At 70.2% G+C, this 114,114-nt stretch carries 103 protein-coding genes, 1 tRNA gene and 2 pseudogenes (2 of these 106 only partly in view); 66 read left to right on the forward strand and 40 right to left on the reverse strand.

All coding sequences use genetic code 11. The features are described 5' to 3' along the window. The 3 genes from H9Y04_RS22820 to H9Y04_RS22830 form a co-directional block, all read left to right on the forward strand. A protein-coding gene (locus H9Y04_RS22820) for an aldehyde dehydrogenase family protein (protein WP_187815846.1) crosses the window boundary here: on the forward strand, positions 1-587 show its final stretch. Its footprint begins 826 nt before the window's first position; the window shows 587 of its 1,413 coding nt (coding positions 827-1,413); its start codon lies off the left edge, out of view; its stop codon occupies positions 585-587. Positions 588-618: 31 nt separating this feature from the next. Continuing rightward, on the forward strand, positions 619-1,698 hold the full coding sequence (locus H9Y04_RS22825; protein ID WP_187815847.1) for a Zn-dependent alcohol dehydrogenase: 1,080 nt from the start codon (positions 619-621) through the stop codon (positions 1,696-1,698). A 141-nt stretch (positions 1,699-1,839) separates the two neighbouring features. Further along, positions 1,840-2,895 carry a ChaN family lipoprotein gene (locus tag H9Y04_RS22830; RefSeq protein ID WP_187815848.1) on the forward strand — a complete coding sequence of 352 codons (1,056 nt, stop codon included), beginning with the start codon at positions 1,840-1,842 and terminating at the stop codon, positions 2,893-2,895. Here the strand turns inward: H9Y04_RS22830 and H9Y04_RS22835 are convergent. Then, positions 2,892-3,857 (reverse strand): DMT family transporter, encoded by a 966-nt coding sequence (locus tag H9Y04_RS22835; RefSeq protein WP_187815849.1) that lies wholly within the window; start codon positions 3,855-3,857, stop codon positions 2,892-2,894. The two genes, H9Y04_RS22830 and H9Y04_RS22835, sit on opposite strands and share 4 nt — an antisense overlap. A gap of 90 nt (positions 3,858-3,947) precedes the next feature. After that, positions 3,948-4,577, reverse strand: a complete 630-nt coding sequence (locus H9Y04_RS22840; RefSeq protein ID WP_187815850.1) for a TetR/AcrR family transcriptional regulator — start codon at positions 4,575-4,577, stop codon at positions 3,948-3,950. Positions 4,578-4,644: 67 nt separating this feature from the next. Between H9Y04_RS22840 and H9Y04_RS22845 the strand changes: the two genes are divergently transcribed. The 3 genes from H9Y04_RS22845 to H9Y04_RS22855 all read left to right on the forward strand — a co-directional run bounded on the left by H9Y04_RS22845 (position 4,645) and on the right by H9Y04_RS22855 (position 6,857). Beyond that, positions 4,645-5,796: an acyl-CoA dehydrogenase family protein gene (locus H9Y04_RS22845; protein ID WP_187815851.1), complete on the forward strand. Its 1,152-nt coding sequence runs from the start codon at positions 4,645-4,647 to the stop codon at positions 5,794-5,796. A gap of 59 nt (positions 5,797-5,855) precedes the next feature. After that, the gene (locus tag H9Y04_RS22850) at positions 5,856-6,143 is read left to right on the forward strand and encodes a YiaA/YiaB family inner membrane protein (RefSeq protein ID WP_187815852.1); all 288 of its coding nucleotides are present in this window, start codon (positions 5,856-5,858) and stop codon (positions 6,141-6,143) included. Between the two features lie 90 nt (positions 6,144-6,233). Beyond that, positions 6,234-6,857 (forward strand): TetR/AcrR family transcriptional regulator, encoded by a 624-nt coding sequence (locus H9Y04_RS22855; protein ID WP_187815853.1) that lies wholly within the window; start codon positions 6,234-6,236, stop codon positions 6,855-6,857. A 15-nt stretch (positions 6,858-6,872) separates the two neighbouring features. On the opposite strand, the gene H9Y04_RS22860 is transcribed toward H9Y04_RS22855, so the two are convergent. Next, on the reverse strand, positions 6,873-7,337 hold the full coding sequence (locus H9Y04_RS22860; protein ID WP_187815854.1) for a MaoC family dehydratase: 465 nt from the start codon (positions 7,335-7,337) through the stop codon (positions 6,873-6,875). Between the two features lie 102 nt (positions 7,338-7,439). Here H9Y04_RS22860 and soxR point away from each other — a divergent pair, with 102 nt between their 5' ends. Continuing rightward, a complete protein-coding gene (gene soxR / locus H9Y04_RS22865; protein ID WP_187815855.1) occupies positions 7,440-7,904 on the forward strand; it encodes a redox-sensitive transcriptional activator SoxR in 465 nt (154 codons plus the stop codon). 81 nt (positions 7,905-7,985) lie between these two features. On the opposite strand, the gene H9Y04_RS22870 is transcribed toward soxR, so the two are convergent. Next, complete coding sequence (locus H9Y04_RS22870) at positions 7,986-9,062, reverse strand: RNA ligase (ATP) (protein WP_187815856.1); 1,077 nt, start codon at positions 9,060-9,062, stop codon at positions 7,986-7,988. Between the two features lie 288 nt (positions 9,063-9,350). Between H9Y04_RS22870 and H9Y04_RS22875 the strand changes: the two genes are divergently transcribed. Beyond that, the gene (locus H9Y04_RS22875; RefSeq protein ID WP_187815857.1) at positions 9,351-9,962 is read left to right on the forward strand and encodes a hypothetical protein; all 612 of its coding nucleotides are present in this window, start codon (positions 9,351-9,353) and stop codon (positions 9,960-9,962) included. Here H9Y04_RS22875 and H9Y04_RS22880 read toward each other — a convergent pair. Both H9Y04_RS22880 and H9Y04_RS22885 read right to left on the reverse strand, forming a co-directional pair. After that, a complete protein-coding gene (locus tag H9Y04_RS22880; protein WP_187816167.1) occupies positions 9,938-10,654 on the reverse strand; it encodes a 3-keto-5-aminohexanoate cleavage protein in 717 nt (238 codons plus the stop codon). The two genes, H9Y04_RS22875 and H9Y04_RS22880, sit on opposite strands and share 25 nt — an antisense overlap. A 76-nt stretch (positions 10,655-10,730) precedes the next feature. Then, positions 10,731-11,369 (reverse strand): hypothetical protein, encoded by a 639-nt coding sequence (locus H9Y04_RS22885; protein ID WP_187815858.1) that lies wholly within the window; start codon positions 11,367-11,369, stop codon positions 10,731-10,733. Positions 11,370-11,618: 249 nt separating this feature from the next. Between H9Y04_RS22885 and H9Y04_RS22890 the strand changes: the two genes are divergently transcribed. Next, positions 11,619-14,465 carry a penicillin acylase family protein gene (locus H9Y04_RS22890; RefSeq protein ID WP_187815859.1) on the forward strand — a complete coding sequence of 949 codons (2,847 nt, stop codon included), beginning with the start codon at positions 11,619-11,621 and terminating at the stop codon, positions 14,463-14,465. A 134-nt stretch (positions 14,466-14,599) separates the two neighbouring features. Beyond that, complete coding sequence (locus tag H9Y04_RS22895; RefSeq protein ID WP_187815860.1) at positions 14,600-15,361, forward strand: lysophospholipid acyltransferase family protein; 762 nt, start codon at positions 14,600-14,602, stop codon at positions 15,359-15,361. A gap of 8 nt (positions 15,362-15,369) precedes the next feature. Here H9Y04_RS22895 and H9Y04_RS22900 read toward each other — a convergent pair whose 3' ends face one another. Both H9Y04_RS22900 and H9Y04_RS22905 read right to left on the reverse strand, forming a co-directional pair. Continuing rightward, positions 15,370-16,671, reverse strand: coding sequence for a serine-threonine protein kinase (locus H9Y04_RS22900; protein ID WP_187815861.1), 1,302 nt, complete (start codon positions 16,669-16,671; stop codon positions 15,370-15,372). A 182-nt stretch (positions 16,672-16,853) separates the two neighbouring features. Further along, positions 16,854-18,107, reverse strand: a complete 1,254-nt coding sequence (locus tag H9Y04_RS22905; protein WP_187815862.1) for an exo-beta-N-acetylmuramidase NamZ family protein — start codon at positions 18,105-18,107, stop codon at positions 16,854-16,856. A 271-nt stretch (positions 18,108-18,378) separates the two neighbouring features. On the opposite strand from H9Y04_RS22905, the gene H9Y04_RS22910 reads away from it, so the two are divergent. Genes H9Y04_RS22910 through H9Y04_RS22920 form a run of 3 tightly spaced genes read left to right on the forward strand, consistent with a single transcriptional unit; the run spans position 18,379 to position 21,441 of the window. After that, the gene (locus tag H9Y04_RS22910) at positions 18,379-19,143 is read left to right on the forward strand and encodes an SDR family oxidoreductase (protein WP_187815863.1); all 765 of its coding nucleotides are present in this window, start codon (positions 18,379-18,381) and stop codon (positions 19,141-19,143) included. Continuing rightward, positions 19,140-20,801, forward strand: coding sequence for a class I adenylate-forming enzyme family protein (locus H9Y04_RS22915; protein WP_308801071.1), 1,662 nt, complete (start codon positions 19,140-19,142; stop codon positions 20,799-20,801). The genes H9Y04_RS22910 and H9Y04_RS22915 overlap by 4 nt, the downstream gene beginning before the upstream one ends. 40 nt (positions 20,802-20,841) lie before the next feature. After that, a complete protein-coding gene (locus H9Y04_RS22920; RefSeq protein ID WP_438818135.1) occupies positions 20,842-21,441 on the forward strand; it encodes a TetR/AcrR family transcriptional regulator in 600 nt (199 codons plus the stop codon). Between the two features lie 31 nt (positions 21,442-21,472). Here H9Y04_RS22920 and H9Y04_RS22925 read toward each other — a convergent pair whose 3' ends face one another. From H9Y04_RS22925 to H9Y04_RS22940, 4 genes are all read right to left on the reverse strand, one after another. Then, entirely contained in the window at positions 21,473-22,117 is a 645-nt protein-coding gene (locus H9Y04_RS22925) for an acetate uptake transporter (RefSeq protein WP_187815864.1), read from the reverse strand. A 120-nt stretch (positions 22,118-22,237) separates the two neighbouring features. Next, entirely contained in the window at positions 22,238-23,452 is a 1,215-nt protein-coding gene (locus tag H9Y04_RS22930; protein WP_187815865.1) for an acyl-CoA dehydrogenase family protein, read from the reverse strand. A 6-nt stretch (positions 23,453-23,458) separates the two neighbouring features. Further along, positions 23,459-24,481, reverse strand: coding sequence for a phosphotransferase family protein (locus H9Y04_RS22935; protein ID WP_187815866.1), 1,023 nt, complete (start codon positions 24,479-24,481; stop codon positions 23,459-23,461). Between the two features lie 238 nt (positions 24,482-24,719). Continuing rightward, complete coding sequence (locus tag H9Y04_RS22940; RefSeq protein ID WP_187815867.1) at positions 24,720-25,631, reverse strand: MBL fold metallo-hydrolase; 912 nt, start codon at positions 25,629-25,631, stop codon at positions 24,720-24,722. A gap of 154 nt (positions 25,632-25,785) precedes the next feature. Between H9Y04_RS22940 and H9Y04_RS22945 the strand changes: the two genes are divergently transcribed. Beyond that, positions 25,786-26,691, forward strand: a complete 906-nt coding sequence (locus H9Y04_RS22945; protein ID WP_187815868.1) for a hypothetical protein — start codon at positions 25,786-25,788, stop codon at positions 26,689-26,691. 79 nt (positions 26,692-26,770) lie between these two features. Here H9Y04_RS22945 and H9Y04_RS22950 read toward each other — a convergent pair whose 3' ends face one another. From H9Y04_RS22950 to H9Y04_RS22965, 4 genes are all read right to left on the reverse strand, one after another. Next, complete coding sequence (locus H9Y04_RS22950) at positions 26,771-27,082, reverse strand: DUF202 domain-containing protein (RefSeq protein WP_187815869.1); 312 nt, start codon at positions 27,080-27,082, stop codon at positions 26,771-26,773. Between the two features lie 37 nt (positions 27,083-27,119). Continuing rightward, entirely contained in the window at positions 27,120-27,515 is a 396-nt protein-coding gene (locus tag H9Y04_RS22955; RefSeq protein WP_187815870.1) for a YidH family protein, read from the reverse strand. Positions 27,516-27,625: 110 nt separating this feature from the next. Beyond that, a complete protein-coding gene (locus H9Y04_RS22960) occupies positions 27,626-28,129 on the reverse strand; it encodes an NUDIX hydrolase (RefSeq protein ID WP_187815871.1) in 504 nt (167 codons plus the stop codon). A gap of 90 nt (positions 28,130-28,219) precedes the next feature. Next, the gene (locus tag H9Y04_RS22965) at positions 28,220-29,122 is read right to left on the reverse strand and encodes a DMT family transporter (RefSeq protein WP_187815872.1); all 903 of its coding nucleotides are present in this window, start codon (positions 29,120-29,122) and stop codon (positions 28,220-28,222) included. A 203-nt stretch (positions 29,123-29,325) separates the two neighbouring features. On the opposite strand from H9Y04_RS22965, the gene H9Y04_RS22970 reads away from it, so the two are divergent. After that, on the forward strand, positions 29,326-30,981 hold the full coding sequence (locus H9Y04_RS22970) for an FAD-binding dehydrogenase (RefSeq protein ID WP_187815873.1): 1,656 nt from the start codon (positions 29,326-29,328) through the stop codon (positions 30,979-30,981). 12 nt (positions 30,982-30,993) lie between these two features. Here the strand turns inward: H9Y04_RS22970 and H9Y04_RS22975 are convergent, their stop codons facing one another. Then, entirely contained in the window at positions 30,994-31,452 is a 459-nt protein-coding gene (locus tag H9Y04_RS22975; protein WP_187815874.1) for an ASCH domain-containing protein, read from the reverse strand. 205 nt (positions 31,453-31,657) lie between these two features. On the opposite strand from H9Y04_RS22975, the gene H9Y04_RS22980 reads away from it, so the two are divergent. From H9Y04_RS22980 to H9Y04_RS22990, 3 genes are all read left to right on the forward strand, one after another. After that, positions 31,658-32,311, forward strand: a complete 654-nt coding sequence (locus H9Y04_RS22980; protein ID WP_187816170.1) for a molybdopterin-dependent oxidoreductase — start codon at positions 31,658-31,660, stop codon at positions 32,309-32,311. Next, positions 32,253-32,903, forward strand: coding sequence for a cytochrome b/b6 domain-containing protein (locus H9Y04_RS22985; protein WP_187815875.1), 651 nt, complete (start codon positions 32,253-32,255; stop codon positions 32,901-32,903). Before H9Y04_RS22980 ends, H9Y04_RS22985 begins: the two co-directional genes overlap by 59 nt. Positions 32,904-33,058: 155 nt before the next feature. Further along, positions 33,059-34,111 carry an LLM class flavin-dependent oxidoreductase gene (locus H9Y04_RS22990; RefSeq protein WP_187815876.1) on the forward strand — a complete coding sequence of 351 codons (1,053 nt, stop codon included), beginning with the start codon at positions 33,059-33,061 and terminating at the stop codon, positions 34,109-34,111. Positions 34,112-34,156: 45 nt separating this feature from the next. Here the strand turns inward: H9Y04_RS22990 and H9Y04_RS22995 are convergent, their stop codons facing one another. Further along, positions 34,157-34,633 (reverse strand): gluconokinase, encoded by a 477-nt coding sequence (locus H9Y04_RS22995; RefSeq protein WP_187816171.1) that lies wholly within the window; start codon positions 34,631-34,633, stop codon positions 34,157-34,159. A gap of 143 nt (positions 34,634-34,776) precedes the next feature. Then, entirely contained in the window at positions 34,777-35,229 is a 453-nt protein-coding gene (locus tag H9Y04_RS23000; RefSeq protein WP_187815877.1) for a YchJ family protein, read from the reverse strand. Positions 35,230-35,536: 307 nt separating this feature from the next. On the opposite strand from H9Y04_RS23000, the gene H9Y04_RS23005 reads away from it, so the two are divergent. The 3 genes from H9Y04_RS23005 to H9Y04_RS23015 all read left to right on the forward strand — a co-directional run bounded on the left by H9Y04_RS23005 (position 35,537) and on the right by H9Y04_RS23015 (position 39,749). Further along, a complete protein-coding gene (locus tag H9Y04_RS23005; protein ID WP_187815878.1) occupies positions 35,537-37,762 on the forward strand; it encodes an MMPL family transporter in 2,226 nt (741 codons plus the stop codon). A 157-nt stretch (positions 37,763-37,919) separates the two neighbouring features. Then, entirely contained in the window at positions 37,920-38,711 is a 792-nt protein-coding gene (locus H9Y04_RS23010) for a VOC family protein (RefSeq protein WP_187815879.1), read from the forward strand. 249 nt (positions 38,712-38,960) lie between these two features. Next, positions 38,961-39,749: a DeoR/GlpR family DNA-binding transcription regulator gene (locus tag H9Y04_RS23015; protein WP_187815880.1), complete on the forward strand. Its 789-nt coding sequence runs from the start codon at positions 38,961-38,963 to the stop codon at positions 39,747-39,749. A 72-nt stretch (positions 39,750-39,821) separates the two neighbouring features. Here the strand turns inward: H9Y04_RS23015 and H9Y04_RS23020 are convergent, their stop codons facing one another. Next, entirely contained in the window at positions 39,822-40,175 is a 354-nt protein-coding gene (locus H9Y04_RS23020) for a peptidoglycan-binding domain-containing protein (RefSeq protein WP_187815881.1), read from the reverse strand. A 284-nt stretch (positions 40,176-40,459) separates the two neighbouring features. On the opposite strand from H9Y04_RS23020, the gene H9Y04_RS23025 reads away from it, so the two are divergent. Further along, the gene (locus H9Y04_RS23025) at positions 40,460-41,287 is read left to right on the forward strand and encodes a peptidoglycan-binding protein (protein ID WP_187815882.1); all 828 of its coding nucleotides are present in this window, start codon (positions 40,460-40,462) and stop codon (positions 41,285-41,287) included. Beyond that, entirely contained in the window at positions 41,284-42,075 is a 792-nt protein-coding gene (locus H9Y04_RS23030; RefSeq protein WP_187815883.1) for a helix-turn-helix domain-containing protein, read from the forward strand. The genes H9Y04_RS23025 and H9Y04_RS23030 overlap by 4 nt, the downstream gene beginning before the upstream one ends. A 22-nt stretch (positions 42,076-42,097) precedes the next feature. Here the strand turns inward: H9Y04_RS23030 and H9Y04_RS23035 are convergent, their stop codons facing one another. The 3 genes from H9Y04_RS23035 to H9Y04_RS23045 form a co-directional block, all read right to left on the reverse strand. Beyond that, a complete protein-coding gene (locus tag H9Y04_RS23035) occupies positions 42,098-42,763 on the reverse strand; it encodes a TetR/AcrR family transcriptional regulator (RefSeq protein WP_187815884.1) in 666 nt (221 codons plus the stop codon). A gap of 38 nt (positions 42,764-42,801) precedes the next feature. After that, positions 42,802-43,668, reverse strand: coding sequence for a shikimate dehydrogenase (locus H9Y04_RS23040; RefSeq protein WP_187815885.1), 867 nt, complete (start codon positions 43,666-43,668; stop codon positions 42,802-42,804). 99 nt (positions 43,669-43,767) lie between these two features. Continuing rightward, entirely contained in the window at positions 43,768-45,135 is a 1,368-nt protein-coding gene (locus H9Y04_RS23045; RefSeq protein WP_308801073.1) for an MFS transporter, read from the reverse strand. Between the two features lie 134 nt (positions 45,136-45,269). On the opposite strand from H9Y04_RS23045, the gene H9Y04_RS23050 reads away from it, so the two are divergent. The 3 genes from H9Y04_RS23050 (at position 45,270) to H9Y04_RS23060 (ending at position 49,769) form a co-directional block, all read left to right on the forward strand. Beyond that, positions 45,270-47,045, forward strand: a complete 1,776-nt coding sequence (locus H9Y04_RS23050; RefSeq protein WP_187815886.1) for a bifunctional sugar phosphate isomerase/epimerase/4-hydroxyphenylpyruvate dioxygenase family protein — start codon at positions 45,270-45,272, stop codon at positions 47,043-47,045. 704 nt (positions 47,046-47,749) lie between these two features. Further along, complete coding sequence (locus H9Y04_RS23055; RefSeq protein WP_187815887.1) at positions 47,750-47,980, forward strand: hypothetical protein; 231 nt, start codon at positions 47,750-47,752, stop codon at positions 47,978-47,980. Between the two features lie 64 nt (positions 47,981-48,044). Beyond that, positions 48,045-49,769, forward strand: a complete 1,725-nt coding sequence (locus tag H9Y04_RS23060; RefSeq protein ID WP_187815888.1) for a DUF6049 family protein — start codon at positions 48,045-48,047, stop codon at positions 49,767-49,769. Between the two features lie 139 nt (positions 49,770-49,908). On the opposite strand, the gene H9Y04_RS23065 is transcribed toward H9Y04_RS23060, so the two are convergent. Continuing rightward, positions 49,909-49,993 (reverse strand) — tRNA-Leu (locus H9Y04_RS23065). Between the two features lie 189 nt (positions 49,994-50,182). Here H9Y04_RS23065 and H9Y04_RS23070 point away from each other — a divergent pair. The 3 genes from H9Y04_RS23070 to H9Y04_RS23080 all read left to right on the forward strand — a co-directional run bounded on the left by H9Y04_RS23070 (position 50,183) and on the right by H9Y04_RS23080 (position 52,797). Then, the gene (locus tag H9Y04_RS23070) at positions 50,183-51,535 is read left to right on the forward strand and encodes a M20/M25/M40 family metallo-hydrolase (protein ID WP_187815889.1); all 1,353 of its coding nucleotides are present in this window, start codon (positions 50,183-50,185) and stop codon (positions 51,533-51,535) included. A 168-nt stretch (positions 51,536-51,703) separates the two neighbouring features. After that, entirely contained in the window at positions 51,704-51,937 is a 234-nt protein-coding gene (locus H9Y04_RS23075) for a chaplin (RefSeq protein ID WP_187815890.1), read from the forward strand. Positions 51,938-52,077: 140 nt separating this feature from the next. Further along, entirely contained in the window at positions 52,078-52,797 is a 720-nt protein-coding gene (locus H9Y04_RS23080) for a chaplin (protein ID WP_187815891.1), read from the forward strand. 84 nt (positions 52,798-52,881) lie between these two features. Here the strand turns inward: H9Y04_RS23080 and H9Y04_RS23085 are convergent, their stop codons facing one another. Continuing rightward, positions 52,882-53,070, reverse strand: coding sequence for a DUF5703 family protein (locus tag H9Y04_RS23085; protein WP_187815892.1), 189 nt, complete (start codon positions 53,068-53,070; stop codon positions 52,882-52,884). 47 nt (positions 53,071-53,117) lie between these two features. On the opposite strand from H9Y04_RS23085, the gene H9Y04_RS23090 reads away from it, so the two are divergent. After that, positions 53,118-53,813 (forward strand): hypothetical protein, encoded by a 696-nt coding sequence (locus tag H9Y04_RS23090; RefSeq protein WP_187815893.1) that lies wholly within the window; start codon positions 53,118-53,120, stop codon positions 53,811-53,813. A 64-nt stretch (positions 53,814-53,877) separates the two neighbouring features. Here H9Y04_RS23090 and H9Y04_RS23095 read toward each other — a convergent pair whose 3' ends face one another. Further along, complete coding sequence (locus tag H9Y04_RS23095) at positions 53,878-56,196, reverse strand: helix-hairpin-helix domain-containing protein (protein WP_438818136.1); 2,319 nt, start codon at positions 56,194-56,196, stop codon at positions 53,878-53,880. Then, positions 56,193-57,176 (reverse strand): aldo/keto reductase, encoded by a 984-nt coding sequence (locus H9Y04_RS23100; protein WP_187815894.1) that lies wholly within the window; start codon positions 57,174-57,176, stop codon positions 56,193-56,195. The genes H9Y04_RS23095 and H9Y04_RS23100 overlap by 4 nt, the downstream gene beginning before the upstream one ends. Positions 57,177-57,329: 153 nt before the next feature. Here H9Y04_RS23100 and H9Y04_RS23105 point away from each other — a divergent pair, with 153 nt between their 5' ends. Next, positions 57,330-58,385 (forward strand): LLM class F420-dependent oxidoreductase, encoded by a 1,056-nt coding sequence (locus tag H9Y04_RS23105; protein ID WP_187815895.1) that lies wholly within the window; start codon positions 57,330-57,332, stop codon positions 58,383-58,385. Between the two features lie 254 nt (positions 58,386-58,639). Next, positions 58,640-59,428 (forward strand): ferritin-like domain-containing protein, encoded by a 789-nt coding sequence (locus tag H9Y04_RS23110; RefSeq protein ID WP_187815896.1) that lies wholly within the window; start codon positions 58,640-58,642, stop codon positions 59,426-59,428. Between the two features lie 26 nt (positions 59,429-59,454). On the opposite strand, the gene corA is transcribed toward H9Y04_RS23110, so the two are convergent. After that, the gene (corA, locus tag H9Y04_RS23115) at positions 59,455-60,447 is read right to left on the reverse strand and encodes a magnesium/cobalt transporter CorA (protein WP_187815897.1); all 993 of its coding nucleotides are present in this window, start codon (positions 60,445-60,447) and stop codon (positions 59,455-59,457) included. Positions 60,448-60,509: 62 nt separating this feature from the next. Here corA and H9Y04_RS23120 point away from each other — a divergent pair, with 62 nt between their 5' ends. The 5 genes from H9Y04_RS23120 to H9Y04_RS23140 all read left to right on the forward strand — a co-directional run bounded on the left by H9Y04_RS23120 (position 60,510) and on the right by H9Y04_RS23140 (position 67,443). Next, on the forward strand, positions 60,510-61,205 hold the full coding sequence (locus H9Y04_RS23120) for a histidine phosphatase family protein (RefSeq protein ID WP_187815898.1): 696 nt from the start codon (positions 60,510-60,512) through the stop codon (positions 61,203-61,205). 84 nt (positions 61,206-61,289) lie between these two features. Then, the gene (locus tag H9Y04_RS23125; protein ID WP_187815899.1) at positions 61,290-61,880 is read left to right on the forward strand and encodes a DUF3090 domain-containing protein; all 591 of its coding nucleotides are present in this window, start codon (positions 61,290-61,292) and stop codon (positions 61,878-61,880) included. Continuing rightward, complete coding sequence (locus H9Y04_RS23130) at positions 61,844-62,668, forward strand: SCO1664 family protein (protein WP_187815900.1); 825 nt, start codon at positions 61,844-61,846, stop codon at positions 62,666-62,668. Before H9Y04_RS23125 ends, H9Y04_RS23130 begins: the two co-directional genes overlap by 37 nt. A gap of 400 nt (positions 62,669-63,068) precedes the next feature. Continuing rightward, positions 63,069-64,298, forward strand: coding sequence for a cysteine--1-D-myo-inosityl 2-amino-2-deoxy-alpha-D-glucopyranoside ligase (mshC, locus tag H9Y04_RS23135; protein WP_187815901.1), 1,230 nt, complete (start codon positions 63,069-63,071; stop codon positions 64,296-64,298). Between the two features lie 94 nt (positions 64,299-64,392). Beyond that, positions 64,393-67,443 (forward strand): NPCBM/NEW2 domain-containing protein, encoded by a 3,051-nt coding sequence (locus H9Y04_RS23140; RefSeq protein WP_187815902.1) that lies wholly within the window; start codon positions 64,393-64,395, stop codon positions 67,441-67,443. Positions 67,444-67,541: 98 nt separating this feature from the next. Here the strand turns inward: H9Y04_RS23140 and H9Y04_RS23145 are convergent, their stop codons facing one another. Continuing rightward, positions 67,542-68,168 (reverse strand): hypothetical protein, encoded by a 627-nt coding sequence (locus H9Y04_RS23145; protein ID WP_187815903.1) that lies wholly within the window; start codon positions 68,166-68,168, stop codon positions 67,542-67,544. Positions 68,169-68,232: 64 nt separating this feature from the next. Beyond that, complete coding sequence (locus H9Y04_RS23150; protein ID WP_187815904.1) at positions 68,233-69,975, reverse strand: S8 family peptidase; 1,743 nt, start codon at positions 69,973-69,975, stop codon at positions 68,233-68,235. Positions 69,976-70,249: 274 nt separating this feature from the next. Between H9Y04_RS23150 and H9Y04_RS23155 the strand changes: the two genes are divergently transcribed. Continuing rightward, on the forward strand, positions 70,250-71,236 hold the full coding sequence (locus H9Y04_RS23155) for an SMP-30/gluconolactonase/LRE family protein (RefSeq protein WP_187815905.1): 987 nt from the start codon (positions 70,250-70,252) through the stop codon (positions 71,234-71,236). A gap of 80 nt (positions 71,237-71,316) precedes the next feature. On the opposite strand, the gene H9Y04_RS23160 is transcribed toward H9Y04_RS23155, so the two are convergent. Beyond that, positions 71,317-72,342, reverse strand: coding sequence for a PAC2 family protein (locus tag H9Y04_RS23160; RefSeq protein WP_187815906.1), 1,026 nt, complete (start codon positions 72,340-72,342; stop codon positions 71,317-71,319). A 271-nt stretch (positions 72,343-72,613) separates the two neighbouring features. On the opposite strand from H9Y04_RS23160, the gene H9Y04_RS23165 reads away from it, so the two are divergent. The 4 genes and pseudogenes from H9Y04_RS23165 (at position 72,614) to H9Y04_RS23180 (ending at position 77,595) form a co-directional block, all read left to right on the forward strand. Further along, the gene (locus H9Y04_RS23165; RefSeq protein WP_187815907.1) at positions 72,614-73,927 is read left to right on the forward strand and encodes an enolase C-terminal domain-like protein; all 1,314 of its coding nucleotides are present in this window, start codon (positions 72,614-72,616) and stop codon (positions 73,925-73,927) included. After that, complete coding sequence (locus tag H9Y04_RS23170) at positions 73,924-74,964, forward strand: sugar ABC transporter substrate-binding protein (RefSeq protein ID WP_187815908.1); 1,041 nt, start codon at positions 73,924-73,926, stop codon at positions 74,962-74,964. Before H9Y04_RS23165 ends, H9Y04_RS23170 begins: the two co-directional genes overlap by 4 nt. 5 nt (positions 74,965-74,969) lie before the next feature. Continuing rightward, positions 74,970-76,567: pseudogene (locus H9Y04_RS23175) on the forward strand (sugar ABC transporter ATP-binding protein). Beyond that, positions 76,564-77,595 carry an ABC transporter permease gene (locus H9Y04_RS23180; RefSeq protein WP_187815909.1) on the forward strand — a complete coding sequence of 344 codons (1,032 nt, stop codon included), beginning with the start codon at positions 76,564-76,566 and terminating at the stop codon, positions 77,593-77,595. Before H9Y04_RS23175 ends, H9Y04_RS23180 begins: the two are co-directional and overlap by 4 nt. A 16-nt stretch (positions 77,596-77,611) precedes the next feature. On the opposite strand, the gene H9Y04_RS23185 is transcribed toward H9Y04_RS23180, so the two are convergent. The 5 genes from H9Y04_RS23185 to H9Y04_RS23205 form a co-directional block, all read right to left on the reverse strand. Next, positions 77,612-78,283, reverse strand: coding sequence for a FadR/GntR family transcriptional regulator (locus tag H9Y04_RS23185; protein WP_187815910.1), 672 nt, complete (start codon positions 78,281-78,283; stop codon positions 77,612-77,614). A gap of 174 nt (positions 78,284-78,457) precedes the next feature. After that, positions 78,458-80,074 (reverse strand): glycerol-3-phosphate dehydrogenase/oxidase, encoded by a 1,617-nt coding sequence (locus tag H9Y04_RS23190; protein WP_187815911.1) that lies wholly within the window; start codon positions 80,072-80,074, stop codon positions 78,458-78,460. An 80-nt stretch (positions 80,075-80,154) separates the two neighbouring features. Further along, a complete protein-coding gene (glpK, locus tag H9Y04_RS23195) occupies positions 80,155-81,687 on the reverse strand; it encodes a glycerol kinase GlpK (RefSeq protein ID WP_187815912.1) in 1,533 nt (510 codons plus the stop codon). Between the two features lie 56 nt (positions 81,688-81,743). Then, positions 81,744-82,532 (reverse strand): MIP/aquaporin family protein, encoded by a 789-nt coding sequence (locus tag H9Y04_RS23200; RefSeq protein WP_187815913.1) that lies wholly within the window; start codon positions 82,530-82,532, stop codon positions 81,744-81,746. Positions 82,533-82,771: 239 nt separating this feature from the next. Further along, positions 82,772-83,536, reverse strand: a complete 765-nt coding sequence (locus H9Y04_RS23205) for an IclR family transcriptional regulator (RefSeq protein WP_187815914.1) — start codon at positions 83,534-83,536, stop codon at positions 82,772-82,774. A gap of 269 nt (positions 83,537-83,805) precedes the next feature. Here H9Y04_RS23205 and metH point away from each other — a divergent pair, with 269 nt between their 5' ends. The 4 genes from metH to H9Y04_RS23225 all read left to right on the forward strand — a co-directional run bounded on the left by metH (position 83,806) and on the right by H9Y04_RS23225 (position 92,013). Beyond that, positions 83,806-87,330, forward strand: coding sequence for a methionine synthase (gene metH, locus H9Y04_RS23210; RefSeq protein ID WP_187815915.1), 3,525 nt, complete (start codon positions 83,806-83,808; stop codon positions 87,328-87,330). A 133-nt stretch (positions 87,331-87,463) separates the two neighbouring features. Next, positions 87,464-88,156, forward strand: a complete 693-nt coding sequence (locus tag H9Y04_RS23215) for an HAD family hydrolase (RefSeq protein ID WP_187815916.1) — start codon at positions 87,464-87,466, stop codon at positions 88,154-88,156. A gap of 553 nt (positions 88,157-88,709) precedes the next feature. After that, on the forward strand, positions 88,710-90,344 hold the full coding sequence (locus H9Y04_RS23220) for an ABC transporter substrate-binding protein (protein ID WP_187815917.1): 1,635 nt from the start codon (positions 88,710-88,712) through the stop codon (positions 90,342-90,344). Positions 90,345-90,429: 85 nt separating this feature from the next. Beyond that, positions 90,430-92,013: an ABC transporter substrate-binding protein gene (locus H9Y04_RS23225; RefSeq protein WP_187815918.1), complete on the forward strand. Its 1,584-nt coding sequence runs from the start codon at positions 90,430-90,432 to the stop codon at positions 92,011-92,013. 105 nt (positions 92,014-92,118) lie between these two features. Here the strand turns inward: H9Y04_RS23225 and H9Y04_RS23230 are convergent, their stop codons facing one another. Further along, on the reverse strand, positions 92,119-92,790 hold the full coding sequence (locus H9Y04_RS23230; RefSeq protein WP_165330877.1) for a response regulator: 672 nt from the start codon (positions 92,788-92,790) through the stop codon (positions 92,119-92,121). A gap of 46 nt (positions 92,791-92,836) precedes the next feature. Further along, positions 92,837-93,763 carry a RecB family exonuclease gene (locus H9Y04_RS23235; protein WP_187815919.1) on the reverse strand — a complete coding sequence of 309 codons (927 nt, stop codon included), beginning with the start codon at positions 93,761-93,763 and terminating at the stop codon, positions 92,837-92,839. 217 nt (positions 93,764-93,980) lie between these two features. Here H9Y04_RS23235 and H9Y04_RS23240 point away from each other — a divergent pair, with 217 nt between their 5' ends. The 3 genes from H9Y04_RS23240 to H9Y04_RS23250 all read left to right on the forward strand — a co-directional run bounded on the left by H9Y04_RS23240 (position 93,981) and on the right by H9Y04_RS23250 (position 97,267). Continuing rightward, a complete protein-coding gene (locus H9Y04_RS23240; protein WP_187815920.1) occupies positions 93,981-95,495 on the forward strand; it encodes a site-2 protease family protein in 1,515 nt (504 codons plus the stop codon). A gap of 59 nt (positions 95,496-95,554) precedes the next feature. Further along, complete coding sequence (locus H9Y04_RS23245) at positions 95,555-96,460, forward strand: tRNA (adenine-N1)-methyltransferase (protein WP_187815921.1); 906 nt, start codon at positions 95,555-95,557, stop codon at positions 96,458-96,460. 240 nt (positions 96,461-96,700) lie between these two features. Continuing rightward, positions 96,701-97,267 (forward strand): hypothetical protein, encoded by a 567-nt coding sequence (locus H9Y04_RS23250; protein WP_308801074.1) that lies wholly within the window; start codon positions 96,701-96,703, stop codon positions 97,265-97,267. A 138-nt stretch (positions 97,268-97,405) separates the two neighbouring features. On the opposite strand, the gene H9Y04_RS23255 is transcribed toward H9Y04_RS23250, so the two are convergent. Then, positions 97,406-97,717: a ferredoxin gene (locus H9Y04_RS23255; protein ID WP_187815922.1), complete on the reverse strand. Its 312-nt coding sequence runs from the start codon at positions 97,715-97,717 to the stop codon at positions 97,406-97,408. A gap of 253 nt (positions 97,718-97,970) precedes the next feature. Here H9Y04_RS23255 and arc point away from each other — a divergent pair, with 253 nt between their 5' ends. The 6 genes and pseudogenes from arc to prcA all read left to right on the forward strand — a co-directional run bounded on the left by arc (position 97,971) and on the right by prcA (position 103,761). Next, the gene (arc, locus tag H9Y04_RS23260) at positions 97,971-99,737 is read left to right on the forward strand and encodes a proteasome ATPase (protein ID WP_187815923.1); all 1,767 of its coding nucleotides are present in this window, start codon (positions 97,971-97,973) and stop codon (positions 99,735-99,737) included. 248 nt (positions 99,738-99,985) lie between these two features. After that, the gene (gene dop, locus H9Y04_RS23265) at positions 99,986-101,497 is read left to right on the forward strand and encodes a depupylase/deamidase Dop (protein WP_368858439.1); all 1,512 of its coding nucleotides are present in this window, start codon (positions 99,986-99,988) and stop codon (positions 101,495-101,497) included. A 127-nt stretch (positions 101,498-101,624) separates the two neighbouring features. Next, positions 101,625-101,843 carry a ubiquitin-like protein Pup gene (locus H9Y04_RS23270; RefSeq protein WP_093608684.1) on the forward strand — a complete coding sequence of 73 codons (219 nt, stop codon included), beginning with the start codon at positions 101,625-101,627 and terminating at the stop codon, positions 101,841-101,843. Next, positions 101,797-102,156, forward strand: a pseudogene (locus tag H9Y04_RS47540) (endonuclease domain-containing protein). Before H9Y04_RS23270 ends, H9Y04_RS47540 begins: the two are co-directional and overlap by 47 nt. Continuing rightward, positions 102,108-102,953: a proteasome subunit beta gene (gene prcB, locus H9Y04_RS23280; protein WP_187815924.1), complete on the forward strand. Its 846-nt coding sequence runs from the start codon at positions 102,108-102,110 to the stop codon at positions 102,951-102,953. Before H9Y04_RS47540 ends, prcB begins: the two are co-directional and overlap by 49 nt. Positions 102,954-103,005: 52 nt before the next feature. After that, entirely contained in the window at positions 103,006-103,761 is a 756-nt protein-coding gene (gene prcA, locus H9Y04_RS23285) for a proteasome subunit alpha (RefSeq protein ID WP_187815925.1), read from the forward strand. Between the two features lie 97 nt (positions 103,762-103,858). Here prcA and H9Y04_RS23290 read toward each other — a convergent pair whose 3' ends face one another. Next, entirely contained in the window at positions 103,859-104,860 is a 1,002-nt protein-coding gene (locus tag H9Y04_RS23290; protein WP_187815926.1) for a LacI family DNA-binding transcriptional regulator, read from the reverse strand. Between the two features lie 204 nt (positions 104,861-105,064). Here H9Y04_RS23290 and H9Y04_RS23295 point away from each other — a divergent pair, with 204 nt between their 5' ends. The 11 genes from H9Y04_RS23295 to H9Y04_RS23345 all read left to right on the forward strand — a co-directional run. Then, a complete protein-coding gene (locus tag H9Y04_RS23295; protein WP_187815927.1) occupies positions 105,065-106,324 on the forward strand; it encodes an MFS transporter in 1,260 nt (419 codons plus the stop codon). 9 nt (positions 106,325-106,333) lie between these two features. Further along, positions 106,334-107,695 (forward strand): Pup--protein ligase, encoded by a 1,362-nt coding sequence (pafA, locus tag H9Y04_RS23300; RefSeq protein ID WP_187815928.1) that lies wholly within the window; start codon positions 106,334-106,336, stop codon positions 107,693-107,695. A gap of 135 nt (positions 107,696-107,830) precedes the next feature. After that, positions 107,831-108,796, forward strand: a complete 966-nt coding sequence (locus H9Y04_RS23305; RefSeq protein WP_187815929.1) for an FKBP-type peptidyl-prolyl cis-trans isomerase — start codon at positions 107,831-107,833, stop codon at positions 108,794-108,796. A gap of 43 nt (positions 108,797-108,839) precedes the next feature. Beyond that, positions 108,840-109,211, forward strand: a complete 372-nt coding sequence (locus H9Y04_RS23310; protein ID WP_187815930.1) for an FKBP-type peptidyl-prolyl cis-trans isomerase — start codon at positions 108,840-108,842, stop codon at positions 109,209-109,211. Between the two features lie 127 nt (positions 109,212-109,338). Then, positions 109,339-110,292, forward strand: coding sequence for a helix-turn-helix transcriptional regulator (locus H9Y04_RS23315; protein ID WP_187815931.1), 954 nt, complete (start codon positions 109,339-109,341; stop codon positions 110,290-110,292). A 17-nt stretch (positions 110,293-110,309) separates the two neighbouring features. Further along, a complete protein-coding gene (locus tag H9Y04_RS23320) occupies positions 110,310-111,263 on the forward strand; it encodes a helix-turn-helix transcriptional regulator (RefSeq protein ID WP_187815932.1) in 954 nt (317 codons plus the stop codon). 160 nt (positions 111,264-111,423) lie between these two features. Next, positions 111,424-111,675, forward strand: coding sequence for a hypothetical protein (locus H9Y04_RS23325; RefSeq protein WP_187816176.1), 252 nt, complete (start codon positions 111,424-111,426; stop codon positions 111,673-111,675). A 10-nt stretch (positions 111,676-111,685) separates the two neighbouring features. Beyond that, a complete protein-coding gene (locus H9Y04_RS23330) occupies positions 111,686-111,883 on the forward strand; it encodes a hypothetical protein (protein ID WP_187815933.1) in 198 nt (65 codons plus the stop codon). A 233-nt stretch (positions 111,884-112,116) separates the two neighbouring features. Beyond that, positions 112,117-112,389, forward strand: coding sequence for a Sec-independent protein translocase subunit TatA (gene tatA, locus H9Y04_RS23335; protein WP_187815934.1), 273 nt, complete (start codon positions 112,117-112,119; stop codon positions 112,387-112,389). A 48-nt stretch (positions 112,390-112,437) separates the two neighbouring features. After that, positions 112,438-113,391, forward strand: a complete 954-nt coding sequence (tatC, locus tag H9Y04_RS23340) for a twin-arginine translocase subunit TatC (RefSeq protein WP_187815935.1) — start codon at positions 112,438-112,440, stop codon at positions 113,389-113,391. Positions 113,392-113,409: 18 nt separating this feature from the next. Next, on the forward strand, positions 113,410-114,114 hold the 5' portion of the coding sequence (locus H9Y04_RS23345; protein WP_187815936.1) for a diacylglycerol kinase. The gene runs 186 nt beyond the window's last position; the window shows 705 of its 891 coding nt (coding positions 1-705); it begins with the start codon at positions 113,410-113,412; its stop codon lies beyond the right edge, outside the window.

A 114,114-nucleotide genomic window follows, 5' to 3' on the forward strand; every position in this document is an offset into this window, starting at 1 on the left:
GCCAGACCTGCAGCGCCTGGACCCGGATGCTGGTCCACACCGACCAGTACGACGAGGCCGTCCAGCTCGCCGCCGCGGCAGCCGCCAAGTACGTGGCCGGTGATCCGCACGACGAGTCCAGCCGCCTCGGCCCGGTCGTCAATGCCAAGCAGCACGCCCGCGTCCGCGGCTACATCACGCGCGGCATCGAGGAGGGCGCCCGGCTCGTCGCCGGCGGCCCCGAGGCCCCGCACCCCACCGGCTACTACGTCAGCCCCACGATCTTCGCCGACGTGCGCCCGGAGATGACCATCGCGCAGGAGGAGATCTTCGGCCCGGTGATCTCGATGATCCGGTACGAGGACGAGGCGGACGCGCTCCGCATCGCCAACGGCACCGTGTACGGGCTCGCGGGCGCCGTCTGGGCCGGCGACAACGAGGAGGCCGTGGCCTTCGCGCGCCGGATGGACACCGGACAGGTCGACATCAACGGCGGCAAGTTCAACCCCCTTGCCCCGTTCGGCGGTTACAAGCAGTCCGGCGTCGGGCGCGAGCTCGGCCCGCACGGTCTGACCGAATACCTGCAGACGAAGTCGCTCCAGTTCTGATCCGCCCGTCCAACTTCAGGAGTACGCCACCGTGGTCCGCGCCGCCGTTCTGCCCGCCGTAGGTGCTCCGCTGGAGCTCATCGAGATCGAACTGCCCGACCCCGGACCGGGGCAGGTGCGCGTGAAACTCGCCGCCGCCGGGGTCTGCCACTCCGATCTCTCGCTGTCCAACGGCACCATGCGGGTGCCCACGCCCTGCGTCCTCGGCCACGAGGGCGCGGGCACGGTGCTCGCCGTGGGCGAGGGCGTGGACCATGTGTCCGCCGGTGATGCGGTGGTGCTCAACTGGGCCCCGTCCTGCGGCAGTTGCCACCACTGCACGATCGGCGAGGTCTGGCTCTGCGTGAGCGCGCTGGCCGGCGCGGCGAACGTGTACGCCCGTACCGCCGACGGCCGTGACCTCCATCCGGGCCTGAACGTCGCCGCGTTCGCCGAGGAGACGGTGGTCGCCGCCAACTGCGTCCTGCCGGTGCCGGAAGGCGTCTCGCTCAACGACGCCGCCCTGCTCGGCTGCGCGGTGCTCACCGGCTACGGAGCGGTGCACCACTCGGCGCGCGTACGGGCCGGGGAGTCCGTGGCCGTCTACGGAGTCGGCGGCGTCGGACTCGCCACGCTGCAGTCCGCCCGGATCGCCGGGGCGGGCCCGATCATCGCGGTCGACGTCTCCCCGGCGAAGGAGGAGCTGGCCCGCGCGGCCGGTGCCACCGAGTTCGTGCTCGCCTCCGACACCACGGCCAAGGACATCCGCAAGCTGACCGGCGGGCGGGGCGCGGACGTCGCGGTCGAGTGCGTCGGGCGGGCCGCGACCATCCGTACGGCCTGGGACTCCACCCGCCGCGGCGGCCGCACCACCGTCGTCGGCATCGGTGGCAAGGACCAGCAAGTGACGTTCAACGCGCTGGAGTTGTTCCACTGGGGCCGCACCCTCGCGGGCTGTGTCTACGGCAACTGCGACCCGGCGGCCGACCTCCCGGTCCTCGCCGAACACATCCGCGCGGGCCGCCTCGACCTTTCCCAGCTGGTCACCGAACACATCGCACTCGACGGCATCCCGGCCGCCTTCGACAACATGCTCGCGGGCAAGGGGGGCCGGGCGCTGGTGGTCTTCTGAGCCCGGTGGCACGCCGCGTCGGCCGTTCCCGTGTCGCTCGCACGGGGGCTGGGTCGGGGGCTGGGTCCCCCACACCGGGGAGGGGAAGAGCGCTCCGTCGGGTGACGACCTTGCGCCGCCGGGCTCGTAGCGTCAAGGGACATGAAGGATGAGAGCTCGAAGGTCCGAAGGCTGAGTCGCCGTGCGGTGCTGGCCGCCACCGGGGCAGGTGCAGCCGTGGCCGCCGCGGGGGTCGGCTCCGCGGCCGCCACCGAAGCCGCCGAGCGCGGCGGACGGTTCGTCGAGGGCGTTCTCCGAGCGTTCGCGCGGCACCGCGTCGTCGCCGTCGGCGAGGTTCATGGGCAGCAGGAGCATCACGATGCGCTGCTGATGCTGCTTGCCGACCCGCGGTTCGCGGGCGTGGTCGACGACATTGTCGTGGAGTTCGGCAACGCTCTGTACCAGCCGGTCATGGACCGGTTCGTACAGGGTGGGGCGGTGGAGGACCGCGAGCTGCGGCCGGTGTGGCGCAACACCACGCAGTCACCCATGGCCACCTGGGACGCGCCCATGTACGAGCAGTTCTTCCGGACGGTGCGAGCCGTCAACTGGCCCCTGCCCGCCGACCGGAGAATCCGTGTCCTCCTAGGCGATCCGCCCGTCGACTGGTCCCGGGTGACCACGAGGGGCGACGTGCACACCGCATTCGGCGATCGCGACGGTCACATGGCGTCGGTGGTCCTGCGGGAGGTGCTGGCCAAACGGCGTCGCGTTCTGGTCTGTTACGGCAGTCGCCACGTCATGCACGCGCTGCCGGGCGAGCAGGGTGGCGGCGGCATCGCGCAGATCGAGCAGCGGACAGGGGAGCGGGCGTATGTGATCCTGGCCGGCGGACATGAGCGGCTCGCTTCACTCCCCGGCCGATCCCTCCTTCCCGCCCGCGGCACGTGGCTGCGCGGCGCCGACACCAGTGAGTTCCGCTACCTTCCGGGCGAGTGCGGTGTGCCCTTCGGGGCGGTGGCGGACGCCCTGCTGTATCTGGGGCACGTCGGGGCGCAGACGCAGTCGTTGCCGAATCCGGCGATCTATCTGGACCCGGCCTACTGGGCGGAGCTCGAGCGGCGCAAGCGGATCATGGGTACCCCCATCGACCTGGTGAAGCAGTACCGGCAGGAGCAGTCGGTGGTCTGGCCGACACCTCCCGCCCCGGAATGCTAGGGAGTCCTCGTGCGGTCGGCCGGGTCGAGGACGGGACCCGGCTCCTGCGAAGTCGCCACCACCCGCGCCCGGCCCTTCGACCGCGAAACCCCCACCCCCGCAAGGCAGATCGCACCGCCCAGCAGCGTCAGCCACCCCGGTACCTCGTCCAGGGCGAGCCAGGACATCAGGACCACGATCGCGGGCACGGCGTACGTGGTCGCGCCCATCTTGCCCGCGGTCGTGCGGGCCAGGGCGTACGCCCAGGTCGTGAAGGCGAGGGCGGTCGGGAAGACGCCCAGGTAGAGCATGTTGAGGGTCGCCGAGACCGGTGCGTCGCCCAGCTCGGACAGGAGCACCCCGCTGAACGGCAGGCAGGCCACCGCGCCGATCAGGCACCCGAAGGTCGTCACCTGCAGCGGGCTCGCGTGCTTGAGCGCGGGCTTCTGGGCGACCACGCCGCCCGCGTACGAGACCGCCGCGAGCAGGCAGAGCAGCACGCCGAGCAGCGAGGCGTTGCCGTCGCCGGACATCGACAGACCCACCACGGCGGCGCCCGCGAACGACACCGCCATCCCGGCGAGCAGCCGCTTCGGCAGCCCCTCCTTGAGCAGCCAGCCGGCGAGGAGCGCCATCACCAGCGGGCCGATGTTCACCACGAGCGCCGCCGTGCCCGCGTCGACCTTCTGCTCGCCCCAGTTGAGCACCACCATGTACAGGCCGAACCAGAGCAGCCCCGAGATCGCGATGCCGGGCCATGCGGCCTTCGGCGGCACTCCCTCGCGGCGTATCAGCAGGAACAGTCCGAGCGTCAACGCGCCGGCGAGCAGCCGCCCGAGGGCGAGCGCTCCCGGTGAATAGGCCTCGCCCGCACTGCGGATGGAGACGAAGGCGGAGGCCCACAGGACGACGGTGACACCCGCGGCGGCGAGTGCAAGCAGTTCGGAGCGCCGCGAAGGAGCGGAGGGCGGGGAGATCGTCATGCGTCGGACCCTACGCGCGGGACTGTTCGGCGCCCACCGAATTGACGTCCGCCGTCAATCGACGCCGGCGACCGCCGTCCAGCGGACGCCTCACAGCGCCCTGAACTGCTGCTCCAGACCGTCGAGAAGAGCCGTGAGCCCCGTCTCGAAGGCCCGCTCGTCCACCTTCTCCTGCCGCTCGGCGAGCAGATGCGCCTGCCCGAGGTGCGGATAGTCGGCGGGGTCGTACGCGGCCTCGTCGTCCACGAACCCGCCCGCGAACGAGCCGAGCGCCGAGCCCATGATGAAGTACCGCATCAGCGCTCCGATCGAGGTGGCCTGCGCGGCCGGCCACCCCGCCGCGGTCATCGCGCCGAACACCGCGTCGGCCACCTTCAGACCCGACGGCCTGCGCCCGGGACCGCGCGCGAGCACCGGAACGATGTGCGGATGGTCGCGCAGCGCCGCGCGGTAGGAGACGGCCCAGTCGTGCAGCGCGTCCCGCCAGGGCCTGCCGTCCTCGAACATCGACAGATCGACCTGCGCGCTCACCGAGTCCGCGACCGCCTCGAGGATCTGGTCCTTCGTACGGAAGTGGTTGTACAGCGAGGGCCCGCTCACGCCGAGCTCCGCGGCGAGCCGCCGCGTGGAGACGGCCGCGAGCCCTTCGGCGTCGACCAGCGCGCACGCGGTCTCGACGATGCGATCGGTGCTCAGGAGGGGCTTGCGCGGTCGGGCCATGCGCCACATAGTAGGGCCCTGAACCTAAAAACTAGCAGTGATAATTAAACTGGCAGGGTGAGCGCCGATGAACCTGGAACTCAGCGAAGAGCAGACGGCCGTACGCGAACTGGCCCGTGACTTCACGGCCCGCGAGATCGCCCCGTACGTCACCGAGTGGGACCGGGCCGAGCAGGTCGACCGCGCCATCGTGAAGAAGCTCGGCGAGGTCGGCTTCCTCGGGCTCACGATCGACGAGGAGTACGGCGGCAGCGGCGGCGACCACCTCGCGTACTGCCTGGTCACGGAGGAGCTCGGCCGCGGCGACTCCTCGGTGCGCGGCATCGTCTCCGTCTCGCTCGGGCTCGTCGCCAAGACGATCGCCGCGTGGGGGAACGAGGAGCAGAAGCAGCACTGGCTGCCGCGGCTCACCTCCGGCGAGTACGTCGGCTGCTTCGGCCTCACCGAGCCCGGCACCGGCTCCGACGCGGGCAACCTGACCACGAAGGCCGTACGCGACGGCGACACGTATGTCGTCAGCGGTACCAAGATGTTCATCACCAACGGCACCTGGGCCGATGTCGTGCTGCTCTTCGCGCGCACCAACGACCAGCCCGGCCACAAGGGCGTCTCCGCCTTCCTGATCCCCACCGACAGCCCGGGGCTCACCCGCCGTGAGATCCACGGCAAGCTCGGGCTGCGCGGGCAGGCCACCGCCGAACTCGTCCTGGAGGACGTCCGCGTGCCCGCGTCGGCGATGCTCGGCCCCGAGGGCAAGGGCTTCTCCGTCGCGATGTCGGCGCTCGCCAAGGGCCGGATGTCGGTCGCGGCCGGCTGTGTCGGCATCGCCCAGGCGGCGCTCGACGCGGCGGTCAGGTATGCCACCGAGCGCGAGCAGTTCGGCGGCCCCATCGCCCGCCATCAGCTGGTCCAGGAGCTGATCAGCGATATCGCCGTGGACGTGGACGCGGCCCGGCTGCTGACCTGGCGGGTGGCCGATCTCATCGACCGCGGACTGCCGTTCACCACCGAGTCCTCCAAGGCGAAGCTGTTCGCCTCCGAGGCGGCGGTGCGCGCGGCCAACAACTGCCTTCAGGTGTTCGGCGGTTATGGCTATATCGACGAATACCCCGCGGGGAAGCTGCTGCGCGACGCCCGTGTGATGACGCTGTACGAGGGCACCTCGCAGATACAGAAGTTGCTCATCGGGCGTGCGGTGACGGGAGTGTCGGCGTTCTGAGTACGGCTTGAGTACCTGTACGGATGTGGCCCGGCTCACAAAGCCCCACCCTGTGGCGTATGACTGACGCGCCGATCACGCAGCAGAACACCACCGGCTTCTACGGGATGGCGATCGCGTCCTTCGCGATCGCCCTCGGCTCCGTGGGCATCGCGCTCCTCTACATGGACGTCGACGTCTGGATCCGGGCCTTCATGGCGATCTCGGTCCTGTATCTGACGACCTCCGCGATCACGCTCTCGAAGGTCGTACGGGACCGGCAGGAGTTCGAGCAGATCGTCAGCCGGGTGGACCAGGCCCGCATGGAGAAGATCCTCGCGGAGCACGATCCGTACAGGACTCCATAGCGCTCGTCCGGGACTCCGTAGCCTTCGTCACTAAGCGCTTGCTCACCGGTCGGGGTATGGTGTTCGCCCGATGACCGGAAGGGGCGAGTGATGACCGCGACCGAGGAGACCCAGGACGTGCCCTGGGGTGACGTCACCCCGGACGCCGCCCGGCGGCTGATGGTCGCCGCGGTCGAGGCCTTCGCCGAGCGCGGGTACCACGCGACGACCACACGGGACATCGCGGGCCGCGCGGGCATGAGCCCGGCCGCGCTCTACATCCACTACAAGACCAAGGAAGAGCTGCTCCACAAGATCAGCACCCTCGGTCACACCAAGGCCGTGAACATCCTCACGACCGCCGCCGACGCGGACGGCACCGCCGCTGAGCGTCTCGCGCAGGCGGTGCGCTCCTTCGTGGTCTGGCACGCCGGGCACCACACCACCGCCCGGGTCGTCCAGTACGAGCTCGACGCCCTCGGCGACGACCACCGCGCCGAGGTGGTCCAGCTGCGCCGGCAGTGCGATGCGGCGGTACGGCGGATCCTCACGGACGGCGTGAAGTCCGGCGAGTTCGAGGTCCCGGACATCCCCGGCGCCACCCTGGCCGTGCTCTCGCTCTGCATCGACGTGGCCCGCTGGTTCAACGTCCAGGGGCGCCGGACACCCGACGAGGTCGGCGCGTCGTACGCCGACCTCGTGCTGCGGATGGTGGGGGCGCGGCCCCGTTCGTAAGAACTGCCGCAGGTCCTAGAAGTAGAACCGCGAGACCGACTCGGCCACGCACGCCGGCTTCCCGCCGTCCTCACGCTCGACGGTCACCGCCGTCGTCAACTGCACACCGCCGTCAGGGGTGTCGGTGACCTCCTTGATCACCGCGGTCGCGCGCACCCGCGAGCCCACCGGCACGGGGGAGGGGAAGCGCACCTTGTTGGTGCCGTAGTTGATGCCCATCTTCACGTTCTCGACCCGCATGATCTGCGGGACGAGCGTGGGGAGCAGCGACAGCGTCAGATAGCCGTGCGCGATGGTCGTGCCGAACGGTCCCGCGGCCGCCTTCTCGGCGTCGACGTGGATCCACTGGTGGTCGCCGGTGGCCTCCGCGAAGAGATCGATCCGCTTCTGGTCGACCTCCAGCCACTCGCCGCCGCCGAGCTCCTCGCCGATCGCCGCACGCAGCTCCTCGGCCGACTTGAAGATCCTGGGCTCTGCCATGTCCTCTGCCTCCACTCATTGTCTAAGCGCTTGCTCAGCATGGTCGTCCGCCCTTGCCCATGTCAACGGAACGGGCGCAGCGGCGCAGGTAGGGTCCATGACGTGCCGCAGATTCCCGAGAAGATCCATGAACTCACCGTCGGCCAGCTGTCCGCGCGCAGCGGCGCCGCCGTATCGGCCCTGCACTTCTACGAGTCCAAGGGCCTGATCAGCAGCCGCCGCACCTCCGGCAATCAGCGCCGCTACAGCCGCGACGCCCTGCGCCGGGTCGCCTTCGTGCGGGCCGCGCAGCGCGTGGGCATCCCTCTCGCCACCATCCGCGACGCCCTCGCCGAGCTCCCCGAGGAGCGCACGCCCAACCGTGAGGACTGGGCCCGGCTCTCGCAGACCTGGCGCAAGGAACTGGACGAGCGCATCAAGCAGTTGGGTCGCCTGCGCGACCATCTGACCGACTGCATCGGCTGCGGCTGCCTGTCCCTGGAGACCTGCGTCCTGTCCAACCCGGACGACGTGTTCGGCGAGCGCCTGACGGGTTCGCGTCTGCTCGCGGAGAAGAAGGAGTCCTAGGCGCTTCAGGCATCCGGGAAGCTTTAGGCATACGGGAAGGGGGCGAACCGTCGCACGACGGCTCGCCCCCTCCTCGGTGTCTCACTCGTACTCGGTGCCGCCCTTACGGGTCAGATAGGCGGGGCTGACGGCCTTCGCGATGGCCCGCGAACCGACGACGTCACTGCGCCGCCCCACCGCGGGCCGTACCACGACGCCCTCGCGCAGATGCAGCTCACGCCCCGACACGGTCTCGCGCCCGGAGGCGTACGCGAACACCAACTCCTCGTCGTACGGCCCCTCGTAGAGCGTGGGCACCAGCGGCAGCCGCTCCCGGAGCAGCTCCTCGAGCTCCGCCGGGTCCAGCCAGCGCACCTGCCCGCCGACCTCCACGGAGGCGTCGAACACCGCGTACCCGAGCGTGGCGCGCCGCCCGTCCGCGCCGTACGTCAGGTCCTGTACGCCGGCACCGTAGACCTCACCGAACAGGCCGACCCTGCTCGCCCCGAGCCGCTCGGCGAGCCAGGCCGCGACGGCCGGCACGTCGAAGCCGCGTACCGCCCGCCAGTACAGATTGCGCGGGTCCTCCTTGATGGCGAGGTACTTGGCGCCGAAGCCCTTCGAGGTGACCTGCACCTGCTCCGTACCGGCGGCATACGTGACCAGGCACGCGGTTCCGTGCAGCTTCTCGGTCAGGACGACCTGCTCGCCGGGCTCGAAGATGCCCGGATAGCGCTGGAGGTTCTCGATGTCGATCCAGGGGAGCAGGTCGGGCGCGGGCTCGATCTCCCCGTTCATGGTGGTGGGCACCTCGGGCACCCACTTGGTGATGCCCAGCTTCTCGGCGAAGTCCGTGCCCTCTGCGGCGGCCTCGGCGAGGTCCACGCCTGCGAGGGCGGCGGGCCGGCAGACCAGGCCCTGCGAGAGCTCACCGCGCAGCCGGATCGCCTTCACGCGGTTCGCCTTCGACCCCGCGAGGCGGCCGGTGAGCCCCAGCTCGTCGATCAACTCCTGGGGCAGGACGGCCTGTTCCGGGATGTAGACGGCGTGATCTCCGCTGCGGTAAGCGCCCTTGGCGACGACGGCTCGGTACAGGCCGACCTGGGCCAGTTCGAGGGCGTCGGCGCCCGGATGCTCATGGACGGTCAGCTCTTCGGCGGTGACGCGCAGCGTCGACATTTTTCTGGGCTCCCTGTGTGCTCAGTTCGGTTTCATCGCCCTCCACTGTCCGGGGCGGAATCCGCTGGAGCGAGCGGATTTCGCTCTGGTAGCGTCGCGATCTTCGCCCGGGCGCGGTCCCGGTCCGGAGTCCTGACGGGAACTTTCCGTATGCCTTCCCCTGAGCTCGATGCAGCTGTCGCCCGTGTCCGGGCCGTTTTCGCAGGGGCTTCGAGCCCAGGTGAGCAGGGCTGCACCATGTGCCATGACCCTGAGTGGACCGTCATGTTGCGGACGCCGGATGTGCCGATGTCCGTGGAAGCGGTCGACGCGCTTGCCCGCGAGGGCTTCGATCACTTCGACGACTTCGCCGCGTCCGTACGCCGTCTGCTGCCCGATCTGACACGGCAGTTGGCCGCGGGCGTGAGCGGCGCGGCCGGGGGTTTCGGAGGGGTGCAGGTGGTCGGTCACACCGACTGGAGCTTGGCCCCGGACGACGAGCGCGCGGCCGTACTCGGCTTCTTCGAGGCCTGGTGGCTGGACACCCTGCGCTCGCCTCAGCCTCTGTACTCCGTCGACGACGTGTTCCAGACCTGCGCGACCGCGACCCGCACCGTCACGCCGTATCTCGCCGCATGGGTGGCAGAGGCGCCGGGCGGGACCGCGGACGTGCATCTGTGCGCGTTCCTGGACCTGCAGCACCTCGACCTGATCAACGAGGACGAGCGGATGATCGGTTGGTGGACGGACTACAGCCGCCCCGAGCCCATGGCGGAGATCGTCACCTGGGTGCTGGAGCACGGCGTGGACCGGATCCGTGCACAGGGCGCTCCCTCCGACCTCCTGAGCCGGCTCGAGCTGCTGCGGATTCCCGGGTACGAGGAGCGGTGGGCGGCCTACGAGGCCAGGTTCCTCACGTGAGCCACCAACTCGGCGTTGTCCGCCGCCCGTCGCCCGTCCGGCAACACCAGCGTGTCCTCAAGGCCGATCCGCGTCGCAATCCCCCGCTCCAGCGCAAGCCGCAGCACCGGCCACGCGCCGTCCTCCTCGCCGTGCAGGAGGACGGGACGGCCGTGTTCCGTGCCGATCTCGGCCAGGAGCGCCGAGGCCGACGCCGCGGCCGTCCGCGCCGACGTGTCCGTCACCTCGGCAAGGACCCGCAACACCCGCCCGCGCAAAGGCGATGCACGGAAGCGGTCGGGCCCGTCCGTCCCGGACCACAACCCCGCCTCCACCCCCACACCCCGGTCGAGCAGCTCGGCCGCGACCTCCTCCGCCCCCGGCTCATGCCAGTTGACCGACGCATGGTCGGGCAGCACCGTCCACGAGCGGATCTGCTCCAGGCGTACGGACGGGTCCGGTTCGGCCCAGGCGCCCGTCGTCACCCCGACCGGGACGCCGACCTGCGACCGTACGGCCTGCAGAGTCGCCGCGACCATCCGCGGCGAGAGGGTGTCGTGCCCGCAGGGAGTCTTGGGATGGACATGCACGTCCACGGCTCCCGCGGCGACCGCACGCGCCGCCGCACGAGCCATGTCCTCGGGGGACATCGGCACGGAAGCGCCGTCCGCCGTGCCCCGCGCACCATTGAGACAGACCTGTACCCACACCATGCCGTCGATCGTGCCAGCCGCCACTGACACGACACGACCTTGAGCGCCTTGCCCGCTCACCCCGACAGCGCGTTGATCACGCCGACAACGCACTCATCGCCGCCGCTGCCGCAAGCAGTGCCGGACGCCGGTTCCCCGTCCGTATCTGCATCAGCGCCTCGGCCGTGAGCACCGGACGCGGCACCACGATGCCGCAGTGCTCGCAGAGCGGGCCCGAGAAGGGTTCGTGGGTGAGTTCCTGTTTCCAGGTGATGTCGGTGGAATCGCAGACCGGGCAGAGGTCGCCGGGTTCGCGCTCCAGCGCGGAGATCAGCCTGCGCAGCACCGCGGCCAGAGGTGCACCGGGGTGGACCGCCGGGTCCTCGCACCACGCTATGCCGTGGCCGCCCCAGGTCAGCCGGTGCCAGTCGTCGATCACTCCGGGCCTGCGCAGTCCGTCGTGCTTCTCGCGCTTGCGACGGTCGGCGAAGTCGCGTTCGTAGGCGAGCCAGACGGCCCTGGCCTCTTCGAGTTCGTCGAGCGCGGCCTCGAGCCGCGCCGGATCGGGGGACCGGTCCTCGGGGTCGAAGCCGGCCCTGGTGCACAGATGGTCCCAGGTCGCCCGGTGGCCGTAGGGGGCGAACCGTTCAAGGCACTTGCGCAGTGAATAGCGGCGCAGCGCCAGGTCGTTGTGTGGGTCACGCACCTGTCTCGCGAGGCTGCGGAATCCGGCCATCGCCATGCACCTCCGTCAGTGGAACTCGGACGTCGCGGGTTGGACGTAACGGGTCGTGATTCGGCTCCCTTTCGGCTCCATCGAATTTCCGATGGGGTCCATCACTGCTGCATGCGGGGTGGCTGAGGCCCCCGGGTGTGGTGAATTGGCAAAGGTGACGCATGTTCACCTTCTGCTCGGTCCCTACCGTCGGTAACCTCCGGTCACCGCACTCGCGGGGTGCTTCACTTCCAGCCAGGAGGAGCAGGTATGCGACAGCGCATCCCCCGACTCAGAGTCCGCAGCACCGGCACCGGAAACTCCAGGCCCGCCCGTGCCTTCGGCGTGCTCGCGGCCACCGCCGCACTCGCCGCCGGACTCCTCGCGCCGCTCCCGCAGGCCGCGGCGGCCGAAGTGCCGGCCGACCACTGCGGCGACCAGTGCAGCGACATCCTGCCGCCGGGCGCCAACGGCTCGGCGACGCTCGCGGGGATCCTCGGCCACCGCCTCTTCGGTACGAAACCGGCGCACAGCGACGATCAGTTGGCGCCCTACGACGCCCTGGCGTCGGGGTACGGATCCCTGACCGACGCCACCCTCAGCAGCTACTTCCATGACGCGTCCTTCGGTGTTCCGGCCGACCAGGTCGCCTCCGTCACGCGCCCCCGCCCCGATGTGACGATCACGCGCGACAAAAAGAACGGTGTTCCCCATATCAAGGGCAGCACGCGCTACGGCACCGAGTTCGGCGCCGGATTCGCCGCGGGCCAGGACCGCCTGTGGCTGATCGACCTGTTCCGGCACATCGGCCGCGGCGAGCTCACCCCGTTCGCCGGCGGCGCCCCGGCCAACCAGGGCCTGGAGCAGAGCTTCTGGCCGCAGGCCCCGTACAGCGAGGCGGATCTGCAGGCGCAGGTCGACTACATCCTCAACCAGCAGGGTGCGCGCGGGAAACAGGCCATGGAGGACGCCCAGGCCTACGTGGACGGACTCAACGCCTATCGCGTTCAAGCCAAGAAGTGGCGCTATTTCCCGGGCGAGTACGTCCTCACCGGAAAGATCGACGCGATCACCAACATCGGCGAGATCCAGCCGTTCAAGGTGACCGACCTCATCGCCCTCGCCTCCGTGGTCGGCGGGCTCTTCGGTGGAGGCGGCGGGGGAGAGGTGGAGTCGGCTCTCTCGCTGCTCGCCGCGCAGAACAAGTACGGAGTGGAGGAGGGCACGAAGGTCTGGGAGTCCTTCCGCCAGCGCAACGACCCCGAGACCGTGCAGACCGTCCACGACGGCAGCAGCTTCCCGTACGCCGAGAAGCCCGCGAAACCACGCGGGATGGCCATGCCGGACGCGGGCTCCGTGGAACGCGAACCGCTGATCTTCGACCGTACGGGCGCGGCCGCGCAGCAGACCCCCGCGAAGGACCCGGTCGAGGCGCCCGCCAAGCTCCGCAAGCTGCAGGGGATGCATGACGAAGGCGTGCTGCCCGAGGACCTGTTCAGCGCCAAGAAGGGCATGTCCAACGCGCTGGTCGTCTCCGGGAAGCACACCGCCAGCGGTAACCCGGTGGCCGTGTTCGGCCCGCAGACCGGGTACTTCGCGCCGCAGCTCCTGATGATGCAGGAGCTCGACGGACCCGGCATCAAGGCCCGCGGTGTCTCCTTCGCCGGTGTCGGCATGTACATCCAGCTGGGCCGCGGCGTGGACTACTCCTGGTCGGCCACCTCGGCGGGCCAGGACATCACCGACACCTACGCGATCGAACTCTGCGAACCGGGCGGCGGGTCGCCCACCAAGCAGTCCACGCACTACCGCTACAAGGGCGCGTGCGTCCCGATGGAGAAGCTGGAGAAGCGCAACGCCTGGAAGCCCAGCCTCGCGGACTCCACGGCCGCGGGCTCGTACCGGATGCAGATCTTCCGTACGCACTACGGCATCGTCACGCACCGCGCCCTGATCGGCGGCAAGCCCTTCGCGTACACCTCGCTGCGCTCCACGTACCGCCACGAGGCCGACTCGATCATCGGCTTCCAGATGTTCAACGACCCGGGATACGTGAAGGACGCCAAGTCCTTCCAGAAGGCGGCCGATCACATCGGCTACGCCTTCAACTGGTTCTACGCGGACTCCCGTGACATCGCGTACTACAACAGCGGCTCCAACCCGGTGCGCGCCGCAGGCGTGGACGCCTCCTTCCCGGTCCTCGCCGAGGACGCGTACGCCTGGAAGGACTTCGACCCGCGGGGCAACACCGCCGCGTACACCCCGATGAACGAGCATCCGCAGTCGGTGAACCAGGACTACTACATCTCCTGGAACAACAAGCAGGCCGACGATTACAGCGCCGCCGACTTCAGCTTCGGCGCCGTGCACCGCGGTGATCTCCTCGACGACCGGGTCAAGGAGCTGATCGGGAACGGCAAGGTGACCCGCGCCTCCCTGACGCAGGCGATGGCCGAGGCGGCGGTCGCGGATCTGCGCGGTGAGCAGGTGCTGCCGGAGCTCCTGAAGGTGATCCGTTCCCAGCCGGTCGCCGATCCGCAACTGGCGCAGGCCGTCCAGCAGTTGGAGGCCTGGCAGCAGGCGGGCACCCTGCGCAACCAGACGTCGGCGGGCTCCAAGACGTACGCGCACGCGGACGCCATCCGGATCATGGACGCATGGTGGCCGCTCCTGGTGGAGGCGGCGTTCAAGCCCGGGCTCGGCGACGAGCTGTACGCGGCACTGACCGGGCAGCTCGGTGTCGACGAAGCGCCTTCGGCGGCGCACGGACCGACGGGGGCGCATGCCGGTTCGGCCTTCCAGCGCGGCTGGTGGGGCTATGTCGACAAGGATCTACGGGTGGTCCTCGGCCAGGAAGTGAAGGGCCCGCTCGCCCGCACGTACTGCGGCGGAGGACAGCTCGCCGCCTGCCGCGACGCGTTGCTCACCACCCTCGCCCGGGCCGCGGCCAAACCCGTCACCGAGGTGTACCCCGGTGACGAGCACTGCAAGGCCGGCGACCAGTGGTGTGCGGACGCGATCGTGCACCGGGCGGTCGGCGGGATCACGCACCAGCCGATCCAGTGGCAGAACCGGCCCACCTACCAGCAGGTGGTGGAGTTCCCTTCCCACAGGTGAAGCAGATGAAGCGGACCGTTCCTGAGCTCCGGCGCGGGGGCGGTCCGTCGCCAAGATGAGTAGGTGCACTCAGGCCCACACGCCCGTGACGGGCGACGATGGTGATCATTCGTCGTCCGTCACAGGAGTGCCGTGTGCTCAGCCGTCTCGCCCACCGTCTCGTCCCGGCCGCCGGGCGCCTCACCGTGACCACCGACGCGGGCGCCGTGCTGGCGCCGGGCAGCCTCATCGTCGCGAACCACACCTCGCTGGCCGACCCGGCCGTCGTCCTCGCCGCGCTGCACCGGCTCGGGGTACGGCCCGTGGTGATGGCCGCCGCGGGACTGTGGCGCATCCCGGTGCTCGGCGCGGCCCTCGCCCGCGAGGGGCACATACCCGTCCACCGCGGTGACCGCCGCGCGGCGCACGCCCTCGACCTCGCGGCCGCCGCGCTGCAGGACGGCAGGCTGGTCCTCATCTACGGGGAAGGCCGGCTGCCGGTCCGCAAGGACGCCGCCGAGCAGGCCCCCGAACGCTTCCGCAGCGGCGTGGCCCGGCTCACCGAACGCACCGGCGCCCCCGTCGTGCCGGTCGGCCAGGCCGGAGCGCGCAGAGTCCTCTCCGGCGGCACCGCGAAGCACCTCGCGGGCCTGGCCACGGCGCCGCTGCGCCGCCCACGGCTCCATGTGCACGTGGGCGCACCCCTCACGCTGACCGGGGGCGGTCACCGGACCGTCCGCACCGCACGGGCCCACGCTGCGGTCACGGCGGCCTGGCGCACGGCGGCGGCCCGGATCGGCGAACCGGCCGCGCTGGGCGAACTCACCGCGCTCGGCGACGGCGTGGCGCTCGGTGGCGAAGTGGCGTCCGGTGACGCGGTGTCGACGTTCGGCGACGAGGTGACGCGCGCGGCGTGAGCCGCAGCTCAGGCCCGAACGCGTCCCGCCGCAAGCACCACCTGCGCCAACTCCTTGTGCAGGATGTCGCTGTGGGCCCCCGACGGCGGTCCGCCGCGGCGGACCTTCGCGGCCGCGTCCACGTTCACACAGCCGTCCTTCGGCAGCCGGCCGTCGAGCGCCTGGGCGAGCGTGAGCCGCTTGACGCCGTCGACGGCCTTGATCCCGTCGTAGCCGAGCGCACTCCACTTGGCCTCGTCGCCGAGCAGCCCCATCGAATCGCCGGCGAGCCGCGAGGCCAGCGGATAGAACACCTTCAAGGCGGCGTCGTGCTCCGAGTGGCAGCACACCAGCGGCCCGTCGATCCGCCGCTCCTGCCCGCGCAGCACGCCTCCGTTGTCCGCCTGGTGGGGCAGCCGCGGGGCGAAGGCGTAATGCGAGAACGCGCCCTGCAGCAAAGTCACCGACTTTACGTGCGACACGTTCCTCGGCAGCCCGCGCAGCGCGAAGGAGACAAGGCGCGCACCGAAGCTGTGCCCGACGAGATGGATCCTCATGTCCGGGTTGCGGTCGGCCAGTTCACCGAGCGCGGGCCCGAGCCCCAGCTGTCCGACCGTGCCCGCGCGCCGCTTCATCGCGTAGTAGGTGCCCTGGCGAAGCAGCTCCTTGCCGCCGTTCCACAGCCGGTCGAGCCCGATCCCGAACGTGCCCTCGCGCGGTGCCGGCTGCACGGCGCCCAACTCCTCCAGCGCTTCGGTGAACCCCCGGCAGACGGCCGCCGTGTCGTCGAAGAGCATCGCCGGATCGCTCTGCGGCGCGGCCGTCTCCGCCTCGATGTCCCCGGCGAAGGAGGCCTGCGTGCCGCGCAGCGGCACCTCCACCAGCTTCCGTACGAAAAGGCCGAACTCGTCGAACGCCGCCTGATTGGTGGGCTGTTCGGTGAGCATCCGCGCAAGCCGGTCCACGAACTCCGCGCGGTCGGGGAACGTCTGCCGCAGCGCCTGCCGGGTGGCCTCGTCGAGCTCGGGCCGAAGGGCGGGCTCCACGGCGGCCCGCGGATCGAAGTCGGGAATCGGCTCGTCCGTGAACCGCATCGAGGGCCACATCACGCCCACGTAGCCCGTCGTCCCCGCGGGCGCGAGCGCCCCGAACGGCGCGAAGAAGCGGTCGTAGAGCTTGTTGGCGAGCGATCGGTCGTTGTTCCAGCCGTGCGCGAACACGATCAGATCCTTCACCCGCAATGCGCGCAGCGCCTCCAGCTGCCTGCCCTGGACGTCCCCGTCCGCGTCGAAGGTGAGCTCCCGGTACGGTGCGACGCTGAACTCCGGCATGGCAGCCTCCGTCCACGGACCCCGGCACTGTGTCCGCCCAGCATGGCGCCGGGGTCCGTGCTCGGCCAGCTCTGTTTCCGTATCGGCGGTCGCGTCGGCGCGACGCGTCAGCCGTATCGGCGCGACGCGTGAGCCGTATCGGCGATGCGCGTCAGCCGGATCAGCGATACGCGTCAGCCGGATCAGCGATACGCGAGGTACTTCCGCCGTACGGCACGGAACGCGGCCAGTTCGTCCTGCCAGCCGCCGACGACCTCGTCCACGCCCGCACCCGCGTCGATCATGGTGCGGACCTGCGTGGATCCGGTGAGCTTGTCGATCCAGTTGTCGGCCCGCCAGGCGAAGCCGCTCCAGGTCCGCTTGGCGGTGATCAGGAGTCCGATGCCCGTACGGATGGGATCGAAGGCCTCGCGGTCGTGCACATGGACCTGGACGCCGCCCACGGTCTTGCCCTGGAACTTGGAGAAGGTGGGCGTGAAGTACGCCTCGCGGAAGTGCACACCGTCCAGGCCGAGTTCATCGGCGGCCGCGGCCCACTGCCGGCCGATCCCCTCGGCGCCCAGCAGCTCGAACGGGCGGGTCGTGCCGCGCCCCTCGGACAGGTTGGTGCCCTCGAACAGACAGGTACCGGAGTACACGAGCGCCGTCTCGGGCGTGGGCATGTTGGGACTCGGCGGCACCCACGGCAGCCCGTACGCGTCGTAGAACTCCTCGCGCCGCCACCCGGTCATGAGCACGGTCTCCAGCGGGACGGGCGTGGTGAGGTACTCGCCGTTGAACAGCCGGGCCAGCTCGGCCACGGTCATGCCGTGCGCCTGCGAGATCGGCTCGCGGCCGACGAACGTCGCGAACTCCTTGTGCAGGATGGGGCCTTCGGCCGAGCGCCCGGTGACGGGGTTCGGGCGGTCGAGCACGACGAAGCGCTTGCCGGCGAGTGCGGCGGCCTGCATGCAGTCGAAGAGTGTCCAGATGTACGTGTAGAAGCGGGCGCCGACGTCCTGGATGTCGAAGACCACCGTGTCCACGCCGGACTGCGTGAAGATGTCGGCCAGCGGCTGACCGCTCTTCTGGTACGTGTCGTAGACGGGCAGCCCGGTCGCGGGGTCCTCGTAGTAGCCCTCGGACCCGCCGGCCTGCGCGGTGCCGCGGAAACCGTGCTCGGGGCCGAAGACGGCGACGAGGTCCACGCGGTCGTCGGCGTGCATCACGTCGACGATGTGCCGGACGTCCCGGGTGATCCCGGTGGGATTGGTGACGACACCGACCCGCTCACCGTCGAGCCGGTCGTACCCGGCCGCGGCGAGATTCTCGAATCCGGTGCGGAATCTCTTACTGGTGCCCTGGGTGTCGGCGGCCGCGGCCGAGCCGGTCAGGGCCGTGGCGGCGGTCGTGGTGGTGGCTGCGGCGAGCAGCGCCCGTCTGGACAGGTGCGTCATGGTGCCTCCGTGTGTGCGGGTGCGCGAACGTACGCCTGCGGCGGGCCTCCTTCCCCTGCTCGCCCTATCCCGAAACCGGGGCTGCATATCCAGCCCCTGCGGCGATTGAGCAGATCCGAGCGAAGCTCGGATGCGGGGTCTGGGGCGGAGCCCCAGTTTCGGGAAGGGGCGGGGCGGGGAGAAAGGCCCGCCGCACGCGCACCACTCGCACCCCCACGAAGCCGCACCGCACCCCTTCCGACGAGGCATACCGACTGGTTAGTCTGCGCCCATGACCAACGTGCAGAGCAAGGCAGTTGTCGTCACAGGCGCCGGCGGCGGCATCGGCGCCGCCCTGGCCCGCCGCTTCGCGGCCGAGGGCGCCAGAGTCGTCGTCAACGACATCGACGAGACCAAGGCCAAGGCCGTCGCCGACGAGATCGGCGGCATCGCCATCCCCGGCGACGCGTCCGCGATCGTCGAGGAGGCAAGGCAGGCCCTCGACGGCACCGTCGACATCTACTGCGCCAACGCGGGCCTCGCCAGCGGCGGCACCGAGTCCGCCGACGAACAGGTCTGGGCCCGCGCCTGGGACGTCAACGTCATGGCCCACGTCCGCGCCGCCCACACCCTCCTCCCCGCCTGGCTCGAGCGCGGCGAGGGCCGGTTCGTCTCCACCGTCTCGGCCGCAGGGCTGCTCACCATGGTCGGCGCCGCCCCGTACAGCGTGACCAAGCACGGCGCGTACGCCTTCGCGGAGTGGCTCTCGCTCACGTACCGCCACCGCGGGATCAAGGTGCACGCGATCTGCCCCCAGGGCGTGCGCACCGACATGCTCACCGCGGCCGGATCCGCCGGCGACCTGGTGCTCGCGCCCACCGCGATCGAGCCCGAGGACGTGGCCGACGCGCTGTTCCAGGGGATGGCGGAGGACCGTTTCCTGATCCTTCCGCACCCCGAGGTCGCCGAGTACTACCGTGTCCGGGCCGCCGAGCCCGACCGCTGGCTGACCGGCATGAACCATCTGCAGCAGAAGTGGGAGACACACACCAAGTGACGCAGACACCGGTGACCTACAGCGACAAGCCCTGGCTGGCCCGTCTCAGCGAGGCCCAGCGCGCCCCGCTCACCCCGCCGCCCTCGGTCGTGCACTCCTTCCGCGCCGCAGCGGCCAAGGCCCCCGACCGCACCGCACTCGCCTACTTCGACGGCCGCCTCAGCTACGCGGAGGTGGACGCCCTGTCCGACGCGGTGGCCGGCCATCTCGCCGAGCGCGGCCTCGCCGACGGCGACCGGGTCGCGCTGATGCTGCAGAACTCCCCGCACTTCGTGCTCGCCCTGCTCGGCGCCTGGAAGGCCGGCGCGGTGGTCGTGCCGGTCAACCCCATGTACAAGTCGGGCGAGGTACGCCACGTCCTCGACGACGCCCAGGTCACCGCGCTGATCTGCGCGGACCGCGCCTGGGAGGCCTATCTGCGCGAGGCGGCCGCCGGCTCTCCCGTACGGATCGTCCTCACGGCCTGCGAACTCGATCTGCAGACCCGCGGCGACGAGCGGGTCCTGAACTTCGAGCGGGCCCCCGAAGCGGCCGACGCCGAGGACCTGCTCACCGTCGCGCGCCGCGGCGCCAAGGCCCCTGACGTGGCCCAACGGGCCGCCGACGACCTGGCGTTGATCAGCTACACCTCGGGCACCAGCGGGCAGCCCAAGGGCGCCATGAACCTGCACGGCAACATCACCTACAACGCCGAACGGCAGCGCTCGGGCCATCCGATCGCCGAAGGCGCCGCCTACTTCGCGCTCGCCCCGCTGTTCCACATCACCGGGATGGTCTGCCAGCTCGCCTCCTGCTTCGCCAACGCCGGCACCCTGGTCCTCGCCTACCGCTTCCACCCGGGTGTGGTCCTCGACGCGTTCGCCGAGCACAAGCCCGCGTACACGGTCGGTCCGTCCACCGCGTTCATGGCGCTTGCCGCGACCCCGGGCGTCACGCGCGAGCACTTCGCGTCGTTCCAGGTGATCTCCTCGGGCGGTGCGCCCGTGCCGCCGGCGCTCGTCGAGAAGTTCCGTACGGCGTTCGGCCCCTACATCCGCAACGGATACGGCCTCACCGAATGCACCGCCCCCTGCGCCGCGGTCCCGCCGCAGCACGAGGCCCCGGTCGACCCCGAGTCCGGCACCCTGTCGGTCGGCGTGCCCGGCCCCGACACCGTCGTACGGATCGTGGACGAGGCCGGCGCCGAGGTGCCGTTCGGCGAGCAGGGCGAGATCGTGGTGCGCGGACCGCAGGTCGTGCCCGGGTACTGGGGCCGTCCGGACGCCACGGCCGAGGCCTTCCCGGACGGCGAACTGCGCACCGGGGACATCGGGTTCATGGACGCCGACGGCTGGCTCTATGTCGTGGACCGCAAGAAGGACATGATCAACGCGTCCGGGTTCAAGGTCTGGCCGCGCGAGGTCGAGGACGTCCTCTACACCCACCCCGCCGTCCGCGAGGCCGCCGTCGTCGGGATACCCGACAGCTACCGCGGCGAGAGCGTCAAGGCGTATGTGAGCCTGCGGCCCGGCACCGAGACGGACCCGGCGGAGATCGTCGCGTACAGCAAGGAGAGACTGGCGGCGTACAAGTACCCGCGCAGCGTGGAGATCCTGCCGGAGCTGCCCAAGACGACCAGTGGGAAGATCCTGCGGAGGGAACTGCGTGACCGCGCCTGAGGCAGGTGTGGTGCACAAAGGCAGAAGGAGCAGAAGGCAGGTGGCGACAGTGCCAAAGACGGAGCAGACCACCACACCCGTCCCGCAGCGGCTGCTCGCCGCCGCCACCCGGCTCTTCGCCGAGCAGGGGTACGACCGCACCTCGGTGCAGGAGATCGTGGAGGCGGCGGGCGTCACGAAGGGCGCGCTGTACCACTACTTCGGGTCCAAGGACGATCTGCTGCACGAGATCTACGCCCGGGTGCTGCGCCTCCAGCAGGAGCGGCTCGACGCGCACGCGGAGGCGGACGAGCCGGTCGAGAAGCGGCTGCGGGACGCGGCGGCCGACGTCGTGGTCACCACGATCGCGAACCTCGACGACGCACAGATCTTCTTCCGGTCCATGCACCATCTGAGCCCGGAGAAGAACAAGCAGGTCAGGGCCGAGCGCCGGCGCTATCACGAGCGGTTCCGCGCGCTGGTCGAGGAGGGCCAGACCGCCGGGGTCTTCTCCTCGGCGACGCCCGCGGACCTGGTGGTGGACTATCACTTCGGATCCGTCCACCACCTGTCGACCTGGTACCGGCCAGCCGGGCCGCTGACCCCGCAGCAGGTCGCCGACCATCTGGCCGATCTGCTGCTGCGGGCGCTGCGTCCGTGAGCGGGCACGGGGCCGTGGGGCGCCCGGGGGCTCAGCCCAGCGGGATGACCTTGCGGCCCCAGGTCTCGTTCGTGACGATGCCGAACGAGGTGTAGAAGGCCGCCGCCGCGCAGACCAGGCCGAGGAAGCCGCCGGTGTGCGCGAGGGCGGTGGACTGGGCCAGGTCGCCGAGCGCCAGGAACAGGAACGTCAGGCTCAGCGTGGTGAAGACGACCTTGTGCGCGAGGTCGGACTTCATCGCGGCGATGGTCATGTACAGCGTGAAGACGAACCACGCGATCAGGTACAGGCCGGTCGCCAGGTGCGCGTCCGCGGCCGGCAGGCCCGGCACGACGAACTTCACGTAGGCCGCGAAGGACATCCAGAACGCGCCGTACGAGATGAACGCCGTGGTGCCGAAGGTGTTGCCGCGGCGGAACTCGAAGAGACCGGCGACGAACTGCGCGAGCCCGCCGTAGAACAGCGCGAGCGGCAGGACCACGGCGCTCAGGGCGGCGTTGGAGATCAGCCCCGAGTTGAACATGCTGAGCACGAACGTGGTCAGGGCGAAGGCCGCGAGACCGAGCGGGCCGGGGTTGGCGAGCTTCGGGGCGGGAGTTGGGGCGGGGGCCGCGGCGGGCGCCTCGGTGCGGAGCGTGGCGGCGGAGGAAGCGGGGGCTTCGAGAAGAGCGGACATGGCGTGGGGACACTTTCACTCGACGACCTTCCAACGCTACGTGCGCGGCCGCCCCGCTCCGGACGCCAAGAGCCCTGCTTTCCCGGGCTCTGAGTCCCGGGAAAGCAGGGCGAAGGTCCCTCAGAGGTACTTCTTCAGCTCCCGCCTGGCCAGCGAACGCTGGTGCACTTCGTCGGGCCCGTCCGCGATCATCAGTGTCCGCGCCCCCGCGTACAGCTCGGCCAGCGGGAAGTCCTGGCTGACGCCGCCCGCGCCGTACAGCTGGATCGCACGGTCGAGAATGCCCACAACCGTCCGCGGCGTCGCGATCTTGATGGACTGGATCTCGGTGTGCGCACCCTTGTTCCCGACCGTGTCCATCAGCCAGGCCGTCTTCAGGACGAGCAGCCGCAGCTGCTCGACGGCGACCCGCGCGTCCGCGATCCACTCGTGGATCACGCCCTGCTGCGCGAGCGGCTTGCCGAAGGCCGTACGGGCCACCGCACGCTTGCACATCAGCTCGATGGCGGCCTCCGCCATACCGATCAGGCGCATGCAGTGGTGGATACGGCCCGGGCCGAGCCGCGCCTGGGCGATGGCGAAGCCGCCGCCCTCCTCGCCGATCAGATTGCCTGCCGGTACGCGCACGTTGTCGAAGACCACCTCGGCGTGCCCGCCGTGCCAGTGGTCCTCGTAGCCGAACACCTGCATGGCGCGCTTCACGGTGAGCCCCGGGGTGTCCCGCGACACCAGGATCATGGACTGCTGGCGGCGGATGTCCTCGCCGTCCGGGTCCGTCTTGCCCATCACGATGAAGATCTGGCACGCGGGGTTCATCGCCCCGGAGATGTACCACTTGCGGCCGTTGATGACGTAGTCGTCGCCGTCGCGCTCGATGCGCGTCTCGATGTTCGTCGCGTCCGAGGAAGCCACCTCGGGCTCCGTCATCGCGAACGCCGAGCGGATCTCACCGGCGAGCAGCGGCTCCAGCCACTGCTTCTTCTGCTCGTCGCTGCCGAACTGCGAGAGCACCTCCATGTTGCCGGTGTCCGGGGCCGCGCAGTTCAGGGCGGTGGGCGCCAACTGCGGGGCGCGCCCGGTGATTTCGGCGAGCGGCGCGTACTGCAGATTGGTCAGCCCCGCACCGTACTCGGCGTCGGGCAGGAAGAGGTTCCACAGGCCCTGCCTGCGCGCCTCGGCCTTGAGCTCCTCGACGACCGGCGGCACCTCCCACGGCGAGGACAGCTGGGCGTGCTGCTCGTGCATCACCTTCTGCGCCGGGTATACGTGCTCGTCCATGAAGGCGAGCAGTTTGGCGCGGAGTTCCTCGGTGCGGGCGTCGAATGCGAAGTCCATGCGGAATCAGCCTTCCTGAAGGGTGGTCAGGCCGTGCTCGATGAAGACGGGTACGAGTTCGCCGATCCGGTCGAAACCGGAGCCGACGGTCTGGCCGAGGGTGTAGCGGTAGTGGATGCCCTCGAGGATCACGGCGAGCTTGAACCAGGCGAACGCGGTGTACCAGGACACCGCCGAGACATCGCGGCCCGAGCGCTCGGCGTACCGCTCGATCAGCTCCTGCGGCGTGGGGTGCCCGGCGGCCGTGGCGGTGGTGCTGATGGGGGAGTCGGCGAGCCGGAGCGGCACGCTGTACATCACGAGCAGGCCGAGGTCCGTGAGCGGATCGCCGAGCGTGGACATCTCCCAGTCCAAGACGGCCTTGATCCGGTCGTCCTCACCCATCAGCACGTTGTCGAGGCGGTAGTCGCCGTGGATGACGGTGGCCGTGGGGGAGACGGGCAGGGAACGCCCGAGCGCCGCGTGCAGCTCGTCGATCCCGGCGAGGTCGCGATTGCGCGAGGCGTCCAACTGCTTGCCCCAGCGACGCAGTTGCCGGTCGAGGAAGCCCTCGGGCCGGCCGAAGTCCGCGAGCCCGACGGTCTCGGGGTCCACCGCGTGCAGGTCGACCAGGGTGTCCACGAGAGAGAAGACCGCCGCCCGGGTCCGCTCGGCGCCGAGAGATGCCAGCTCCGCGTCGGTGCGGTACGGGGTGCCGGCCACGAACTCCATCACAAAGAACGGAGCCCCGAGGACCTCCTCGTCCTCGCACAGCAGCACGGTCTTCGGCACCGGTACGGCGGTCGGGTGCAGCGCCTTGATCACCCGGTGCTCGCGCTTCATGTCGTGCGCGGTGGCCAGCACGTGCCCGAGGGGCGGGCGCCGCACCACCCAGCGCGAGGTGCCGTCCGTGATGTCGTACGTGAGGTTCGACCGGCCGCCCTCGATGTGCCGCCCTTGGAGCGGACCTTGTACGAGACCGGGTACCTCTTGGTCGAGATGGTCACGCAGCCGGTCCAGATCGAGACCTGGCAGCTGGTCTGAGCTCATGCGTCGCTCCTCATGATGGACTGTCCAGCATGATGCCGACCAGTCGGTATGTCGTCCAGTGCGTACGCGGGAAGTGATCGGTCTCTCGTCGCTATGCGCCGGGTATGCCCGGAATTTCCGGCGGGATTTCCGTCGGCTCCCCGCCGCTTGCTCGTCGGCTCCCCGCCGCTTGCTCGTCGGCTCGCGCCGCTTCTCCGTCGGCTCGCGCCGCTTCTCCGTCGGCTCCCCCCCGTGAGTCTCAGGCGTGGCAGGTCACCATCTCCCCGCCGTTCATGACCGCCATGTCCCCGAAGACGGCCACCGGATCGAGCGGCGCACCCTCGGGCCGCCCGTCGAGCTCGGCGTACGCACGGTGCAGATTCGTCACGAGCCGTTCGCTCTCCCGCCACGCGCCGAACTCGCCGAGGTCCGTGGCCCGGGCCGCCTCCAGCGGCCTGAGCCCGGCCGCGTACGCCTTCTCGGCGGTCTCGGCGACGAACCGCAGATACCGCTCGGTGCGGTCGTACGCGGAGGGGTCGGTCACCGGCCCGTGCCCGGGCACCACCGTCTCGGCCCCCAGCTCCCGCAGCAGGCCGAGCGCCCGCAGGGAACCGCTGAGCGAACCCATCGGCAGGAAGGGCGTACCGCCCTCGAAGACCAGGTCCCCGGTGAACACGATCCGCTCCCGCGGCAGCCACACGATGGTGTCGCCGACCGTGTGCGCGGCGCCGGGATGGATCAGCTCCACCGTGCGCCCCGCCGTGTGCAGCGTCATCCGGTCGCTGTACGTGAGCGAGGCGGGCGTGATGCGGATGTCGCCGAAGTCGGTCCCGGGCCACAGGAGATGGAGCTGGGGCCCGGCCGCGAGCGCTTCGGTACGGCACTGCTCATGCGCCACGACCGTGGCGGCGGGCGTGAACACCGCATTGCCATAGGTGTGGTCGCCGTGGTGGTGGGTGTTCACCACGTACCGCGGCAACGGCGCGCCGTCGGCGAGCAGCGCCTCGCGCAGCGCGTGGGTGCGGCGCTCGGTGGCGGCGGTGTCCACGAGCAGCGTGGCCTCGCCGTCGGTCACCCAGCCGGAGTTGTTGAGACACCAGCCGCCGTCGGGCTGGACGTAGGCGGTGACGCCGGGCGCGAGCTGTTCGGGATAGGGCTGTCCTGCGGTCATGCCGTCCCCCTGGTGTGGTCGTGGAGCGATCCCAACTGGTCGGTCCGAGCCTGCCAGTCGGGGCGGGCGAGGAGCGGGGGAGACAGTCCGTGCGCGCTGCCGCCCGCCGAAATTCGGATGCTCCGCGGCCGCCGCCGGTGCTGTCCTTTGACGCATGCCGAAACCCGCCGACCACCGCCGCACCGACCCGCCGCCCCGGCCCTACCGCTGGACCCTGTCCGGATACGGGGGCGGCCGCCCCGACCGCATCGGAGAGCTCCCGGAGCCGCCGCCCCACGCCGGTGACGGCTCCGTCGGCGAGGGCTACCTCGACGCGCTGGTCGACTGCACGGCGAAGGTGCTCGCGCGCGCTGCCGGCGGCGATCCGTGCTTCTTCGGGCGGTCGCTCGACGGAATGTACGACCTGCTCAGCGGGGCGCTGGAGCAGAGCGGCTGGGGTGGCCGGATCGACCGGATCCCGCTGTCCGCCGGGAACGACGCGTGCTGGACCCGCGCCGAGCGGATGCGTTTCCGCGAGCATCTCGCCGCCGCCGGTCTTTCCCCGTACGCGCTGGCCAGGCGCAAGCGCTCGATCGCGCTGGTGGACGTGGTGGACTCGGGCAGCACGTTCTCCGTCGTGCACGGGCAGCTCAGGGCCTGGATCGAGGAGAGCCGCGAACCCTGGCCGGTGATCCGCCGGAATCTGCGGTACGTCGGAGTGACTCCGCGCGGCAAGCCGAGCCCGAACCACAGTCGCTGGCACCAGGACCTGGACTGGGTCCGCACGCTGCCGGCGGACCATGTCGTCAGCGTCTCGATGCACGGTTGCGTATGGCGGGAGATGGCCGATCACGAGCCGAAGCTCACCGGCTGGTTTCCGTCCTGGCGTTGGCTCGACGCGGATCAGCTCCCCGGAGTGGTCCGCCACCGCAACGTCGCCCCGGCCCTCACCCGCGCCCGGGCCTTGGTCGACGCCGGCCGCACCCGCGAGGTGCGCGCGGAACTCGTCCGCCTGATGGCCCGCGATCCGGGCTTCGCCCAGCGTGAAGTACGAGCCCTCGCCGGGGCGTTGCGAGGCTGACGCCCCGGGGCACAGTGCGCTCGACGGGGCGGCGTATGCCCATCGCGGGGTACTCGGCCCACCACCGCCACCCGGACCGTCAGCGGACGATCGCCACCGAGAACGCGGTGAGCGCGAGGACACAGCCTGCCGCGCTCCAGGCGGCCCGCACCGACATGACCCTCGGCCGTGCCACGCTCAGGGCCCGGATGCGCCGGTGCGCGAGCGCCACGAAGGCCAGCCACACCAGGAGCGAGGCCGCCACCGCAAGGAGGCCGAGCGGGGACGGTCCGCCTTGCAGGGCCTGCTTGCCCGCGAGCACCGCCGCGACCGTGCAGGAGAGCGTCGTACGCCGCCAGGCGAGCCGCGTGCGCTCGGGCTGCAGCCCGGGATCGCGGACCGGCCCGGTCACCGCCCCGCCCCGTCACACGTCCGCGCCCGGCGCTCCCTCACTGCTCGGCCCAGCCGAAGAGCACCACCACGACCATGATCAGCGCGACCGCACCGACCGCGAGGCTGAGCAGGGCCGGGAAGCGGGTCACGGGCAGATCCTCGCCGCGGCGCATCGCGAGCTCGCAGCGCACCCAGTGGTTCACCGCCCGCAGCGCACACATCGCGCCCACCGCGAGCAGCGCGAGCGACAGGCCGATCCGCCAGGCCCAGCGCAGGTCGGGCAGGAACTGGTCGACCGCGAACCCGCCGCCGACCAGCGCGAGCGCGGTGCGCACCCAGGCGAGGAAGGTCCGCTCGTTGGCGAGCGAGAAGCGGTAGTCGGGGGTCTCGCCCTCGTCCCGTACGCGGGCGGGTGCGAACCAGAGCCGGAGCGACGACAGAAACCCGTTCACGCCCCGCACCCTATCCCCGGGCGATCATCCGTTCCGTGAGCCCCTGCGCGCGGGGCCGCGGGAACCCTGCGCGCAGAGACGGGAGCCCTTACGAGCAGGGACGGGAGCCCTTACGCGCGGAACTCCGCCAGGCGCCGGTACGCCTCGAGCCCGTCCGGCGTCCACTCCCAGTCGTCGATCCGCTGCCCCAGCTCCTCGTCCGTGAGGAACGTGTGCCAGGCCACCTCGGACTCCTGCGGGGATACGGGGAGTTCGCAGCGCACCTCGTACACCGTGGACCACCAGCCCTGGCCATCCGCCTCGTACAGGAACTTGAAGAGCGGCGTGGGTTGGGGGAGGCCCTGGACGCCCAGTTCCTCCTCGGCCTCGCGCAGCGCCGCCTCGTCGTAGGACTCGCCCGCGCCGACGACTCCGCCGACGAACATGTCGTAACGGGAGGGGAAGACCGCCTTGGTCGCCGTCCTGCGGTGGACGAAGATCCGGTCCTCGGCGTCGCGCACCAGGATGAACGCGCAGCGGTGGCGCAGGCCCTCGCGGTAGGCGACCGAGCGCGGTTCCCGGCCGGTGACACAGTCCTGCTCGTCCACGATGTCGATGATCTCTTCGCTGCTCATCCCGTACGCCCTTCGCCGCTTTCGCCGCTCGTACGGGACATCCAACACGAGCGCGTCCGGCCGTCCTTGGCGGCCCCCGCCAGGACCGGCTCAGCCGCCCTTCACGGCCCCCGCGAGTACCGGCTGGGCCGCCGTGGCACCGGTGGGCATCGCGGGATGCCGGCAGAGCAGCACGATCCCCGCCACGATCGCCAGCAGCCCGGCGGCCTGCACCGTCAGCGCGGCCGCGTCCGTGCGCAGCCGGTCGCCGAGGAAGCCCACGCCGCAGACGATCCCCGCGAGCGGCTGCGCGGCGGTGAGCGCGGGCAGCGAGCTGCGCAGCGGCGCCATCTCGAACGCGCTCTGCACCAGGAGCAGCCCGGCGAGGCCGAGGACGAGCACCCCGTACGGCTGCCAGGCGGTGAGCAGTCCGAGCACGCCCCGCTCGCCGACCACGAGCTGGCCGCTGGTGCGGGTGAGCGCGTCCTGCAGCCCGTAGAGGAGACCGCCCGCGGCGCCGAGCAGTGCCGGGCCGACGCCCAGGCGGAAGCGGCGCGCGAACGCGGTCAGGGCCAGCGCCGCGGCGAGCACCGCGCCCACCACCAGCCAGTGCCGCAGCGGCGAGACGCTCGCCCCCGACCCCTCGGGATGCCCCGCGATCAGGAAGGCGCTCACCCCGCCCGCGAGCAGCAGCAGACCGCCCCAGCCCTGCCGGCCCAGCCGCTGGCCGGTGAGCCGGCGCACCAGGGCCATCGCGAACAGCAGATGCGTGGCGAGCAGCGGCTCGACCAGGGACATCTCACCCCAGGACAGCGCGACCGCACCGAGCGCGGTGCCCCCCGACATCAGGGCGATTCCGGCCAGCCAGCGCGGCATCCGGACGAGATCGAGCAGCAGCCTCGGGGAGAGGAAGTCGCCGAGCGGTGCGCTCCTGGCGGCGCTCTGCTGCAGCACGAAGCCGAAACCCAGACAGCAGGCCGCACCCAGCGCGAAGAATAAGACGGGGAGCGTCAAAGGGACCTCAAGAGCGGTCGTACGTGGGGGACTTGGGCGACCATAGCCGGACCCGTCCCTTGATCGCCTCCCCTGCGGCCGCGGTGTGGGCGTTCGCACACCCCTTGCCAAGGGTTCGCACACAGTTGACGGAACCCGCCCTTGTACCGAGGATCTGACCGACCGGTAACCATGGCTGTGGACTGACAGAACGGACGGCGACGATGGCGTACGACGCAGATGTGATCGTGATCGGAGCGGGACTCGCCGGCCTGGTGGCCACCGCGGAGCTCGTCGACGCCGGCCGCAAGGTGATCCTCCTCGACCAGGAGCCCGAGCAGTCGATCGGCGGCCAGGCGCACTGGTCCTTCGGCGGGCTCTTCTTCGTCGACTCGCCCGAGCAGCGCCGTCTGCGCATCAAGGACAGCCATGACCTCGCCCTCCAGGACTGGATGGGCACGGCCGGGTTCGACCGCGAGGAGGACCACTGGCCGCGCAAGTGGGCCGAGGCGTATGTGGACTTCGCCGCGGGCGAGAAGCGCTCCTGGCTGTACGGGCAGGGCGTCCGGTTCTTCCCGGTGGTCGGCTGGGCGGAGCGCGGCGGCTACGACGCCACCGGTCACGGCAACTCCGTGCCACGCTTCCACATCACCTGGGGCACGGGCCCCGGCCTCGTCGCACCCTTCGAGCGGCGCGTACGCGAGGGCGTGGCGCGCGGCCTGGTCGAGCTGAAGTTCCGCCACCGGGTCACCGGTCTGTCCCGCAGCGCCGGTTCGGTCGACACGGTCAGCGGCGAGATCCTCGAGGCCTCCTCGATCGAGCGCGGCCAGGAGTCCAGCCGCAGTGTCACCGGGTCCTTCGAGCTCAAGGCCCAGGCGGTGATCGTCACTTCGGGCGGTATCGGCGGCAACCACGACCTCGTCCGCAAGGCCTGGCCCGCCCGCCTGGGCACCGCTCCCGCCAAGCTGCTCTCCGGTGTGCCCGCGCACGTGGACGGCCTGATGCTGGGCATCGCCGAGGAGGCCGGCGGCCGCCTCATCAACGGTGACCGTATGTGGCACTACACCGAGGGCATCGAGAACTGGAACCCGATCTGGCGCAAGCACGGCATCCGGATCCTGCCGGGCCCGTCCTCGCTCTGGCTCGACGCGCGCGGTAAGCGCCTGCCGGTGCCGCTGTTCCCCGGCTTCGACACCCTCGGCACCCTGGAACACATCATGAAGACCGGGCACGACTACACCTGGTTCGTGCTCAACCAGCGCATCATCGGCAAGGAGTTCACGCTCTCGGGCTCCGAGCAGAACCCCGACCTCACCGGCAAGTCGGTGCGCGGCGTGATCGACCGGGCGCGCGCGGACGTGCCGGGTCCGGTGAAGGCGTTCATGGACCAGGGAGTCGACTTCGTCATCGAGGACGATCTCTCCGCGCTGGTCCGCGGGATGAACGCGCTGACGAAGGACGACCTGATCGACGAGGCGGAGCTGCGCCGCGAGATCACCGCACGCGACCGCGAGATCGTCAACCCGTTCACCAAGGACCTGCAGATCACCGCGATCCGCGGCTCGCGCAAGTTCCTCGGCGACAAGCTGATCCGTACGGTCGCACCGCACCGCATCCTCGACCCGAAGGCAGGACCGCTCGTCGCCGTCCGCCTCAACATCCTGACCCGCAAGTCCCTCGGCGGCCTGGAGACGGACTTGTCCTCGCGGGTCCTGACCGACGGCGGCGAGGTGCTGCCCGGCGTGTACGCGGCGGGCGAGGCGGCGGGCTTCGGCGGCGGCGGCGTGCACGGCTACCGGTCCCTGGAGGGCACCTTCCTCGGCGGCTGCATCTTCTCCGGCCGGGCGGCGGGCCGGGCGGCGGCGAAGGCCGTCGGCTGAATCAACGGCCGGTCAGAGCGACCCGCCCGTCGGCTTCGGCCCGGGCGGGTCGACCCGTTCCACCACCCGGAACCGCTGGGCGACCACCGGTGTGGTGTCGTCCACCGTGAACTCCGGGTCGCCGAGCGCCTCCCGCATCTCGGCGCCGTGCCAGAACCTCTCGTGCGCGGCACGCCATGCGGCGACGGTCCGGTACCCCTCGCCCTCGTCGAACGCGTGCTGCTCGTCCACTTCCGCGAGCGGCAGCACCCGTACATCGGTCAACTCGACGACGGCGACGACGCGTTCGTCCGAGTCGACCACCGCACCGCGCTCGCCGACGGTGGGCAACGGATCGCCCCAGTGCTCGTAGTCGAGGACGAGCCCGGTGGTGGAGGTCTTCTCCCCGGCGAGCACCGCGGTGATCAGCTTGTCGCGCAACGGGCCGGGAAAGGCGAAGTCGAACGTCTTCATGTCCTCGGGATACGGCATGGCCGCAGCGTAGGCCGCGCTGTGCGGCCGGTCACGCGGGTTATGACGAAACGCGGACGGAGAGCCGTGGCCCCTTCACTCCGCCCACGGTGAGTGCTCGAATCGTCCTGTGAACACCCCCTCGCCCCCCGACCCGCACGGAACCGAGCCTCCCGACGAGCCCGACGGCCGCGGCACCCCCGTCGGCCGCCGCCTCGTCCTCGGCATGCTCGGCCTGGGCGCCGCCGGTATCGCCGCCGCGCCCGTACTGCAGCGCGGCGTCGAGGCGGTGGCCGCGAAGGACCCCACGGGTCTGACCGACGTCCTGCCCGCGGGCGGCGGCTTCCGCTACTACTCGGTGGTCGCCTCCGTACCGCGCAAGAACGAGGACACCTACCGCCTCACCGTCGACGGACTCGTCGAGCACGCGGCGACGTACACCCTCGACGAACTCCGCGCACTCCCGCAGACCCGGATCGTCCGCGACGTCCAGTGCGTCACGGGCTGGCGTGTACCCGACACCCCCTTCCAAGGCGTCGTGCTCTCCGAGCTGTTGGACGCCGCGGGGGTGCTGCCCGAGGGGCGCGCCATCCGCTTCGAGTGCTTCGACGGCGCGTACAGCGAAAGCCTCACCCTGCAGCAGGCGCGCCGCAAGGACGTGCTCGTCTGCCACCGCATGCAGGACAAGGACGTCTCCCATGCGCACGGCGGCCCTGTCCGTCTCTATGTGGCGCCCATGTACTTCTACAAGTCGGCCAAGTGGCTCTCCCGGATCACCGTCACCGACAAGGTCATCCCCGGTTACTGGGAGGAGCGAGGCTATGACATCGACGCCTGGGTCGGCCGGTCCAACGGCCGCGACGACACCCCCACCACCTGAACTCCCCGCGCGCGTACGGAGGTTCAGCCGGGGCGAACGCTGGATCCACCGCACCACAGCGGCCCTGATGGCCGTCTGCCTCTTCTCGGCGGCCTGCCTCTACCTGCCGTCCCTGGCCCAACTGGTCGGCCGCCGCTATCTGATGGTGACGGTCCACGAGTGGTCCGGCATCCTGCTGCCCGCCCCGTTCCTCGTCGGCCTTCTCTCGCGCGCCTTCCGCGCCGACCTGCGCCGCCTCAACCGCTTCGGTCCGCACGACCGGGACTGGTGGCGCGCCGCGCTGCGCCGCGAGAAGGGGCCGCGACCGGCGGGGAAGTTCAACGCGGGCCAGAAGTCGTACGCGGCGTGGATCGCCGGCGCGACCCTGGTGATGCTCGGCACGGGCCTGATCATGTGGTTCACGCATCTCACGCCGCTGAGCTGGCGCACCGGCTCGACCTTCGTCCACGATTGGCTCGCCCTCGCGATCTCCGTCGTCCTGGCCGGCCACATCGGCAAGGCCCTCGCGGACCCGGAGTCCCGGCGCGGCCTGCGTACGGGCTCGGTGGACCGCGCCTGGGCGGAACGGGAACATTCCTTGTGGCGGCCCTGAGGCGGAACGCGAACACCCCTTGTGGAGGCCCTGAAACGGTTCGGTGACCGGCCGTGAAGTGCGCGGGTTCCTCCATGACACGCCCATGCACATGCCACAGGGTCGTGGGTCGCGGCGGCGCAGGGGGCGCCGCCCCGCGCGTCGGAGGCACACCTGTGAAGTTCAGCTACGTGATGCTGCCCGACTACCCGCTGGACGAGTCGCTCGCCTCGATCCGTCTCGCGGACGAACTCGGTTTCCATGCCGTCCATGCCGCCGACGAGACCTGGCACAAGGACATGTGGCTGCTCTTCGCCGCGGCCGCCCGCGAGACCCGTGACATCCGCCTCGGCCCGAGCCTGTCCTCGGTGGTGTTACGGGAGCCCACCCTCATCGCGCAGGCGCTCGCCACCCTCGACGAACTCTCCGGCGGACGCGCCGAAGGCGTCCTGTCCTGCGGCAACTTCGGTCTGCTCGCGCAGTACGGCATCGACTGGACACGGCAGAAGCCGCTCTCGCGCACCAAGGAAGCGCTGCACGTCATCCGTACGCTGCTCGACGAGGGGATGATCACGTACGACGGCGAATTCTTCTCGTACGAGGGGCTGTTCACCTTCGCCCGCCCCGTGCAGGAGCGGCTGCCGCTGAAGCTGGGCGCGATGCGCGGCCCGAAGTCCTTCGAGGCGGCGGGGGAGTTGTCGGACGGCTGCCATCACGCGCTGAGCTACACGCGCGAGGCGTACGACTATGCGGTGGAGCATCTGCGGACCGGGGCCGAGCGTGCGGGCAAGGACTGGCGGAGCCTCGACATCGGCGCGTGGGTGGTGTTCGCGACCGGACCGGACTCGGCGAAGGCCAAGGAAGCCGCGCGTTCCATGGTCGGGATCTACGCCTCCTCGATGCCCGAGGAGCAGCTGCGCCGCAACGGCGTGGAACCCGCGGAGCTCAAGCCGGTGATCGATGCGATCGCGGCCGGCGATCTGGCCCGCGGCATCGAGCTGACCTCGCCGGAGATCGCGGAGAAGCTGTCCGTGGCGGGCACGCCCGACGAGTGCCTGGAGAAGATACGGCGCGACATCGAACCGAGCGGTGTGAACCACATGATCTGCGCCGTCACGGACCGCGCGCTCGTCCGCGCCTTCACGGGCCGCGACCTGCCGGGCGCCGCGGACGTGGACACCCAACTGCGGCTGATCCACGAGGAGATCATGCCGGCGTGGGGCCGCTAGCGGACCGCCCCGGCCGCTCAGCGCCTGCGCAGGCGCTCGGCGCACTCAGAGCTTGCGCAGGCGCTCGGCCGCCTCGGAGGCGATCTGCTCGGGCGCGGGCGTCACGTCGACCACCACGCCCGCCTCGTCCGCGCCCAGCTCCTCCAGGGTGTCGAACTGCGAGGCGATGAGCGAGGCCGGCATGAAGTGGCCCTCGCGTGCCGACTGGCGAGCGGTGATCAGTTCGCGCGAGCCCGACAGATGGACGAACACCAGGCCGGGCGCGGCCGCCCGCAGCCGGTCGCGGTACACCCGCTTCAGTGCGGAACAGCTCACGACCCCGCCGAGCCCGGCCCGCGAAGCCGCCCACGCGCCGATCGCGTCGAGCCAGGGCCATCGGTCCTCGTCGGTGAGAGGGGTGCCCGAGCGCATCTTCTCGACGTTCGCGGCCGAGTGGAATTCATCCGCCTCGGCGTACGGCACCGCCAGCTCATCGGCAAGCAGACGTCCGACCGTGGACTTGCCCGTGCCGGACACACCCATGATCACGGCGACCTGATCGGAGCCCACAGCTGCTCACCCTCCTCGGTGTTCGCGCCCGCGTTCGCGCACGTCACGTCCATGATGCCGGACGCCGTACCGGGACCCGCCGCCGCCCGCAGCGGGCGCCGAAGGTCCAGGACCGGTCAGTCGAGGAACTCCCCGTCCACATAGACCCACGCACCGTCCAGGCGCACGAACCGGCTCCGCTCGTGCAGCTCACCGGGCGCATCCGCGTCCGTGTAGCGGGCCAGGAACGTCACGGTGCCCGCGGTGTGGAAGGCCGTGCCCTCGGACGTGGCCTCGATCTCCAGGCCGGTCCACCGCATCCCGGGATCGAACCCCACCGACGGCGGCCGGGTGTCCGGATGCCAGGTCCGCAGCAGATATGCCTCGTCCCGTACGACGAACGCCGCGTACCGGGAACGCATCAGGTCCTCGGGGCTCGCGGCACGCGCCGTACCGGAGTGCAAACGTCCGCAACACATCCCGTAGGGGTTGCCCCGACCGCAAGGGCAGGGGGTCGTGGCGGTGACTTCGGGGGCCGCGCCGCGCCGTGCGGCGGGCGCCTGCGCGCGGCGTGAGGGACGTCGTGACATGGGCGCCATTGTCCCTCGCCCGTGCGGGCCGGGCCTTCCCCGGGCCCCGCTGCCGAGCTCCACGCGCCTCTGCCGGCCACCTCCCGATCCCGGTGTGGCTTACATCTATCGCCCGTTGATCTACACCAGGTGGAGGGAACGGACCCGTTCACTACACCCAGCGCAGTACGTGAGACCAGGCCTAATGGCTGAGTAAAAGCCGGAAACGGCCGGTGACGATGGAGGGGTACACCGGACAGAACTTCCTGCTTCTCCCCGTCTGCCCGGTCTTCGTCCTGCCCGTAACTCGACGGAAGCTTGGTCTCAGGTGGCTACGTTCCTTTATCGACTCGGCCGAGGTGCTTTCCGGCGCCGCGGTCTGGTCGCCCTCATGTGGGTGGCCATACTCGTGGGCATCGGCGGTGCCTCGTCCGTGGCACCCGCCGCGCCCGAAGACTCCTTCTCCATGCCCGGGACCGAGTCCCAGAAGGCGTTCGACCTGCTCGCCGAGCGCTTCCCGGGCGGGAACGCCGACGGCGCCACGGCCCGAGTGGTGATCAAGGCGCCTGAGGGCGCGACGCTCACCTCGGGTGACGGCAAGGCGCACGTCAATGCCCTGCTCACCGACCTCTCCGACAACCCGCAGGTCAAGCAGGTCGCGAACCCCTACGAGGCCAATGCCGTCAGCAAGGACGGCTCGACCGCGTACGCCTCCGTGTCGTACAAGGTCAACGCGCAGGAGCTGACCGACGAGGCGCGTGAGGCCCTCACCAAGACCACGGACAAGGCCCGCAGCGACGGCTACACCATCGAGACCGGTGGTGACGCGGTCCAGGCCGAGCCCGAGATGGGCGGCACCGCCGAGCTCATCGGCATGGGCGTCGCGCTCGTCGTCCTCGTCCTGACCTTCGGCTCGCTGGTCGCCGCCGGTATGCCGCTGCTCTCCGCGATCATCGGTGTCGGCATCGGTGTCTCCGCGATCGCCGCGCTCGGCTCGGCCCTGGGCCTGTCGGCCACCACCGGCACCCTCGCCACGATGATCGGCCTCGCGGTCGCCATCGACTACGCGCTGTTCATCATCGCCCGCTACCGGGCCGAGATCGCCGAGGGCCGCTCCTACGAGGAGGCCGCCGGCCGCGCCGTCGGCACCGCGGGCTCCGCCGTGGTCTTCGCCGGTCTCACCGTGATCGTGGCCCTGTCGGGTCTGGCCGTCGTCAACATCCCGATCCTCACCAAGATGGGTCTGGCCGCAGCCGGCACCGTCGCCGTGGCCGTCCTGATCGCGCTCACCCTGACCCCGGCGCTGCTCGCCTTCGCCGGCAAGCGTGCGCTGAGCCGCAAGGACCGCAAGGCCCTGAAGACCGGCACCGAGCCCAAGGGCGCCGGCAAGACCAAGCTCGGCACCCGCTGGGCCCACTTCGTGCTGCGCCGCCCGGTGACCGTCCTGGTCACCGCGGTGCTCGGCCTCGGCGTCATCGCCCTGCCGGCCACCAGCCTGGAGCTCGGCCTGCCCGACGAGGGCAGCTCGGCGCCCGACACCACGCAGCGCAAGGCCTACGACATGCTGTCGGAGTCCTTCGGCGCAGGCTTCAACGGCCCGCTGACCGGTGTCGTGGATGCCAAGGACGCCGCCGACCCGAAGGCCGCGGCAGACGAGGTCGTCAAGAAGTTCGGTGAGCTGAAGGATGTCGCGGCCGTGTCCCCGGCTGTGTTCAACAAGTCCGGCGACACCGCGATGATCACCGTGGTGCCGAAGACCGGTCCGAGCGACCCGGCCACCGAGACGCTGGTCCACGACCTGCGCGACGCGGCCGGCGACCTCAAGGACGCCACCGGCGCCACCGTCCTCGTCTCCGGCATGACCGCCATGACGATCGACTTCTCGCAGACGCTGAACGACGCCCTGCTGCCCTACCTCGGCATCATCGTCGGCCTGGCCGTCATCCTGCTGATGCTGGTGTTCCGCTCCATCCTCGTCCCGCTGAAGGCGGCCCTCGGCTTCCTGCTCTCCGTGATGGCGGCGCTCGGCGCCCTGGTCGCGGTGTTCCAGTGGGGCTGGCTCGCGGACGTCTTCGGCGTGGACCAGCCGGGTCCGATCATGTCGATGATGCCGATCTTCATGATCGGTGTGGTCTTCGGTCTCGCCATGGACTACGAGGTCTTCCTGGTGACCCGGATGCGCGAGGCGTACGTGCACGGCTCCTCGCCGGCCGAGGCCATCACCAAGGGCTTCACCCTCGGCGGCCGGGTCGTCGCGGCGGCCGCGGTCATCATGATCAGCGTGTTCTCCGGCTTCATCCTGGAGAGCGACGACATGGTCAAGACGATGGGCTTCGGCCTCGCGATCGCGGTCCTCTTCGACGCCTTCGTGGTCCGTATGGCGATCGTGCCCGCGGTCCTCGCGCTGCTCGGCCACAAGGCCTGGTGGCTGCCGAAGTGGCTGAACCGCATCCTGCCCAACGTGGATGTCGAGGGCGAGAAGCTGCACAAGGAGCTCGGCGACACCCCGGTGCCCGCGCAGGAGAAGCGCGAGCCCGAGCCTGCCGGAGTCTGATCCGCAGTTTCCACCGCTGACGCAAAGTGGCCCGGTCCTGAACCTTCAGGACCGGGCCACCGGCGTTTCCGGGCGCTCCCGGGCTTCGCCGCGCCGTCCCCCGTACGGGCGCATACCGTGACAGATACAGCAATCCCTCGAGCAGGAGGCAGCAACCATGCCCGCATACCCGCTGGGCGCGCCGTGCTGGGTCGACGCGATGTTCCCCGACCTCGACGCGGCGAAGTCCTTCTACAGCGAGCTCCTCGGCTGGACCTACGCCGAGGGCTCCGCGGAGTTCGGCGGATACACCCAGGCCTTCGCCGACGGCAAGGCCGTGGCCGCCGTCGTCCCGCAGATGCCGGGCATGGAGGAGCAGCCGCCGGCGTGGAGCCTGTACCTGGCGACGCCCGACATCGAGGCCACCGCCGAGCAGGTCAAGGCCCACGGCGGCACCGTGGCGATGGACCCCATGCAGGTGGGCGAGTTCGGTTCGATGCTCGTCGCGCAGGACCCGGGCGGCGTCTTCTTCAGCGCCTGGCAGCCCGGTGCGCACCAGGGCTTCGAGAAGGTCAACGAACCCGGAGCGTTCTGCTGGGCCGAGGTCACCACGCGCGCCCCCGACGCGGCGGACGCGTTCTTCCCCGCCGTCTTCGGCTACAACGCGCAGAAGATCCCGGACCCCGCCATCGACTTCATGGTGTGGGACCTGGGTGAGGAGCCGGTGCTCGGCCGCTTCAAGATGACCGACGAGTTCCCGCCCGAGATCCCCTCGCACATCAACATCTACTTCGTGGTCCCCGACTGCGACGCGGCCGTCGACACGGTCAGGCGCCTCGGCGGCCAGGTCCACCTCGGTCCGATGGGCAGCCCCTTCGGCCGCTTCGCGACCGTGGCGGATCCGCAGGGTGCGTCCTTCTCCGTGATCGACGTGACGACCATGGAAGGCGAAATGCCCGAGATGGGTTGACAGTTCGGTCATCCGGCGGGGTGCGGGCCACGGAGGTTCGCACCCCGCCGCGCTGTGCGGGCGCACGGAGGTTCGCACCCCGCCGCGCTTGCGGGCCACAGCCGTCGCGCCGTGCCGCCCCCGAAAACCCCGCGCCCCGGCTCGAATTCCCGTGCACCCGGCGTCGATCATCCCGGCCCGATGCATCATGCTTGCCGAAGCCGCCCGCCGATCAAGGCGCCGCGGACCGAACGGCAAGGGGGATCACGGGTGAACCGTTACGAGCGCCACGGCGAACTGCTCCGCCTGCTCGCCGAGCAGCGCCAGCTCGACGTCGAGTCCGCGGCCACGGGCCTCGAGGTCTCCGCCGCCACGATCCGCCGCGACCTCGACCAGCTCTCCGAACAGGGTCTGCTGATCCGCACCCGCGGCGGCGCCATGCCCAACGACGTCACGTACGACCTTCCGCTGCGCTACCGCTATGCCCGCGACTCCGTGGAGAAGGAACGCATCGGCCGGGCGGCCGCCGCACTCGCCGAGCGCGGCATGGTCGTGGGCATCAACGGCGGCACGACCACCACCGAAGTCGCCCGCGCCCTGGCCGCCCGCCCCGACCTCCTGGAGCGCGAACCCTCCGACGGCCCGGCGCTCACTCTGGTCACCAACGCGCTCAACATCGGCCACGAGCTTGCGGTGCGCACCCACATCAAGGTCGTCACCACGGGTGGTGTCGCCATGGCGCAGTCGTACGAACTCGTCGGCCCGCTGGCCGGGTTGATCCTCAAGGAGATACGTCTCGACATCGCCTTCATCGGCGTCGACGCCCTCGACCCCGACCGCGGCGCCAGCGCCCGCAGCGAACACGAGGCCAGCATCAACGCCCTGCTCGCCGAGCAGGCCGACCGCCTGGTGGTCGTCGCCGACTCCACCAAACTCGGCATCCAGGCCTTCGCGCGGATCTGCCCGCCCCAGGCGATCGACACCGTGGTCACGGACGACCGCGCGCCGGACAAGGCCAAGGTGTTCGAGGAGCGCGGGATGACGGTGATCCAGGCGTAGCGCCGTATCGGGCGTGCGTACGGGCCCGTCCTCTCCCCCGGGGAAGACGGGCCCGTACGGTCCTCGCACCGCTCAGTACGTGGTGGGCAGGTGCTTGTAGCAGTACTTGTCGCCGCCGACGGACTTGAGCAGGGCGTTGCCGGTCTTCTTGCCGACGATGCCGTCGTACGGCTTGACCTTGTGGTCCTCCTGGAAGGCCTTCACCCACGCCTTCGTGTAGCTGCCGTACTTGGAGTCCTCGTCGAGGACATGGCCGTAAGTGCGGTTGATGATCCGCTGCACGCACCACACACCGCTGCCCGACGAGCCGTGGTCGAGCGTGGGTGCGCCCGGGCGGGCCTCGGCGGCGGTCGTGGTCATCAGACCGAGTGTGCCTGCGGTGACGGCGGAGGCCGCGAGACCGGCCTTCAGACGGAGACTGCGCATGGGGTTCCTCCCCGTGTCGGCGGGGCGGCCCGGTGCCGCCCTGCTGGTGATCCGACCGTGCCCGGACCGCGCCGCCGCGGGCCACAGCTTGCCGTGCTTGCGCCGTCCCACGTCGCTGACCTGCTGGGACGTCTCGTCCCCTGACGAAGCTGCGGGAGGCTGGGACGCACCCGCCGCAGTGTCCTGATCCGGTCACGACACCCATCGCCCCGGAACCCGCCGCCGAGGACGCCGCATCTCTTCTTCGGTAGGACCTTGGGTCGGTACGTCGACGGGGGTGCACCATGACCCGCTGGAAGCCGCTGCCCGGCACGATGCCGGAGCGCGAACGCCAACTCGCCGTCCAGTTGAGGAGGCTGAAGGACCGCGGCGGTCTGAGCTTCACCGCACTGGCCGCGAAGACCTCGTACAGCTCCTCCTCCTGGGAGCGCTATCTCAACGGCAAGAAGCCCGTGCCCCGCGAGGCCGTCGAAGAGCTCGCGCGGGTGTGCGGGACGGACGCGACGCGGCTGCTGGTGCTGCACGAGACGGCGCGCGCGACGGCCCCGGAGGCTTCGGACGCCCCGGATGCGCCTGCCACTCCGGCCGGCGGTGCACCGTATCCACGGCCCTTGCCGGTCAAGGGAGTTCCGGCCGCACGGGCGGCCACGATGCTGCTGCCCCGCCCGAAGGTGCACCGCGCGCAACCGGCCGATGAGCCCGCGCCGCCCCGCACGGGGTCCTGCCGCCACCTCCTCCTCACTGCAGCCCTGGTCGCCGCCGCCTTCGGCGCCGGACTCCTCGCCGGCGCCCACCTGTTCGGCGCAGAGGAGCCGTGGGCCGCGGCCGAATACCAGGTCGGCCGGAGGTACTCCTGCGAGCAGATCCGCCACGAAGGCCGCTGGTACGCGGGACACAGCACCACCCGCGAGGCGCTGCTCGACCTCGACAGCAGCGGCTGGGAGGTGGTCGAGGCCCAGTGCCTGCTCACCCGGCACGGTTATACGGCGGGAGAAGCCGACGGTCTGTACGGCGGCGGCACCCAGCGCGCCGTACGCGCCTTCCAGAAGGACCGGGGCCTGGTCGCGGACGGCATCGTCGGCCCCGACACCTGGGGGGAGCTGCGCCGATGAGCCCGACCGGCGACGCCCGCCCCCCTCGTACGGCGACCCGCGCCCCCGCCCCCGAGCTCCGTCAACTGGCCGACCGGCTCGCCCGGTTGCGTACCGCATCGGGCCTCTCCCTCGAAGCCCTCGCCGCCCGCACCCACCGCGGCACCACTTCCTGGGCCCGCTATCTGCGGGGCACCGCCCTGCCGCCGCGCGGCGCGGTCGAGGAACTGTGCCGTCTCGCCGGCGCACCGGCCCACGAGGTGCTTGCGCTCTGGGAGCTGGCGGAGGCGGAGTGGAGCGGACGGGCGCGCTCCACTTCGGCGGACCCCACCGAGCCGGTGGGCCACCGACCGCCGCGCACAGGGCGCCTGTTGGCAGCCCTCGCCCTCACCGCAGCCGCCATCGCCACCACCCTGACCCTGACCTTGACCGGCGACCACACCCGCCCCACCCCTCCGCCCTCGGCCACGCCCGGCTGCAAGGGCCGCACCTGCGAAGGCGAGGACCCCGCTCGCATGGGATGCGGCGGGGCCGACATGGTGACCACTCTCGCCACCCACACCGAAGGCGGTCGCCGCGTGGAGCTCCGCTACGGCGAACCGTGCGCCGCGGTCTGGGCCCGCGCGGCCCGGCTGCGCAACGGTGACCGTATGGAACTGACGCTGCCCGGGGCGCCGCCGAAGCACGTCGTCGCGAAGGGGGCCGACACCTACCTGGCAACCTCCATGACCGCGGTCGGCGCCGACCCGGCCCGGGCCCGGGTGTGCCTGACCCCGTCCGGCGGCGAACGCCACTGCTTCACGCCCTGACCCGACGTACGGGGCGGGGAGCCTAGGCGCCCGGCGAGCCCGCCGTCAGATACCCGATGACCATGTCGCCCAGCATCGTCCGGTAGTGCTCCCGCCGTCCCGCCTGCGTGAGGTCGCGCCCGAACAGGGCCTTGAACGTATGGCGGTTGGCGACGCGGAAGAAGCAGAACGAGCTGATCATCGCGTGCACGTCGATCGCGTCCACATCGTCACGGAAGACGCCCTCGGCGCGCCCGGCCGCCAAGATGCGGCCGATGACCTCGATCGCGGGGGAGTTGAGCGAGCGCAGATGCTCGGAGCCCGCGACATGTTCGGCGCCGTGGATGTTCTCGATGCTCACGAGCCGGATGAAATCGGGGTGGGCCTCATGGTGGTCGAAGGTCAGCTCGGCGAGCCGGCGGATCGCCGCCACCGGGTCCAGGTGCTCGACGTCGAGCTTCTGCTCCTGGGTGCGGATCACCGTATAGGCGCGTTCGAGGACGGCCGTGAACAGCTGTTCCTTGCTGCCGAAGTAGTAGTAGATCATCCGCTTCGTGGTCCGCATACGGGCGGCGATCTCGTCCACACGGGCCCCGGTGTACCCGGCGCGGGCGAACTCGTCCGTGGCCACGTCGAGGATCTCCGCACGGGTGCGCGCCGCGTCCCGGGTACGCCGCGCGGAGGACTCGGTCGGCTGCGCGGCGGCCATGCGGCTCCTCGGGTACGGACGATACGGCGCCGCCCAGTCTAACTGCGGGGTTGCAGAGGGCCCGGGGCGTGGGTGAGTGCGGCGAAGTCCGTGAGCATCGCGTCCGTGTCGGGGGTCAGGCCCGTGAACAGGCGGAAGGCGTCGGCGGCTTGGAAGACCGCCATGCCGCCCCCGTCCAGTGTCCGGCAGCCCGCCGCACGCGCGGCGGCGAGCAGCGCGGTCTGCAGAGGCCGGTACACCACCTCGGCCACCCACAGACCGGGGTGCAACAGAGCTGCGGGCAGGGGGAGTCCTGGGTGGGCGGCCATGCCGACCGGAGTGGCGTTCACCAGGCCGTCGGCCGTGCCGAGCGCCTCCGTCGTACCGGCCACGGCGCGCTCGGGGCCGAACCGTACGGTCAGATCCTCTACCAGCCGCGCCGCGCGCTCCCGGTCCGTGTCCACCAGCGTGAGCCGGTCCGCGCCGAGCGTGAGGAGCGCATGGGCGACGGCAGCCCCCGCACCGCCGGCGCCCAGCTGCACGACCCGGCCGAGCGCCACGTCCGCGAGCCCGCGCGCGAACGACGTGGCGAACCCTGTGACGTCGGTGTTGTGCCCGATGGCGCGCCCGTCGCGGAACACGACGGTGTTGACCGCGCCGAGCTGAGCGGCTTCGGGTGCCAGCTCGTCGAGATGCTCGATGACCAGCTGCTTACAGGGGTGCGTGATGTTCAGGCCGTCGAAGCCGACGGTCCGCGCCGCCCTCACCAACTCGCCCACGAAGGAGGGCGACCGGCCCATGCGGTCGAGGTCGAGCACGCGGTAGAGCAGCCGCACACCGTGCCGGCCGGCCTCGCGCTCATGCAGCTGCGGACTGAGGGACGGGCCGATGCCGGAGCCGATGAGACCGGTGAGGTACGAGGTCACGATGTCCTTCTTCCTTGTGTACGGGGCGACTTGGCTGCCTCGTACGGGTGGTGCGTACGACAGCGGGCGGCCCCCGGCCGTGGGGGCCGCCCGCCGGAATCAGAGCGTGGCGCCGACGCGTTCCCGCGCCGCGTCCTTCGCCGGCCGCAGGCCGAGCTCGGCCGTCGGCACCTTGTGCGTCTCGCGCCCGGTGGCCACCGCCACCGCGCAGATCACACAGAACGCGGCCGTGAACACGGCGACCGGGAACCAGTCGTCACCGGCAGGACCGTCGATCTCCGCCGCGAAGGTCACGGCGAATCCGGCGATCGCGAACCCGATCTGCGTACCGATCGCCATCCCGGAGAGCCGTACCCGCGCGGGGAACATCTCGCCGTAGAACGAGGGCCAGATGCCGTTCGCCATGCTGTAGACCACGCCGAAGAACGCGAGGCCGACGAAGAACACCAGCGGATAGCTGCCCGTGGAGATCGCCCACAGATAGACGAAGATCATCACGCCGCAGCCGAGCGCACCGCCGACGAAGACCGGCTTGCGTCCGATCCGGTCCGACAGGTGGGCCCACAGCGGAATGGCGAGCAGGGCGACACCGTTGGCGGCGCCGTTCACCCACAGCATGCCCGTCCTGCTCAGACCGACCGCGTCGCTCGTCGCGTACGTCAGGGCCCAGACGGAGAAGATCGTGCTGACCGTGGCGATCAGCGCGGCCGCGATCACCCTGAGCACGCTCGCCCAGTGGTCGCGCAGGAGCTCGGCCAGCGGCAGTTTCGCCACCGCGTCCTCGGCCGCGGCCTGTTCGAAGACCGGGGTCTCCTCCAGCTTGCGCCGGATCACATAGCCCGCGACCGCGACGACCACGCTGAGCAGGAATGGGATCCGCCAGCCCCAGGTGTACAGCTGGTCCTCGGGCAGCGAGGCGATCGGGATGAACACCAGAGTGGCCAGGATCTGCCCGGCCTGGGTGCCGTTGAGCGTGAAGCTGGTGAAGTAGCCGCGCCGGTGGTCCGGTGCGTGCTCGAGCGTCATCGAGTTGGCGCTGGCCTGCTCACCGGCCGCGGACAGTCCTTGCAGGACGCGCATCGCGACCAGCAACACCGGGGCCGGCGTGCCGACTTGGCCGTACGTGGGCAGACAGCCGATCAGGAACGTGGACAGGCCCATGAGCATCAGCGTCCACACCATGATCCGGCGCCGGCCGAGCCGGTCGCCGAAGTGGCCGAGGAACAGGGCGCCGATGGGGCGGGCCGCGTAGGCGACACCGAAGGTGGCGAGCGAGATGAGTGTGGCGGTGGCCGGGTCGTCGGGGTCGAAGAAGACCTTGGGGAAGACGAGGGCGGCGGCGCTGCCGTAGATGAAGAAGTCGTAGTACTCCAGCGCGCTGCCTATCCAGGCGGCGAACGCGGCCTTGCGTGGCTTTCCCTGCACCGTGGGGGTCGGTGGCAGGTCGGCCGGCGGGTGAGCGGTCACGGGGACTCCTCAGGGAGGCGCAGGGGGGTTCTGCTGGGGCCGGCGGCTCGTTAACGTACTAGATAGTTAATTGGCCTTGCGCGGATGCTCCCGAGCGTCCGCACGGCTGTCAAGGGATTGCGAGGAACCCGTTGATGCGTACCTCCATAGCCACCGTCTCCCTGAGCGGAGGCCTCACCGAGAAACTCACGGCCGCCGCCCGGGCCGGTTTCGACGGTGTGGAGATCTTCGAGAACGATCTGGTCGCGGCGCCGCAGAGTCCCGAGGAGATCCGTGCCCGCACCGCCGATCTCGGGCTCACCATCGACCTCTACCAGCCCTTGCGGGACATCGAAGGCGTCCCGGACGAGCGGCGGTTCGCGCGCAATCTGCGCCGCGCCGAGCACAAGTTCCGGCTGATGCGGCGCCTGGGCGCCGACACGGTGCTCGTCTGTTCCAGCGTCGCGCCGGACACCGCCGTCGACGACGCCCTGGCCGCGGCCCAACTGCACCGGCTGGCCCAACTGGCCGAGGAACACGGCATACGCATCGCCTACGAAGCCCTCGCCTGGGGTCGCCATGTCGACACGTACGACCATGCCTGGCGCATCGTCGAGGCGGCCGGCCACCCCGCCCTGGGCGTCTGCCTCGACAGCTTCCACATCCTCGCCCGCGGCAGCGACCCCAAGGGCATCGAGGAGATCCCCGGCGAGAAGATCTTCTTCCTGCAGCTGGCGGACGCACCCCAGCTCGCGATGGACGTCCTGCAGTGGAGCCGCCACTACCGCTGCTTCCCCGGCCAGGGCGCCTTCGACATCCCGGGCCTCCTCGGGCATGTGCTGCGCGCCGGATACACCGGTCCGCTCTCCCTGGAAGTCTTCAACGACGTCTTCCGGCAGGCCGACGCCGGGCCCACCGCCGTCGACGCCCGCCGCTCCCTGCTCGCACTCCAGGAGCGGACCGGCCTCGCGTCCGCGCTCAAGCCTCCGGTACGGCCCACCGGCATCGCCTTCGCCGAACTCGTCGCCTCCGACCCCGAACCGGCCACCGCCGCCCTGCGCGCCCTCGGCTTCACACGCACGGCACGCCACCGCACCAAGCCCGTCGACCTGTGGGAGCAGGGCGAGGCCCGCGTCCTCGTCAACAGCGGAGCCGCCGCCCACCGCACCGGGACCCACCTGGCCGCGATCGGCCTGGAGACCCCCGATCCCGCGGCGGCCGCGGAGCGCGCCGAAGCGCTCCTCGCGCCCCTGATCCCCAGGCGGCGCGCCCCCGAGGACGCGCCCCTCGACGCGATCGCGGCACCCGACGGCACCGAACTCTTCCTCTGCGCCGCCCAAGGCCCCTCCTGGCGCGGCGACTTCGCCCGCGACACGGCACCGCCCCGCGACGGCGCGCTCCGCGGCATCGACCACATCGCGCTCACCCAGCCCTGGCACCAGTTCGACGAGGCGTCCCTGTTCCACTGCACGGTCCTCGGCCTCGACCCCGAGGACAGCGTGGACGTCGCCGACCCGTACGGCCTGCTCCGCAGCCGCGCCTTCGGCACCCCCGACGGCGCCGTACGGATCGCCGTGGCCGTCGGCCCCGCGCCCACCGACGAGACCGGCCGGCCCCAGCACCTGGCCCTGGCCACCGACGACCTGGTCACCGCGGTCCGCCACTTCCGCTCGGCCGGCGGCCGCACCCTGCCGGTCCCGGAGAACTACTACGACGACCTGGCGGCCCGATTCCCGCTCGGCGAGGCCGAGTTGGCCACGTACAAGGAACTGGACATCCTCTACGACGAGGACCCGGGCGGCGCCTTCCGGCACTGCTACACGGAGACGTCCGGCCGCGTCTTCTTCGAACTGGTCCAGCGCGACCCCGGCTACCGGGGATACGGAGCGGCCAACGCGCCGGTACGGCTGGCGGCACAGCGCCGGGCCTGAACGCGTGCGGCCGGGGGCCGTGTGTACGCGCCGTGCGCTCGGCGCGATGCGCGCGGGCCGTCGAGGGAGCGGTACTCGGGGTGTCGTGCGCTCGGCCGATGCGCATGGCTCGCCGACAGGCCCGGCGCACGGGTTCCCTCCGGAACGGCGGGCGCCGATTGCCCGTCGGCACCCAGTCGGCGGAACACCGGTCGTCGGCGGGTGGGGGAGCGCTGGGTGGCGGGGGTGCGGGGCCGCGTGGCCGACAGACCCTGGGAAAGCCGACCACCTGCCTTGTGTACGCGGTGGAGGCGGCGGTCACCGGCCCTGCGGGTGATGCGGCATGGCGGTCACCGGCCCCGCGGGTGGTACGGCATGGGCGGTCACCGGCCCCGCAGGTGGTGCGGCATGGCGTCACCGGCCCTGCGGTTGGGTGCTGCACGGCGGTCACCGGCCCCGCGGGTGGTGCTGCACGGCGGTCACCGGCCCCGCAGGTGGTGCGGCATGGCGTCACCGGCCCTGCGGACCCGAGGCCTGCCGGTCGCCGGCCTCGTGGGCACCGCCGGCCGTACCGCCGCGTCGACCCCCTCTCCCGCCCTGCGCTGCGGGCGACGCGGCACCACGCGCTCCCAGCCCTTTCCCCCATGGCCCGAGTTGCCCCGCACCTGGTCGCGATGTGCGCTGGACGCAAGCGACCATGCGAGCAGCAGGAAGGGAGCGCCGCCATGGCAGCACCCGCGACACCCGGCTCCCCGACCGGCGGCAGCAGCGCCGCCCGGCGCTCCCCGTCGCCCCCGGCGAGCAGCCCGAAGTGCGAGGGCCGCAGGGTGTACGGGCTGCCGCCGGCGTTCACCGCGCCGGCGAGCCAGGCCGGGCACACCGAACGCCCGCACCACGCCCACCACTTGCACCTGCCGCACCGCAGCGGGCGCGGGCACAGTGGCCCGTTCGGGTAGCGGGGAGCCGAGCCCGCCGATGAAAGTGACGCCGAGCCCGACGACGGATACGCCGAGCCCGCCGATGACAGTGACGCGGCACCGCGGCAGCCCCGCACGCCCGCGGCGGCGCCTCGCGCTCGCCCTGACCGCACTCCTCCTGCCGGCGCTGCTCGGCCCCCTGGGCGGCGCGCGCGCCGCCGCCGCGGACGCCACCGCCACCAAGACGGCCGTGCTCTGGCCGCTGACCGCCACGCCGAGCATGACCGCGGCCGCGCTCGGCTCGGGCGCCGCAGCCGAGGCGGTCTTCGACGGCGACGCTCTGGCGGCGGAGTTCGCGGACGGCGGCCGGCTGCGGGAGGTCGTCGAGGCGGGCAAGGGCCGCGAGGTCACCTGGGTCGTCGACCCGGACCTGATCGTGGCGGCCCGTGCGATGGCCGGCGGCTACCGCCTCATGGGCAGCACCGTCAGCCCCCGGGACAGCACGAAGGGCACGGGCTCGGACGCGGCGTCCGACTGGCTTGCCGCGCTCAAGGACGCCGTGCGGGACCAGGACGTGATCGTCCTGCCGTACGCGGACGCCGACCTCGCCTCGCTGGCACACCACCCCGGCAAGGACACGGACAGCATCACGACCGTCGTACGCGGCCTCGCCGCCGACGGCCGGCAGGCGGTCGGCGAAGCCCTGGGCACGGAGGCCGCCGCCGGGCTCGGCTGGCCGGCGGACGGCGTCCTGGACGAAGCGGTCACCGCACTGGCCGGACAGCTCGGGCTCGGCCTGGTGCTCGCCTCGGGACAGGGCCTGGACGGCACACCGAGCGGACCCGTGCGCCTGCCCGGCGGCAAGGTCACCGCCCTGCCGTACGACGCGGAGCTCACCTCGGCCCTCGCCGGGGCCGAGCCGCCCTCGCGGGACCGGCTCGAAGCGCTGCTCGAGGCGGGCGGCCACCCCGTCGTCGTCCCGCCGCGCGATCTGTCGGGCGCGGCGGCGGGGGCGCTCGCGGCAGCGCTCGACGCGGAGGTACGGGCGGACCGGCTGGACGCGGCAGGGCTCGACGAGGTGTCGGGCGATCCGGCACCCGCGCAGTTCACCGGCGCGTATCCGGCGGCACTGCGGAAGAGCGAGCTGACGGGGGCCCAACTGGCCGCCACAGCGGACGACTTGACCGGCCTCGCCACGCTCACCAGGGTGCTCGCGAACCCCGAGGCCACCACGACCTCGGTGCACGCCGCCATGGCCCGCGCCGTCTCCACGGCCTGGCGCTCCCCGGGCCGGACGGGCGAGACCGGGGACACCGGCCGGACCGGTGAAGCCGACCCGGACAGCCAGGAGCCGGACCGGTCGGCCCAGGAAGCGTTCGCAAGGACCACCACGGACTTCCTCGCCACCGGCGTGACCTCGGTGCATCTCCTGCCGAAGACCGGTGTCAAACTCACCTCGGGCTCGGCTTCCCTGCCCGTGACCGTCGAGAACGGACTCCAACAGGAGATCGCAGGACTCGAACTGCGCACCACTTCCGACGACACGGCCCGCATCACCGTGCGCGACCCGGTGGTGGCGGTCAGGGTGCCGGGTGGCGCCGCCGGCACCGTGCGCGTCGGCGTGAACGCCCGCGCGAGCGGCCCGGCCCGGCTCACGGCCAAGCTGTACACGACGGCCGACGGCAAGCCCTGGGGGGAACCGATCGCGTTCGAGGCCGAGGTCACGCCCGTACCCACCACGGCGATCGTGGCCGTGGTGGCAGGAGCGGTCCTGATCGCGGCGGCGATGCTGCTGCGGATGCGGCGGGCCCGCCGCCGCAGGACCTGACCCCGGCCGGCGAGTCCGCTTCCCGGCCGCCGAGTCCGCTTCCCGGCCGCCGAGTCCGCTTCCCGGACGGCGAACGGGACGACGAACCGGACAACGAAAGATCCCCACGGTCACTGAGTGACCGTGGGGATCTTGTCTGTGTCCGAGGGGGGACTTGAACCCCCACGCCCGATAAAGGGCACTAGCACCTCAAGCTAGCGCGTCTGCCATTCCGCCACCCGGACCGGTGACCCGCGGTTTCCCGCGGCGACGTGGAAAACCATAGCAAACATTCGGGGGTCCTCGATCACACCCCCGACCAGGCCTCGCCGGACGTGAACGGTGCATGTCGCAGCGGGCCCGCCCTTGGGTCCTGGCCGGTCACGCGGGAGGATGGTGGGGACCAGCGGCAGCAACTGCGAGAGGAACGCGGCGTGAGCGAAGCGGGCAGGAACGGGCAGCACAGCGTTCGGCACGGCCAGGAATACGTCGCCGGTGAGGACGAGGTCGTCGACCTCTGCCGCGACCTGATCCGGATCGACACCAGCAACTACGGGGACCACTCCGGTCCCGGCGAGCGCAAGGCCGCCGAGTACGTCGCCGAGAAGCTCGCCGAGGTCGGGCTCGAGCCGCAGATCTTCGAGTCCCACCCGGGCCGCGCATCCACCGTCGCGCGGATCGAGGGCGAGGACCCCTCGCGCCCGGCGCTCCTGATCCACGGGCACACCGACGTCGTACCGGCCAACGCACAGGACTGGACCCACCACCCCTTCTCCGGCGAGGTCGCCGACGGCTGTGTGTGGGGCCGTGGCGCCGTCGACATGAAGGACATGGACGCGATGACCCTCGCGGTCGTCCGCGACCGTATGCGCAGCGGCCGCAAGCCCCCGCGCGACATCGTGCTCGCGTTCCTCGCGGACGAGGAGGCCGGCGGCACGTACGGCGCACGGCACCTGGTCGACAAGCACCCGGACCTCTTCGAGGGCGTCACGGAGGCGATCGGCGAGGTCGGCGGGTTCTCCTTCACCGTCAACGAGAAGCTGCGCCTGTATCTCGTCGAGACCGCCCAGAAGGGCATGCACTGGATGCGGCTCACCGTGGACGGGACCGCCGGTCACGGCTCGATGACCAACAAGGACAACGCGATCACGGAGCTCTGCGAGGCCGTCGGGCGCCTGGGCCGCCATGAGTGGCCGGTGCGCGTGACCAAGACCGTACGGTCCTTCCTCGACGAGCTGTCCGACGCGCTCGGCACCGAGCTCGACCCCGAGGACATGGACGCCACCCTCGCCAAGCTCGGCGGCATCGCCAAGATGGTCGGCGCCACGCTGCGCAACTCCGCCGCCCCGACCATGCTCGGCGCCGGCTACAAGGTGAACGTGATCCCCGGCCAGGCCACCGCCCATGTCGACGGACGCTTCCTGCCGGGATACGAGGAGGAGTTCCTCGCCGACCTCGACCGCATCCTCGGCCCGCGCGTGAAGCGCGAGGACGTGCACGGCGACAAGGCCCTGGAGACGGACTTCGACGGCAAGCTCGTGGACGCCATGCAGGTGGCGCTCAAGGCCGAGGATCCGATCGCGCGGGCCGTGCCGTACATGCTCTCCGGCGGCACCGACGCCAAGTCCTTCGACGATCTCGGCATCCGCTGCTTCGGCTTCGCGCCGCTGCAGCTGCCGCCCGAGCTGGACTTCGCGGGCATGTTCCACGGCGTGGACGAGCGCGTACCGACCGAGGGGCTCAAGTTCGGGGTGCGGGTGCTCGACCGGTTCATCGACGCTTCCTGAGACCGCCGTCGACGGTCCCGCGGAGGCCGCTGATCGCAAGATTCGGCCGTACGTGCGCAGTTGACTGAAAAGAGTGAAAGCGACCATAGGCTCGTAGCCCGAATACTCCCTCCTCGTTACACGTGATGCAGTCCGCGGCTGGGACTGCATTGCCAACTAGGAGGAATAATGATCAAGAAGGTCGTCGCTGCTGCGGCTGCCACGGGTGGCCTCGTTCTCGCTGGTGCGGGTATCGCTGCTGCCGACTCCGGTGCTCAGGGCGCTGCCGTGAAGTCTCCCGGTGTGCTCTCGGGCAACGTGATTCAGGCCCCGATCCACATCCCGGTGAACGCGTGTGGCAACACCGTTTCCGTGATCGGGCTCCTGAACCCCGCCTTCGGCAACACCTGCACCAACGTCTGAGACGTAGTGCCTCACCCCAAGAGGGTCTGAGTCCGACGGCCCCGGAGTGCGTGCCATGCGCTCCGGGGCTGCCTGGCATCTAGGCGCATCCGCAAGGGAGCGGTTGCGTACTCCAGTAGGTCAAAGGCAGGGAAGAACCTATGCGACAGGTCACGCGCAAAGGCCTGATCACCGTGGCAGCCGCGAGCGGCGTGCTCGCCGTCACGGGTGGCACCGCGTTCGCCGACTCGGGAGCGGACGGCAAGACCGCCGACTCCCCGGGCGTGCTGGCGGGCAACACCGTCCAGTTGCCGATCAACATCCCCGTGAACCTCTGCGGGAACACGGTCAATGTGGTCGGACTGCTCAACCCGGCGGCGGGCAACAGCTGTGCCAACGTCTCCGACGGCGGCAGCGGCGACAACGGCGGGCAGGACAAGCCCGGCGGCGGCGCCGCGGCCGAGGGCTCGGCGAAGGACTCGCCGGGCGTCGGCTCCGGCAACGTCATCCAGCTCCCGATCGACGTCCCCGTGAACGCCTGCGGGAACAGCGTCACGATCGGCGGCCTGGGCAACGGCACCGAGGGCAACGACTGCACCAACGAGTCCGGCCCCCAGACGCCGCCCGTCAACGAGAAGCCCCCGGTCAAGCCGGAGAAGCCGGTCAAGCCCGGCAAGCCGGACACCCCGGATGTGCCGGCCACCCCCGACGAGCCCACGAAGCCCAATGAGCCGGAGACGCACGTCGTCACCCCGCCCAAGGGCTCCGAGCAGCTCGCACGGACCGGTTCGGAGACGCCGATCGGCATCGCCGTGCCGATGAGCGCGGGTCTGCTCCTCGCGGGCGCCGTGCTCTACCGCAGGGCGCGTCAGGCGGCCTGACGCAGTACCGGAACGAGAAACGGAGTGGGCCCCGCCGCTTGGCGGGGCCCACTCCGTTGTCACACGCTTCCTGCGGCGGGGATGTCACCACGTCGCACGCACTTGACGGATGATCCGTCGGCGCAGCCGCACCCGGCGGCTTCCGTCGCGGCGCAGGGTCAGTCGGTCCAACTCCCAGTGGCCGTACTCGGCATGGTCGGTCAGCAGGCGGGTCGTGTCCTTGCGGGAGATCCCGCGCGGCACGTACACGTCGAGAAATTCGTATTCCGGCATCGCATCTATTGTGCGCTCAAGTGCCCTGTACGGATAGCGTCTGCAGTATGTCTGATGCTGCGCAGCCCACCGCTGCCGAGGTACGTGCCGCCGCCGAGGCGGTCAAGACCGCGCTCGACCGCCACCTTGCCGCGGTCGAGGGGCGGTCGGGGGAGGACGACCCGGGCGTCTACGAGGCTTTCAACGAGCTGGCGGCCGCGGCCGAGGCGTACGACGAACTGCTCTACGACACCTACGACGAGGTCACGCCCTTCGAGATCCCCGCGGCGGAGGACGATCTGCCGCCCTATGCGGGCCCTGCCGAGCCGAATGCGCTCAGCGTGCTGATCCGGCGGGACTATGCCGTGGTCGAGCCGCAGCGGCTGCTCGCCCAGGCGCAGCGAGTGGCCGACCTCGAGGCGGATACGGAAGCGGGGGAGCTCTCGGGCGCCGAGGAGGTCGGCGGGAGCGTGCACGCGGCGCTCGGGGTGGTGTTCGGGGAGTTCGAGCCGGATGAAATCGCCTCCCGGCACAAGGAGTTCGGCCTGGAGGAGGGCGACTCCACGCTGTGGGTGACGGCGGCCGACGATACGCCGGAGCCGGGGGAGTGGCTGCAGACGCCGTTCGACGCGGTGGATCCGCAGCGGGTCGTGTGCCGGTTCGATGTGAGTGCAGTCTTCGACGAGGAGCTCGACGACGGGCTCGATCTGGTGGGGGAGCCGGATCTGGAGGACGACCTGGAGCCGCTGGATTCCGAGCGGTAAGAGTTCTTGCGGTGCATCGGGTGCGGGGAGCGGGCGTCGGCCCGCTCCCCGCACCTGTGCGATGTCAGCCCTGTGCCGGGACCAGTCCCCGCACCAGCCGCTCCAGCCGCGTGGTGCGTGGCTTGGCGGGGATCTCGGCCACTGCGCGAGGCAGCGCCTGGTCCACGCCGTGCACCACGGACAGATGGCGGGCGGCGCGGCTGAAGGCGGTGTAGACCCAGGGGCGCGTCAGCGACGCGGCCGCGTCACCCGGCAGCACCGCCACGACCGCAGGCCAGCGGTGGCCGACGGCCTGGTGGGCGGTCAACGCCCAGGCGTGCCGGACGTGTTCGCCGACCTTGTCCTTGGCGACGGTGAACTGCACGCCCTCGCACTCCAGCCGCAGCCCCGCCGCCTCGGCGCCCACCACGAGCCCGGTGACCGTACGGCCGGGCACGGGCGCATAGGCGATACGGTCGCCGGGATCGAATCCGCCGAAGCGGCCCGGGCCGGGGTTGAGACGCTCCTTGAGCGCCGTGTTGAGCGCGCGGGTGCCCGCCGGTCCGCCATGCGCCACGGTGACCACCTGAGTGGCCTCGGCGGGGATGGAGAAGGCGCGCGGGACGGAGTCCGCGACCAGCTGCACCGTACGGTGCACCGCCTCGCCCGGATCGCGGACCGGGACGATGACCACTTCCTTGCCCGGCGCCTCGATCTGGTTCAGCTCGCCGATGGTGATACCGGAGGTGAGCTCGCCGATCGGGCCCGGGTCCGGGGTGCGCGAGGTGATCTGCGGGCAGACACGGGCCGCGAGCAGGTCGGCGAAGACCCGGCCCGCGCCCGCGGACCACAGCACAGCAGGATCGCCGCTCAGCACCAGACGGGCGCCGTCGGGGAGGGACTCGACGAGCATCGCGGCGGTCTCGACGTCCAGTTGCGGGGCGTCGAGCACGACCAACAGGTCGACCGCCAGGGCGCCTTCGGCATCCCGGCCGGGCCCTGCGGCGCCGGAGAGAAGCTGCGCGACGGTCACCGCGTCGGCGGCGGAGGTGCCGGAGCCCTCGCCGCCGGAGCTGTCCAAGACCTCGGCGAGCTGCCGGCGTCCGTCGACTGTGTGGGTCGCACCGCACACCCGGAGCCCGAGCTCGCGCGCCGCCTTCAACAGCGTCGCCGCCTCGGCGCGCGCCGCCGTGCCGCCAGTGTGCAGCGTCAGGCCGTTCGCGGCGGCCGCACGGATCAGCTCGGCTGCCGATCCCCGCACGGCCGAAGCCGCGTTCTCCCAGCCGGCGAGGTCCGAACCCTCCTCCTTGCCCAGCGCGTTCACCAGGCGGGCCAGGCCGTCGGCCAGGCTCTCCTCGGCGAGCGCATACTGCTCCAGACCGAACAGCACCCGCACCGGGCGCTCCTCCGGCTCCGCTTCCTCGTCGTCCTCGCCCGTGCCCCCGGCCGCCTGCCGGGGCTCAGGAACGCCCTCGTCCAACGCGTCCTGGAAGACGAGGACTTCGCCCTCCGATACGGCCGCCTCCACGGCCGCGTCCGGGTCCGGAACAGCACGCTGGGACAGCGCCGACCGCAGGACATCGGCGTCGAGCGCGGTGTGCCCCGCGACCGCGGCCTGCTCCAGGAGCCAACCCGTCAGCGCACGGCCCCGGCGCTCGTCGCCCGGGCCGCAGGCGTCGCCGAGGAGGGCGCGGGCGAAACCGTCGGCGTGGTCCGGGCGCACTCCGCTGACGCGGAGCAACTGCCAGGGGTCCTCGCGCAGTTGGTGCTCCGCGCTTTCACCGAGCACCAGGGTCGCGCGCTCCGCCAGGGACTCGGGAGCCCCGCCCTGGATCAGCACGGCCCGCACCGCCGCGACCGCCTCGGCCGGCGCGACGGCCGCCGAGGGGGCGGACACGGGCGCGGCCGCAGGGGCAGGCGCCGGCGCGGGCGCCCTTCCGGTCTGCTCGGCGACCGGGCGGCGCGGCGCCGGCGGCTCGGCGAAGGTGCGGGTCACCGGCTTCTCGCCGCTCTCCACCGCCCGTACGGCCGCGAGCAGGTCGGCCGCCGTGCCGCTCAGCTTTCCGCCCGCGGCGATCGGACCGTCCTTCTCGGCCTTGCGCTTCTCGATACGCTCCCGGAGCTCACGCTGCGCGGCCAGCTCGGCCTCCGCCTCGGAGGGCCCGGCCTCGGCGGCGGCTTCCGCGGTGGCCTCGGCGGATGCTGCGCCTTCCGTCACATCCGAGGCGCCGGTCTCGTCCGCGCCGGACGCTTCCGAGGCACCCTCGTCGGCGCCCTCCTCGTCAGAGGACTCCACGGTCTCCGAGGACTCCTCCCCACGCGAGGCCCCCGGCGCCAACTCCTCCCCCGCCCGCGGCTCCTCGTCGGCCCGCGGTTCCTCCGCGGCTGCGGACTCCGTACTCACAGGGTGCTCCAGTCCTGATCGGGATAGCGGTGCACGGGCGCCGACACATCGTCGAGCGCCTGGCAGATCTCGTCAGGAAGACTAAGGGCCTCCACTGACAAAGCCGCGGTGAGCTGCTGCGCCGTGCGCGCCCCCACGATCGGTGCGGCCACTCCGGGGCGGTCGCGGACCCATGCGAGCGCCACTTGGAGCGGTGTCGCGGCAAGACCGTCGGCCGCCGTGGCCACCGCGTCGACGATCCGCGAGGCCGGCTCGTCGAGATACGGCGCGACGAAGGGCGCCATGTGGTCGGAGCCGCCCCGTGAGTCGGCCGGTGTCGAGTGCCGGTACTTCCCGGTCAGCACTCCGCGCCCCAGCGGCGAGGAGGGCAGCAGTCCCACGCCCAGATCGAGCGCGGCCGGAAGCACCTCGCGCTCGATGCCCCGCTGCAGCAGCGAGTACTCCATCTGCGTACTGGCCAGACGGGTCCGCACCCCGGGCGCCGCCAGCTGCCAGGTCGCCGCCTTCGCCAGCTGCCACCCGCTGAAATTGGACACCCCCGCATAGCGCGCACGCCCGCTCGCGACCGCTATGTCCAGGGCCTGCAGCGTCTCCTCCAGCGGGGTCCCGGGATCGAAGGCGTGCACCTGCCATACGTCCACATAGTCCGTGCCGAGCCGCTGCAGTGAGGCGTCGAGGGCCGACAGGAGATGGCCGCGCGAGCCGTCGAAGCGGCGGTCGGGATCGGGCACGCTGCCGGCCTTGGTCGCGATGACCAGGTCGCGGCGCGGCACGAGGCCCTCGATCAGCCGCCCGAGCACGTACTCCGCATCCCCGTCCCCGTACACATCCGCGGTGTCGACGAGCGTGCCGCCCGCCTCCCAGAAGACCTTCAACAGGTCTGCCGCGTCATGCTCGTCGGTGTCCCGGCCCCACGTGAGGGTGCCGAGTCCGATCCGGGATACCCGCAGGCCGGTACGGCCGAGATGCCTCTGCTCCATGGGCGCTGAGATTACTGGCCGAGGGCCGATTCGTGGGGGCCTGTGGATAACCTCCGTCCGGCCCGTGGATCAGCAGGCCCCTGCCGCAATCCGCGCCCAGCCGCTAGGCTCCAGACCACACAGTCTGTTACTGATCAGTAAGGGGTGCGGCCGATGCGACTCGGGATCAACCTGGGCTACTGGGGCGCCGGAATGGACGCGGACAACCTGGCCGTCGCCAGGGAGGCCGACAAGCTCGGTTACTCGGTCTGCTGGGCCGCCGAGGCGTACGGCTCGGACGCGGCGACCGTGCTGTCCTGGGTCGCGGCACAGACGGAGCGGATCGACGTCGGCTCCGCCATCTTCCAGATCCCGGCCCGCCAGCCCGCCATGACCGCGATGACGGCCGCGACCCTCGACTCGCTGTCCGGCGGCCGCTTCCGCCTCGGCCTCGGCGTCTCGGGGCCGCAGGTCTCCGAGGGCTGGTACGGCGTCAAGTTCGACAAGCCCCTTGCCCGTACGCGCGAGTACGTGGAGATCGTCCGCAAGGCGATGAGCCGCGAGCGCCTGAGCTACGACGGCGAGCACTGGACCCTGCCGCTGCCCGGCGGCCCGGGCAAGCCCATCAAGCTGACCGTGCACCCCGCGCGCGAGCACATCCCGGTCTACATCGCGGCCATCGGCCCGAAGAACCTGGAGCAGACCGGCGAGATCGCCGAGGGCGCCCTGCTGATCTTCCCGTCCGCCGAGCACCTCGAGGACACCGCCCTGAAGTACATCCGGGCCGGCCGCGAGAAGGCGGGCCTGACGATGGACGGCTTCGACGTCTGCCCGACGCTGCCGCTCGCCCTCGGCGACGACAGCAATGTCAGCGGACTCGCCGACACCTTCCGCCCGTACACCGCGCTCTATGTGGGCGGCATGGGCAGCCGCAAGCAGAACTTCTACAACCAGCTCGCCCAGCGCATGGGATACGAGAAGGAAGCCGCCGAGATCCAGGACAAGTACCTGTCCGGCGACAAGGAAGGCGCCGCGGCCGCCGTGCCGCAGCAGCTGATCGACTCGACGGCGCTGCTCGGCTCCGTGGACCGCATCGCCGACCGGATGCAGGCCTACGCGGCGGCCGGGGTGACGACGCTGACGCTGGCTCCCGCGGGCTGGACCCTCGACGAGCGGCTCGCGGCGCTGCGGGCCGGCGTGGAAGCGGTGGAGCGCGCCGGACTGGCGTAACGCGACGGAAAGAGTTTCTGCGGCCGTGGTGGGGGCTCGGGGGGTCTTCCCCGCCACGGCCGTCGTCGTGAACAACGCGCCAGAGACAGGACGGTTACGGCTGTCCACCGTCGGCCGGGTGCAAACCGCACAGCATCCGGAATACGTCTTTCGGCGCAGTTGTCCGACACAACTGTTGCCTGGCACCTCCCACCGCATTTGACTCGTTCTTTGCAAGGGGTATTTCGCGGAACCCCGCATCGGAGGTGGCGGTCATGCTCTCGGCCAAGAGTCTGTTCACGGAGATCCTCGACAACGACGAGTCGTTCCGGCTGTTCTGCTCCATCGCGGCGAGCGGGGAGTCACAGGGCGGCTGGGAGAACGCCCGGATCGCGGCGCTCGTGCCGCAGAGCCAGCGCGAGCTCGCCCCCAAGATCACCCGCCATGGCGCGGACGAGGACAAGCACGGGCGGATCTTCAACGCCCTGCTGAAGAAACGCGGGCTCGAACCCTGCGAGATCCCGCACGAGACCGACTACACGATGCTGCTCGAGAAGAACGGCATCGGACTCGCCCATGAGCAGCTCAAGGGTGACCAGCCGTTGACCGAGCAGGACATCATCACGTATCTCGCGCACAGCAGGGTCACCGAGCAGCGCGCCTCCGAGCAGATGGACCTGCTGCGCAAGCACTTCGCCGACCATCCCGACCTCGGCCGCGCCGTCAAGATGATCTCCAACGACGAGGACAACCATCTCGCGTACTGCCACGAGGAGTTGCTGCGCTTCGCGTACGCGGGACACGGCCGTGAGATCCAGCGGATCCTGCGCGAGTGCGCCCATGCGGAGATCCGCATCTACCGTGACGTCAGCCTCGCCGTCATGGACCACATGGGCCGCATCCTCGGCTGGCCCAAGGCCAAGGCCACCACGCTCGCCGCGGGCATCCACGCCGTGTACGCGTACGAACGGGCCGGCGGCTGGCGGCGGATGGTGTCCCTGAAGATGCCGGAGCGCCGCAACGCGCTCGGCGGTCCCGCCGCATCCGCCCCCGGATTCGCCTGACGCGAGCGCAGGTTCACAGCGGAGGTTCAGAGCCAGCCGCGGCGCTTGAACGTCCGGTACAGGCCGTACACCGCACCGATCATCACGAGCAGAGCGCCGGGATAGCCCCACCACTGGCGCAGCTCGGGCATGTGCTCGAAGTTCATGCCGTAGACCCCCGCCACCATCGTGGGCACCGCGGCCATCGCGGCCCAGGCGGAGATCTTGCGCATGTCGTCGTTCTGCCGCACGCCCGTCTGCGCCAGATGCGCCGCGAGGATGTCCGAGCAGAGCCGGTCGAGCGAGTCCACGCTCTCGTTGGCGCGGGTCAGGTGGTCGTTCACATCGCGGAAGAACAGCTGCGAGTGCTCGTCCACGAAGGGCACGCCCGCGCCCGCGAGCCGGATCATCGGCTGGGTCAACGGCACCGTGGAGCGCCGGAATTCGAGGATCTGCCGCTTGAAGTTGTAGATACGTGCCGCCAGCGTCCTGGTGTCGGTGGTGCCCGGCGCGAAGACCTCCTCCTCCAGGACCTCCAGGTCCAGATGGAGCTCGCCGGCCACGTCCAGATAGTGGTCCACCACCGCGTCGCTGACCGCGTACAGCACGGCGGTCGGTCCGTGCTGCAGCACCTCGGGCTGCTCCTCGAGGCGGCTGCGCACCACACCGAGGGGCGCGCTGTCGCCGTGCCGCACCGTCACCACGAAGGAGTCACCGACGAAGAGCATCAGCTCCTCGGAGGTCACCTCGTCGTGCTGTGTGTCGTACGCGATGGGCTTGAGGACCACGAACAGCGAGTCGTCGTACACCTCGAGCTTGGGCCGCTGATGGGCCTTGAGCGCGTCCTCCACGGCCAGCGGGTGCAGCCCGAACTCCGAGCTGACCAGAGCGAACTCCTCCTCGGTGGGCTCGTGCATGCCGAGCCACAAGAAGGCATCCCCGCTCGCCCGCGCCTCGTCCAGGGCGTCGGAGAAGTCCTCGGGGCCCTTGGTGCGGCGGCCTTCGCGGTAGATGGCACAGTCCACGATCACGGTGGGCATCTTTCCGCGATCCGGCGGAGCATGCATTCCGTGGCGTTCTTCCGGGCGCCTACGCTGGCCGCATGCCCACCTTGATTCTCGTGCGTCACGGCCGGTCCACCGCCAATACCGAGGGGGTGCTCGCCGGGCGGATGCCCGGGGTCGCCCTCGACGAGCGGGGAAAGGCGCAGGCGGCGGCGTTGCCCGAGCGCCTTGCCGGGGTGCCGCTCGCGGCCGTGGTGAGCAGTCCGCTGCAGCGCTGCCGCGAGACCGTCGCGCCACTGCTCTCCGTACGCGACGGGCTCGCCGTGCACGAGGAGGAGCGGATCGGGGAGTGCGACTACGGCGACTGGTCGGGGCGCAAGCTCGCCGAACTCGCCGGTGAGCCGCTGATGGAGGTCGTACAGCAGCATCCGACCGCGGCTGCCTTTCCGGGCGGGGAGTCGATGCGCGAGATGCAGCACCGGGCCGCGGAGGCGGTACGGGAGTGGAACGCCCGCGTGGAGGACGAACACGGCCCGCATGCCGCGTATCTGATGTGCTCGCACGGAGACATCATCAAGTCCCTTGTCGCGGACGCGCTCGGACTCCATCTGGACCTGTTCCAGCGCATCTCCGTGGAGCCCTGCTCGGTGACCGCGATCCGCTACACGCGGCTGCGTCCCTTTCTCGTACGCCTGGGAGACACCGGGGACTTGGGCTCCCTCGCACCGCCCGCCGCGCCGTCCGAGGCGGAGCGGACGGACGCCACCGTGGGGGGCGATGCGGGCGCACCGTGATCGTCGGCCGCAGTAGGGTGGCACCGTCCCACGTTCAAGTATCCGTACACGCATCCGTTTACCGCAGCAGGGAAGGCAAAGTCCGTGACCCGTCAGGTGTTCCTGTACGACCCCCCGGAGCGCTTCGTGGCCGGCACGGTGGGTCTGCCCGGACGCCGTACGTTCTTCCTGCAGGCCTCGGCCGGCGGCCGGGTCACCAGCGTCGCCCTGGAGAAGACCCAGGTGGCGGCGCTGGCCGAGCGGATGGACGAACTCCTCGACGAAGTCGTACGGCGCAGTGGCGGCAGCGCACCGGTCCCCGCGGTCGCACCCTCCGAGAACGCCGACACCGCACCGCTCGACGCCCCCGTCGAGGAGGAGTTCCGGGTCGGCACCATGGCCCTGGCCTGGGATGGTGACGACCAGTGCATGATCGTCGAGGCACAGGCCCTGGTCGAGCTCGACGCCGAGACCGAGGACGATCTCGCGGCCGCCGAGGAGCAGCTGCTCCAGGACGAGGAGAACGGCCCGCCGATGCTGCGGGTACGGCTCAGCGGTGCGCAGGCACGGGCCTTCGCCAAGCGCGCCCTCGACGTGGTGAACGCGGGGCGCCCGCCGTGCCCGCTGTGCTCTTTGCCGCTCGACCCGGAAGGACACGTATGTCCGCGCCAGAACGGATACCGCCGCGGGGCGTGAGCGCCGGCCTGGAGCTCCTCGTCTCCGGCGAGCTCACCGTGCGCGGCCGGATCCGCGAGGCCTCCAACGCGGTGCTGCTCTGCGATGTCTCGTACGAGGGCGAGACGGCCCGGTGCGTGTACAAGCCCGTGGCGGGGGAGCGCCCGCTGTGGGACTTCCCGGACGGGACGCTCGCCGAGCGCGAGGTGGCGGCGTACGAGGTGTCCGAGGCGATGGGGTGGGGGCTCGTCCCGCCGACCGTGCTGCGCGAGGGCCCGTACGGCACGGGCATGTGCCAGCTGTGGATCGACTCGGATGCCGAGCCGCAGGAACTGCTCGCGCTGGTGGACGCGGAGGAGCCCGGTGACGGCTGGAAGGCGGTGGCCTTCGCGGAGGTCGGCGAGGGTCGGCAGGCGCTGCTCGTCCACGCGGACGACGAGCGCCTGCGCCGGCTCGCCGTCCTGGACGCGGTGATCAACAACGCGGACCGCAAGGGCGGCCATCTGCTGGCCGCGCCCGGGGGCCGGCTGTACGGGATCGACCACGGGGTCACCTTCAACGCCGAGAACAAGCTCCGCACGCTGCTGTGGGGCTGGGCGGGCGAGCCCCTGCCGTCCTGGGCCCTGACCACCTTGGCCGACCTCGCGTCCGCGCTTGCCCCCGAGGGCGCATTGGCCGCGCGGCTCGCCGAGCTCCTGACACCGGCGGAGGTCGATGCGACGCGGGCCCGCGTGCGGGGGCTGCTGCGGGCGGGCGTCCACCCGGTGCCCCAAGGGGACTGGCCGTCGATCCCCTGGCCGCCGGTGTAGCCCGTCCTACGGCGAATTCCCCCACCCTGCCCCTTCCCGAAACCTGGGCGCTGCCCCGGACCCCGCATCCGAACTTCGTTCGGATCTGCTCAATCGCCGCAGGGGCTGATTCAGCCCGGCCGGCGTTTGAGGACGAGCGCGTTCAGCGCGAAAGGGGGTCTGGGGGCGAAGCCCCCAGTTTCGGGAAGGGGCGGGGCGGGGAGAAAGCCCGCCGCAGGCGCCACGACCCGCACCCACGACGAGCCGCACCCGAAAGCCGGGCGGGGGCTCCGCCCCCTGCACCCCCGCAACGCGGGCCCGCACGCGGACGCACACCCGCAAGCCGCCCGCAAGACCGCGGATCCGGTCAAGATCGAGGTCCGGTTCGGACAGGGAACAGTCGTCCGGTTAGGCTCAGGACATGCATGCCTGGCCCGCTTCCGAGGTCCCCGCCCTGCCCGGCAAGGGCCGCGACCTCAGGATTCACGACACCGCGACCGGTGGGCTCATCCCCCTCGACCCCGGTCCCGTCGCCCGTATCTACGTCTGCGGCATCACGCCGTACGACGCGACCCACATGGGTCACGCGGCGACCTACAACGCGTTCGACCTCGTGCAGCGCGTGTGGCTCGACACCAAGCGGCAGGTTGTCTACGTACAGAACGTGACGGATGTCGACGACCCCCTCCTCGAGCGCGCCCTCCGCGACGGCGAGGACTGGGTCGGGCTCGCGGAGCGCGAGACGGCGCTGTTCCGCGAGGACATGACCGCGCTCAGGATGCTGCCGCCGAAGCACTACATCGGTGCGGTCGAGGCCATACCCGGCATCGTGCCGCTCGTGGAGCGCCTGCGGGACATGGGCGCCGCCTATGAGCTCGAAGGCGACATCTACTTCTCCGTCGAGTCCGACGAGAACTTCGGCAAGGTGTCCGGCCTCGACGCCGCCGCCATGAAGCTGCTCTCGGCCGAGCGCGGCGGCGACCCCGAGCGCCCGGGCAAGAAGAACCCGCTCGACCCGATGCTCTGGATGGCCGCCCGCAAGGACGAGCCCAGCTGGGACGGCGCCTCGCTCGGCGCCGGACGCCCCGGCTGGCACATCGAGTGCGTGGCCATCGCCCTCGACCACCTGGGCATGGGCTTCGACGTGCAGGGCGGCGGGTCCGACCTCGCCTTCCCGCACCACGAGATGGGCGCCTCGCACGCCCAGGTGCTCACCGGCGAGTTCCCCATGGCCAAGGCGTACGTGCACGCCGGCATGGTCGCGCTCGACGGCGAGAAGATGTCCAAGTCCAAGGGCAATCTGGTCTTCGTCAGCAAGCTGCGCCGCGACGGAGTGGACCCCGCCGCCATCCGGCTCGCGCTGCTCTCGCACCACTACCGGGCCGACTGGGAGTGGACCGACCAGGTGCTCGCCGACGCCGAGGCCCGCCTCGGCCGCTGGCGCGCGGCAGTGTCCCGTCCGGACGGACCGGCCGCCGAGGCCCTCGTGGAGGAGATCCGCGAGGCGCTGTCGAACGACCTCGACGCTCCCGCCGCGCTCGCGGCCGTGGACCGCTGGGCCGAGCTGCAGAGCTCGACGGGCGGTACGGACGAGGGCGCTCCGGGTCTCGTGTCTCGAGCCGTCGACGCCCTGCTCGGCGTAGCGCTCTAAACAGCACCGCACGCAGGAGGGCCGCTTCGGAAAGTCCAGAAGTGGCCCTCTTTCGTCCATGGTGGCGCCTGTGCACAGCTGCTACACACGCGCCATGAGACCTCCAAAGTGGTTCAGGGCAACGGCAGTTGCCGCCCTGTTGGGGCTTTTCGCAGTGCTCGCCGGACCCGGCGGCGCGCAGGCCGAACCCGCCGACACGACCGTCGGCGACCTCACCGGCTTCGCCGCCGACGGGTCCGTCTACCGCCTGACCGCCGGAGCCGCCGAGGCGCGCGTCTCCTTCGTGACAGCCGGCACCTTCCGTATCGAACTCGCACCGGACGGCACGTTCACGGACCCCACCGGCACGGACATCGTCCTGCCGCAGGGCACCCCGCCCGCCACGAAGTGGAGCGACAAGGGCGACCGCTACGAGCTCTCCACGTCCCAAGTCACCCTGCGCGCCTACAAGAAGCCGCTGCGCTTCGCCCTGCACCGGGCCGACGGCAGCCAGGTCTGGGCGGAGACCAAGGGCCTCACCTGGAACGGCGAGCGCACCACGCAGAGCCTCGCGCGCGGCGCCGACGAGCAGTACTACGGCGCCGGCATGCAGAACGGCCGCGGCAACACCTCGCACCGCGGCAAGACCGTCGAGGTCGGCGTCGACTACGACTGGGACGACGGGGGACACCCCAACTCCGTCCCGTTCTACCTGTCTTCGCAGGGATACGGCGTCTACCGGAACACCTACGCGCCCAACACGTACGCGTTCAACGACCCGGTGACGGCCTCCGCGAAGGAACAGCGCTTCGACGCCTATTACTTCACCGGCGACGGCGAGGACCGTGCGAAGGACGTCATCGGCGCCTACACGCGGCTGACCGGCAAGCCGTTCCTGCCGCCGGTCTACGGTCTGGAGATCGGCGACGCCGACTGCTATCTGCACAACGCCAACCGCGGTGAACGGCACACCCTCGACGCCCTGAAGGTGGCCGATCTCTACCTCGAGCACGACATGCCCAACGGCTGGATGCTCGTCAACGACGGCTACGGCTGCGGCTACGAGGACCTCGCCGAGACGGCCAAGGGCCTGCAGGACCGCAAGATGCAGCTCGGTCTGTGGACCGAGGACGGCATCGACAAGCTCGCCGACCAGGTCAAGGCCGGACAGCGGGTGGCCAAGCTGGACGTGGCCTGGGTGGGCTCGGGCTACAAGTTCGCGCTCGACGGCTGCAAGGACGCGTATCGGGGCATCGAGGAGAACAGCGACGCCCGCGGCTTCACCTGGGCGCCCGAGAGCTGGGCGGGCGCGCAGCGCTGCGGTGTGCAGTGGTCCGGGGACCAGTCGGGCAGCTGGGAGAACATCCGCTTCCAGATCCCGACGTATGCCGGTGCCACCATGTCGGGCCTCGCGTACACCACCGGGGACGTGGACGGGATCTTCGGCGGCAGCCCCAAGACGTACACGCGTGATCTGCAGTGGAAGGCCTTCCTGCCGGCCCTGATGTCGATGGACGGCTGGGCGGCGAGCGACAAGCAGCCCTTCCGGTACGGGGAGCCGTACACCTCGATCAACCGCAAGTACCTCAAGCTCAAGGAGTCCTTGCTGCCCTACATGTACTCGTACGCGCACGAGGCCACGAAGACCGGTGTGGGACCGGTGCGGCCGCTCGCCCTGGAATACCCCGGGGATCCGAAGGCCGGGACGGACGCCGCCAAGTACGAGTTCCTGACCGGCGAGGACTTCCTCGTCGCGCCCGTGTACAAGGACACCACCGTGCGGGACGGCATCTACCTGCCGAAGGGCACCTGGATCGACTACTGGAGCGGGCGCGTGTACGAGGGCCCGGTCACCGTGGACGGCTACAGCGCGCCGCTGGACACGCTACCGCTGTTCGTACGGGCGGGCGCCGGCGTGCCGATGTGGCCCGGGATCCGCTCGTACCAGGACCGCACCGCCGATTCGCCGCTCGCCTGGGACGTCTATCCGCAGGGCAAGTCGTCCTTCACGCTCTACGAGGACGACGGTGTGACGCGCGAACACCGCGCCGGGAAGTACGCCACGCAGCGCGCCGATGTGGACGCTCCGACCCGGGGCGCCGGTGAGGTGTCCGTACGGATCGGGGCGAGCGAGGGCGAGTTCGCGGGCAAGCAGAGCAGCCGGCCGTACCGCTTCACCGTGCACACCGGGGACGCGCCGAGCCGGGTCGAGCTGGAGGACCGCGGGCTGCCGCGGCTGCAGTCGAAGGCCGCGTTCGACGCGGCGGCCGAGGGCTGGTGGTACGACCGGGACGACCGCGGTGGCGTGGTCCAGGTCAAGACCGCGAAGCTGCGTACGGACCGGCCCTTCGACCTCGAGCTGATGGACACCAGCGCGGCCGGCGGTGCCGTGCCCGGTGCTCAGGCCGTCGTATCGGCGCCCGTGGAGCAGGAGTTGGGTGCCGGTGTGGCCGGCAAGGTGTCCGTGGATGTCACGGCCGGCAGCCGGGACGCGACCGGTGTCCAGGTGGGGATCGAGGCGCCGGCCGGCTGGCAGGTGACCTCCGCGCCGGTGATCGACCGTATTGCCGCCGGTACGACGCGGCGGGTGGAGGTGGCCGTCACGCCGGACAAGGACGCACGTCCGGGCGAGGCCTCGCTGACCGCCGCCGCCCGCTACCGGGCCGCCGGCCAGGACCGTACCTCTGTGCAGCGGTTCGCGGTGGCGGTGATGCCTCCGCCGCCGACCGCCGACGCCTGGGCGAGCGATCTGCCCTGGCTGAAGTCCACCAACGGTTGGGGCCCGCCCGAGCGGGACCGCAGCAACGGCGAGTCCGGGGCCGCGGACGGTCATGTGCTGACCCTCGCCGGAACCACGTACGAGAAGGGCATCGGCGCACATGCCGACTCGGACATCGAGGTCTATCTCGGTGGCCGCTGCTCGAAGCTGACCGCGGATGTCGGGATCGACGACGAGATCAACGGCTATGGCGAGGTGGCCTTCTCGGTCGAGGCCGACGGCAAGGTCCTGTGGACCTCGCCCAAGGTGACCGGGGCCTCGGCGACCGTGCCGGTGGACGTGGCCCTGGACGGCGCGCGCCATGTCCATCTGAAGATCACCGACACCAATGGCTCCAAGAGCGGTGATCACGGGGACTGGGCGGCTGCCAAGTTCCACTGCGCGTAAGGGAACACGGACAGGTGCGGGGTGGGGGAAGCTCTCCCCACCCCGCACCTGCTTGCTCGCGCGGAATGCTTGCGGACTGCTTGTGGACTACGTGCGGGCTACTTGTTGACCACGATCGCCTGGATCTGGTTCGGCTGCTGGCTGTCGAAGAAGCCGAGCACCTGGTGGCCCGCGATGAACGCGCGCTGCACCACGTCCTGGATGATCTGGTTCGGGTTGTGCAGTTCCCGCCAGACGTTGTCGACCAGGAGGAACAGAATCGGCGGCTGGCCGGGGAGCGCGTCGACGACGTTCCAGTAGCGCGTCGCCACACCGCTCTGGATGGCCTCGGCGCCGATCCGGCCGACCTGCCCCATCTGCTGGAGCATCTGCTGGATGTTCGGCTGCTGGCCGAGCTGCTGGAGCTGCTGCTGCAGCTGCGGCGGCAACTGCTGCTGACCGTACTGCTGGAGCTGCTGCTGTGCCTGCGGGGGCGCGGTGCTCGGGCCCTGCTGGCCTTGCTGGCCCTGCTGGCCTTGCTGCTGGCCGTACTGCTGCTGCCCGTAGGACTGCTGAGGATCGAACTGCCCCTGCCCGTAGGACTGCTGGGGCTGCTGGCCGTAACCTTGCTGGCCTTGCTGGCCGAAGCCCTGCTGTCCCTGCTGCTGCGGGAACTGCTGGCCGCCCTGCTGGGGCTGCTGCTGCCCGTACTGGCTCTGCTGACTCATCTGCGGGGTGGTGCTCATGCGGGTGCCACCTTCCCTCGGTGATGGAGTGCTGCGATCGAACGGTGTGGTGGTGCGGTCGGGCTCACCCGGTGACGACCAGGCCCACGATCTCGTCGTCCGCGTACCAGACGCGGATATCGGGCCGGCCCCCGGCGAAGGCGGCGTGCACCGCCTGGCGGACCTCCGGGGCCGGGTGGTTGAGATTGCGCCAGGCGCCGGCCACGAAGAGGCGGAGCCGGGGCGGGAGTTCACGGGGATACGGGACCAGCTCGTCCCAGTACCGCTCGGCCTGGCCCGAGCCGATGGCCGAAGGCAGCAGCCGGGTCAGCGCGGACTTGATGTCCGGCCGGTTGCCGATGCGCTGCGATGCCGGCCGTCCTGGCGCGTCCTGCTGCGGTGTGCCCGAGGCGCGGAGCACCTCACGCGCCTGCTGCGGGGACATGGGAGCAGACCCGGAGGCCTTCAGCATGCCCTGCAGCGAGGCGAGCGCTCCGGCCACCACCGGGGAGGCCGACGAGGTGCCGGAGAACGTGTCCGTGTACCAGGCGATCTCCTCGGCGCCGCCCTGCAGATCGCCGGGCCGGTTCCAGGAGCCTCCGGTCGTGGTCGTCTCGCGGCCCCAGCCCTGCGCGTCCACGCGCGCACCGTAGTTGGAGAAGGCGAGACGCGAGCGGTCGGGGCCGTGATCGCGGCCGTGGGTGCCCGGCGGCGGTGCGCCGGCGCCGACCACGATCGCGCCCGAGGGCTGGTTGGACGGATTGAAGGGGTTGCGCCACCACTCGGGGAACTCGTCCGGCCTGCGCTCGTACACCGCGTTGTCGAGGGACTCGGCCCCATTGCCCGCGGCCTCGACCACGATGACTCCCTTGGCGGTGGCCCAGCGGATCGCCGCGTAGTCGTCGGGCCACCATTCGAGCGCGATGTAGCCGCGCTGGTCGTCGCGGGTCGCGTAGTCCAACTGCGGTCCCGGACGGTGCAGTTCGATCAGCACGATGTCGCCGGGTGCGAGCCGCTCGGCAGCCGCGTGGATCGCCGCGGCGGAACCGATGCCTTGGAAGGAAGCGGCCGCGGTCACCGCCTCGGGCACGATGCCGGTGATCCCGCGCGGCGCACGGTCGCCGCCGAGCACGCCGAGGACCGCGGTCCCGTGATTGCGCCAGGCGACATCCTGTACGGGGGTGCCGACCACGACACCGGCGAGCTTGGCCGACAGATCCTCGTGACCGAGCTGCCAGGCGCCTTCGACGTCGATGATCGTGACGCCCTCGCCGCTGCCGCCCGGCCGCTGCCAGGCCCAGTACGCGTCGACGCCCTCGGGCGCCGGGCGCAGATAGCCCTGACGTGAGGTGAAGTCCGGTGTCTCGGGGGCGCCTTCCTTGAGGCGCCTGTTCTCCTCCGTGGGCCGCGACTGCCCGAGCGTCGCCGGTACGGCGCCCGGCTTCACATAGGCCGTGTCGACCCCGGGCAGCGCGGCCATCCGCGAGCGCAGTTCCTGGGCCCGCTCCTGGCCGCCGCGCACCCGGTAGAAGAGGGTGAGATCGGGGCCGGGCTCCTGTGTCTGCTGCGGTGGAACGGCGGCCTGGATGCGCTCCTCGTTGCCGAACAGCGGCTCGAGGGCGAGCTGTTCATCGCTGAGGAACATGTTGAGCGCGGACACATCGGCGCCGGCCGCCGAGCGCACGGAGTCCCCTTCGGCCCGCAGCCGGGCCTCCGGCCGTGCGACGACGATCAGTTCCTGTTCGGCGCCTCGATAGGTGAATCCCGCTCCGTCGGGTCCGGGGCCCGCGCTGCCGGGGCCCTGCGGCGGCTGTACCTGCTCGGTCATCGCTGTGCGCTCCCCTCGGACGTGTGGTGCCGTCGTACGTCGGGTGCTGCTCCGCGGTTCTCCGGGGCCCACCCTGCTACCGGACCGTGGATCCGTCCACCCCCCTTCGCCCCAACGGAGTTTGAAATCAAGTTGAATGGGGAACCCCCTGCAATTCGGCTTGAATCAGATGTCACGGCCCAATTCGGCCAAACCCTGCGGTGGCGAGCGTCATGTGATGGGGTATGAGCGACTGTTGACCCTTTCTGGCGACTTCAGCACGAGGGGATGAGCAATGGCATTCAGCAACAGACCGGACCGTCCGTTAGCACGTCGCGGACTGCTCGGCGCGGGTGCGGCGATCGGCGGCGCGGCACTCCTCGGAGGTCTCGGCCCCGCGGCGCAGGCGGCCGAAACCCGCACCAAGCCTTCGTGGCCTCGGCAGTTCCCGCTGCCGAACGGCTGGCGGCCCGAGGGCATCACCATCGGCAACAGCCCGTACGCCTATTTCGGCTCCATCGCGAACGGCGGGGTGTACCGGGCGAGTCTGGCCACCGGCAAGGGCTCCGTGGTCGTGCCGGGCCTGGGCGCCGCCCACCCCACGATCGGACTCAAGCTCCTCGACAGCGGCAAGCTGCTGCTGTGCGGCGGACCCAGCCGTGAGCTGCGGATCGCCGATCCGCGTACGGGAGCGACCGCCGTGCTCGCGACGGTCGGCTCCGAGGGCACCTTTGTCAACGACGTGATCCCCGGGCCGGGAGCCGCCTGGTTCACCGACTCCTTCAAGCCACAGCTCTACCGGCTCGCCCTCGACCGGCATCAGCGGCCCGGCGCGGTGACCACGGTGGCGCTGTCCGGCGACTGGGTGCAGGGCCCTGACTTCACCGCGAACGGCATCGAGCGCACACCGGACGGGCGCGGCCTGCTCGTCGTCAACTCCTTCGCGGACGGCGGCTCGCTGATGCGGGTCGACCCGCGTACGGGCGTGGCGGACGCGGTGGATCTGGGCGGCGCGAAGATCCCCAACGGGGACGGCCTGCTGCTGCTCGGCCGCACCCTCTATGTCGTACAGCAGCGGCAGAACGCGATCGATGTGTTCGGCCTGAACAAGGCAGGTACACAAGGTCGGTTGATCACCCGGATCACCGACCCGGGACGGTTCCGGATCCCCACGACCGCCGCGGCCTGGGGCGACCGGATCTATCTGCCGAACGCCCGCTTCGACGTGGCGCAGCCAGGACCGGACACGACGTACGACGCGGTGGCCGTCGACCAGGTCTGACGAGCCGCCGCCGGCGCAACAGGACGGGGCGGCACCCACCAGGTGCCGCCCCGTCCGTCCGTTCCTCGGTCCGACCGCGCTCAGTCCGAAGCGTCCTCGCCGGCCGCCTCGCCTTCGTCGCCCTCGGCCTTCTCCTCGGGCCGTGGCCCGGGGTCCGCCGGCGGATACGGCGGCTTGGTGCGGTCGTGTGGGGTGTCGCGGTCGCGATCCCTGTCCCGCAGGAACTGGCCCTCGCCGCCCTCCGTCGCATGCCCCGGACCGCTGCCACCGTCCCGCCGCCGCAGATAGCGCTCGAATTCCCGCGCGATCGCCTCACCGGAAGCCTCGGGCAGCTCGGCGGTGTCCCGGGCCTCCTCCAGCGTCTGTACGTACTCGGCGACTTCGCTGTCCTCGGCGGCCAGCTGGTCTACGCCGAGCTGCCAGGCGCGGGCGTCCTCGGGCAGTTCGCCGAGCGGGATCCGCAGGTCGATCAGGTCCTCGAGGCGGTTGAGCAGCGCCATGGTCGCCTTGGGATTCGGCGGCTGCGACACATAGTGCGGAACGGCCGCCCACAGCGAGACCGCCGGCACACCCGCGTGCGTGCAGGCCTCCTGCAGCACGCCGACGATGCCGGTGGGACCCTCGTAGCGGGTCTCCTCCAGATTCATCGAGCGCGCGAGATCCGGGTCGGAGGTCACCCCGCTGACGGGCACGGGCCGTGTATGCGGGGTGTCGCCGAGCAACGCGCCCAGGATGACGACGAGTTCGACACCCAGCTCATGGGCGAAGCCGAGCAGCTCGTTGCAGAACGAGCGCCAGCGCATGGACGGTTCGATCCCGCGCACGAGCACCAGGTCACGCGGTTTGGCGCCGCCCACGCGGACCACCGAGAGCCGGGTCGTCGGCCAGGTGATCTTGCGGGTGCCGCCGTCCAGCCAGACCGTGGGGCGGTTGACCTGGAAGTCGTAGTAGTCCTCGGCGTCGAGCGCGGCGAAGACCTCGCCCTTCCACTCCTTGTCGAGATGCGCGACCGCGGTGGAGGCGGCGTCACCGGCGTCGTTCCAGCCCTCGAACGCGGCCACCATGACCGGGTCGACCAGCTCGGGAACCCCTTCGAGCTCGATCACCCAGCGCCTCCTTCCGACGTTCCTCTTTGCACGCCCCAACCTTACGGCGTGTACGGGGGCCCTCCGCAGCCCCCTTGCACGGCCCCGGTGTGCTGTGGTCAGGGTGAGGGGAGTTTGTCTTGGGGAGATCACCCCCAAACCACGCCACGGAATTCATCCGAGCTGTAACCCCCAAGTTGCGTCAGAACTCTGGACGACCCCCGTTCCTGGGCGCTATACATCGGACGTCCAGCAAAGATCCGATGTCAAAGGCGACGCTACGGGGGCGTGCATGAGCGAGACCGTCACCGGTTTCGAGGTGCAGGACATCCGCTTCCCCACCTCGCGGCAGCTCGACGGATCCGACGCCATGAACCCCGACCCCGACTACTCGGCCGCGTATCTGGTGATCCGCACCGACACCGGAGCCGAGGGGCATGGATTCTGCTTCACCATCGGCCGCGGGAACGAGGTCATGGCGGCCGCGATCGACGCCCTGCGTCCGTATCTGATCGGCCGCAAGGCGCCCCGCGACGCGGGCGATCTGGCCGCCCTGCATCGCGAGCTCACCCATGATTCGCAACTGCGCTGGCTCGGCCCCGAGAAGGGCGTCATGCATATGGCGGCCGGCGCCGTCGTCAACGCGGCCTGGGATCTGGCCGCCAAGCGGGCGGGCCTGCCCGTCTGGGAGTTCCTCGCGGCCATGAGTCCCGAAGAGCTGGTCGGTCTGGTCGACTTCCGCTACCTCGGCGACGCCCTCACACACGACGAGGCACTCGGCATCCTGCGCGCCGCCGCACCAGGGCGGCGGGAGCGGGCCGAAGTGCTCAAGTCGGCGGGCTATCCGGCGTACACCACATCGGCGGGCTGGCTCGGCTACGACGACGCCAAGCTGGTGCGGCTCGCCAAGCAGGCGGTGGCCGACGGGTTCGGCCAGATCAAGCTGAAGGTCGGCCAGGACCTCGGCGACGATCTGCGCCGGATGCGACTGGCCCGCGAGGCCGTCGGCCCGTCCGTACGGATCGCCGTGGACGCCAACCAGCGCTGGGAGGTGGCCGAAGCGGTGCGCTGGATGACGGCGCTCGCCCCCTTCGACCCGTACTGGATCGAGGAGCCCACCAGCCCGGACGACATTCTCGGCCATGCCGCCGTACGCGCCGGGCAGCCGGTGAAGGTGGCCACCGGTGAACACATCGCCAACCGCGTGGTGTTCAAGCAACTGCTCCAGGCCGGGGCCGTCGACTTCGTCCAGATCGACGCGGCCCGGGTCGCGGGCGTCAACGAGAACCTCGCCGTCCTGCTCCTGGCCGCCAAGTTCCGGGTGCCCGTCTGCCCGCACGCGGGCGGGGTCGGGCTGTGCGAACTCGTCCAGCATCTCGCCATGTTCGACTACGTGGCCGTCTCCGGCTCGCTCGAAGGCCGGGTCATCGAGTACGTGGACCACCTGCACGAGCACTTCACGCACCCGGCGATCGTCAGATCGGGCCGCTACCAGGCACCCACCGCGCCGGGCTTCTCCGCCCGGATGCACCCCGAGTCGATCGCCGCCCACCGCTATCCCGACGGGCCGGTCTGGCGGCCTGGCACCCCAGGGAGGACCTCATGAGATTCCGTACGACGAGTGTGGCGCTCGCCACCGCTCTGCTTGCCGTGTCCGCGCTCTCGGCGTGCAACCGGGACTCCTCGGACGGCGCGGGCGGATCGAGCGGCAAGGTCGGCATCGATCTGCCGCGCAGCGACACCGACTTCTGGAACTCCTACCAGCAGTACATGGAGAAGGGCGTCAAGACCGAGAAGCTCGGCCATCTGCCGTTCACCAACTCGCAGAACGACATCGGCAAGCTCGCCGCCAACGTGCAGACCTTCCAGGACCAGGGCGCCAAGGCCGTGATCATGGCGCCGCAGGACACGGGCGCGGTCGCCGAGACCCTCAACAACCTCGCGGACAAGGACATCCCGGCGATCAGCGTGGACACCCGTCCCGACCAGGGCGACGTCTACATGGTCGTGCGCGCCGACAACCGCGCGTACGGGGAACAGGCCTGCAAGTACCTCGGCGAGCAGCTGAAGGGGAAGGGCAAGGTCGTGGAGTTCCAGGGCGACCTGGCCTCCATCAACGGCCGGGACCGCTCCGAGGCGTTCAAGGCGTGCATGGACGAGAACTACCCGGACATCAAGGTCTTCGAGCTGGCCACCGAGTGGAAGGGCGAGGTCGCCTCGGCCAAGCTGCAGACCACGATGGCCGCGCACCCGGACATCGACGGGATCTACATGCAGGCAGGCGGCGCGTTCCTGGAGCCGACCCTGGCGCTTCTGGAGCAGAAGAAGCGGCTCGTCCCGGCCGGGCAGAAGGGCCACATCACGATCATCTCCAACGACGGCATCCCGCAGGAGCTGGACGCCATCCGCAAGGGGACGATCGACGCGACCGTCTCGCAGCCGGCCGACCTGTACGCCAACATCGCGCTGTACTGGGCCAAGAAGGCCCTGGCGGGCGAGAAGGTCAAGGAAGGTCCCACCGACCACGACTCCACCGTCATCAAGATCCCCAACGGGTACGAGGACCAGCTCCCGGCGCCCCTGGTGACCAAGGAGAACGTGGACGACCCCAAGCTCTGGGCCAACCAGCTGGACAAGAAGTAGCCGATATGACCGAGCAGTTGGAGAAGCCGCCCGCCGTCCACGCGGAGGGAGTCGTCAAGCGCTTCGGACCCACCCTGGCGCTCGACGACGTCGGTCTGACCGTGCGCCCCGGCGAGTCCCACGCACTCGTCGGGCGCAATGGCGCCGGCAAGTCGACCCTGGTCAACGTACTGACCGGGCTGCACAGGCCCGATGCGGGCACCGTGCGCTTCCAGGGCGAACCGGCACCCGCGTACGGCGATATGGCGGCCTGGCAGTCCAAGGTCGCCTGCGTCTATCAGAAGTCGATGGTCGTGCCCGAACTGACCGTCGCCGAGAACCTCTTCCTGAACCGCTTCGAACCGGGCGAGCGCTTCATCCGCTGGTCCCGGCTGCGGCAGAAGGCGCGCGAGCTGCTCTCCTCGTACGGGGTGGACGTGGACCCGGCCGCCCGGGCGAAGGATCTCGCGGTCGAGCAGCGGCAGTTCGTGGAGATAGCGAAGGCGCTGTCGTTCGGTGCCAAGCTGATCATCCTCGACGAGCCCACCGCCCAGCTCGACGCCCGCGGGATCCAGCGGCTCTACGCCAAGCTGCGGGAACTCCAGGCGCAGGGCGTGGCATTCCTCTACATCCGCACCACCTCCAGGAGGTCTACGACCTCTGCACGGCCGTCACCGTCTACCGCGACGCACGCCATGTGCTCACAGAGCAGGTCGCGGATCTGTCGAAGGCGGAGCTCGTCGAGGCGATGACGGGGGAGGGCAAGGGCGGTGCCTCCTCCTGGCATGCCGTGTCCGCACGCGCCACCGGCCGGACGGCGGGGGAGACGGTCCTGCGCACCGAACAGCTCGCTCTCGACGGCGAGTTCGACCCGATCGACCTGGCCGTGCGCTCGGGCGAAGTGGTCGGTCTCGCGGGCGCCACCGCCAGCGGCAACACCGCGCTCGGCGAGGTCCTCGTCGGCATGCGGAGCCCCACTTCGGGTGGGGTGAGCGTGGCGGGCCGCGCCGTGCGCACGGGCAGCGTGCCGCACGCCCTGGACGCGGGCATCGGCTACATCCCCGAGGACCGCCACCGTCAGGGTCTGGTGCCCGGCCGCAGCGTCGCCGAGAACGCCACGCTCACGGTGGCCGACCAGCTCGGGCCGTGGGGGACCGTACTCCCCTCCCGTACAAGGGAGTTCGCCGGTTCGATGATCGCCTCGCTCGACATCAAGACGCGCGGCCCCGAGCAGCCCGTGAGCGGTCTGTCCGGCGGCAATCAGCAGAAGGTGGTCGTCGCCCGGGCCCTGGCCCGGGACCCCAGGGTCCTGGTGGCGCTACGGCCCACCGCCGGCGTCGACATCAAATCCAAGGACGCGCTGCTCGGAGTGGTGCGCCGGGTGGCCGACGAGGGCAGCGCCGCGGTGATCGTCTCCGACGAGCTCGACGATCTGCGGGTCTGCGACCGGGTGCTCGTGCTGTTCCACGGGCGCGTGGTCGCCTCGTACGACAGCGGCTGGAGCGATCGGGAGCTGGTGGCGGCGATGGAGGGCGTGGGGGAGAGCCCAGCTGCGGGACAGGACGGACAGGCAAGCACGGCCGGGAATTCCGGGACCCTCGGGAACAGGGAGCAGACGTCATGACCGAGACCTTGCAGCCCGTGCGGGCCGGCGAGGCCAAGCCCGTCGGCGGCGCGCGCGGCCGCCTCGACCTGATCAGGTGGAGCGACTTCTCGCTCGTACCGGTGATCCTGGTCCTGATGGTGATCGGCTACATCGTCTCGCCGGTCTTCCTGACCTCCGACAACCTCATCAACGTCGTCCAACAGTCGAGCGAGCTCTCGCTGCTCGTGCTCGGCCAGGCGCTGATCCTGATCGCCGGACGGATGGACCTCTCGCTCGAATCGACCATCGGCATCGCGCCGGTGATCGCGATGTGGCTCGTCCTGCCCACGGAAGGCGGCCGGTTCGCGGGCCTCGAGTGGTTCCCGGTCTGGACGGCCGTCCCGATCTGTCTGCTCGTCGGCGCCCTGATCGGCACGTTCAACGGCTTCATGATGCTGAAGCTGCACGTCAACGGGTTCATCGCCACCCTCGGCATGCTCACCATGCTGCGCGGTCTGCAGATCGGCATCACCGAGGGCAAGTCCATCACCGGAGTCCCGGAGTCCTTCCGGTACCTGGGCAAGGCCGACTGGATGGGCATCCCCGCCTCGGTGTGGATCTGCCTCGCCCTGTTCGCCGTCGGCGGCGCAGCGCTGGCCTGGCTGCGGCACGGACGGTCCCTGTACGCGATCGGCGGCAACCCCGAGGCGGCGCGCGCGGCCGGTATCCGGGTGGACCGGATCACCTGGATCGTGCTGGCCGTCGGCGGTGTGCTCGCCGCCCTGGCCGGCATCCTCTACACCGGCCATTACGGGTCGGTCGCGGCCAACCAGGGCAACGGCTGGATCTTCCAGGTGTTCGCGGCGGCCGTGATCGGCGGGATCAGCCTGAAGGGCGGCCGGGGCACCTTGTTCGGCGCTCTCACCGGTGTGCTGACGCTGCAGCTCGTGGTGAACGTGATGACGCTCGGCGGGGTGCCCCAGCTGTGGAACCAGTTCCTCAACGGCGCCATCATCATCGTCGCCCTGATCATCTCCCGCTTCGCGAGCGGCGAGAAGCAGGACTGAGCAGGACTGAGCAGGCCTACAAGGTCGACCGCAACCACTGCTCCACACTGGCCACATGAACGGTCGCCCAGGACCGCGCCGCCTCCGCGTCGCGGTCCCTGAGCGCGCCCAGGATCATCCGGTGCTCGTGCAGGGTGCGGCTGACCGCGTCCTCCTGGGTGAGCCCGCGCCACACGCGGGCGCGTGTGGTGGGCCCGGACAGGCCGTCGAGCAGGGAGCAGAGCACCGAGTTGCCGGAGGCGCCCACGATGTCCCGGTGGAACTTCAGATCGCAGGCGACCAGTTCCTCCACGGACGGCGCCGGGCCGAGCGCGTCCAACTGGGCGCTCAGGGCGTCCAGTTGATCGTCGTCGATCAGCGCGCTCGCCATCGCGGTGGCGGCGGGCTCGAGAATCCGGCGTACGGCGAGGAACTCCAGGACCGTGTCGTCCCGGTGAAAGTCCACGACGAAGCTCAGCGCTTCGAGCAGCAACTGCGGATCCAGGCTGGTGACATACGTGCCGTCGCCCTGGCGCACATCGAGGATGCGGATCAGCGAGAGCGCCCGTACGGCCTCGCGCAGGGAGTTGCGGGACAGACCGAGCTCCGCCGCGAGCTCGCTCTCCTTGGGGAGGCGGTCACCGGGGCGCAGTGCCCCGGAGACGATCATTCCCTTGATCTTCTCGATGGCCTCGTCGGTGACAGCCATGGCGCCCTCCCTGATACCTCCGATGTATCCGGCCATTATGGGGGCGCCGGACGCCCGGGGGAGAAGTTCTCGCAGATGAAGCGCTTGCTGTGACGGTCCGCACGTCGCACGGCAGCCATGAGGGGCGATCGCGCCGGCGACCGCCCCTCATATCCCCCGACTGCCGGCTCGGCGCTACTTGGCGTCGAGCAGTCCCTGGACCTTGCCGCGCACCTCGTCGGTGGCCAGACCGCGGATCGTCAGCGTCGTACGGCGGCGCAGGACGTCGTCCGCCGTCTCGGCCCACTCGTGGTCACGGGCGTAGACGACCTGGGCCCAGATCTCCGGGGCGTCCGGGTGGATCCGCTGGGCCAGCTCCGGGTTCTCGTTGGCCAGGCGCGCGATGTCGAAGGACAGCGAGCCGTAGTGCGTGGCCAGGTGGCGCGCGGTGTCGGCGGCCATCCGCGGACCGGGCGCCGGACCGTCGACGAGCAGCCGGTGGGCGACCGCGCGCGGGTTGGCGATACCGGGCAGCGGCAGCTTCTTGGGCAGCTTGCCGACCGGCTCGAGGTCCTCGCCGAGCGGGTGGCCGGGCAGCTGCGCCAGCTTGTTCATGACGGTGCGGCCGATGTGCCGGAAGGTGGTCCACTTGCCGCCGGCCACCGACAGCATGCCGCCCTTGCCCTCGGTCACGACTGTCTCGCGCTTGGCCTTCGCGGTGTCGCCCGGACCGCCGGGCAGCACCCGCAGACCCGCGAAGGAGTACGTGATGAGGTCGCGCGACAGCTGCTGGTCGCGGATCGAGAACGCGGCCTCGTCCAGGATCTGCTTGGTGTCCTGCTCGGTGACGGACACCTCGCGCGGATCGCCCTCGTACACCTCGTCCGTGGTGCCGAGCAGCAGCATGTCCTCCCACGGCAGCGCGAACGTGATGCGGTACTTGTCGATCGGGGTGGCGAGCGCGGCCTTCCACGGCGAGGTGCGCTTGAGCACGAGGTGCGCGCCCTTGGAGAGCCGGATGGAGGGCGCCGCGTTCGGGTCCTCCAGCGCGCGCAGGTGGTCGACCCAGGGGCCGGTCGCATTGAGCACGAGCCGGGCGTCCACCCCGAACTCCGTACCGTCGAGGCGGTCCTTGAGCTCGGCGCCCGTGACCCGGCCGCGCGTGAAGCGCAGGCCCGTGACCTCGGCGTGGTTGAGCACCACTGCGCCGGAGTCGACGGCCGCGCGGACCGTCATCAGGGCCATGCGCGCGTCGTTCATCTGGTCGTCGCCGTACACGGCCACGGCCTTGAGGTTGTCGGTGCGCAGCTCCGGCACGTCCTGCGCGGCCTTCGACGGGCTCAGCAGATGCCCGACACCGTCACCGAACGCGGAGAGCGCGCTGTACGCGAACACACCCGCGCCCAGCTTCGCCGCACCGTGCGGACCGCCCTTGTACACGGGCAGGTAGAAGGTCAGCGGGTTGGCGAGGTGCGGCGCCACCTGACGGGACACCGCACGCCGCTCGAAGTGGTTCTCGGCGACCAGCTTCACCGCGCCGGTCTGCAGATAGCGCAGACCGCCGTGGAGCAGCTTGGAGGAGGCCGAGGAGGTGGCGCCGGCGAAGTCGCCGGCGTCCACGAGCGCCACCCGCAGCCCGGACTGCGCCGCGTGCCACGCGGTGGAAATGCCCAGGATGCCGCCGCCGATGACCAGCAGGTCGTACGAGGCACGGCTCAGCTGGTCCCGGGTCTCGGCGCGCGACGGGTTGCTTCCCGCGCTCGCGTGCGTCCCGAGGGAGGGGAGGCTCTGCAGGGTGGTGCTCATGGTCAACTCCTCGTCGGAGTCCCGCACTCAGCCGGTACGGGACTCCATCCAGCAAGGCCCGTCAGGCCTCGCGTTTCCCGGCCTTCTCAGGCCTCGTCTTCATCCTCGACCCAGCCCATGGTCCGCTCCACGGCCTTGAGCCAGCTCTTGTACTCGCGGTCCCGCTGGTCGGCGGGCATCCGCGGGGTCCACTCCGCGGCGCGGCGCCAGTTGGCCCGCAGCGCGTCGGTGTCCGGCCAGTAGCCGACGGCGAGACCGGCGGCGTAGGCGGCACCGAGGCAGGTCGTCTCGGCCACCATCGGACGCACCACGGGCGCGTCCAGGAAGTCCGAAAGGGTCTGCATCAGCAGGTTGTTGGAGGTCATACCGCCGTCGACCTTGAGCGCGCTCAGCTCGACGCCGGAGTCCTTCGTCATGGCGTCGGTGATCTCGCGGGTCTGCCAGGCGGTGGCCTCGAGCACGGCACGCGCGATGTGCGCCTTGGTGACGTACCGGGTGAGACCGGCGATCACACCGCGGGCGTCGGAGCGCCAGTACGGGGCGAACAGACCGGAGAAGGCCGGCACGAAGTACGCGCCGCCGTTGTCCTCGACGGAGGAGGCGAGCGTCTCGATCTCGGCCGCCGAGTTGATCAGGCCCATCTGGTCGCGCATCCACTGCACGAGCGAGCCCGTGACGGCGATGGAGCCTTCGAGGGCGTAGACCGGCTTCTGGTCGCCGATGCGGTAACCGACCGTCGTCAGGAGGCCGTTGTACGAGTTCACCGGCTTGTCACCGGTGTTCATCAGCATGAAGGTGCCGGTGCCGTACGTGGACTTCGCCTCGCCCTCGGCGAAGCAGGTCTGGCCGAACAGCGCGGCCTGCTGGTCACCGAGCGCCGACGCGACCGGCACACCCGCGAGCACGCCTTCCTTCGCGTGCCCGTACACCTCGGCGGAGGAGCGGATCTCGGGGAGCACCGCGGCCGGGATGTCCATCGAGTGCAGGATGCGCTCGTCCCAGGCCATGTCGTGCAGGTTCATCAGCATGGTGCGCGAGGCGTTGGTGACGTCCGTGACGTGCACACCGCCGTCGACACCGCCCGTGAGGTTCCAGATGACCCACGAGTCCATCGTGCCGAAGAGGATGTCGCCCCGCTCGGCGCGCTCGCGCAGCCCCTCGACGTTGTCGAGCAGCCAGCGGACCTTCGGACCCGAGAAGTACGACGCCAGCGGCAGACCGGTCTCGCGGCGGAAGCGGTCCTGGCCGACGTTGCGGCCGAGCTCCTTGCACAGCGCGTCGGTGCGGGTGTCCTGCCACACGATCGCGTTGTGCACCGGCTCACCGGTGTTCTTGTCCCACATCAGCGTGGTCTCACGCTGATTGGTGATGCCGATGGCCTTCACGTCGGCGGAGGTGATGCCCGCCTTGGAGATCGCGCCGGCCACGACGGACTCGACGTTGGCCCAGATCTCCTTGGCGTCGTGCTCGACCCAGCCGGGCTTGGGGAAGATCTGCTCGTGCTCGCGCTGGTCGACGGAGACGATCCGGCCGTCCGTGTCGAAGACGATGCAGCGGCTGGAGGTCGTGCCCTGGTCGATCGCCGCGATGAACGGCCCTGCGGTGTGTGCGTCGGTCATTTCTGGTGCTCCAAGAAGTCTGTGTACGGCGGCTCTTGCGTCCTCGTGGGGATCGGTCAGGCGAAGGCGAGCTTGTAGAGACCGCCCGCGATCACACCGCCGATGATCGGCCCTGCGACCGGGATCCAGGCGTACGACCAGTCCGAACCGCCCTTGTTGGGCAGCGGAAGGAGCGAATGGACGATGCGCGGGCCGAGGTCGCGGACCGGGTTGATGGCGTACCCGGTGGGACCGCCGAGCGAGAGACCGATGCCCACCACGACGAGGGAGGTGATCAGGGCGCCGAGCACCCCGAGGCCGTTGCCCTCGTTGTTGAGGCCCTGGGTCAGGATCGCGAGGACCAGGACGACCGTGGCGATGATCTCCGTGGCCAGGTTCTGCGCGACGTTACGGATCTCCGGGCCGGTGGAGAAGATGCCGAGCACCGGGCCGGGCTCGTCCTTGGAGACGGCCTTGACGGTGTCCTGCGCGCCCGGGCCGCCGACGATCTCGCGGTCGGTCAGATGGGCCTGGAACTGTCCGTAGTACGTGACCCACACCAGGACCGCGCCGATCATGGCGCCGAGCAGCTGCGAGAAGAGGTAGAGGGGAACGTCGCCCCACTCGGTGCCGCCCTGGATCGCCAGACCGATCGTGACGGCCGGGTTGAGGTGGGCGCCCGAGACGCCGCCCGCGAGATACGCGGCGGTCAGCACGGCGAAGCCCCAGCCGAAGGTGATCGCGAGCCATCCGGCGTTGCGGGCCTTCGAGTGCTTGAGCGTGACGGCGGCACAGACACCGCCGCCGAGCAGGATGAGCACGGCGGTACCGATGGTCTCGCCGATGAAGATATCCGAGCTGGACACCCGCGACTCCTTTGTCCTTCGTCCAGGTGATGTACCGGGCGGGGCCTGGTACCAAGAGCGGTGCTCGATCCGCGTTGTCACACCCTACCCCGTATTGCCGGTAGCTGTTCGACAATGCCGACCGATGAACGGAAGTCTTGTTCCCGTGTTCGCTTGACGTCAAGACTTGTGTGACGGGAATCCCGATCGTTACGGGAGTGAAGACGGATGACAGGTGTGAGGGCTGAGCGGGCTGGTGCTCAGAACCTGCCCGCGCCCAGGTCGCGCGACACCGCGCGGGCGCAGTCCCGTACCGCGGCGATCAGGTCGTTGCGCAGCTCGCCGTCCTTGCAGACCCGCTCCACCGCACCGGTGATGCCGACCGCGCCGACCGGCATCCGCCGCCGGTCGTGGATGGGCGCGGCCACCGAGGCCACCCCGTCCCAGGTCTCCTCGACGTCCGCGGCCCAGCCGCGGGCGCGGGTCAGGTCGAGCACCGACTCGAAGTCGTCGAGCGCGGTGATCGTGCGCGGTGTGAACTCCTTGCGCTCCACCTCGACGACCTCGCTGTGCGCCACCGGGTCGTATGCGGAGAGCACCTTGCCGAGGGCCGTGGAGTGCAGCGGGTGCATGGCGCCGACCTCGAGCACCTGACGTGACTCGTCGGGCCGGAAGACGTGGTGCACGATCAGGACGCCCTGCTGGTGCAGTACGCCGAGGTAGACGCTCTCGCCGCTGGAACGGGCCAGGTCGTCGGTCCAGACGAGGGCGCGGGCGCGCAGCTCGTGGATGTCGAGGTAGCTGTTGCCCAGGCGCAGGAGCTCGGCGCCGAGCTGGTACCGGCCGGAGGCGGCGTCCTGCTCGACGAAGCCCTCGGCCTGCAGGGTGCGCAGGATGCCGTGCGCGGTGCCCTTGGCGAGACCCAGCGAGGAGGCGATGTCGGACAGGCCGAGGCGGCGCTCGCCGCCGGCGAGCAGCCGCAGCATGGCGGCCGCGCGCTCGAGCGACTGGATGTTCTTCGCCATCGCCTGCATGCCTCCTGCTCGTTCGACAATGCTGAACACTATCGGCCGTTGTCGACCTTGTCCTAATGACGGGCCAACGACGGGCGGCCCGGAATTCCGTATGTGGCCGACATCGTGGCCCATGCCCCGTACGACCGTGACGCCCGCCCCGCCGTCCGTCCCCTGGGACGCCCCTCACCCCGGGACCTTGGTCCCGGCTACCCTGGCGGCGTACGCCCTCCGCCGGGAGGGCGTAAAGCCGACAGCCGTCGCACACAGGGAGCTCTTCCATGGCCTCGCAGCCGACCCCGTCCATGCCTCTTCTGACCGCCCGTGACCGGGCCGCCGCACTCCGGGAGGCGTTCGCCACCCGGGTCGTCGTCTCCGACGGTGCGATGGGCACCATGCTGCAGGCCCAGGACCCCACCCTCGAGGACTTCCAGAACCTCGAGGGCTGCAACGAGATCCTCAACGTCTCCCGCCCCGACATCGTCCGCTCGGTGCACGACGCGTACTTCGCGGTCGGCACCGACTGTGTGGGCACCAACACCTTCAACTGCAACCACTCCGCGCTCGGTGAGTACGACATCGCCCACCGGATCCAGGAGCTGTCGCTCAAGGGCGCCGCGCTGGCCCGCGAGGTCGCCGACGAGTACACCGCGAAGACCGGCAAGCAGCGCTGGGTGCTCGGCTCGATGGGTCCCGGCACCAAGCTGCCCACCCTCGGGCACATCGACTACCGCACCATCCGCGACGCGTATCAGCGCAACGCCGAAGGCCTCATCGAGGGCGGCGCCGACGCGCTGATCGTCGAGACGACTCAGGACATCCTGCAGACCAAGGCCGCCATCGTCGCCGCACGCAAGGCCCGCGAGATCGCCGGTATCGACCTGCCGATCATCGTCTCGGTCACCGTCGAGACCACCGGCACCATGCTCGTCGGTACCGAGATCGGCGCCGCCCTGACGGCACTCGAGCCGCTCGGCATCGACATGATCGGCATGAACTGCGCCACCGGCCCCGCCGAGATGAGCGAGCACCTGCGCCATCTGTCCCGTAACGCCAGGGTTCCGCTGTCCTGCATGCCCAACGCCGGTCTGCCCATCCTCACCAAGGACGGCGCCCACTACCCGCTCTCGCCCGCCGAACTGTCCGACGCCCACGAGAGCTTCGTCACCGAGTACGGTCTGTCGCTGGTCGGTGGCTGCTGCGGTACGACGCCCGAGCACCTGCGCCAGGTCGTCGAGCGCGTCCAGGGCCAGGTCCCGCCGGCCCGCGAGCCGCGGCCCGAGCCGTCCGCCGCCTCCCTCTATCAGGCTGTTCCGTTCCGCCAGGACATCTCGTACATGGCGATCGGCGAGCGGACGAACGCCAACGGTTCGAAGAAGTTCCGCGAGGCCATGCTGGAGGCCCGCTGGGACGACTGTGTGGAGATGGCGCGCGAGCAGATCCGCGAGGGCGCCCACATGCTCGACCTCTGTGTCGACTACGTGGGCCGCGACGGCGTCGCCGACATGGAGAAGCTGGCCGGCCTCTTCGCCACCGCCTCCACCATCCCCATCGTCCTCGACTCCACGGAACTGCCCGTACTGCGGGCCGGGTTGGAGAAGCTGGGCGGCCGGTCCGTGATCAACTCCGTGAACTACGAGGACGGTGACGGCCCCGAGTCGCGTTTCGCGAAGGTCACCGCGCTCGCCAAGGAGCACGGTGCGGCCCTCATCGCGCTGACCATCGATGAGGAGGGTCAGGCCCGCACCGTCGAGCACAAGGTCGCCATCGCCGAGCGGCTCATCGACGACCTCACCGGCAACTGGGGCATCCGCGAGTCCGACATCCTCATCGACGTCCTCACCTTCACCATCTGTACGGGTCAGGAGGAGTCGCGCAAGGACGGCGTCGCCACCATCGAGGCGATCCGCGAGCTGAAGCGGCGCCATCCGGACGTCCAGACGACCCTGGGGCTGTCGAACATCTCCTTCGGCCTCAACCCGGCCGCCCGTGTGCTGCTCAACTCGGTGTTCCTCGACGAGTGCGTCAAGGCAGGTCTGGACTCGGCGATCGTGCACGCGAGCAAGATCCTGCCGATCGCGCGCTTCGACGACGAGCAGGTCAACACGGCCCTCGACCTGATCTACGACCGCCGTGACGGGGACTACGACCCGCTGCAGAAGCTGATGGCGCTGTTCGAGGGCGTCTCCACCAAGTCGATGAAGGCGGGCAAGGCGGAGGAGCTGCTCGCCCTTCCGCTCGACGAGCGCCTGCAGCGCCGCATCATCGACGGCGAGAAGAACGGCCTGGAGGCCGATCTCGACGAAGCCCTCGTGGACACCCCGGCCCTGGACATCGTCAACAACACGTTGCTCGAAGGCATGAAGGTGGTCGGCGAGCTGTTCGGCTCGGGTCAGATGCAGCTGCCGTTCGTGCTGCAGTCCGCCGAGGTCATGAAGACCGCGGTGGCTCATCTGGAGCCGCACATGGAGAAGGTCGAGGGCGAGGAGGGCAAGGGCACCATCGTCCTGGCCACGGTCCGCGGCGACGTCCATGACATCGGCAAGAACCTTGTCGACATCATCCTCACCAACAACGGCTACAACGTGGTGAACCTCGGCATCAAGCAGCCCGTCTCCGCGATCCTGGAGGCCGCCGAGGAGCACCGCGCGGATGTCATCGGCATGTCCGGTCTCCTGGTGAAGTCGACCGTGATCATGAAGGAGAACCTGGAGGAGCTCAACCAGCGCAAGCTGGCCGCCAAGTTCCCCGTCATCCTCGGCGGCGCCGCCCTGACCCGCGCGTACGTCGAGCAGGATCTGCACGAGATCTACGAGGGCGAAGTCCGTTACGCCCGCGACGCGTTCGAGGGTCTACGCCTCATGGACGCCCTGATCGGTGTGAAGCGCGGTGTGCCGGGCGCGGTCCTGCCCGAGCTCAAGCAGCGCCGGGTCAAGGCCACCGGCGTCCAGGTAATCGAAAGCGCCGAGGAGGAGCCCAAGGGTCGCTCCGACGTCGCCGTCGACAACCCCGTGCCGGAGCCGCCCTTCTGGGGCACCCGCGTCATCAAGGGCATCCAGCTCAAGGAGTACGCCTCCTGGCTGGACGAGGGCGCGCTGTTCAAGGGCCAGTGGGGCCTCAAGCAGAACCGCAAGGGCGACGGACCCACGTACGAGGAACTCGTCGAGACCGAGGGCCGGCCGCGCCTGCGCGGCTGGCTGGACGAGCTGCACACGAAGAACCTGCTCGAAGCGGCCGTGGTCTACGGCTACTTCCCCTGCGTCTCCAAGGGTGAGGACCTGATCCTCCTCGACGAGCAGGGCAACGAGCGCACCCGCTTCACCTTCCCGCGTCAGCGCCGCGGCCGCCGTCTGTGCCTCGCGGACTTCTTCCGCCCGGAGGAGTCCGGCGAGATCGATGTGGTGGGCCTGCAGGTCGTCACGGTCGGATCGAAGATCGGCGAGGCCACGGCCGAGCTGTTCGAGTCCAACTCCTACCGCGACTACCTCGAACTGCACGGCCTGTCCGTGCAGTTGGCGGAGGCCCTCGCCGAGTACTGGCACGCGCGGGTCCGCTCCGAGCTCGGCTTCTCGGGCGAGGACCCGTCCGCGATGGAGGACATGTTCGCGCTCAAGTACCGCGGCGCGCGCTTCTCGCTCGGCTACGGCGCCTGCCCCGACCTGGAGGACCGCGCGAAGATCGCCGAACTCCTGGAGCCGGAGCGCATCGGCGTCCACCTGAGCGAGGAGTTCCAGCTCCACCCCGAGCAGTCCACCGACGCCATCGTCATCCACCACCCGGAGGCGAAGTACTTCAACGCCCGCTAGAGCGTCCGGGGGAGCCCCCCCCCCGCATATCTCCCGAGCACTTCGTTCGGACGAGACGTACACTGGTCGGTCCAGTGCAGGCCGGTCGCCCTCGGGTGACCGGCCTTCTCGTCCCTTACGGAGGTGTGGCCGGATGACCAGCACGGTCCCCGCAGTCGGTACTCGTACGGCGCAAAGCAATCTGCAGGCCGTGCTGCTCGACATGGATGGCACTCTCGTGGACACCGAGGGCTTCTGGTGGGACGCCGAGGTCCAGGCGTTCGCCCAGCTGGGGCATGCGCTCGACGAGTCCTGGCGCGACGTCGTCGTGGGCGGGCCCATGAGCCGCAGCGCCGGCTTCCTCATCGAGGCCACCGGCGCCGACATCACCCTGCCCGAGCTGACGACGCTGCTCAACGACACGTTCGAGGACCGCATCAGCCGCGCTCTGCCGCTGATGCCCGGCGCCTCCCGCCTGCTCACCGAGCTCTCCGCGCACGAGGTGCCCACGGCCCTCGTGTCCGCCTCGCACCGCCGCATCATCGACCGCGTCCTCGAATCGCTCGGCGCGCACCACTTCGACCTCACCGTGGCCGGTGACGAGGTGCAGCGCACCAAGCCGCACCCCGACCCTTACCTGCACGCGGCCGCACGCCTGGGCGCCGACCCCGCGCGCTGCGCCGTGGTCGAGGACACCGCCACGGGTGTCGCCGCGGCGGAGGCGGCCGGCTGCCGGGTAGTGGCGGTCCCTTCGGTGGCGCCGATCGCGCCGAGTCCCGGCCGTACGGTCGTCTCCTCGCTGGAAGAAGTCGACCTTCCGTTCCTGCGGGCATTGGTCCGCCACTGATCTCGCGGGCATTGATCCGCCCCTGATGCCGCGGGCATTGATCCGCCCCTGATCGATTGGCGGTTACCGGCCACCGGCCGAAAACCCGGTACCCCCGATTACGGGAATGCACCCCTCGTTCACCGAGCGTGCAGCGCCGAATGCGGGAGAAACGCAGCGCATTGGCGCGTGTATTTTCCGTGACCCGGGAACGACTAATTCCCCTCTTCGGCAATCGAGTTGGCCGCGTGATGTTTGTCACGTGCAGGCCCGTCGACAGGGGGTCGCACCTGTGCTGCGACCCCCGTTCTCGGCGGTTGTGGGATGGCGTTGTGTCCCGATTGATGGCCGGGTGCACGATACCTTCCGTACCTCGGAATTCGGTCTGTCCGCATCCGCTCCCGCTGTGTGATTACGCCCAACTCCGGGTCACTGCAACCGACCTGACCCCGCGCACTAATGTCTTCGCGGGAACCCATTCGGGACCACTGAGAACACCGTCATTACCTTCATGCCCTGCGCACCCACCCCTCGGCGCGGGCGTGCGGGGATCGATCGTTGGAGTACTTCGCGCATGAACCGCAAGACACTGGTGTTGCCGGTCGCCATCGGCCTGCTCGCCCCTGTCCTCGCCGCCTGCGGCGGCACCGACGGCGGCGGCGACGGCGACGAAGTGATCGTGATCGGCACCACTGACGCGTTCGCGGCCACCTCCAACGCGCCCGCGCCGTTCGACCCGGCGTACGCGTACGACGCAGGTTCCTGGAACATCCTGCGCCAGACCGTGCAGACGCTGATGATGGCCCCGCGCGGCGGTGGCGAGCCCGTACCCGAGGCCGCCGAGAGCTGCCGGTTCAGCGACAACATCAACAAGCGCTACGAGTGCACGCTGCGCAGCGGTCTGAAGTTCGCCAACGGGGACGAATTGACCTCCAAGGATGTCAAGTTCTCCATCCAGCGCACCCTCGACATCGGCAAGAGCCTCCCGGCCGAGGAGAACAGCGGTGTCTCCTCGCTGCTCGCGGGCATCGACACCGTCGAGGCGGTCAGCGACACCAAGGTGGTCTTCCACCTCAAGGGCTCCGACGCCACGTTCCCGCACAAGCTCGCCACGCCCGCCGCGGGCATCGTCGACTCCGAGGCGTACGACCCGAAGAAGCTCCGCGACGGCTTCCAGCTCGACGGCTCGGGCCCGTACACCCTCGAGACCGAGACGAAGAAGGTCGACGGCGCCGAGCAGGTCGTCAAGGCGGTCTTCACCAAGAACCCGAACTACAAGGGCACGCTGAAGGTCAACAGCGACAAGCTGGAGATCCGGACCTTCGAGAAGGCCTCGCAGATGAGCACCGCGCTCAAGAGCGGTGACATCGACGTGATGGGCCGCACGATCGAGCCCGCGCAGATCAAGGACTTCACGGCAGGCGACGACGAGGGCATCGAGCTCGTGGAGATGCCCGGTCTCGAGATCCGCTACCTCGGCTTCGACACCGACGCCCCGGCCGTCAAGGACAAGGCCGTCCGCCAGGCCATGGCCCAGGTCGTGAACCGCACCGACCTGGTCGCCGAGGTGTACGGCACGGCCGCCGAGGAGCTGTTCTCGCTGGTGCCGACGAGTATCACCGGGCACACCAACTCCTTCTTCAACAAGTACAGCGAGCCGAGCAAGGCGAAGGCCGCGCAGTACCTCAGCAAGGCGGGCGTCAAGACCCCCGTCCCGCTGACGCTGAACTACACGACCGACCACTACGGTGAGGTCACCAAGCAGGAGTTCGAGGTCCTGCGCGACCAGCTCAACGAGAGTGGTCTGTTCGACGTGACCATCGAGGGCAAGCCGTGGAAGGACTTCCGTCCGGCCGAGCTCAAGGGCGAGTACGCCGTCTACGGCATGGGCTGGTTCCCTGACTTCCCGGACGCGGACAACTTCCTCGCGCCGTTCGTCGACGAGGAGAACATCCTCAACTCGCCGTACCGGAACCGCCAGATCATCGATTCGCTGATCCCGCAGTCCCGCCAGGAAGCGGACCGGCCCGCCGCCGCCGACTCGCTCAAGCGCATCCAGGACATCATCGCCGAGGACGTCCCGGTGCTCCCGCTGTGGCAGGGCAAGACCTACGTCGCCGCCCGCGACGACATCACCGGCGTGGAGTGGGTGCTCAACTCCTCCTCCAACATGCAGCTCTGGGAGCTCGGGCGCGGTATCGGCGAATAACGCCCGTACCCGCCCGGCCGATTGCTGACCACACGGGCACGCCCCACCAGGGGCGTGCCCCGCACGACTCACCCCCGGGGAACCAGTGAACATACGTAAGTCCTGGCCTGCGCCGATCCTCGCGGCCGGACTCGCCGCGGGCCTGCTGAGCGGCTGCGGTACGGAGCAAGGCGCCGGCGGCGGCGAGGACGGCGAGATCGTGGTCGGCATGTCCGACGACGTGCTGGCCACCGACCCGGCGTCCGGTTACGACCCGGGCTCCTGGCTGCTCTTCAACAACGTCTTCCAGTCGCTCCTGTCGTTCCCCAAGGGGGGTACGGACCCGGAGCCCGAGGCCGCCGAGTCCTGCACGTTCACGGACTCCGCGACCAAGGAGCTCACCTGCAAGCTGCGTGACGGTCTGAAGTTCAGCAACGGCAACGACCTGACCTCGAAGGACGTCAAGTACTCCTTCGACAGGACCGTGAAGATCGACGACCCCGACGGCCCCGCCGTCATGTTCAGCTCGCTCGACAAGATCACGACTCCGGACGCCCGGACGGTGGTCTTCCACCTCAAGACGCCCGACGCGACCTTCCCCAGCAAGATCGCCTCCGGTGCCGGCTCGATCGTCGACCACCGCGAGTACCCCGCCGACAAGCTCCGCAAGGACGGCAAGGCGGTCGGCTCGGGTCCGTACACACTCGACGCGTTCGGCAAGAACGAGGCGGCGTTCAAGGTGAACGGCTCCTACAAGGGCAATGCCGAGACCCAGAACTCCGGTGTGACCCTGCGCTTCTTCCACAACGACCGCAAGAAGCTGAAGCAGGCGATGCTCGCGGGCGACATCGACATCGCCTACCGAGGCCTGTCGGCCGGTGACATCGCCGACCTGAACAACAGCACCTCGTCCGAGCAGAGGGCCGAGGTCATCGAGGGCAGCAGCGCCGAGGTGCAGCACATCGTCCTCAACATGAACGACCCGGTCGTCGGCAAGCTCGGTGTGCGCAAGGCCCTCGCCTACCTCATCGACCGCCAGAAGCTGGTCTCCGAGGTGCACGACCAGACCGCCTCGCCGCTGTACTCGATCGTCCCGGCCGGTATCGAAGGCCACAACACGGCCTTCTTCGACACCTACGGCGGCACCCCGCAGCCCGACAAGGCCGAGCAGGCGCTGCGCGCCGAGGGCATCACCGACAAGGTCGAGCTCACGCTGTGGGCCACGCCCTCGCGCTACGGCCCGGCCACCGTCGAGGAGTTCGAGGCGATCGCCAAGCAGCTCAACGACAGCGGCCTGTTCCAGGCCACGGTGAAGTCGGTGGAGTTCGAGCAGTACGAGAAGGACGTCGAGGCCGGCAAGTACGGCTTCTACGTGAAGGGCTGGGTCCCGGACTACCCGGACCCGGAGAACTTCACCCAGCCGTTCTTCGGCAAGGGCAACGTCCTGATGAACGACTACACCAACGAGACGATCACCGGCGAGATCATCCCGGGCACCGCCGCGCAGACCGACCGCACGGAGACCCAGGACCAGTTCCACCGGCTGCAGGACATCGTCGCCGAGGAGATCCCGATCATCCCGCTGTGGCAGGGCAAGCAGTACGCGGTCGTCGGCGAGGAGATCTCCGGCGTGGAGTGGTGCCTCGACGCCTCGACGGTCTTCCGCTTCTGGGAGCTCCACAAGGGCTGACAACCCCCGGACCGAGCAAAGGAGGGCCGCCCCGACCGGGGCGGCCCTCCTTTGCTGTGCTGCGGAAGTGACCGCGGTGCGACCGCGGTGCGCCGGGTGCGGCTCCTACTGGGCACCAGGCCGTACGAGACCGCTCTCGTACGCGTAGACCGCGGCCTGTACGCGGTCCCTGAGCCCCAGCTTGGTCAGCACATGGCCGACATGGGTCTTCACGGTGGTTTCGCTGACGAACAGGTCGGCGGCGATCTCCGCGTTGGACAGACCGCGTGCCACCAGCTTGAGCACCTCGACCTCGCGCTCGGTCAGGGTGTTCAGGGTGTCAGGCACGGGCTCCTCGCCGGACGGCAGATGATCGGCGTACTTGTCGAGCAGCCGGCGCGTGATGCTCGGCGCGAGCATCGCCTCGCCGGCCGCGACCACACGGATCGCCTGGACCAGCTCATGGGCGGGCGCGTCCTTGAGCAGAAAGCCGCTCGCACCCGCCTTGAGGGCCTCCACCACGTACTCGTCCAGATCGAACGTGGTGAGCACGAGCACCTTGGCCGGGCCGTCCCGCTCGGGTCCGGTGATCTGCCGGGTGGCCTCGACGCCGTCCATCCGGGGCATCCGGATGTCCATGAGCACGACATCCGGCTGCAGCGCACGCACCTGGTCGAGTGCCTGCAGACCGTCCCCGGCCTCCCCGACCACCGCGAGATCCTGCTCGGCTTCCAGAATCATCCGGAACCCGGTGCGCAGCAGCGGCTGGTCGTCGACCAGCAGGACGCGGATCGCCACGGCATATCTCCTTCGCTCGGCGCGGTCCAAGCCCTCGCGACGAGGACTAGACCGGCCCCATTGTGCCCTGAGCGTCCCCTGCCGGACGCGGCGGCCTGATCTGCAGCGGATACGGCGGGGGAGTGCCGCCGAATTCCGGACACACCGCCTGGTGGTCGCACCAGCCGCAGAGCTTGCTGGGCCGCGGCCGCCAGTCGCCGCTCTCCGTGGCCTCCCGGATCGCCTCCCACAGCGCGTGCAGTTTGCGCTCCACCCGCTCCAGGTCGGCCATCACCGGGTCGTACGTCAGGACGTCGCCGCTGCCGAGATAGACCAGCTGCAGACGGCGCGGGATGACGCCCTTCAGACGCCACACCACGAGCGCGTAGAACTTCATCTGGAACAGCGCGCCGTCCGCGTACTCAGCCCGCGGCGCCTTGCCCGTCTTGTAGTCGACGATCCGCACCTCCCCGGTGGGCGCCACGTCCACCCGGTCGATGATGCCGCGCAGCTTGAGCCCCGAGTCCAGGCTGGCCTCGACGAACAGCTCCCGCTCGGCCGGCTCGAGCCGCGTGGGGTCCTCCAGCGTGAACCAGCGCTCGACCAGGGCCTCCGCCTCGGTGAGCCACTGCGCGAGCTGATCGCCCGCGGTCCGCTCGTCGCTGTCCTCGAACAGCTCAGCCAGCTCCGGCTTTGACTCCTTGAGCCGGTCCCACTGGCCGGGGATCAGCGACTTGGCACGCGGCGCGGTGCGCTCGGCGGCCGGCGCGTCGAAGAGCCGCTCGAGGACCGCGTGCACCAGCGTGCCGCGGGTGGCGGCCGGGCTCGGCTTCTCCGGCAGTTTGTCGATCACCCGGAAGCGATAGAGCAGCGGGCACTGCATGAAGTCGCTTGCCCGCGAAGGCGAGAGCGACACGGGAGGTGTGGCCGTCACCCCGCCGGCGGGACCGGCGACGGTCGCTGCGGGCTCGCCGGCCTCGGTGCTGTTGTCCATGGACAAGACCCTACGGCCCGTGACTGACAACGGACGCATACCATCGACGGCAGACCGTAAGCGCTGCATGATCGTGAGAGAGTGACGCACGCGCAACGCCCCGCCGGCACACGGCTGTCGGGCAGGCGGCGCGTACGTGGGACGGCGGCATGGACGGCCTCGCACGAACGCTGGACGACGGGCACCACGGGCACGACGGGGACTGAAGGGGCGCACAGTGGACGAGAGCGGCGCGAGCGGACTGCCGCGGACCGGCGGCGGGGACAGCGGTCCCCCGTCCGAACAGGATGCCGCGGTGACGCCCGCCGACCCGGAACGCACGGACTCCACGAAGCCCGCGGATTCCCCGAGGCCCACGGACACCGCGAGGCCCACGGACACCGCGAAGCCCACGGACACCGCGAAGCCCACGGACTCCCCGCAGCCCAAGGCGCGGACCGAGCGCCCCGGAACCTCCGGCGCCGCCGGCCCCGAGCAGGCGCCCGCGCCCGTACGGGCGGCCGCAAGCAGCGACAAAGGCGACGCCGGGAGCGACGACGTCAAGGGGAGCGGCACCGCTCAGGAGAAGCAGGAGAAGAAGGCACCGGGCGGCGGCCTCCTCATGGGCCGCATCTTCGGCGTACCGATCTATGTCGCGCCCAGCTGGTTCCTCGTCGCCGCCCTGATCACCTGGGTCTTCGGCGGCCAGCTCGACCGCGTCCTGCCGGAGCTCGGCGGCGCCCGCTATCTCGTCGCCCTCTTCTTCGCCGTGGCGTTCTACGCCTCGGTCCTCGTCCACGAGCTCGCCCACACCGTGGCGGCCCTGCGCTACAAGCTCCCGGTGCGCAAGATCCAGCTGCAGTTCTTCGGCGGCGTCTCGGAGATCGAGAAGGAGTCCGAGACCCCGGGCCGCGAGTTCGTGCTCGCCTTCGTCGGACCGCTGCTCTCGCTGGTCCTCGCCGGTGTCTTCTACGCCGGGATGCAGGCCGTCGAACCCGGCACCGTCCCCGGCGTCCTGATCGCGGGCCTGATGATCTCGAACCTGATCGTGGCCGCGTTCAACCTGCTGCCCGGCCTGCCCCTGGACGGCGGCCGGATGCTGCGCGCCGTCGTCTGGAAGATCACGGGCAAGCCCATGAGCGGCACGGTCGCCGCCGCCTGGGTCGGCCGCGCCCTCGCCGTCTCCGTACTGATCGGCCTGCCGCTGCTCACGCAGTCCGGCGCACTCGGCGCCGAGGCCACCGACTCCGTCGGCATGGACACCGTCACCGATGCCCTGCTCGCCGCGATCCTGGCGGCGATCATCTGGACCGGCGCGGGCAACAGCCTGCGCATGGCCCGGCTGCGCGAGCGCCTGCCCGAGCTGCGCGCCCGCACGCTCACCCGCCGCGCCGTCCCCGTCGAGTCCGCAACCCCGCTCTCCGAGGCCCTGCGCCGCGCCAACGACGCCGGCGCCCGTGCGCTGGTCGTCGTGAACGGCCACGGCGATCCCGTCGCGGTCGTACGGGAGGCCGCCATCGTCGGCGTCCCCGAGCACCGCCGTCCCTGGGTCGCCGTCAGCGGCCTCGCCCAGGACCTCACCGAGGGCATGAAGGTCTCGGCGGAACTGTCCGGCGAGGAGCTCCTCGACACCCTGCGCGCCACCCCCGCCACCGAGTACCTGGTCGTCGAGGACACCGGCGAGATCTACGGAGTCCTGTCCACCTCGGACGTGGAGCGCGCCTTCGTCAAGGCGATGGACCGCTCCGGCTGACCGCCGGACGCACATCGGCCGTGGTGAGCGGGCCTCCCCACGGCCGGTAGGCTGTTCACATGTCCGAACCGACCGGTGCCGCCCGCCGACGCGGGCCCTTCAAGGTCGGGGACCAGGTACAGCTGACCGACCCCAAGGGCCGCCACTACACGTTCACGCTCGAAGAGGGAAAGAACTTCCACACCCACAAGGGTTCCTTCCCGCACGACGAGCTGATCGGCGCTCCCGAGGGCAGCGTTGTCCGCACCACTGGCAACGTCGCCTATCTCGCGCTGCGCCCCCTGCTCCCCGACTATGTCCTGTCCATGCCCCGCGGCGCCGCCGTGGTCTACCCGAAGGACGCGGGCCAGATCCTCGCCTTCGCCGACATCTTCCCCGGCGCACGCGTCGTGGAGGCCGGTGTCGGCTCGGGCTCGCTCAGCAGCTTCCTCCTGAGGGCCATCGGCGACCAGGGCATGCTGCACAGCTACGAGCGCCGCGAGGACTTCGCCGAGATCGCGAAGGCGAACGTCGAGCGCTACTTCGGCGGTGAACACCCCGCCTGGCAGCTCACCGTCGGCGATCTCCAGGACAACCTGTCCGACACGGACGTCGACCGCGTCATCCTCGACATGCTCGCTCCCTGGGAGTGCCTGGACGTCGTCAAGAAGGCGCTCGTCCCCGGCGGCATCCTGTGCTGCTACGTGGCCACCACCACGCAGCTCGCCCGCACCGTGGAGTCCATCCGCGAGATCGGCTGCTTCAACGAGCCGACCTCGTGGGAGTCGATGATCCGCAACTGGCACGTGGAGGGCCTCGCGGTCCGCCCCGACCACCGGATGATCGGCCACACCGGCTTTCTGCTCACCGCCCGCCGCCTCGCGGACGGCGTGGAGCCGCCCATGCGCCGCCGCCGCCCCGCCAAGGGCGCCTACGGCGAGGACTACGACGGTCCGAACGCGGACGGCGGCTCCCGCGGCCGCTGACCCGTACGAGGTCTCAACGCACCGGCGCCGCCGCCGAGTTCCCGTATCCGTACGGGAACTCGGCGGCGGCGCCGTCGTATTGACACCGACTGCGCCGCGCGTCGACGCCGGCGCCGCCTCGCGCGTAGTTGACCGAGCCTTTACGTGACGGGTCCGCACCCCGCCGTTCCGTACCCCTGTGAGGTGTGACACCATTCCGGGCACCCCCACCGGCACAGCCCTCACAGGAGACACTTCCTCGTGCAGCAGCACTCCGCCGTTCCGGAGCTCGCCCACACGCGCACCAGCCCGATGCACTGGCTCGCGACCGCCGCGGCGCTCGCGGCCGTCGTCGCGGGCTCCTCGTTCATCCAGCCCGACGACGCGACCGCGGCGCAGCCCGGACCGCCTCCGGTCACGGCTCAGGCGGCCCCCGACCCCACTACGGCGACGATCCCGATGAACTGCCCGGGAGAGCGCCCGCAGATCCTCAAGCACGCCTCGGGGGACCTCGACGGCGACGGCAGACCCGAGACGGTCGCCGTGGCCCGCTGCGTGGCCGGCTCGGGCACCCCGCCCAGCGGCGTCTACGTCATCACCAGGCCCGCCGCGGGCAAGCCCCGCGTCGTGGCCACCCTGGTCGACCCGAAGGACCGGCTGAGCGTCACCGACTTCGCCGTCACCAACGGCGTGATCACCGCCACCCTGCTCGGCTACTCGTCCTCGGCCGTGCCCCGCTGCTGCCCGGACCAAACCGAGAAGGCCAAGTGGCAGTGGCAGGACGGCACGTTCGTACGGTCCGAGCAGAGCGCCGCGGTCGGCGTCTGACGCCCGTACGCGCACGGCTTGACCCCGGACAAACCCGCACATAACGCGAGCACTCCGCGAAACGGCCGAAAACAAGGGCCCGCACCCGCCGGTCACCGGCAGGTACGGGCCCTTTCGTCACGCTCAGAAGCCTTTCGGCTACTCCGCGTCCGGGCCGAACACTTCGACCTTGTCCGAAATGCGGCGTACATGGATGCAGTCGCCCGGACACTCCTTGGCCGAGTCCGCGACATCGCGGATCAGCGGCAGCGGCACCCGCGTTGTCGCCCCCGGCTGCTGCAGCAGCTCGTCGTCCGCATCCTTCACATACGCCAGCCCGTCGATGTCGAGCTCGAAGACCTCGGGCGCGTACTGCGCGCAGATGCCGTCGCCGGTGCAGAGGTCCTGGTCGATCCAGACCTCGAGCTCCTCTCCGCCGTCGGTGGAGGGGGCCTCGTGCGTCACGGTCATGTCTCCTGCCATTTCTCCTGTCGAGCGGCCCAACACAGTGCAAGTCAGGCCAGGCCTGACGGGTGTTGAACGTTTCGACGATACAACCGCTCGCTTTTCGATGTTGTTCCGTGGGTATTTACCTGGCGTGAGGGAGAACGCAAGGGTGAAGATCAGACACACCCCGGACGTCTTTGTGATCTAGGGGTTTCAATCAGTACCTGCCCAGGTAGGGTCAGGAAGCGTCCAGCTCCCCCCGGAGGAGGTGAGGACCGTGGCAGCCCACGACGACGACATGAACCGCGGCATCCGCCCGGCTCGAGGGTCCGATGACCCGGCCGGCCAGATTGCCTATCTCGAGCAGGAGATCGCCGTCCTGCGACGCAAGCTCGCCGACTCTCCGCGTCATACGAGGATTCTCGAAGAGCGGATCGTCGAGCTGCAGACCAGCCTGGCCGGAGTCTCCGCGCAGAACGAACGACTCGCCAACACGCTCCGCGAGGCCCGCGACCAGATCGTGGCCCTCAAGGAAGAAGTCGACCGGCTCGCACAGCCGCCGGCCGGCTTCGGTGTCTTCCTCAGCGCCAATGAGGACGGCACCGCGGATATCTTCACCGGCGGCCGCAAGCTGCGCGTGAATGTCAGCCCCAGCGTCGACCTCGACGACCTGCGGCGTGGTCAGGAGCTGATGCTCAACGAAGCGCTCAACGTGGTCGAGGCCATGGAGTTCGAGAGCGTCGGCGACATCGTCACCCTCAAGGAGATCCTCGAGGACGGCGAACGGGCCCTCGTGCAGGGCCACACCGACGAAGAGCGCGTGGTCCGCCTCGCCGAGCCCCTGCTCGACGTGGTGATCAGGCCCGGCGACGCCCTGCTGCTCGAACCGCGCTCGGGGTACGTCTACGAGGTCGTCCCCAAGAGCGAGGTCGAAGAGCTCGTCCTCGAAGAGGTCCCGGACATCGGCTACGAGCAGATCGGCGGTCTGGGCAACCAGATCGAGATGATCCGCGACGCGGTCGAGCTCCCGTACCTCTACCCGGACCTGTTCCGCGAGCACGAACTGCGCCCGCCCAAGGGTGTCCTGCTCTACGGCCCGCCCGGCTGCGGAAAGACCCTCATCGCCAAGGCAGTCGCCAACTCCCTTGCCAAGAAGGTCGCCGAGGTCACCGGACAGGCCCAGGGCAAGTCGTTCTTCCTCAACATCAAGGGTCCCGAACTCCTCAACAAGTACGTCGGCGAGACCGAGCGGCAGATCCGCCTCGTCTTCCAGCGTGCGCGTGAGAAGGCCAGCGAAGGCACTCCCGTCATCGTCTTCTTCGACGAGATGGAGTCCCTGTTCCGCACCCGAGGCTCCGGGGTCAGCTCGGACGTGGAGAACACCATCGTCCCCCAGCTGCTCGCCGAGATCGACGGTGTCGAGGGCCTGGAGAACGTGGTCGTGATCGGCGCCTCCAACCGCGAGGACATGATCGACCCCGCCATCCTGCGCCCCGGCCGGCTCGACGTGAAGATCAAGATCGAGCGTCCGGACGCCGAAGCGGCCAAGGACATCTTCGCCAAGTACCTCACCGAGCGCCTCCCGCTGCACGCCGACGACCTCGGCGAGCACGGCGGCGACAAGGGGTCCACGGTCGGCCGGATGATCCAGACCGCCGTGGAGCACATGTACGCCGAATCCGAGGAGAACCGCTTCCTCGAAGTCACGTACGCCAACGGCGACAAGGAAGTCCTCTACTTCAAGGACTTCAACTCCGGCGCCATGATCGAGAACATCGTCGGCCGCGCCAAGAAGATGGCCATCAAGGACTTCCTCGACAAGAACCAGAAGGGCCTTCGCGTCTCCCACCTCCTCCAGGCCTGCGTGGACGAGTTCAAGGAGAACGAGGACCTGCCCAACACCACCAACCCGGACGACTGGGCCCGTATCTCCGGCAAGAAGGGCGAGCGGATCGTCTACATCCGCACGCTCGTCACCGGAAAGCAGGGCGCGGACACCGGCCGTTCCATCGACACGGTGGCCAACACCGGTCAGTACCTGTAAATGGCAGGGCGGCTGCGGGTGCCCATCACGGGGTACCCGCAGCCGACTGTTTTTTCAGGACGGTGCCCGGCCACCAGCAGAGCACAGGCAATGACGCAATTGATCTCCCCACCAGCGCAAAGCCGTTCTAGGCTCTTCCGTACCGCCGAGTCGCGCAGTGCGGGGACGGGCACCGCACACGACCCGGAGAACCAGCGGTACTTGAGCGTCGCGTCCACACCGGAGCGCCGCCGGGCAAGGAGGGCCGCATGACCGTACGGCGAGTAATGGGCATCGAGACCGAGTACGGGATCTCCGTGCCCGGACACCCCAACGCCAATGCCATGCTCACCTCGTCCCAGATCGTCAACGCCTACGCGGCGGCGATGCACCGGGCGCGGCGCGCCCGCTGGGACTTCGAGGAGGAGAACCCGCTGCGCGACGCGCGAGGCTTCGACCTCGCCCGCGAGGCCGCCGACTCGAGCCAGCTCACCGACGAGGACATCGGTCTGGCCAACGTCATCCTCACCAACGGCGCACGCCTGTACGTGGATCACGCACACCCCGAGTACAGCTCGCCCGAAGTCACCAACCCGCGCGACGCCGTCCTGTGGGACAAGGCCGGCGAGCGCATCATGGCGGAGGCCGCCGAGCGCGCGGCGAACCTGCCCGGTGCCCAGCCCATCCACCTCTACAAGAACAACACCGACAACAAGGGCGCCTCGTACGGCACGCACGAGAACTATCTGATGAAGCGGGAGACCCCCTTCTCGGACATCGTGCGCCACCTCACGCCCTTCTTCGTCTCCCGCCAGGTCGTCACCGGCGCGGGACGCGTCGGCATCGGCCAGGACGGCCACGAACACGGCTTCCAGATCAGCCAGCGCGCCGACTACTTCGAGGTCGAGGTCGGCCTCGAGACCACGCTCAAGCGCCCCATCATCAACACCCGCGACGAACCGCACTCCGACGCCGAGAAGTACCGCCGGCTGCACGTCATCATCGGCGACGCAAACCTCTCGGAGATCTCCACCTACCTGAAGCTGGGCACCACCGCCCTCGTCCTGTCGATGATCGAGGACAACTTCATCGCCGTGGACCTCGCGGTCGACCAGCCCGTACGGACCCTCCACCAGGTCTCCCACGACCCCACGCTCAAGCGCCTGGTCACGCTGCGCAGCGGACGCACACTCACCGCCGTACAGCTGCAGATGGAGTACTACGAACTCGCCCGCAAGTACGTCGAGGAGCGCTTCGGCGCCGACGCGGACGACCAGACCAAGGACGTGCTCGGCCGCTGGGAGGACACTCTCAACCGGCTCGAGAACGACCCCATGAGCCTGTCCGGCGAGCTCGACTGGATCGCCAAGCGGGAACTCATGGAGGGCTACCGGCGCCGCGACAACCTCGACTGGGACGCCGCGCGCCTGCACCTCGTCGACCTCCAGTACGCCGACGTACGGCCCGACAAGGGCCTCTACAACCGGCTCGCGGCCCGCGGCAAGATGAAGCGGCTCCTGGACGAGACCGAGGTCGAGCGCGCCGAGACCAAGCCCCCGGAGGACACCCGCGCCTACTTCCGCGGCCGCTGCCTGGAGCAGTACGCCGACGACGTCGCCGCGGCCTCCTGGGATTCCGTCATTTTCGATCTGCCGGGCCGCGATTCCCTGCAGCGGGTCCCAACCCTGGAACCGCTACGCGGAACGCGTAATCACGTCAAAGAGCTCCTGGACAGGTGCAGGACGGCAGAAGACCTGGTGCGTGTCCTTTCCGGCGGCTGAATACGCGTCCGGAGGGAATCACTGGGGTAGGTCCCGCACGTTGATGTAACTGCGGGGCCGATGTCGGACCCTCGGCGTAGGGTCTGATCAAGAACGGCGAACGTCGACACCGAGCGGGGTGAGGGACATGGCGACCAAGGACACCGGCGGCGGACAGCAGAAGGCCACGCGTTCTACCGAGGAGACCGAGGAGCAGGTGCAGGATGCACAGGGCTCCGAGGACCTGGCGGAACGCCAGGAGAAGCTGAGCGAGGACGTCGACTCGGTTCTCGACGAGATTGACGACGTACTTGAGGAGAATGCCGAGGACTTCGTGCGGTCCTTCGTGCAAAAGGGCGGCCAGTAGACCGATCTGCCTTCGGATCGAAGGTGGTGTGGTCGGGCCAGGAGGCTTGGAAGGGAAGCAGGCGCGCGGCGAGGCGGACTCGGCCGCGTGCCTGCTTCACCCCTCGGGGAACTTCGCACAGCAACCCGCCAAGCATGTGGATCATCGCCGTGAGGCGGGTAGGGTCCGAGGCATACTCTGCTTCAACTGCAATTCGGCCATCGGCAAGTTGGGGGATGATCCCGACGCTCTCGGTCGGGCCATCGCATAACTGGGAGGAATCTCGTGGAAGCCAATCCTCGTAGCACCGGGCGTCTACCAGCTGCCTTCCTGACGCCTGGGTCCTCGTCCTTCGTGGACTTTCTCGGAGAGCACCAGCCGGACATGCTGCCCGGGAACCGTCAGCTTCCGGCCGTGAAGGGTGCGTTCGAGGCGCCGCACGGCACGACGATCGTGGCCGTCACGTTCCCCGGCGGCGTGGTGCTCGCCGGCGACCGGCGGGCCACGATGGGCAACATGATCGCGTCGCGCGACATGGAGAAGGTCTTCCCCGCCGACGAGTACTCGGCGGTGGGCATCGCCGGCACCGCGGGTCTGGCCGTCGAGATGGTCAAGCTGTTCCAGCTGGAGCTCGAGCACTTCGAGAAGGTCGAGGGCGCGCAGCTGTCCCTCGAGGGCAAGGCCAACCGCCTTTCCACGATGATCCGTTCGAACCTCGGCATGGCGATGCAGGGCCTCGCGGTCGTGCCGCTGTTCGCCGGGTACGACCTGGACCGCGAGCGCGGCCGGATCTTCAGTTACGACGTGACCGGCGGCCGTACCGAGGAGCAGGGCTTCGCGGCGACGGGCTCCGGTTCCATCTTCGCCCGCGGCGCACTGAAGAAGCTGTTCCACAACGAGCTGACCGAGCACGATGCCACGACGCTGGTCGTCCAGGCGCTGTACGACGCCGCGGACGACGACTCGGCGACGGGTGGTCCGGATGTGGCCCGCCGGATCTTCCCGATCGTCACCGTTATCACCGAAGAGGGCTTCCGGAGGCTGTCCGAGGAGGAGTCCTCGGCGCTCGCCCGCTCGGTCGTCGAGCACCGTCTCGAGCGACCTGACGGCCCGCGGGCCGCGCTGCTCTGAGAGCGGGCGGACCGGAATGCACTTGTCACTGACAGAAAGGGACGGATAGCCGGTGTCGACGCCGTTCTATGTCTCACCTCAGCAGGCCATGGCCGACCGGGCGGAGTACGCCCGTAAGGGCATCGCACGTGGACGCAGCCTTGTGGTGATGCAGTACGCCGACGGGATTGTGTTCGTCGGAGAGAATCCGTCCCGAGCGCTGCACAAGTTCAGCGAGATCTATGACCGGATCGGTTTTGCCGCGGCCGGTAAGTACAACGAATACGAGAACTTGCGTATTGGCGGCGTCCGTTACGCGGATCTGCGCGGCTATACGTATGACCGTGACGATGTGACGGCGCGCGGCCTTGCGAATGTCTATGCCCAGACGCTGGGCACGATTTTCTCGAGCGCGGCGGAGAAGCCGTACGAGGTGGAGCTGGTCGTCGCCGAGGTGGGGCATGAGCCCGCCGGTGACCAGATCTACCGGCTGCCGCATGACGGTTCGATCGTGGACGAGCACGGCTCGGTCGCGGTCGGCGGCAATGCGGAGCAGATCAGCAGCTTCCTCGATCAGCGTCATCAGGACGGGATGTCCCTGGCGGAGGCGTTGAAGCTGGCGGTGCAGGCGCTGTCGCGCGAGGCCAACGGGAGCGAGCGGGAGATCCCCGCGGAGCGCCTCGAGGTGGCGGTTCTGGACCGTACGCGGCCGCAGCAGCGGAAGTTCAAGCGGATCGTCGGGCGGCAGCTGAAGCGGCTGCTCGAGGCGGACGGTGCGGCCACCACGCCGACCGATGCGCCTTCGGACGAGGAGGAGGGCGAGTCCTGAGCTCGCCCTGTATGCGGCGAGTCCTGAGCTCGCCTGGATGAAATGACGCGCCCCCGTCGCCGGATTTCCGGCGACGGGGGCGCGGTGTTTCCTGGCTCTACGAGGCCGGCGGAGCGGTGGAGTCGCGGACGACCAACTCGACCGGGAGCGCGTCGCTTTCGGGCTCCTTGCCCTCCAGTACGTGCAGCAGGGCCTGCATGCCGCGCTCGCCGACCAGTTCGGCGGGCATGCGGATGGTGGTGAGCTCGGGGTCCACGGCCGTGGACAGCGCCAGGTCGTCGAAGCCGGCGACCGAGATGTCCTCGGGGATGCGCAGCCCGAGCCGGCGTACGCCCTTGCAGGCGCCTGCGGCGATGATGTCGTCGTCGCAGATGACGGCGGTGGGGCGGGGGCCGGGGGCGGTCAGGGCGCGCTCCGCGGCGGCGCGGGCGCCGTGCACGGAGAGCGGTGCGCGCTGGGTGTGCAGCGTGGCGTCGGGGACGCCGTGCACGCTCTGGGCGATGGCGTCGGCGCGTACGGCGAAGGTCCATGAATCGACATCGGCGGCCAGATGCAGGAAGCGGCGATGGCCGAGCCCCAGGAGATACGAGGTCATCTGGCGCATGCCGTCGGCGAGGTCGACGTTGACGTGGGCGGCGGCCGTGGTGTCGGCGGGATCGCTGTCGAGCATCACGAGCGGCAGGTCGGCGCCGCGGATGTCGGCGAGCGCGCCGGCGGCCATCGAGGAGGCGATGACTCCGTCGAGGGCCGAACGGGCCGATGCGAAGGGGTCCTTGGCGGGTCCGATGCCGTCGGGGGAGGGGTAGAGGACCACGCCGAAGTCGTGTGCTGCGGCGAGGCGGGCGGCGCCGGTGTAGACGCGGGCGAAGAAGTCGTTGGTGAGTGCAGGGACGACCAGGAGCGCGGTGCGCGTGGAGCCGAGGCGCAGATTGCGGGCGGCGAGGTTGGGGCGGTAGCCGAGGTCGCGGGCGGCGGCGCGGACGCGTTCGGCGGTGGTCTCGGAGACCCGGCCGCGCCACTTGTCGCCGAGGACGAGGGAGACGGCGGCCTGGGACACACCGGCGGCGTGGGCCACGTCCTTGCTCGTGGGCCGGGCCACGGCGGCTCCTCGCTGCGCTGGTAGGGGTCCGTGGGGACCGGTGGGTCTCGTGCTGGGCGGTGCCGCGGGCCGGTCCGTACGGGGCCGGGCTCCGGGGGCGTGCTCGGGGCCCGGGGCTGGACCGGTGGGCTGGGCTCATGGTACGTATGACCACGGACGTTATACGTAAAACTTCATCCTTGAGCGAGTGAGAGGAGCCCGCCGATGGCCGCGGGATACGCGGAGCTGCTGCGCACACGGCATGCGGCGCGGCTGCTCACCGGCACCCTGGTGGGCCGGCTGCCGAATGCCACGGGGCATATCGCGATCGTGCTGTTCACCCGCGCCGAGGGCGGCAGCTACACCCTCGCCGGCGCCCTGGCCGCCGTGTACGGGCTCGCCACCGCCGTCGGCCAGCCGCTCCTCGGCCGCGCCGTGGACCTGCGCGGACAGCCGCGGGTGATGCTGCCCGCCGCGATCGTGTCCGGGCTCGGGATGGCCCTGTTCGCATTCGTCGGCATCGGCTCGCTTCTCCTCGCGTACGTGGCCGTGGCGATCGCCGGACTGTTCACGCCGCCGCTCGAAGGCGGGCTGCGGGCCCTGTGGCCAGGAGTCCTCAAGCGCGAGGACCGGGTGCACGCGGCGTATGCGATGGACGCCGTGGCGCAGGAAGTGATGTTCACCGTCGGGCCGTTGCTGGTGACGCTGATCGTGTCCCTGTGGTCGGCGGCCGGAGCGCTCCTGGTCATCAACGTCATCGGGGTCGCGGGCGCACTGTCCGTGGTGGTCTCGGAGCCGTCGCGCACCTGGCGTTCGGCGCCGCGTGAGGCCCACTGGCTGGGCGCGCTGCGCTCGCCCGGACTGCTCGCGCTGCTCGGCTCGTTCTTCTTCGTCGGCCTGGCGCTCGGCTCCATCACCGTGGCCGGTGTCGCCTACGCCGACGACCACGGGCAGGAGTCGGTGTACGGCTGGCTGATGGCCGCGCTGGGGCTCGGCGCCCTGCTCGGCGGCACCGTCTACGGCGCGCGGAAGTGGACCGGCGCGCCCGAGCGGCGGCTGCGCATCCTCGTCGGACTCCTCGCGCTCGGCTACGTACCGCTGATGTTCACTCCGGACGTGGTGGCGATGTGTGTCCTCGCGGCGGTCGCCGGCGTGTTCCTCGCGCCGTCGCTCGCGTGCGCGTTCATCGTCGTCGACCGGCACGCGCCGCGTGGCACCGTGACCGAGGCGTTCTCCTGGCTGGTGACCACCTTCGGCGTGGGCGCGGCGGTCGGAACGGCCGCCGCGGGACCGGCGATCGAGGGCGGTTCGACGGCCTGGGGATTCGCCGTCGCGGGCGTCAGCGGATTCGCTGCGCTGTTCGTGCTGCTTGCTACCGCGAAGGTGCTCGCGGTTCCCGGACGCACCACGAGTATCACCGGCTCGTCGGAAAGTGATCGAAAAGGTCCCGTCGAACCCGGTTTCAGCGCGGAGCATCAGGCGTAATGTTCAGTCATGGACCGCCGAATTTTCGGGCTGGAGAACGAGTACGGCGTCACATGCACGTTCAGGGGACAGCGCCGTCTGTCGCCTGACGAAGTGGCGCGGTACCTCTTCCGCCGTGTCGTGTCATGGGGCCGCAGCAGCAATGTCTTTCTGCGGAACGGCGCCCGCCTCTATCTCGACGTCGGATCACATCCGGAGTACGCAACCCCCGAATGTGACAACGTGACCGAGCTGGTCACGCACGACAAAGCAGGCGAGCGCATTCTCGAAGGCCTCCTCGTCGACGCCGAACGCCGCCTGCACGAGGAGGGGATCGCGGGCGACGTCTACCTCTTCAAGAACAACACCGACTCGGCGGGAAACTCGTACGGCTGCCACGAGAACTACCTCGTGGCCCGGCACGGCGAGTTCTCCCGGCTCGCGGACATCCTGATCCCGTTCCTGGTGACCCGTCAGCTCCTGTGCGGGGCCGGCAAGGTGCTGCAGACCCCGCGCGGCGCGGTGTACTGCGTGAGCCAGCGCGCCGAGCACATCTGGGAGGGCGTCTCGTCGGCGACGACGCGCTCCCGGCCGATCATCAACACCCGTGACGAACCGCACGCCGACGCGGAGCGCTACCGCCGGCTGCATGTCATCGTCGGTGACTCCAACATGTCCGAGACCACCATGCTGCTCAAGGTCGGCGCCACCGACCTGGTGCTGCGCATGATCGAGGCGGGCACGGTGATGCGGGACCTGACCCTGGAGAACCCGATCCGGGCCATCCGTGAGGTCAGCCACGACATCACGGGACGGCGCAAGGTGCGTCTCGCCTCCGGGCGCGAGGCCTCGGCGCTCGACGTGCAGCGCGAGTACTACGAGAAGGCCGTGGACTTCGTCGACCGGCGCGGCATCCGCACCGGCACGGTCGCCCAGGTCCTCGAACTGTGGGGCCGCACCCTCGACGCCATCGAGGCGGAGGATCTCGACCGCATCGGCACCGAGATCGACTGGGTCATGAAGTACAAGCTCATCGAGCGTTACCGGGCCAAGCACAACATGACCATGTCGCACCCCCGGGTCGCGCAGATAGACCTCGCGTACCACGACATCCACCGTCGGCGCGGGCTCTACTACCTGCTCGAGAAGAAGGGCCAAGCCGCCCGTATCTGCAACGACTTGAAGATCTTCGAGGGCAAGTCCGTGCCCCCGCAGACCACCAGGGCGCGGCTGCGCGGCGACTTCATCCGCCGCGCGCAGGAGCAGCGCCGCGATTTCACGGTCGACTGGGTGCACCTCAAGCTCAACGACCAGGCGCAGCGCACCGTGTTGTGCAAGGACCCGTTCCGCTCCGTGGACGACCGCGTGGAGAAGCTGATCGCCGGGATGTGACCCCGGAGGCAATCCAGGCCGCGGGCCCGTACCGAACCTCGGGTACGGGCCCGCAGGCATGCCCTACACGGACGGCACGCGCCATGGCCGTAAGGTTGCGGGCACCGAACACTCCTGCAACCCCAGAGGACCACTGTGCGACGCCGACTTGCCGGCCTTGTGCTCGTACCGCTGCTGCTGCTGTCGACAGCGGCCTGCGGCGACGACAAGGGCTCCGACTCCGACTCCTCCTCGTCCGCCGTGACCAAGGGTGGGCTGCCCACGATCACCGCCGGCACGAAGTTCGGCGAGAAGCCCACCCTGGCCAAGGGCAAGGGCACTCCGCCGAAGGACCTCAAGGTCGAGGTGATCAGCGAGGGCAAGGGCGAACCGCTCGCGGACGGCGACAAGGCCCAGGTGAACTACCTGGGGCAGCTGTGGGACGGCACCGAGCCGTTCGACAACAGCTTCGACCGCGGACAGCCCTTCGACGTCACCCTCGGGGGCGGCGGCGTGATCGAGGGCTGGCAGCAGGCCCTCAAGGGGCAGAAGCAGGGCAGCCGCATCGAGGTGTCGATCCCGCCGGAGCTCGGCTACGGCGCCCAGGGCCAGGGCAGCATCCCGCCGAACGCCACGCTCGTGTTCGTGATGGACGTCGTCAAGGCGACCAAGGGCACGCCGATCCCCAAGAAGATCGAGGGCGGCAAGGTCGTCGACCAGACGGACGCCAACCTGCCCAAGGTCGGCACGCAGGAGGACGGCAAGGAGCCGGAGATCACCATCCCGAGCGACAAGGACGCGCCGGCCAAGCTGGTGTCGAACTACGTCATCGAGGGCAGTGGCGACGCACTGAAGGCGTCCGACACCGTGGCCGTCTCCTACGTGGGCAAGCTCTGGAAGGACGGCAAGATCTTCGACAGCAGCTACAAGAACGGTCAGCCGGTCACCTTCCCGCTGAACCAGGTGATCCCGGGCTGGTCGAAGGGCCTCGAGGGCAAGAAGGTCGGCAGCCGTGTGCTGCTCGTCGTTCCGCCGGACCAGGGCTACGGCGACCAGGCGCAGGGGCCCATCCCGGCGAAGTCGACGCTGGTATTCGCCGTGGACATTCTGGCGAAGATGTAAGACTGTCCCGGTTGCCCATCCGTAGAAATCAGGAGCAATACACGTGAGCATCGACAAGCCCGAGGTCGACTTCCCCGGCGGCGAGCCCCCGGCCGACCTTGAGATCAAGGACATCTGGGAGGGCGACGGCCCGGAGGCCAAGGCCGGCGACAACGTCCAGGTCCACTACGTGGGCGTGTCCTTCTCCACCGGTGAGGAGTTCGACGCGAGCTGGAACCGCGGCACCCCGCTGCCGTTCACGCTGGGCGCCGGCCAGGTCATCGCGGGCTGGGACCAGGGTGTCCAGGGCATGAAGGTCGGCGGCCGCCGCCAGCTGGTCATCCCGCCGCACCTGGCCTACGGCGACCGTGGCGCCGGCGGCAAGATCGCGCCGGGCGAGACGCTGATCTTCGTCTGCGACCTGGTCTCGGTCTGATCCGGTCCGGTTCGAACATTTGAGGGCCCTTGCCTGCTGGCAAGGGCCCTCGGCTTTTGCCTCGCTACCCCGGGACGGTACGGTCGAGCTTCGTAGTGGCAGTCCAGGAGGGGTGGAGAGGGCGTCGATGGCGATTGCCAAGGCAGAGCGGCTGATGAATCTGGCGCTGTGTCTGCTCGGGACCCGACGGCCGCTGAGCAAGCGCGAGCTGCGCGGCTCCATCGAGGCGTACCTCGAAGCCAACTCGGACGACAGCTTCAACCGGATGTTCGAGCGTGACAAGGACGACCTCCGCGAACTCGGCCTGGTCATCGAGACGGTGGAGAACCTGGACGGCGAGGTCGGCTATCTCGCCCGCCGCGACTCCAACCATCTGCCGCCGGTCACCCTCGACGCCGAGGAGGCCGCCGCGCTCGGCGTCGCCGCCAAGGTGTGGCAGCAGGCCCGCCTCGCGGGCGCGGCCAGTGGCGCTCTGCAGAAGCTGCGGGCCGCGGGGATGCCCGAGGAAGTGGACCCCTATGAGTCCCACGGCGCCCTGGAACCCCGTATCCCCGTGCACGAAGCGGCCTTCGAGCCGCTGATGCTGGCCTGCCGCGACCGCAGGCCCGTCGTCTTCGACTACCGCAAGGCCACGGCTGCGCGCCCCGAGACCCGGCATGTCGAGCCGTGGGCCCTGGAGTGCTGGCGCGGCCACTGGTACCTGGCCGGCTGGGACCGCGACCGCGGCGCCGAGCGGGTGTTCCGGCTCTCGCGGATCACCGGCAAGGTGCGGTCGCGTGCGGGCAAGTTCACCGCCGAGATCCCCGATGTCGTCACCGTCCGCGAGACCGTGGCGGGCTGGGCCGGCGAGATCACCGACCGGACGGCGCTGATCAAACTGCGCACGGACGCCGGCTATCCGCTGCGTCTGAAGGCCACGCGCGTACGGGAACTCGGCGAGGGCTGGGACGAGTTGGAGATTCCGTACGGGCACGGGCTCGACGCCTGGCTCGTCGAGTTCGGCCCGGACGTGGTCGTGCTGGAGCCCGCCGAACTGCGGGCCGATGTCGTGGACCGGCTGCGCGCCGTGGCCAAGGGCTGAGGGGGAACCGGAACACCATGGCAGCCAACGCCATCGACCAGACGCGCCGCATGCTCTCCCTGGTCACGTATCTGCGCGAACGCCCCGGCGCCCGCGTCGCCGATGTCGCGCGCGCCTTCGGAGTCACCGAGGCCGAGCTGATCTCCGACCTCGATGTGCTGCCGCTGTGCGGGACGAGCTTCCGCGGCGGTGACCTGCTCGACATCGACACCGACGGCGAGCGGATCTGGTGGCACAACCCCGACGACGTGGCCGCCCCGCTCAGGCTGGCCGCCGACGAGGCCACCGCGCTCCTGGTCGCCGCGCGGGCCGTCGCCACCCTGCCCGGTCTTCGCGAGAGCGACCGTGAGGCGCTGGTCAGGGCCACGTCCAAGCTGGAGGCCGCCGCGGGCGAGACCGCCGCGGCCGGCGACCGGCTCTCGGTCACCTTCGAGTCCGAGGGCGGCGTCTTCGCCGAGGTCGACCGCGCCATCTCCGAGCGGCGCAGGCTCTGGCTGCGCTACTACTCGCCGGCCCGCGACGAGCTCACCGAGCGCGAGGTCGACCCGATCCGTCTGTTCGCCCTCGGCCATACGTATATGGAGGCCTGGTGCTACCGCTCGGAGGCGCGGCGCACCTTCCGGCTCGACCGCGTCGCCGAGATCCGGATCCTCGACGAGGTGGCGGCGCCGCCGGAGCTCGAGCTGCGGGACCTGTCCGAAGGGCTCGTCCAGCCGTCGGCCGACGACCCCGAGGTCGTGATCGAGGTGGGTCCCGGCGGGCGCTGGGTCGCCGAGTACTACCCGCACGACAGCGCCGAGGAGCTGCCCGAGGGCGGGCTGCGGATCACGCTGCGCACCCCGGACCCGGCCTCCTTGAAGCGCCTCGCGCTCCGGCTCGGCCGTGACGGGCACATCGTCTCGCCGCAGGACCTGGCGGACAGCGCGCGGCAGGCCGCCAGGGCCGCGCTCGAAGCGTACGAGCAGAACTGAACGAGGCGTACGGGCAGGACCGAAAGGAGCTGTGACGGTGCGGACACTGGATGCGTCGGGCGGGGTGGACGAGTCGGGCGGCCTCGCGGGGCCGTGGAGTGCCGGCACGGTGGGGCGCTGGTACTCGCCCAACGACGCATCGGAGTCGGGTAATTCGGAAATGTCCGGATTTGGGCATGCGGTCGAAGGTGCTCCCGCCGTCTTCCGTGCGGGCTGCCCGGACTGCCGCTCGCGCTTCGTACTCGCCGCCACGGCACTGCGGTTGGTGATGGGCGCCAGTGAGCGCACCACCTTCTACTCCTTCACCTGCCCCGACTGCGGCGCGGGCGTCCGCAAGCCGGCGGGGGAGCGGATCGTCGAACTCCTCGCGCGTGGTGGGGTGCGGACCCTGCGGCTGCACTCCACGGTCTAGGCTTGCCCTCATGCTCTGGCCCATGATCGCGATCGCCCTCGGCTTCCTCGGGCTCGTGGTGCTCGCCTTCTTCGCCGTACGGGTCTTCGTGGAGGTCCGTCGTCTCGGCGCCCAAGTGGCCGAGACCTCAAGGAAGATCACCGCTGCTTCCAGTGACCTGGAGCGGGCGGCCGCGGCCATGGCACGTGCGGGGCGAGAGTCGCTGTAGGGGCAGCTGTTGCGTAATTGACCTGCGAACTCTCCTACTTGTCAGGCCGGGCGGGTACCCTGCTGAAGCAGTGACCCGGCAAGGAGGCGTCGGGTCAGGAACCGGGAGTACGCACAGGCATTGCCTCAGGTTCACTCCCGGGGGTTACGATCGCTGTCAGCGCGGTGATCGGATGTCTGTCCGGTCCTCCGGGCACACGTTCCCTGTCGCCTCGGTGAAGAAGGTAAACGGCTATGAACCTCGGGGCCCCCGAAATCATCCTGATCCTCGTCGTGATCATCCTGCTGTTCGGAGCCAAGAAGCTTCCCGACATGGCACGCTCGCTCGGCAAGTCCGCCCGCATCCTCAAGAGCGAGGCCAAGGCGATGAAGTCCGACGACGCGAGCACGGCCTCCCCCGCGCAGCCGGCGTCCGAGCAGCAGGCTCCGAAGACGATCCAGGCCGCTCCCGGTGACGTGACCAGCTCGCGTCCGGTGACCGAGCCGACGGATACGACGCAGCGCTGACCGCCGAGCAGGTCACGTCCGGCCTGCCGCACGAGATGAGGACGTGGGTTGCTCAAGTCTGCCCGCAAGCAGGAGAAGGATCCCGAGGGGCGGATGCCCCTCCAGGAGCACCTGCGCGAATTGCGCAGCCGCTTGGTCAAGAGCCTGCTGGCCATCATTGTCACGACGGCGCTGTCGCTCGCGTTCTACCGGGACGTGATCGAGTTCTTCACCAATCCGATCCTCGGTGCCGTCGGCTGCGATATGAGTTTCGCCGAGCTGCAGGAGACGGGTGCGGAGAAGTGCGCCCGTATCACGCAGAACGGTCTGCTGAGCCCCTTCACGCTTGCGCTCACGGTCTCCTTCACCACGGGTCTCGTACTGGCCACGCCGGTGTGGCTGTACCAGCTGTGGGGCTTCATCGCGCCCGGTCTGCACCGCAATGAGAAGAAGTACTCGCTGGCGCTGATCTTCACCGGGTTCCCCCTCTTCCTCATGGGGGCGTACGCGGCGTACTGGACGCTGCCGAAGATGGCGAGTGTCCTGATCCAGTTCTCGATCGTCGGCAGTGACAACCTGCTGCCGCTCGACGACCTGATCAACCTGATCATGCGGATGATCATCGTCTTCGGTCTTGCCTTCCAGTTGCCGCTGCTCTTGGTGATGCTCAACTTCGGAGGCATCGTCTCGGGCGCCAAGCTGCTCAGCTGGTGGCGCGCGATGATCATGGGCATCACGTTGTTCGCGGCCATCGCGACCCCGAGCACGGACCCGATCTCCATGCTCGCCCTGGCCGTGCCCATCTGGATCCTGTACTTCGGTGCGGTGGGCGTCTCCTTGATCAACGACAAGCGACGGGCACGAGCCGAGGCCGCAGGCCCCGCAGACGACGAAGCCTCCGAGCTCGACCTCACCCCTGAGGACATCGGTGAAGTCGAGACGGTCTCCGCCTCCCGGGCCCTCCCCGAGCAGGCCACCGGCGACGGCGAGCGCCGGCTCAACGGTTACGACGACGTCACCTGACCTTGTAGGGTCCGGGCCGTGACCAGCGAGATCACTCTCTTCGTCAATCCCACCGCAGGACGCGGCCGGGGCGCCCACGCGGCGCAGCCGGCCGCTCGTGCGTTCCGGGACGCCGGATTCTCCGTCCGTACGGTCGTGGGCGAGGACGCCGAGGACGCACTGAGGCGCGCCCGTGAGGCCGTCCGCGGCGGGACGGGGGCGCTGGTCGCCGTCGGCGGCGACGGCATGATCAACCTCGCGCTGCAGGCGATCGCCGGCACCGACACCCCGCTGGGGATCGTCGCCGTCGGCACGGGCAACGACTTCGCCCGCACCCTCGGACTGCCCATACGTGATCCGGAAGCCTCGGGGCGGCTCGCCGCCCGGGCGCTCAAGGGCGCCACGTCCCGCGCCGTCGACCTCGGCCGGATCGGCGACCGCCTCTTCGGCACCGTCCTCGCGTGCGGCTTCGACTCCCGCGTCAACGACCGGGGCAACCGGATGCGGCTGCCCGGCGGCCGCTTCAAGTACGACCTCGCGATGCTCGCGGAACTGGCCGCGTTCAAGCCCTTCCCGTTCCGTATACGACTCGACGACGGGCCGGTCCAGGAGGTGGACGCCACCTTGATCGCCGTCGGCAACGGATCCTCGTACGGCGGGGGAATGCGGATCTGCCCGGGAGCCGCAGTCGACGACGGGCTCTTCGACGTGACGGTCGTGGGCGACTGCTCGCGAGCCACGCTG

Source organism: Streptomyces polyasparticus (assembly GCF_014493765.1).
Lineage (GTDB): Bacteria > Actinomycetota > Actinomycetes > Streptomycetales > Streptomycetaceae > Streptomyces > Streptomyces polyasparticus.

Excerpts from the sequence above, each read along its gene's own strand:
- H9Y04_RS23145 (WP_187815903.1), bottom strand. The coding sequence starts at position 68,168 with ATGAGCACCACCCCGCAGATGAGTCAGCAGAGCCAGTACGGGCAGCAG.
- H9Y04_RS22850 (WP_187815852.1), top strand. The coding sequence starts at position 5,856 with ATGACTGACGCGCCGATCACGCAGCAGAACACCACCGGCTTCTACGGG.
- H9Y04_RS23155 (WP_187815905.1), top strand. The coding sequence starts at position 70,250 with ATGGCATTCAGCAACAGACCGGACCGTCCGTTAGCACGTCGCGGACTG.
- H9Y04_RS22975 (WP_187815874.1), bottom strand. The coding sequence starts at position 31,452 with ATGCCGTATCCCGAGGACATGAAGACGTTCGACTTCGCCTTTCCCGGC.
- H9Y04_RS22870 (WP_187815856.1), bottom strand. The coding sequence starts at position 9,062 with ATGTCGACGCTGCGCGTCACCGCCGAAGAGCTGACCGTCCATGAGCAT.
- H9Y04_RS22940 (WP_187815867.1), bottom strand. The coding sequence starts at position 25,631 with ATGACCGCAGGACAGCCCTATCCCGAACAGCTCGCGCCCGGCGTCACC.
- H9Y04_RS22925 (WP_187815864.1), bottom strand. The coding sequence starts at position 22,117 with ATGTCCGCTCTTCTCGAAGCCCCCGCTTCCTCCGCCGCCACGCTCCGC.
- H9Y04_RS22835 (WP_187815849.1), bottom strand. The coding sequence starts at position 3,857 with ATGACGATCTCCCCGCCCTCCGCTCCTTCGCGGCGCTCCGAACTGCTT.
- H9Y04_RS23270 (WP_093608684.1), top strand. The coding sequence starts at position 101,625 with ATGGCGACCAAGGACACCGGCGGCGGACAGCAGAAGGCCACGCGTTCT.
- H9Y04_RS22875 (WP_187815857.1), top strand. The coding sequence starts at position 9,351 with ATGTCCGTGGAAGCGGTCGACGCGCTTGCCCGCGAGGGCTTCGATCAC.
- H9Y04_RS23130 (WP_187815900.1), top strand. The coding sequence starts at position 61,844 with ATGTCCGCGCCAGAACGGATACCGCCGCGGGGCGTGAGCGCCGGCCTG.
- H9Y04_RS23150 (WP_187815904.1), bottom strand. The coding sequence starts at position 69,975 with ATGACCGAGCAGGTACAGCCGCCGCAGGGCCCCGGCAGCGCGGGCCCC.
- H9Y04_RS23060 (WP_187815888.1), top strand. The coding sequence starts at position 48,045 with ATGACAGTGACGCGGCACCGCGGCAGCCCCGCACGCCCGCGGCGGCGC.
- H9Y04_RS23000 (WP_187815877.1), bottom strand. The coding sequence starts at position 35,229 with ATGTCACGACGTCCCTCACGCCGCGCGCAGGCGCCCGCCGCACGGCGC.
- H9Y04_RS23105 (WP_187815895.1), top strand. The coding sequence starts at position 57,330 with ATGCGACTCGGGATCAACCTGGGCTACTGGGGCGCCGGAATGGACGCG.
- pafA (WP_187815928.1), top strand. The coding sequence starts at position 106,334 with ATGGACCGCCGAATTTTCGGGCTGGAGAACGAGTACGGCGTCACATGC.
- H9Y04_RS23320 (WP_187815932.1), top strand. The coding sequence starts at position 110,310 with ATGGCAGCCAACGCCATCGACCAGACGCGCCGCATGCTCTCCCTGGTC.
- H9Y04_RS23315 (WP_187815931.1), top strand. The coding sequence starts at position 109,339 with ATGGCGATTGCCAAGGCAGAGCGGCTGATGAATCTGGCGCTGTGTCTG.
- H9Y04_RS23205 (WP_187815914.1), bottom strand. The coding sequence starts at position 83,536 with ATGGCGAAGAACATCCAGTCGCTCGAGCGCGCGGCCGCCATGCTGCGG.
- H9Y04_RS22970 (WP_187815873.1), top strand. The coding sequence starts at position 29,326 with ATGGCGTACGACGCAGATGTGATCGTGATCGGAGCGGGACTCGCCGGC.
- H9Y04_RS23100 (WP_187815894.1), bottom strand. The coding sequence starts at position 57,176 with ATGGAGCAGAGGCATCTCGGCCGTACCGGCCTGCGGGTATCCCGGATC.
- H9Y04_RS23055 (WP_187815887.1), top strand. The coding sequence starts at position 47,750 with ATGGCAGCACCCGCGACACCCGGCTCCCCGACCGGCGGCAGCAGCGCC.
- H9Y04_RS23025 (WP_187815882.1), top strand. The coding sequence starts at position 40,460 with ATGACCCGCTGGAAGCCGCTGCCCGGCACGATGCCGGAGCGCGAACGC.
- H9Y04_RS22860 (WP_187815854.1), bottom strand. The coding sequence starts at position 7,337 with ATGGCAGAGCCCAGGATCTTCAAGTCGGCCGAGGAGCTGCGTGCGGCG.
- H9Y04_RS23120 (WP_187815898.1), top strand. The coding sequence starts at position 60,510 with ATGCCCACCTTGATTCTCGTGCGTCACGGCCGGTCCACCGCCAATACC.
- H9Y04_RS23030 (WP_187815883.1), top strand. The coding sequence starts at position 41,284 with ATGAGCCCGACCGGCGACGCCCGCCCCCCTCGTACGGCGACCCGCGCC.
- glpK (WP_187815912.1), bottom strand. The coding sequence starts at position 81,687 with ATGACCGACGCACACACCGCAGGGCCGTTCATCGCGGCGATCGACCAG.
- H9Y04_RS23295 (WP_187815927.1), top strand. The coding sequence starts at position 105,065 with ATGGCCGCGGGATACGCGGAGCTGCTGCGCACACGGCATGCGGCGCGG.
- H9Y04_RS23010 (WP_187815879.1), top strand. The coding sequence starts at position 37,920 with ATGCCCGCATACCCGCTGGGCGCGCCGTGCTGGGTCGACGCGATGTTC.
- H9Y04_RS22885 (WP_187815858.1), bottom strand. The coding sequence starts at position 11,369 with ATGGCCGGATTCCGCAGCCTCGCGAGACAGGTGCGTGACCCACACAAC.
- dop (WP_368858439.1), top strand. The coding sequence starts at position 99,986 with ATGACCGTACGGCGAGTAATGGGCATCGAGACCGAGTACGGGATCTCC.
- H9Y04_RS22935 (WP_187815866.1), bottom strand. The coding sequence starts at position 24,481 with ATGAGCTCAGACCAGCTGCCAGGTCTCGATCTGGACCGGCTGCGTGAC.
- H9Y04_RS22900 (WP_187815861.1), bottom strand. The coding sequence starts at position 16,671 with ATGCCGGAGTTCAGCGTCGCACCGTACCGGGAGCTCACCTTCGACGCG.
- H9Y04_RS23185 (WP_187815910.1), bottom strand. The coding sequence starts at position 78,283 with ATGGCTGTCACCGACGAGGCCATCGAGAAGATCAAGGGAATGATCGTC.
- H9Y04_RS23245 (WP_187815921.1), top strand. The coding sequence starts at position 95,555 with ATGTCCGAACCGACCGGTGCCGCCCGCCGACGCGGGCCCTTCAAGGTC.
- H9Y04_RS23165 (WP_187815907.1), top strand. The coding sequence starts at position 72,614 with ATGAGCGAGACCGTCACCGGTTTCGAGGTGCAGGACATCCGCTTCCCC.
- H9Y04_RS23140 (WP_187815902.1), top strand. The coding sequence starts at position 64,393 with ATGAGACCTCCAAAGTGGTTCAGGGCAACGGCAGTTGCCGCCCTGTTG.
- H9Y04_RS23180 (WP_187815909.1), top strand. The coding sequence starts at position 76,564 with ATGACCGAGACCTTGCAGCCCGTGCGGGCCGGCGAGGCCAAGCCCGTC.
- H9Y04_RS23020 (WP_187815881.1), bottom strand. The coding sequence starts at position 40,175 with ATGCGCAGTCTCCGTCTGAAGGCCGGTCTCGCGGCCTCCGCCGTCACC.
- corA (WP_187815897.1), bottom strand. The coding sequence starts at position 60,447 with ATGCCCACCGTGATCGTGGACTGTGCCATCTACCGCGAAGGCCGCCGC.
- H9Y04_RS22945 (WP_187815868.1), top strand. The coding sequence starts at position 25,786 with ATGCCGAAACCCGCCGACCACCGCCGCACCGACCCGCCGCCCCGGCCC.
- H9Y04_RS23255 (WP_187815922.1), bottom strand. The coding sequence starts at position 97,717 with ATGACCGTGACGCACGAGGCCCCCTCCACCGACGGCGGAGAGGAGCTC.
- metH (WP_187815915.1), top strand. The coding sequence starts at position 83,806 with ATGGCCTCGCAGCCGACCCCGTCCATGCCTCTTCTGACCGCCCGTGAC.
- H9Y04_RS23325 (WP_187816176.1), top strand. The coding sequence starts at position 111,424 with ATGTCCGGATTTGGGCATGCGGTCGAAGGTGCTCCCGCCGTCTTCCGT.
- H9Y04_RS23050 (WP_187815886.1), top strand. The coding sequence starts at position 45,270 with ATGCGTACCTCCATAGCCACCGTCTCCCTGAGCGGAGGCCTCACCGAG.
- H9Y04_RS22890 (WP_187815859.1), top strand. The coding sequence starts at position 11,619 with ATGCGACAGCGCATCCCCCGACTCAGAGTCCGCAGCACCGGCACCGGA.
- H9Y04_RS23090 (WP_187815893.1), top strand. The coding sequence starts at position 53,118 with ATGTCTGATGCTGCGCAGCCCACCGCTGCCGAGGTACGTGCCGCCGCC.
- H9Y04_RS23220 (WP_187815917.1), top strand. The coding sequence starts at position 88,710 with ATGAACCGCAAGACACTGGTGTTGCCGGTCGCCATCGGCCTGCTCGCC.
- H9Y04_RS22980 (WP_187816170.1), top strand. The coding sequence starts at position 31,658 with ATGCTCGGCCTGGGCGCCGCCGGTATCGCCGCCGCGCCCGTACTGCAG.
- H9Y04_RS22985 (WP_187815875.1), top strand. The coding sequence starts at position 32,253 with ATGACATCGACGCCTGGGTCGGCCGGTCCAACGGCCGCGACGACACCC.
- H9Y04_RS23235 (WP_187815919.1), bottom strand. The coding sequence starts at position 93,763 with ATGGACAACAGCACCGAGGCCGGCGAGCCCGCAGCGACCGTCGCCGGT.
- H9Y04_RS23075 (WP_187815890.1), top strand. The coding sequence starts at position 51,704 with ATGATCAAGAAGGTCGTCGCTGCTGCGGCTGCCACGGGTGGCCTCGTT.
- H9Y04_RS22830 (WP_187815848.1), top strand. The coding sequence starts at position 1,840 with ATGAAGGATGAGAGCTCGAAGGTCCGAAGGCTGAGTCGCCGTGCGGTG.
- H9Y04_RS22995 (WP_187816171.1), bottom strand. The coding sequence starts at position 34,633 with ATGGGTGTGTCCGGCACGGGCAAGTCCACGGTCGGACGTCTGCTTGCC.
- H9Y04_RS23085 (WP_187815892.1), bottom strand. The coding sequence starts at position 53,070 with ATGCCGGAATACGAATTTCTCGACGTGTACGTGCCGCGCGGGATCTCC.
- H9Y04_RS22905 (WP_187815862.1), bottom strand. The coding sequence starts at position 18,107 with ATGACGCACCTGTCCAGACGGGCGCTGCTCGCCGCAGCCACCACCACG.
- H9Y04_RS22845 (WP_187815851.1), top strand. The coding sequence starts at position 4,645 with ATGAACCTGGAACTCAGCGAAGAGCAGACGGCCGTACGCGAACTGGCC.
- H9Y04_RS23110 (WP_187815896.1), top strand. The coding sequence starts at position 58,640 with ATGCTCTCGGCCAAGAGTCTGTTCACGGAGATCCTCGACAACGACGAG.
- H9Y04_RS22930 (WP_187815865.1), bottom strand. The coding sequence starts at position 23,452 with ATGGACTTCGCATTCGACGCCCGCACCGAGGAACTCCGCGCCAAACTG.
- H9Y04_RS22840 (WP_187815850.1), bottom strand. The coding sequence starts at position 4,577 with ATGGCCCGACCGCGCAAGCCCCTCCTGAGCACCGATCGCATCGTCGAG.
- H9Y04_RS23215 (WP_187815916.1), top strand. The coding sequence starts at position 87,464 with ATGACCAGCACGGTCCCCGCAGTCGGTACTCGTACGGCGCAAAGCAAT.
- mshC (WP_187815901.1), top strand. The coding sequence starts at position 63,069 with ATGCATGCCTGGCCCGCTTCCGAGGTCCCCGCCCTGCCCGGCAAGGGC.
- H9Y04_RS23170 (WP_187815908.1), top strand. The coding sequence starts at position 73,924 with ATGAGATTCCGTACGACGAGTGTGGCGCTCGCCACCGCTCTGCTTGCC.
- H9Y04_RS22960 (WP_187815871.1), bottom strand. The coding sequence starts at position 28,129 with ATGAGCAGCGAAGAGATCATCGACATCGTGGACGAGCAGGACTGTGTC.
- tatA (WP_187815934.1), top strand. The coding sequence starts at position 112,117 with ATGAACCTCGGGGCCCCCGAAATCATCCTGATCCTCGTCGTGATCATC.
- H9Y04_RS22855 (WP_187815853.1), top strand. The coding sequence starts at position 6,234 with ATGACCGCGACCGAGGAGACCCAGGACGTGCCCTGGGGTGACGTCACC.
- H9Y04_RS22880 (WP_187816167.1), bottom strand. The coding sequence starts at position 10,654 with ATGGTGTGGGTACAGGTCTGTCTCAATGGTGCGCGGGGCACGGCGGAC.
- H9Y04_RS23330 (WP_187815933.1), top strand. The coding sequence starts at position 111,686 with ATGCTCTGGCCCATGATCGCGATCGCCCTCGGCTTCCTCGGGCTCGTG.
- H9Y04_RS23080 (WP_187815891.1), top strand. The coding sequence starts at position 52,078 with ATGCGACAGGTCACGCGCAAAGGCCTGATCACCGTGGCAGCCGCGAGC.
- H9Y04_RS22910 (WP_187815863.1), top strand. The coding sequence starts at position 18,379 with ATGACCAACGTGCAGAGCAAGGCAGTTGTCGTCACAGGCGCCGGCGGC.
- H9Y04_RS23035 (WP_187815884.1), bottom strand. The coding sequence starts at position 42,763 with ATGGCCGCCGCGCAGCCGACCGAGTCCTCCGCGCGGCGTACCCGGGAC.